111 protein-coding genes (2 of these 111 running past the window's edge) are annotated in these 111,261 nt (G+C 64.9%); 62 read left to right on the top strand and 49 right to left on the bottom strand.

Annotated features, from left to right (window positions below):
* Window positions 1-1,100, top strand: partial view of a DNA repair protein RecN gene (gene recN, locus QF118_RS15395; protein ID WP_282299929.1) — the 3' portion only. Its footprint begins 553 nt before the window's first position; only the last 1,100 of its 1,653 coding nucleotides appear in the window; the start codon falls outside the window, past its left edge; its stop codon occupies window positions 1,098-1,100.
* A 117-nt stretch (window positions 1,101-1,217) separates the two neighbouring features.
* Here recN and QF118_RS15390 read toward each other — a convergent pair whose 3' ends face one another.
* Complete coding sequence (locus QF118_RS15390) at window positions 1,218-2,591, bottom strand: FAD-binding oxidoreductase (protein ID WP_282299928.1); 1,374 nt, start codon at window positions 2,589-2,591, stop codon at window positions 1,218-1,220.
* 117 nt (window positions 2,592-2,708) lie between these two features.
* Between QF118_RS15390 and QF118_RS15385 the strand changes: the two genes are divergently transcribed.
* The gene (locus QF118_RS15385) at window positions 2,709-4,343 is read left to right on the top strand and encodes a chloride channel protein (protein ID WP_282302497.1); all 1,635 of its coding nucleotides are present in this window, start codon (window positions 2,709-2,711) and stop codon (window positions 4,341-4,343) included.
* A gap of 138 nt (window positions 4,344-4,481) precedes the next feature.
* Window positions 4,482-5,045: a CHAP domain-containing protein gene (locus tag QF118_RS15380; RefSeq protein WP_282299927.1), complete on the top strand. Its 564-nt coding sequence runs from the start codon at window positions 4,482-4,484 to the stop codon at window positions 5,043-5,045.
* Window positions 5,046-5,202: 157 nt separating this feature from the next.
* Here the strand turns inward: QF118_RS15380 and QF118_RS15375 are convergent, their stop codons facing one another.
* The 6 genes from QF118_RS15375 to cobS all read right to left on the bottom strand — a co-directional run bounded on the left by QF118_RS15375 (window position 5,203) and on the right by cobS (window position 11,658).
* The gene (locus QF118_RS15375; RefSeq protein WP_282299926.1) at window positions 5,203-5,544 is read right to left on the bottom strand and encodes a DUF427 domain-containing protein; all 342 of its coding nucleotides are present in this window, start codon (window positions 5,542-5,544) and stop codon (window positions 5,203-5,205) included.
* A 70-nt stretch (window positions 5,545-5,614) separates the two neighbouring features.
* Window positions 5,615-7,387 (bottom strand): aminopeptidase P family protein, encoded by a 1,773-nt coding sequence (locus QF118_RS15370; protein WP_282299925.1) that lies wholly within the window; start codon window positions 7,385-7,387, stop codon window positions 5,615-5,617.
* A gap of 209 nt (window positions 7,388-7,596) precedes the next feature.
* Window positions 7,597-9,477 carry a cobaltochelatase subunit CobT gene (gene cobT / locus QF118_RS15365; protein ID WP_282299924.1) on the bottom strand — a complete coding sequence of 627 codons (1,881 nt, stop codon included), beginning with the start codon at window positions 9,475-9,477 and terminating at the stop codon, window positions 7,597-7,599.
* A 47-nt stretch (window positions 9,478-9,524) separates the two neighbouring features.
* A complete protein-coding gene (locus QF118_RS15360) occupies window positions 9,525-9,986 on the bottom strand; it encodes a hypothetical protein (protein ID WP_282299923.1) in 462 nt (153 codons plus the stop codon).
* A gap of 106 nt (window positions 9,987-10,092) precedes the next feature.
* Window positions 10,093-10,494, bottom strand: coding sequence for a hypothetical protein (locus QF118_RS15355; RefSeq protein WP_282299922.1), 402 nt, complete (start codon window positions 10,492-10,494; stop codon window positions 10,093-10,095).
* Window positions 10,495-10,671: 177 nt separating this feature from the next.
* Window positions 10,672-11,658, bottom strand: coding sequence for a cobaltochelatase subunit CobS (gene cobS, locus QF118_RS15350; protein ID WP_282299921.1), 987 nt, complete (start codon window positions 11,656-11,658; stop codon window positions 10,672-10,674).
* Between the two features lie 100 nt (window positions 11,659-11,758).
* Between cobS and QF118_RS15345 the strand changes: the two genes are divergently transcribed.
* From QF118_RS15345 to msrB, 4 genes are all read left to right on the top strand, one after another.
* Window positions 11,759-12,310 carry a sigma-70 family RNA polymerase sigma factor gene (locus QF118_RS15345; RefSeq protein WP_282299920.1) on the top strand — a complete coding sequence of 184 codons (552 nt, stop codon included), beginning with the start codon at window positions 11,759-11,761 and terminating at the stop codon, window positions 12,308-12,310.
* The gene (locus QF118_RS15340) at window positions 12,307-13,002 is read left to right on the top strand and encodes an anti-sigma factor (RefSeq protein WP_282299919.1); all 696 of its coding nucleotides are present in this window, start codon (window positions 12,307-12,309) and stop codon (window positions 13,000-13,002) included. The genes QF118_RS15345 and QF118_RS15340 overlap by 4 nt, the downstream gene beginning before the upstream one ends.
* A gap of 199 nt (window positions 13,003-13,201) precedes the next feature.
* Entirely contained in the window at window positions 13,202-13,759 is a 558-nt protein-coding gene (locus tag QF118_RS15335; RefSeq protein WP_282299918.1) for a fasciclin domain-containing protein, read from the top strand.
* Between the two features lie 196 nt (window positions 13,760-13,955).
* Window positions 13,956-14,429 carry a peptide-methionine (R)-S-oxide reductase MsrB gene (gene msrB, locus QF118_RS15330; protein ID WP_282299917.1) on the top strand — a complete coding sequence of 158 codons (474 nt, stop codon included), beginning with the start codon at window positions 13,956-13,958 and terminating at the stop codon, window positions 14,427-14,429.
* Between the two features lie 223 nt (window positions 14,430-14,652).
* Here the strand turns inward: msrB and QF118_RS15325 are convergent, their stop codons facing one another.
* Window positions 14,653-15,276, bottom strand: coding sequence for a J domain-containing protein (locus tag QF118_RS15325; protein ID WP_282299916.1), 624 nt, complete (start codon window positions 15,274-15,276; stop codon window positions 14,653-14,655).
* 63 nt (window positions 15,277-15,339) lie between these two features.
* Between QF118_RS15325 and QF118_RS15320 the strand changes: the two genes are divergently transcribed.
* A complete protein-coding gene (locus QF118_RS15320) occupies window positions 15,340-15,612 on the top strand; it encodes a BolA family protein (RefSeq protein ID WP_282299915.1) in 273 nt (90 codons plus the stop codon).
* 10 nt (window positions 15,613-15,622) lie between these two features.
* On the opposite strand, the gene QF118_RS15315 is transcribed toward QF118_RS15320, so the two are convergent.
* From QF118_RS15315 to QF118_RS15305, 3 genes are all read right to left on the bottom strand, one after another.
* Window positions 15,623-16,033, bottom strand: coding sequence for a DUF4177 domain-containing protein (locus QF118_RS15315; RefSeq protein ID WP_282299914.1), 411 nt, complete (start codon window positions 16,031-16,033; stop codon window positions 15,623-15,625).
* A gap of 366 nt (window positions 16,034-16,399) precedes the next feature.
* Window positions 16,400-17,914, bottom strand: coding sequence for an Asp-tRNA(Asn)/Glu-tRNA(Gln) amidotransferase subunit GatB (gene gatB / locus QF118_RS15310; protein ID WP_282299913.1), 1,515 nt, complete (start codon window positions 17,912-17,914; stop codon window positions 16,400-16,402).
* 85 nt (window positions 17,915-17,999) lie between these two features.
* Complete coding sequence (locus QF118_RS15305) at window positions 18,000-19,313, bottom strand: hypothetical protein (RefSeq protein ID WP_282299912.1); 1,314 nt, start codon at window positions 19,311-19,313, stop codon at window positions 18,000-18,002.
* A 356-nt stretch (window positions 19,314-19,669) separates the two neighbouring features.
* Here QF118_RS15305 and QF118_RS15300 point away from each other — a divergent pair, with 356 nt between their 5' ends.
* The gene (locus QF118_RS15300; protein WP_317133881.1) at window positions 19,670-20,398 is read left to right on the top strand and encodes a lytic transglycosylase domain-containing protein; all 729 of its coding nucleotides are present in this window, start codon (window positions 19,670-19,672) and stop codon (window positions 20,396-20,398) included.
* A 41-nt stretch (window positions 20,399-20,439) separates the two neighbouring features.
* On the opposite strand, the gene QF118_RS15295 is transcribed toward QF118_RS15300, so the two are convergent.
* The 4 genes from QF118_RS15295 to pepN are packed head-to-tail and all read right to left on the bottom strand — an operon-like array spanning window position 20,440 to window position 24,773.
* Entirely contained in the window at window positions 20,440-20,871 is a 432-nt protein-coding gene (locus QF118_RS15295) for a hypothetical protein (protein WP_282299910.1), read from the bottom strand.
* Window positions 20,868-21,611: an SDR family oxidoreductase gene (locus tag QF118_RS15290; RefSeq protein ID WP_282299909.1), complete on the bottom strand. Its 744-nt coding sequence runs from the start codon at window positions 21,609-21,611 to the stop codon at window positions 20,868-20,870. The genes QF118_RS15295 and QF118_RS15290 overlap by 4 nt, the downstream gene beginning before the upstream one ends.
* Window positions 21,612-21,637: 26 nt before the next feature.
* Window positions 21,638-22,168, bottom strand: a complete 531-nt coding sequence (locus QF118_RS15285) for a hypothetical protein (protein ID WP_282299908.1) — start codon at window positions 22,166-22,168, stop codon at window positions 21,638-21,640.
* A 52-nt stretch (window positions 22,169-22,220) separates the two neighbouring features.
* Complete coding sequence (pepN, locus tag QF118_RS15280; RefSeq protein WP_282299907.1) at window positions 22,221-24,773, bottom strand: aminopeptidase N; 2,553 nt, start codon at window positions 24,771-24,773, stop codon at window positions 22,221-22,223.
* Window positions 24,774-24,878: 105 nt separating this feature from the next.
* Between pepN and QF118_RS15275 the strand changes: the two genes are divergently transcribed.
* Complete coding sequence (locus tag QF118_RS15275) at window positions 24,879-25,073, top strand: hypothetical protein (protein ID WP_282299906.1); 195 nt, start codon at window positions 24,879-24,881, stop codon at window positions 25,071-25,073.
* Between the two features lie 51 nt (window positions 25,074-25,124).
* Entirely contained in the window at window positions 25,125-25,304 is a 180-nt protein-coding gene (locus QF118_RS15270; RefSeq protein WP_282299905.1) for a DUF2256 domain-containing protein, read from the top strand.
* A gap of 90 nt (window positions 25,305-25,394) precedes the next feature.
* Here the strand turns inward: QF118_RS15270 and QF118_RS15265 are convergent, their stop codons facing one another.
* Window positions 25,395-29,294, bottom strand: a complete 3,900-nt coding sequence (locus tag QF118_RS15265) for an efflux RND transporter permease subunit (RefSeq protein ID WP_282299904.1) — start codon at window positions 29,292-29,294, stop codon at window positions 25,395-25,397.
* Window positions 29,291-31,117, bottom strand: a complete 1,827-nt coding sequence (locus QF118_RS15260; protein ID WP_282299903.1) for an efflux RND transporter periplasmic adaptor subunit — start codon at window positions 31,115-31,117, stop codon at window positions 29,291-29,293. Before QF118_RS15260 ends, QF118_RS15265 begins: the two co-directional genes overlap by 4 nt.
* Window positions 31,118-31,461: 344 nt before the next feature.
* On the opposite strand from QF118_RS15260, the gene QF118_RS15255 reads away from it, so the two are divergent.
* From QF118_RS15255 to QF118_RS15240, 4 genes are all read left to right on the top strand, one after another.
* Window positions 31,462-32,133: a tetratricopeptide repeat protein gene (locus QF118_RS15255; RefSeq protein WP_282299902.1), complete on the top strand. Its 672-nt coding sequence runs from the start codon at window positions 31,462-31,464 to the stop codon at window positions 32,131-32,133.
* A 41-nt stretch (window positions 32,134-32,174) separates the two neighbouring features.
* Window positions 32,175-33,509: an outer membrane protein assembly factor BamB family protein gene (locus tag QF118_RS15250; protein ID WP_282299901.1), complete on the top strand. Its 1,335-nt coding sequence runs from the start codon at window positions 32,175-32,177 to the stop codon at window positions 33,507-33,509.
* Between the two features lie 119 nt (window positions 33,510-33,628).
* Window positions 33,629-35,113 carry a ribosome biogenesis GTPase Der gene (gene der / locus QF118_RS15245; protein ID WP_282299900.1) on the top strand — a complete coding sequence of 495 codons (1,485 nt, stop codon included), beginning with the start codon at window positions 33,629-33,631 and terminating at the stop codon, window positions 35,111-35,113.
* A gap of 278 nt (window positions 35,114-35,391) precedes the next feature.
* Window positions 35,392-35,628, top strand: a complete 237-nt coding sequence (locus QF118_RS15240; protein ID WP_282299899.1) for an EF-hand domain-containing protein — start codon at window positions 35,392-35,394, stop codon at window positions 35,626-35,628.
* Between the two features lie 73 nt (window positions 35,629-35,701).
* On the opposite strand, the gene QF118_RS15235 is transcribed toward QF118_RS15240, so the two are convergent.
* The 3 genes from QF118_RS15235 to QF118_RS15225 form a co-directional block, all read right to left on the bottom strand.
* Window positions 35,702-36,403: a TspO-related membrane protein gene (locus QF118_RS15235; RefSeq protein WP_282299897.1), complete on the bottom strand. Its 702-nt coding sequence runs from the start codon at window positions 36,401-36,403 to the stop codon at window positions 35,702-35,704.
* The gene (serS, locus tag QF118_RS15230) at window positions 36,400-37,692 is read right to left on the bottom strand and encodes a serine--tRNA ligase (protein ID WP_282299896.1); all 1,293 of its coding nucleotides are present in this window, start codon (window positions 37,690-37,692) and stop codon (window positions 36,400-36,402) included. The genes QF118_RS15235 and serS overlap by 4 nt, the downstream gene beginning before the upstream one ends.
* A gap of 178 nt (window positions 37,693-37,870) precedes the next feature.
* On the bottom strand, window positions 37,871-38,098 hold the full coding sequence (locus tag QF118_RS15225) for a hypothetical protein (protein ID WP_282299895.1): 228 nt from the start codon (window positions 38,096-38,098) through the stop codon (window positions 37,871-37,873).
* A 361-nt stretch (window positions 38,099-38,459) separates the two neighbouring features.
* Here QF118_RS15225 and yajC point away from each other — a divergent pair, with 361 nt between their 5' ends.
* From yajC to QF118_RS15175, 10 genes are all read left to right on the top strand, one after another.
* Entirely contained in the window at window positions 38,460-38,747 is a 288-nt protein-coding gene (yajC, locus tag QF118_RS15220) for a preprotein translocase subunit YajC (RefSeq protein WP_282299894.1), read from the top strand.
* Window positions 38,748-38,753: 6 nt separating this feature from the next.
* Window positions 38,754-40,415 carry a protein translocase subunit SecD gene (gene secD / locus QF118_RS15215; protein ID WP_282299893.1) on the top strand — a complete coding sequence of 554 codons (1,662 nt, stop codon included), beginning with the start codon at window positions 38,754-38,756 and terminating at the stop codon, window positions 40,413-40,415.
* A 1-nt stretch (window position 40,416) separates the two neighbouring features.
* Window positions 40,417-41,385: a protein translocase subunit SecF gene (gene secF / locus QF118_RS15210; RefSeq protein WP_282299892.1), complete on the top strand. Its 969-nt coding sequence runs from the start codon at window positions 40,417-40,419 to the stop codon at window positions 41,383-41,385.
* On the top strand, window positions 41,378-42,130 hold the full coding sequence (locus tag QF118_RS15205; protein ID WP_282299891.1) for a sulfite exporter TauE/SafE family protein: 753 nt from the start codon (window positions 41,378-41,380) through the stop codon (window positions 42,128-42,130). Before secF ends, QF118_RS15205 begins: the two co-directional genes overlap by 8 nt.
* A 9-nt stretch (window positions 42,131-42,139) precedes the next feature.
* Complete coding sequence (locus QF118_RS15200; protein ID WP_282299890.1) at window positions 42,140-42,493, top strand: Mth938-like domain-containing protein; 354 nt, start codon at window positions 42,140-42,142, stop codon at window positions 42,491-42,493.
* A gap of 186 nt (window positions 42,494-42,679) precedes the next feature.
* Entirely contained in the window at window positions 42,680-43,294 is a 615-nt protein-coding gene (ccmA, locus tag QF118_RS15195; protein WP_282299889.1) for a heme ABC exporter ATP-binding protein CcmA, read from the top strand.
* Window positions 43,291-43,947, top strand: a complete 657-nt coding sequence (gene ccmB / locus QF118_RS15190; protein WP_282299887.1) for a heme exporter protein CcmB — start codon at window positions 43,291-43,293, stop codon at window positions 43,945-43,947. Before ccmA ends, ccmB begins: the two co-directional genes overlap by 4 nt.
* A 197-nt stretch (window positions 43,948-44,144) precedes the next feature.
* The gene (locus QF118_RS15185; protein ID WP_282299886.1) at window positions 44,145-44,873 is read left to right on the top strand and encodes a heme ABC transporter permease; all 729 of its coding nucleotides are present in this window, start codon (window positions 44,145-44,147) and stop codon (window positions 44,871-44,873) included.
* Window positions 44,870-45,025, top strand: a complete 156-nt coding sequence (gene ccmD, locus QF118_RS15180) for a heme exporter protein CcmD (RefSeq protein WP_282299885.1) — start codon at window positions 44,870-44,872, stop codon at window positions 45,023-45,025. The genes QF118_RS15185 and ccmD overlap by 4 nt, the downstream gene beginning before the upstream one ends.
* 22 nt (window positions 45,026-45,047) lie before the next feature.
* Window positions 45,048-45,566 (top strand): DsbE family thiol:disulfide interchange protein, encoded by a 519-nt coding sequence (locus tag QF118_RS15175; RefSeq protein WP_282302496.1) that lies wholly within the window; start codon window positions 45,048-45,050, stop codon window positions 45,564-45,566.
* Between the two features lie 58 nt (window positions 45,567-45,624).
* On the opposite strand, the gene QF118_RS15170 is transcribed toward QF118_RS15175, so the two are convergent.
* Both QF118_RS15170 and acnA read right to left on the bottom strand, forming a co-directional pair.
* On the bottom strand, window positions 45,625-45,750 hold the full coding sequence (locus QF118_RS15170; RefSeq protein ID WP_282299884.1) for a hypothetical protein: 126 nt from the start codon (window positions 45,748-45,750) through the stop codon (window positions 45,625-45,627).
* Window positions 45,751-46,070: 320 nt separating this feature from the next.
* Window positions 46,071-48,818, bottom strand: coding sequence for an aconitate hydratase AcnA (acnA, locus tag QF118_RS15165; RefSeq protein WP_282299883.1), 2,748 nt, complete (start codon window positions 48,816-48,818; stop codon window positions 46,071-46,073).
* 211 nt (window positions 48,819-49,029) lie between these two features.
* Between acnA and QF118_RS15160 the strand changes: the two genes are divergently transcribed.
* Window positions 49,030-49,725: a DUF1223 domain-containing protein gene (locus QF118_RS15160; protein WP_282299882.1), complete on the top strand. Its 696-nt coding sequence runs from the start codon at window positions 49,030-49,032 to the stop codon at window positions 49,723-49,725.
* Here QF118_RS15160 and QF118_RS15155 read toward each other — a convergent pair.
* The 4 genes from QF118_RS15155 to purB all read right to left on the bottom strand — a co-directional run bounded on the left by QF118_RS15155 (window position 49,689) and on the right by purB (window position 53,527).
* A complete protein-coding gene (locus tag QF118_RS15155) occupies window positions 49,689-50,627 on the bottom strand; it encodes a lysophospholipid acyltransferase family protein (RefSeq protein ID WP_282299881.1) in 939 nt (312 codons plus the stop codon). The two genes, QF118_RS15160 and QF118_RS15155, sit on opposite strands and share 37 nt — an antisense overlap.
* Before the next feature lie 87 nt (window positions 50,628-50,714).
* Window positions 50,715-51,770 (bottom strand): flagellar motor switch protein FliG, encoded by a 1,056-nt coding sequence (locus QF118_RS15150; RefSeq protein ID WP_282299880.1) that lies wholly within the window; start codon window positions 51,768-51,770, stop codon window positions 50,715-50,717.
* A gap of 155 nt (window positions 51,771-51,925) precedes the next feature.
* On the bottom strand, window positions 51,926-52,081 hold the full coding sequence (locus QF118_RS15145; protein WP_282299879.1) for a chitin-binding domain-containing protein: 156 nt from the start codon (window positions 52,079-52,081) through the stop codon (window positions 51,926-51,928).
* Window positions 52,082-52,219: 138 nt separating this feature from the next.
* On the bottom strand, window positions 52,220-53,527 hold the full coding sequence (purB, locus tag QF118_RS15140) for an adenylosuccinate lyase (RefSeq protein ID WP_282299878.1): 1,308 nt from the start codon (window positions 53,525-53,527) through the stop codon (window positions 52,220-52,222).
* A 135-nt stretch (window positions 53,528-53,662) separates the two neighbouring features.
* Between purB and QF118_RS15135 the strand changes: the two genes are divergently transcribed.
* Window positions 53,663-54,061, top strand: coding sequence for a DUF6314 family protein (locus tag QF118_RS15135; RefSeq protein ID WP_282299876.1), 399 nt, complete (start codon window positions 53,663-53,665; stop codon window positions 54,059-54,061).
* Between the two features lie 129 nt (window positions 54,062-54,190).
* Window positions 54,191-55,489, top strand: coding sequence for a DUF3422 family protein (locus tag QF118_RS15130; protein ID WP_282299875.1), 1,299 nt, complete (start codon window positions 54,191-54,193; stop codon window positions 55,487-55,489).
* 88 nt (window positions 55,490-55,577) lie between these two features.
* Here QF118_RS15130 and QF118_RS15125 read toward each other — a convergent pair whose 3' ends face one another.
* From QF118_RS15125 to QF118_RS15110, 4 genes are all read right to left on the bottom strand, one after another.
* Window positions 55,578-56,621 carry a YeeE/YedE family protein gene (locus QF118_RS15125; RefSeq protein WP_282299874.1) on the bottom strand — a complete coding sequence of 348 codons (1,044 nt, stop codon included), beginning with the start codon at window positions 56,619-56,621 and terminating at the stop codon, window positions 55,578-55,580.
* Window positions 56,622-56,826: 205 nt separating this feature from the next.
* Window positions 56,827-57,807 carry an ABC transporter permease gene (locus QF118_RS15120; RefSeq protein ID WP_282299873.1) on the bottom strand — a complete coding sequence of 327 codons (981 nt, stop codon included), beginning with the start codon at window positions 57,805-57,807 and terminating at the stop codon, window positions 56,827-56,829.
* Entirely contained in the window at window positions 57,800-58,807 is a 1,008-nt protein-coding gene (locus QF118_RS15115; protein WP_282299872.1) for an ABC transporter permease, read from the bottom strand. The genes QF118_RS15120 and QF118_RS15115 overlap by 8 nt, the downstream gene beginning before the upstream one ends.
* Window positions 58,808-58,918: 111 nt before the next feature.
* Window positions 58,919-60,616, bottom strand: coding sequence for a peptide ABC transporter substrate-binding protein (locus QF118_RS15110; RefSeq protein WP_282299871.1), 1,698 nt, complete (start codon window positions 60,614-60,616; stop codon window positions 58,919-58,921).
* Window positions 60,617-60,867: 251 nt separating this feature from the next.
* Here QF118_RS15110 and QF118_RS15105 point away from each other — a divergent pair, with 251 nt between their 5' ends.
* The 4 genes from QF118_RS15105 (at window position 60,868) to QF118_RS15090 (ending at window position 66,520) form a co-directional block, all read left to right on the top strand.
* Entirely contained in the window at window positions 60,868-62,700 is a 1,833-nt protein-coding gene (locus QF118_RS15105) for an ABC transporter ATP-binding protein (RefSeq protein ID WP_282299870.1), read from the top strand.
* A 75-nt stretch (window positions 62,701-62,775) separates the two neighbouring features.
* Window positions 62,776-63,930 (top strand): acetylornithine deacetylase, encoded by a 1,155-nt coding sequence (gene argE / locus QF118_RS15100; RefSeq protein WP_282299869.1) that lies wholly within the window; start codon window positions 62,776-62,778, stop codon window positions 63,928-63,930.
* Entirely contained in the window at window positions 63,927-65,270 is a 1,344-nt protein-coding gene (locus QF118_RS15095; protein ID WP_282299868.1) for an NAD(P)/FAD-dependent oxidoreductase, read from the top strand. Before argE ends, QF118_RS15095 begins: the two co-directional genes overlap by 4 nt.
* A gap of 86 nt (window positions 65,271-65,356) precedes the next feature.
* Complete coding sequence (locus QF118_RS15090; RefSeq protein ID WP_282299867.1) at window positions 65,357-66,520, top strand: M20 aminoacylase family protein; 1,164 nt, start codon at window positions 65,357-65,359, stop codon at window positions 66,518-66,520.
* A gap of 43 nt (window positions 66,521-66,563) precedes the next feature.
* On the opposite strand, the gene QF118_RS15085 is transcribed toward QF118_RS15090, so the two are convergent.
* Window positions 66,564-66,821 carry a DUF2934 domain-containing protein gene (locus tag QF118_RS15085; protein WP_282299866.1) on the bottom strand — a complete coding sequence of 86 codons (258 nt, stop codon included), beginning with the start codon at window positions 66,819-66,821 and terminating at the stop codon, window positions 66,564-66,566.
* Window positions 66,822-66,951: 130 nt separating this feature from the next.
* On the bottom strand, window positions 66,952-67,986 hold the full coding sequence (gene rsgA, locus QF118_RS15080; RefSeq protein ID WP_282299865.1) for a ribosome small subunit-dependent GTPase A: 1,035 nt from the start codon (window positions 67,984-67,986) through the stop codon (window positions 66,952-66,954).
* Window positions 67,987-68,224: 238 nt separating this feature from the next.
* On the opposite strand from rsgA, the gene QF118_RS15075 reads away from it, so the two are divergent.
* From QF118_RS15075 to mltG, 3 genes are all read left to right on the top strand, one after another.
* Complete coding sequence (locus tag QF118_RS15075) at window positions 68,225-69,022, top strand: glycosyl transferase (protein ID WP_282299864.1); 798 nt, start codon at window positions 68,225-68,227, stop codon at window positions 69,020-69,022.
* Between the two features lie 491 nt (window positions 69,023-69,513).
* Complete coding sequence (gene fabF / locus QF118_RS15070) at window positions 69,514-70,776, top strand: beta-ketoacyl-ACP synthase II (protein ID WP_282299863.1); 1,263 nt, start codon at window positions 69,514-69,516, stop codon at window positions 70,774-70,776.
* Window positions 70,777-70,780: 4 nt separating this feature from the next.
* Complete coding sequence (mltG, locus tag QF118_RS15065) at window positions 70,781-71,935, top strand: endolytic transglycosylase MltG (RefSeq protein ID WP_282299862.1); 1,155 nt, start codon at window positions 70,781-70,783, stop codon at window positions 71,933-71,935.
* A 76-nt stretch (window positions 71,936-72,011) separates the two neighbouring features.
* On the opposite strand, the gene QF118_RS15060 is transcribed toward mltG, so the two are convergent.
* Both QF118_RS15060 and soxR read right to left on the bottom strand, forming a co-directional pair.
* Complete coding sequence (locus tag QF118_RS15060) at window positions 72,012-72,362, bottom strand: MmcQ/YjbR family DNA-binding protein (RefSeq protein ID WP_282299861.1); 351 nt, start codon at window positions 72,360-72,362, stop codon at window positions 72,012-72,014.
* 24 nt (window positions 72,363-72,386) lie between these two features.
* Window positions 72,387-72,839, bottom strand: coding sequence for a redox-sensitive transcriptional activator SoxR (gene soxR, locus QF118_RS15055; protein WP_282299860.1), 453 nt, complete (start codon window positions 72,837-72,839; stop codon window positions 72,387-72,389).
* A gap of 87 nt (window positions 72,840-72,926) precedes the next feature.
* Here soxR and QF118_RS15050 point away from each other — a divergent pair, with 87 nt between their 5' ends.
* From QF118_RS15050 to QF118_RS15030, 5 genes are all read left to right on the top strand, one after another.
* The gene (locus QF118_RS15050) at window positions 72,927-73,307 is read left to right on the top strand and encodes a VOC family protein (RefSeq protein WP_282299859.1); all 381 of its coding nucleotides are present in this window, start codon (window positions 72,927-72,929) and stop codon (window positions 73,305-73,307) included.
* 285 nt (window positions 73,308-73,592) lie between these two features.
* On the top strand, window positions 73,593-75,206 hold the full coding sequence (gene cysS / locus QF118_RS15045; RefSeq protein ID WP_282302495.1) for a cysteine--tRNA ligase: 1,614 nt from the start codon (window positions 73,593-73,595) through the stop codon (window positions 75,204-75,206).
* Complete coding sequence (gene cimA / locus QF118_RS15040; protein ID WP_282299858.1) at window positions 75,203-76,816, top strand: citramalate synthase; 1,614 nt, start codon at window positions 75,203-75,205, stop codon at window positions 76,814-76,816. Before cysS ends, cimA begins: the two co-directional genes overlap by 4 nt.
* Complete coding sequence (locus QF118_RS15035; RefSeq protein ID WP_282299857.1) at window positions 76,816-77,535, top strand: class I SAM-dependent methyltransferase; 720 nt, start codon at window positions 76,816-76,818, stop codon at window positions 77,533-77,535. The genes cimA and QF118_RS15035 overlap by 1 nt, the downstream gene beginning before the upstream one ends.
* Window positions 77,532-78,320 carry a squalene/phytoene synthase family protein gene (locus tag QF118_RS15030; RefSeq protein WP_282299856.1) on the top strand — a complete coding sequence of 263 codons (789 nt, stop codon included), beginning with the start codon at window positions 77,532-77,534 and terminating at the stop codon, window positions 78,318-78,320. The genes QF118_RS15035 and QF118_RS15030 overlap by 4 nt, the downstream gene beginning before the upstream one ends.
* Window positions 78,321-78,326: 6 nt before the next feature.
* Here the strand turns inward: QF118_RS15030 and QF118_RS15025 are convergent, their stop codons facing one another.
* On the bottom strand, window positions 78,327-79,538 hold the full coding sequence (locus tag QF118_RS15025; RefSeq protein ID WP_282299855.1) for an MFS transporter: 1,212 nt from the start codon (window positions 79,536-79,538) through the stop codon (window positions 78,327-78,329).
* Between the two features lie 135 nt (window positions 79,539-79,673).
* Between QF118_RS15025 and QF118_RS15020 the strand changes: the two genes are divergently transcribed.
* The 4 genes from QF118_RS15020 to QF118_RS15005 all read left to right on the top strand — a co-directional run bounded on the left by QF118_RS15020 (window position 79,674) and on the right by QF118_RS15005 (window position 82,457).
* Window positions 79,674-80,375 carry a precorrin-6A/cobalt-precorrin-6A reductase gene (locus tag QF118_RS15020; protein ID WP_282299854.1) on the top strand — a complete coding sequence of 234 codons (702 nt, stop codon included), beginning with the start codon at window positions 79,674-79,676 and terminating at the stop codon, window positions 80,373-80,375.
* Entirely contained in the window at window positions 80,357-80,998 is a 642-nt protein-coding gene (locus tag QF118_RS15015) for a DNA-3-methyladenine glycosylase family protein (RefSeq protein ID WP_282299853.1), read from the top strand. Before QF118_RS15020 ends, QF118_RS15015 begins: the two co-directional genes overlap by 19 nt.
* Window positions 80,995-81,660: an alpha/beta hydrolase gene (locus QF118_RS15010; protein WP_282299852.1), complete on the top strand. Its 666-nt coding sequence runs from the start codon at window positions 80,995-80,997 to the stop codon at window positions 81,658-81,660. The genes QF118_RS15015 and QF118_RS15010 overlap by 4 nt, the downstream gene beginning before the upstream one ends.
* 212 nt (window positions 81,661-81,872) lie before the next feature.
* Window positions 81,873-82,457, top strand: coding sequence for an HNH endonuclease (locus QF118_RS15005; protein ID WP_282299851.1), 585 nt, complete (start codon window positions 81,873-81,875; stop codon window positions 82,455-82,457).
* 57 nt (window positions 82,458-82,514) lie between these two features.
* Here QF118_RS15005 and QF118_RS15000 read toward each other — a convergent pair whose 3' ends face one another.
* From QF118_RS15000 to QF118_RS14950, 11 genes are all read right to left on the bottom strand, one after another.
* Window positions 82,515-83,021 (bottom strand): DUF3299 domain-containing protein, encoded by a 507-nt coding sequence (locus tag QF118_RS15000; RefSeq protein ID WP_282299850.1) that lies wholly within the window; start codon window positions 83,019-83,021, stop codon window positions 82,515-82,517.
* Window positions 83,015-83,527, bottom strand: a complete 513-nt coding sequence (locus QF118_RS14995) for a DUF3299 domain-containing protein (protein ID WP_282299849.1) — start codon at window positions 83,525-83,527, stop codon at window positions 83,015-83,017. Before QF118_RS14995 ends, QF118_RS15000 begins: the two co-directional genes overlap by 7 nt.
* Window positions 83,524-84,774, bottom strand: a complete 1,251-nt coding sequence (locus QF118_RS14990) for an ABC transporter permease (RefSeq protein WP_282299848.1) — start codon at window positions 84,772-84,774, stop codon at window positions 83,524-83,526. Before QF118_RS14990 ends, QF118_RS14995 begins: the two co-directional genes overlap by 4 nt.
* Window positions 84,771-85,460: an ABC transporter ATP-binding protein gene (locus QF118_RS14985; RefSeq protein WP_282299847.1), complete on the bottom strand. Its 690-nt coding sequence runs from the start codon at window positions 85,458-85,460 to the stop codon at window positions 84,771-84,773. Before QF118_RS14985 ends, QF118_RS14990 begins: the two co-directional genes overlap by 4 nt.
* A gap of 2 nt (window positions 85,461-85,462) precedes the next feature.
* Window positions 85,463-86,074: a zinc uptake protein ZrgA gene (gene zrgA, locus QF118_RS14980; RefSeq protein WP_282299846.1), complete on the bottom strand. Its 612-nt coding sequence runs from the start codon at window positions 86,072-86,074 to the stop codon at window positions 85,463-85,465.
* Between the two features lie 41 nt (window positions 86,075-86,115).
* Window positions 86,116-86,388, bottom strand: a complete 273-nt coding sequence (locus QF118_RS14975; protein WP_282299845.1) for a DUF6525 family protein — start codon at window positions 86,386-86,388, stop codon at window positions 86,116-86,118.
* Between the two features lie 307 nt (window positions 86,389-86,695).
* Entirely contained in the window at window positions 86,696-88,444 is a 1,749-nt protein-coding gene (locus QF118_RS14970) for a hypothetical protein (RefSeq protein ID WP_282299844.1), read from the bottom strand.
* A gap of 204 nt (window positions 88,445-88,648) precedes the next feature.
* Entirely contained in the window at window positions 88,649-89,191 is a 543-nt protein-coding gene (locus tag QF118_RS14965) for a bactofilin family protein (protein ID WP_282299843.1), read from the bottom strand.
* Entirely contained in the window at window positions 89,181-90,494 is a 1,314-nt protein-coding gene (locus QF118_RS14960; protein ID WP_282299842.1) for a M23 family metallopeptidase, read from the bottom strand. The genes QF118_RS14965 and QF118_RS14960 overlap by 11 nt, the downstream gene beginning before the upstream one ends.
* A gap of 192 nt (window positions 90,495-90,686) precedes the next feature.
* Window positions 90,687-91,496, bottom strand: coding sequence for a ferritin-like domain-containing protein (locus tag QF118_RS14955; RefSeq protein WP_282299841.1), 810 nt, complete (start codon window positions 91,494-91,496; stop codon window positions 90,687-90,689).
* Window positions 91,497-91,580: 84 nt separating this feature from the next.
* Window positions 91,581-92,030: a peroxiredoxin gene (locus QF118_RS14950; RefSeq protein WP_282299840.1), complete on the bottom strand. Its 450-nt coding sequence runs from the start codon at window positions 92,028-92,030 to the stop codon at window positions 91,581-91,583.
* A 97-nt stretch (window positions 92,031-92,127) separates the two neighbouring features.
* Here QF118_RS14950 and QF118_RS14945 point away from each other — a divergent pair, with 97 nt between their 5' ends.
* The 5 genes from QF118_RS14945 to lpdA all read left to right on the top strand — a co-directional run bounded on the left by QF118_RS14945 (window position 92,128) and on the right by lpdA (window position 100,036).
* Complete coding sequence (locus tag QF118_RS14945) at window positions 92,128-95,418, top strand: YhdP family protein (protein ID WP_282299839.1); 3,291 nt, start codon at window positions 92,128-92,130, stop codon at window positions 95,416-95,418.
* Window positions 95,419-95,430: 12 nt separating this feature from the next.
* Window positions 95,431-96,483 (top strand): tRNA preQ1(34) S-adenosylmethionine ribosyltransferase-isomerase QueA, encoded by a 1,053-nt coding sequence (queA, locus tag QF118_RS14940; protein ID WP_282299838.1) that lies wholly within the window; start codon window positions 95,431-95,433, stop codon window positions 96,481-96,483.
* Window positions 96,484-96,598: 115 nt separating this feature from the next.
* The gene (locus QF118_RS14935) at window positions 96,599-97,867 is read left to right on the top strand and encodes an MFS transporter (protein WP_282299837.1); all 1,269 of its coding nucleotides are present in this window, start codon (window positions 96,599-96,601) and stop codon (window positions 97,865-97,867) included.
* A 112-nt stretch (window positions 97,868-97,979) separates the two neighbouring features.
* Complete coding sequence (locus QF118_RS14930) at window positions 97,980-98,555, top strand: DUF924 family protein (RefSeq protein ID WP_282299836.1); 576 nt, start codon at window positions 97,980-97,982, stop codon at window positions 98,553-98,555.
* 86 nt (window positions 98,556-98,641) lie between these two features.
* Window positions 98,642-100,036: a dihydrolipoyl dehydrogenase gene (gene lpdA, locus QF118_RS14925; protein WP_282299835.1), complete on the top strand. Its 1,395-nt coding sequence runs from the start codon at window positions 98,642-98,644 to the stop codon at window positions 100,034-100,036.
* 77 nt (window positions 100,037-100,113) lie between these two features.
* Here lpdA and QF118_RS14920 read toward each other — a convergent pair whose 3' ends face one another.
* The 3 genes from QF118_RS14920 to QF118_RS14910 form a co-directional block, all read right to left on the bottom strand.
* Window positions 100,114-100,710, bottom strand: coding sequence for an HD domain-containing protein (locus tag QF118_RS14920; RefSeq protein WP_282299834.1), 597 nt, complete (start codon window positions 100,708-100,710; stop codon window positions 100,114-100,116).
* An 80-nt stretch (window positions 100,711-100,790) separates the two neighbouring features.
* A complete protein-coding gene (locus tag QF118_RS14915; protein ID WP_282299833.1) occupies window positions 100,791-101,075 on the bottom strand; it encodes a hypothetical protein in 285 nt (94 codons plus the stop codon).
* 15 nt (window positions 101,076-101,090) lie between these two features.
* Window positions 101,091-101,744, bottom strand: coding sequence for an alpha/beta hydrolase (locus QF118_RS14910; protein WP_282299832.1), 654 nt, complete (start codon window positions 101,742-101,744; stop codon window positions 101,091-101,093).
* 176 nt (window positions 101,745-101,920) lie between these two features.
* Here QF118_RS14910 and QF118_RS14905 point away from each other — a divergent pair, with 176 nt between their 5' ends.
* The 13 genes from QF118_RS14905 to QF118_RS14845 form a co-directional block, all read left to right on the top strand.
* Complete coding sequence (locus QF118_RS14905; protein WP_282299831.1) at window positions 101,921-102,385, top strand: Fe-S cluster assembly transcriptional regulator IscR; 465 nt, start codon at window positions 101,921-101,923, stop codon at window positions 102,383-102,385.
* A 66-nt stretch (window positions 102,386-102,451) separates the two neighbouring features.
* Window positions 102,452-103,495 (top strand): cysteine desulfurase family protein, encoded by a 1,044-nt coding sequence (locus QF118_RS14900; RefSeq protein ID WP_282299830.1) that lies wholly within the window; start codon window positions 102,452-102,454, stop codon window positions 103,493-103,495.
* A gap of 17 nt (window positions 103,496-103,512) precedes the next feature.
* Window positions 103,513-105,057 carry a Fe-S cluster assembly protein SufB gene (gene sufB, locus QF118_RS14895; protein WP_282299829.1) on the top strand — a complete coding sequence of 515 codons (1,545 nt, stop codon included), beginning with the start codon at window positions 103,513-103,515 and terminating at the stop codon, window positions 105,055-105,057.
* A 55-nt stretch (window positions 105,058-105,112) separates the two neighbouring features.
* Window positions 105,113-105,460, top strand: coding sequence for a DMT family protein (locus QF118_RS14890; protein ID WP_282299828.1), 348 nt, complete (start codon window positions 105,113-105,115; stop codon window positions 105,458-105,460).
* A 4-nt stretch (window positions 105,461-105,464) separates the two neighbouring features.
* Window positions 105,465-105,662, top strand: a complete 198-nt coding sequence (locus QF118_RS14885) for a hypothetical protein (protein ID WP_282299827.1) — start codon at window positions 105,465-105,467, stop codon at window positions 105,660-105,662.
* Window positions 105,662-106,339: an FkbM family methyltransferase gene (locus tag QF118_RS14880; RefSeq protein WP_282299826.1), complete on the top strand. Its 678-nt coding sequence runs from the start codon at window positions 105,662-105,664 to the stop codon at window positions 106,337-106,339. The genes QF118_RS14885 and QF118_RS14880 overlap by 1 nt, the downstream gene beginning before the upstream one ends.
* 96 nt (window positions 106,340-106,435) lie before the next feature.
* Window positions 106,436-106,942, top strand: a complete 507-nt coding sequence (locus tag QF118_RS14875; RefSeq protein ID WP_282299825.1) for a hypothetical protein — start codon at window positions 106,436-106,438, stop codon at window positions 106,940-106,942.
* A gap of 16 nt (window positions 106,943-106,958) precedes the next feature.
* Window positions 106,959-107,555, top strand: a complete 597-nt coding sequence (locus QF118_RS14870; RefSeq protein ID WP_282299824.1) for a hypothetical protein — start codon at window positions 106,959-106,961, stop codon at window positions 107,553-107,555.
* Between the two features lie 32 nt (window positions 107,556-107,587).
* The gene (sufC, locus tag QF118_RS14865) at window positions 107,588-108,343 is read left to right on the top strand and encodes a Fe-S cluster assembly ATPase SufC (protein WP_282299823.1); all 756 of its coding nucleotides are present in this window, start codon (window positions 107,588-107,590) and stop codon (window positions 108,341-108,343) included.
* Window positions 108,343-109,620 carry a SufB/SufD family protein gene (locus QF118_RS14860; RefSeq protein WP_282302494.1) on the top strand — a complete coding sequence of 426 codons (1,278 nt, stop codon included), beginning with the start codon at window positions 108,343-108,345 and terminating at the stop codon, window positions 109,618-109,620. Before sufC ends, QF118_RS14860 begins: the two co-directional genes overlap by 1 nt.
* The gene (locus QF118_RS14855; protein ID WP_282299822.1) at window positions 109,620-110,117 is read left to right on the top strand and encodes a YIP1 family protein; all 498 of its coding nucleotides are present in this window, start codon (window positions 109,620-109,622) and stop codon (window positions 110,115-110,117) included. Before QF118_RS14860 ends, QF118_RS14855 begins: the two co-directional genes overlap by 1 nt.
* Window positions 110,114-110,701, top strand: coding sequence for a YIP1 family protein (locus QF118_RS14850; protein ID WP_282299821.1), 588 nt, complete (start codon window positions 110,114-110,116; stop codon window positions 110,699-110,701). The genes QF118_RS14855 and QF118_RS14850 overlap by 4 nt, the downstream gene beginning before the upstream one ends.
* A protein-coding gene (locus QF118_RS14845) for a cysteine desulfurase (RefSeq protein WP_282299820.1) crosses the window boundary here: on the top strand, window positions 110,694-111,261 show its beginning. 653 nt of this gene lie beyond the right edge of the window; only the first 568 of its 1,221 coding nucleotides appear in the window; its start codon is at window positions 110,694-110,696; its stop codon lies beyond the right edge, outside the window. Before QF118_RS14850 ends, QF118_RS14845 begins: the two co-directional genes overlap by 8 nt.

Here is a 111,261-nt window from a genome sequence, read left to right as displayed (position 1 = left end):
CCCAAGAGGATTTCCTGCGCCATTCCGTCGCCGAACTGGACAAGCTGGCACCGCAACCCGGCGAAGAGGCAGAGCTGGACACAAGGCGCCGCATGATGCAGGCCGCCGAAAAGATCCGCGAAGACATCGCGCAGGCCTCCACCGCCCTGGGCTATGACGGCGCCGAAGGGGCGATGTCAGGCGCCCTGCGCTGGCTCGAAGGCGCGGCCGACAAGGCCGAGGGCCGGCTGGATGCCCCAATCGGTGCGCTGGTGCGCGCCATGGCCGAACTCGACGAAGCCGCGCGCGGCGTGGCCGATTGCCTCGATGCGCTGGAATTCGACCCGAACGATCTGGACACCACCGAAGAACGGCTTTTCGCGCTGCGTGGCCTGGCCCGCAAACACGGCGTGCAACCGGACGATCTGGCCGATCACGCCGCCACGCTGACCCGCCAGCTCGAAGCGCTGGACGCCGGCGCGGCGCGCATCGACACCTGGGAACGGGCGGTCCGCGACGCCGATGCCGCCTATGACAAGGCCGCGCAGGCGCTGACGGCGGCACGCAAGGCGGCGGCAACGCGGCTGGATGCGGCGGTCGCCTCGGAACTCGCCCCGCTCAAGATGGAGCGCGCGGTCTTCCTGACCGAAATCGCCACCAGCGGCGCCGGGCCCGAAGGAACCGATGCAGTGCAATTCACCGTGGCCACCAACCCCGGCGCCCCCTCGGGTCCGCTGAACAAGATCGCCTCGGGCGGCGAGTTGTCGCGCTTTTTGCTGGCGCTCAAGGTCTGCCTGTCCGAACAGCAGGGCAGCGGCGTCACCATGATCTTCGATGAAATCGACCGCGGCGTCGGCGGCGCGACCGCCAACGCGGTGGGCCGCAGGCTGCTGGCCCTCTCCGAAGGCGGGCAGGTTCTGGTGGTCACCCACAGCCCGCAGGTTGCGGCGCTTGGCGGGCACCACTGGCGGGTGGAAAAACGCGTCACCGGGGACATGACAACCTCGACGGTGATTCCGCTGGGCGCAAACGACCGCGAGGCTGAAATCGCCCGCATGCTGGCCGGCGATACCGTCACCGACGAGGCCCGCGCCGCCGCCCGCGCGCTTCTGGCCGGCTGAACCAGCCGCCCCCGGCGCATCCGCACCGCGCCGCTGTTTCCTCTTGCCAGAAATATCCCGGGGGTCCCGGGGCAGCGCCCCCGGTCGGTCGTATCGGCGCAGCCGATACGAAACCGCTCAGTTGCCGCGCAGCAACTTGCCGGGATTCATGATGTTCTGCGGGTCCAGCGCCTTCTTGATCTGCCCCATCACATCCCAGGCCTCGCCGTGCTCGGCCTCCATCAACCCGGTCTTGCCCATGCCGATGCCGTGCTCTCCGGTGATCGTCCCGCCCAGTTGCAGCGCACGCAATCCCATGCGGTGCGACAAGGCCTTGGCAGCCTCAAGCTGGTCGTGGCGGTCCGGGTCCAGCAGCAGGACGGCGTGAAAATTGCCATCCCCCACATGGCCCAGGATCGGCCCCGGCAGGGGTGATGCGGCGATGTCATGCTGGGTTTCCTCGACCGCCTGCGCCAGCCGCGAAATCGGCACGCAGATATCGGTGACCAGCGCCCGCGCCCCGGGGCGCGAGGCAAGGATGGCATAGTATCCGTTGTGGCGCAGAGCCCAAAGCGCGCGGCGCTCTTCTTCCTTGACCGACCAGCGAAATGGCGATCCGTCGTGGTCCTGCACGATCTCGGCAAAGCGGGCCGCATCCTCGGCCACGCTGTCCGGCGATCCGTGGAATTCCACCATCAGGTGCGGCGCCTCGGCCATGTCGGTGCCGGCATAGGCGTTAAAGGCGCGGGCGGTATCGGCGCAGGCAAATTCGATCCGTGCCATCGGAATGCCCATCTGGATGGTTTCCTGCACCGCCGCCACGGCGCTGGCCATGTCGGGAAAGGAACAGATCCCCGCGCTGGTCGCCTCGGGGATGCCGTGCAGCTTCAGCGTCAGCTCCGTCACCAGGCCCAGCGTGCCCTCGGATCCGACGAACAGCGCCGTCAGATCATAGCCCGAGGCCGATTTGCGCGCCCGCGTACCGGTGCGGATCACCCGCCCGTCGGCCAGCACCGCCTGCAGCCCCAGCACGTTGTCGCGCATCGACCCATAGCGCACCGTCGTGGTTCCCGATGCCCGGGTCATCGCCATGCCGCCCAGGCTGGCATTGGCCCCTGGATCAACCGGAAAGAACAGGCCGCTGGCGCGCAGCTCCTGGTTCAGCGCCTCGCGGGTGACACCGGGCTGCACCGTCACGTCCATGTCTGCGGGACGGATTTCCAGCACCTTGTTCATGTGCATGAAATCCACCACCACACCGCCGCGCACCGCCAGCCCGTGCCCCTCCAAAGAGGTCCCGGCCCCCCAGCCGATCACCGGCACCCCATGGGTTGCGCAGATCTGCACGATGCGCCGCACCTCTTGCGCGGTTTGCGGATAGGCGACCGCATCGGGCGGGGTAACCGGAAAATGGCTTTCGGAATGGCCATGCTGGTCCAGATCGGACTTGGATCGGGACAGGCGTTCGCCTAGGACTTGGGTAAGGTCGTCTAGTGCCTGCGCAATCTGCATTGGGCTCTCCGAAAAAGGTTAATGCACCTTAACGGCGAGTTGCGCGCGGGGGAAGTCACCGGATTGGGGGACGGGGAATTGTGGGGTTTCGCGAAAAAGCAGGCCAGCCTGGCGGCGATGAATTTCGCGCGCGGCTGGGATATGCTGCGCCACCAGGGCCCGTCGCAGATCCAGTTCTGGTTCATCGCCCTGGGCGTCGGGGTTGCCTCGGGCTTTGCCGCGATCCTGTTCCGCTTTGCCATCGAATGGTTGCAGGCGACGCTTTACGGCACAAGAAACGTCAACGCGCTGCACAGTTTTGCACAAACCCTGCCGTGGTATTGGGTGCTGCTGATCCCGGTGGCGGGCGGCATCGCGGTCGGGCTGATCGTGCATTTCTTTACCCCTGACGGGCGCGTGCGGTCGGTTGCCGATGTGATCGAGGGCGCGGCGCTGAACGACGGGCGGGTGGAAAAGAAGGCCGGGATCGCCTCGGCGCTGTGTTCCTGGATCACCCTGTCGACCGGCGGCAGCACGGGGCGCGAAGGGCCGGTTGTGCATATCGCCTCGATGATTTCCAGCTGGGTCGCCAACCTGCTGCGCGTCGATGGCATCACCGGGCGTGACCTTTTGGGCTGCGCCGTGGCCGCCGCCGTTTCGGCCAGTTTCAACGCCCCCATCGCCGGGGCGCTTTTCGCGCTCGAAGTGGTGTTGCGCCATTTTGCCCTGCATGCCTTTGCCCCCATCGTGGTGGCCAGCGCGGCGGGCACCGTCATCAACCGGCTGTTTTACGGCGATGTGACCGAATTCGTGCTGCCGGGCACCACCACGGTGGAATTCTACCTGGAGCTTCCCGCCTTTTTCATCCTGGGCCTGGTCTGCGGCCTTGTGGCGGTGATCATGATGCGGGCAATCTTTTTCGCCGATGATTTCGAGTCGTCGCTGCAAAGCCGGCTGGGCCTGCCGCGCTGGTTGCGCCCGGCGGTGGCGGGGTTGCTGCTGGGCGCCATTGCGATCGAATTCCCCCATATCATCGGCGTCGGCTATGAAACCACCAGCCGCGCGCTGTCCGGCGGGCTGGTCCTGCACGAAGCCTTTGTCTTTGCCGTGCTCAAGGTGATCGCCGTGGCCATCACCATGGCGGGCCGCATGGGGGGCGGGGTGTTTTCCCCGTCCTTGATGCTGGGCGCGCTGACCGGGCTGACCTTTGGCCATATCGCCACGGGCCTGTTTCCCGATGTGTCCTCGGCCTTTACGCTATACGCCTTGGCGGGGATGGGCGCGGTGGCGGCGGCCGTTCTGGGTGCGCCGATTTCGACCACGCTGATCGTGTTCGAACTGACCGGAGACTGGCAGACCGGGCTGGCGGTGATGATCTCGGTGTCGATGTCCACGGCGCTGGCCTCGCGGTTGGTGGACCGGTCCTTTTTCCTCAGCCAACTCGAACGGCGCAACGTGCATCTGGCCGCTGGCCCGCAGGCCTATCTGCTGGCGATGTTCCGGGTGCAGGGCGTCATGCGCAAACCCGATGCCGAAGGCGCCGCCGACGAGGCCACCTGCCTGACGATGATCGAACAGGGGCTTTACGTCATGTCCACGGCAACGCTGGAAACCGCGCTGCCGCGGTTTGACAAATCCGGGGTGGCTTTCTTGCCTGTGGTCTTGCTGGACGACGCAGGCGCGCCCGTGCTGCAGGGCGCATTGTTCCATGTCGACGCGCTCAAGGCCTATAACCGCGCGCTTGCGGCCACCGCCGCCGAAGAACACTCCTGACCCCCTCAGACGCCCGCCGGATCGGGGCGAATTTCCGCCGATCGGATTTTGCCCGCTTTGGAAGAATCCCAAGGCTTGGTAAACAGCCGCCCAAAGCCGTGAGACAACGGCGTTCCCAATGACAAGGCGATGGACAGGATGACCAAACGGGTAGTGCGCAAGGCTCTGGGCCGATTTTCGATTTTTGCAGTTCTGGCCCTGACGGCCGCCTGTGCCCGGCAACCGGCCGGCACCGCGGACATCCAGATCGGCCTGCCCGAAGGGATCGACCTGGACAAACGCGCCTTTGCCCTGCGTGAGGTCGATATCAAGCATCAGAACGGCCAGCGTGTCTGGTGCGTGCCCTTTGCCCGCAACGCATCGGGCGTGCAGATTCGCGGCGATGCCCACACCTGGTGGGGCAAGGCCAAGGGCCTTTACGATCGCAGCAAGACGCCGCAGCCCGGCGCGGTCATGGCCTTTGCCTCGACCAAGGGCATGACCCGCGGCCATGTCGCCGTGGTGTCCAAGGTGGTCTCGCCGCGCGAGATCATGATCGACCATGCCAACTGGGTGCGCAACAAGGTGTCGCTGGGCATGTCGGTCATCGACGTGTCCGAGCGCGGCGACTGGTCGGCGGTCAAGGTCATGTCGACCCCCGGCGCCTATGGCAAGACCTACCCGGTGAACGGCTTCATCCTGCCCGAGCAATCCGACAGCTGATCACTAGGTGCCCGCCGGGCCGCGCATCGCCTGCGCCCCGTGCCGCCCCGGATTCAAGTGAAAAAGCCAGCCTTGCAAGGGCTGGCTTTCTTTCTGGCGCAAAGGTTTGCAGCGGTCCGGGACAGCGCCCGGACAGGGAAGGGCGCGCAGACCTGCCTCAGACCTGTTCGACCGCGACGCCGTCCTGAACGTTGAACGCAAGATAGCCCTTGATCGCGGCAACCTCGGGCTTGGGGTCCTCGTAGGACCAGACAGCATTCGCATAGGTCTTGGACTTGGACATGATCGAATAATACGACGCTTCGCCCTTGTGCGGGCAGCTGGTCTTGTGCGCGGTGGCATCCAGCAGGGCGGTGGCGATATCCTCGCGGGGGAAATAGATGACAAAGGGCAGATCGCCCTCGGCCAGTTCCAGCGCGCGGCTGCTTTCGCCGATGACCGCGCCGCCAGCGCGAACAACCCAGGTGCCTTGTGCCGGTGAAATCGAAATCGTCGTCATGGTCGCATCCCCCTGTCTTTTTTCAAGCAACGCGCGTGTCCATCTGACACGGCTTTGTAAAGATCTCCTGTCAGATACCCCGACAGGCCTCTGACAACCAGCCCCCTGCGACATCATCGACCAGCGGACCAACCCGGCGCAGCACCTCGGCGTGATAGGCGTTCAGCCAGTCGCGTTCGGCTTGGGTCAACAGCGCAGGCACGATCAGGCGGCGGTCGATGGGCACCCAGGTCAGGGTTTCAAAGCACAACATCTGCGGCACGCTCTGGCCGGGCAGGGCGGGGGCCTGTTGAACGGCGATCAGGTTCTCGATGCGGATGCCATAGGCGCCTTCGCGGTAGAAGCCCGGCTCGTTCGAAAGGATCATCCCCGGTTCAAAGGCCACGGTGCCGGTGCGGCTGATCCGCGCCGGCCCCTCGTGCACCGACAGATAGCTGCCCACCCCGTGCCCGGTGCCGTGACCATAGTCCAGACCGGCCTCCCACAGGGCGGCGCGGGCAAAGGGATCAATGTCGCGCCCCGCCATGCCTTTTGGAAAGCGCAGCCGGGAAATCGCGATCATGCCCTTGAGGACACGGGTGAAAATCAGCGCCTCTTCCTCTCCGACAGGGCCGATGGCCACGGTGCGGGTGATGTCGGTGGTGCCATCGACATATTGCCCGCCGCTGTCCACCAGCAGCAATTCGCCCGCCCGCAACGGGCGGTCGGTGTCCTTGGTCACGCGGTAATGCACGATGGCCCCGTTCGGCCCGGCGCCGCTGATCGTCTCGAAACTGATGTCGCGCAGGGCATTGGTGCCGCGGCGCTCCGCCTCGAGCCGCTGAACCACGGAAATCTCGGTCAGATCCCCCGGCGCCTCGGCGTCCAGCCAGGCCAGAAAGCGCACCATGGCGGCGGCATCGCGCAGATGGGCGGCGCGGCTGCCCTCCAGCTCGACGGAGTTCTTGCAGGCCTTGGGCAGGATGCAGGGATCGTCGGCCTCGATCATTGTGCGCCCCTCCAGCGCGGCGGCAACGGCCACGGGGCAGGATGCCGGGTCGATCCGCACCGGCCCCTCCAGAGCACGCAGCGCCGCCTCGAACCCGCTTGGGTCCGCGACTGTCACCCGTTCGCCCAGGTGCTCCCTGACATCGGTCAACTTGGAAGCCGCCATGAACAGGGTCACACGCGCGTCACCGTGCAACAGGGCAAAGCCCTGCGGTACGGGATTGCGCGCAACGTCGCTGCCGCGAATGTTCAACAGCCAGGCAATGGAATCGGGCAGGGTGATCACCGCCGCCCGCGCCTCTCCAAGCCCGGCCGCCAGGCGCGCAATCTTGTCCTCATGCGCCTCACCGGACAGGGCAATCGGCTGGGCAAAGACCGCGCCCATGGGCGCTGCGGGCTGATCTTCCCAGATCGCATCGATCAGGTTGTCACAGGGGCGCAGGTCATGGGGCAGCTTGGAGTCCAGCCCGCGCAACTGCTCCACGGTCATCAACCAGGGGTCAAAGCCCATGGTCCCCGCAGGAAGGGCCGCGCCGATCCAGTCCGCCAACGAGGTCTCGGGCCAGTCGACCTTTTCGAAACACTCCGCCACCTGCGTCTTGACCTGCACACGGTAGCGCCCGTCGACAAAGACCGCAGCCCGCGCGCGCAGGGCCACGCACCACCCGGCAGACCCGGTAAATCCGGTCAGCCAGGACAGCCGCTCGTCGCGAGGGGCCACATACTCCCCCTGATGGGCATCGGCGCGCGGCACCAGGAACCCGTCAACCCCAGCCGCCTGCATGGCTACGCGCAAAGCCGCCAGCCGCTCGGGGCCCTGCTCGGGCGATGCGGTGGTTTCGAAACTCTGGAACATGGCGGCCTCCTGCGTTCTTTGCCCGCAGTCTTAGCCGTTTTCGCGGCGCAGGCCAGAGCCATCCTGCCCCCGGCCGTTTCCTCTTGCCCAAAATATCCCGGGGGGCGCGCGGCCCGGCCGCGCGGGGGGCAGAGCCCCCGCCAAACGCTTGTTTGCGCAGCAAACAAGCGTCGGTCGACGCGCGCCAGCGCGGCGAAACCAGCGCCCCTTCAGGCGCTGCGCTTGATTCCCATCACCCGCGCCCGGGCCCGCGGATCGCTGTCGAAAAGAGAGGCCAATTGCTCGGTCATCGCGCCGGCCAGCTGTTCGACATCGGTGATCGTGACAGCTCGGTCATAATACCGTGTGACGTCATGGCCGATGCCGATGGCCAGCAATTCGACCTGCCGGCGCTTTTGCACCATGGCGATCACGTCGCGCAGGTGTTTTTCCAGGTAGTTCGCCGGGTTCACAGACAGCGTGCTGTCATCGACCGGGGCGCCGTCGGAAATCACCATCAGGATCTTGCGCGCCTCGGGGCGGCCGACCATGCGGCGGTGCGCCCATTCCAGCGCCTCGCCGTCGATGTTTTCCTTCAACAGCCCTTCCTTCATCATCAGGCCAAGGTTGTCGCGCGTCCGGCGCCAGGGCGCATCGGCCCCCTTGTAGATGATGTGGCGCAGATCGTTCAGGCGTCCGGGCTGCTGTTCGCGCCCTTCGTTCAACCAGGTCTCGCGCGCCTGTCCGCCTTTCCAGGCCCGGGTGGTAAAGCCCAGGATCTCGACCTTGACGTTGCAGCGTTCCAGCGTGCGCGCCAGAACGTCGGCGCAGATCGCGGCGATTGAAATCGGCCGGCCGCGCATGCTGCCCGAGTTGTCCAAAAGCAGCGTCACCACCGTGTCGCGGAACTCGGTGTCCTTTTCGACCTTGAAGGACAGCGGAGTCGTCGGGTTGGCCACAACCCGCGCAAGCCGCCCGGCATCCAGGATGCCTTCTTCCAGGTCAAACTCCCAGGACCGGTTCTGCTGTGCCTGCAGCCGCCGTTGCAGTTTGTTGGCCAGGCGCGACACCGCGCCCTTCAGAGGCTCCAGCTGTTGATCGAGATAGGCGCGCAGGCGCTCGAGCTCGGCCGGCTCGGCCAGGTCTTCGGCCAGGATCTCTTCGTCGTGGTCGGTGTTGAACACCTTGTAGTCCGGGTCGGCCTCGGAAATCGGCGCGGGGGGCGGCGGCTCCAGCGGGGCTTCGCCCTCGGGCATCTCGGTTTCGTCGCCCATCTCCTGGTCAGCGGCCTCGTCCATGGACACCTGCGCCTGGCTGGGGTCCATCGTCTCGTCCTGGGACTGCTCGGGGCTGGCGTCGGCCTCTTCGCCCTGGTCCTCGTCGTTGCCGGTGCTGTCGGGCTGTTCCTCTTCGTCCTGCCCGTCCTGCTGGCCGTCGTCCTCGGCCTCTTCGTCCATCTGGTCGGGATCGTCGCCCAGCTGGTCAGCATAGCCGAGATCGGAAATCATCTGGCGCGCCAGCCGTGCAAAGGCCGACTGGTCCGACAGCACCTTGTCCAGGTTTTCCAGCGTCTCGCCGGCCTGCTTGTCCATGTAGTCGCGCCACAGGTTCATGACGTTGGCCGCCTCGGGCGGCAGCGGGCGCCCGGTGGCAAGGTGGCGGATCAGATACCCGGCGGCCACCGGCAGCGGCGCCTCGGACTTGTCGCGGATCTGGCCATAGCCGCGGCGCGTTGCCTCGTGGCTGATCTTGGCGTCGATGTTGCCGGCGGTGCCGGGCATGTCGCGCGCGCCCATTGCCTCGCATCGGGCGGTTTCCATCGCCTCGTACAATTCGCGCGCCATGTCGCCCGGCGGGGCATAGCGCGCATGGGTGCCATTGTCGTGATAGCGCCGGTGCAGCGCCAGCGCGTCGGCGGTGCCGCGCGCCAGCAGGACCTCGTCCCGCGTCATGCGGCGCGACACCTGCGGCAGGCGCATCGAGTCGCCCGAAACCCCCGCAGGGTCAACGGTATAGGATACCGTCAGTTCCGGATCGTCGGCCATGACCTTGGTGGCCTCGGCGAGGGCCTTCTTGAAGGGATCTGCGGGGTTGTCGGATTGCTGAGCCATGGTCCACATTTCCCCCGAGCGCAGGCATTTGGCAAGGGGGCGCGGCGTTAATTCTGCTCCAGCGCCGCCTTCATTTCATCACGCATCGCGTTGCAAAAGGCAAAGTTCGCGCGCACCGCGTTGTCCAGCAGCGCGCCGCTGGTTTCCTTGTTCTTGGCAAAGCGTTCCAGGTAGATCGCGCTGATATTGCGCACATGGGGTTCGGTAAAGGCCAGCGCGGTCTGCTGGTCTTCGTCGGCGGCGTCGCGGCGGGTCATCATCGCGTAGAACACCAGCTCTTCCTCGAGGGTGCGAAAGGTCTGCTTGGCGTTGCTGCCATCGGGGGCGGCAATCCGCAGCGCGGCGGCCAGCCCGGCGCAGGCGACGGTCGCCTTGGCCTCGCCGGCGGGGGCGGCGGTTTCGTCCAGCCGCGCCTGGAAACTCTTGGCGTCCTGCGTCGCGGCAGAGAGGTTAAGGGGGGTGAGGGCGGCCAGCGCCGCTGCGGCCAAAAGGCCCGTCCGTCTGATCATCGTCATATGTCCTGCCATCAAGGGCCCCGTCATCGCGCGGGGATTGGCCTCCAGATACCACGCCCGATCGCGGCGTCCAACGGCCCGCGAAGGGCATCGGCGGTCCCTAGCCTAGGACCATTGCCTGGCAGGTGCCGATCAACTGGCTGGCCCGCGATTGCGCGTATCTGGCGCGGCGGGCGTCCTGGCCCAGACTGGCGGTCTGCAACAGGCGGGCCTGGGCGAATTTCGCCTCGATCCGGATATGCAGCAGGTGCGCGCCGGTCAGCCCGGCCGTGCGGGCGTCATGGGTCACGGCATCCAGCAGGCTTTCGAACAGGCGGCGGCGATCCTGCGCCAAGGCCCCGTCGCGCCCCATCAGCCATTCATGTTCCATGGTGGCCGAATAGCGCCCCAAACAGGCGGCAAAACTGCGGGCCTGGTCGCCGATTTCAAGAGGCATGGCCTGACCCACCCCAGCCACGGCCCAGAAGATCAGGCCCAGAACGTATGTTTTCAAACCGCCCATAAATCAGACGGTACACGAAAGGTTCTGCTTTTCGATTAAGCGAAATGAAAACTTTTCGAAAAAGTGGCTGCGATCCCACAGCCCCTGCGGCCAGCCTTGGCGGGGGAACGACACGCCCGCAGCCACAAAAAAAGCGCCCCGAACAGGCGCTTTTTTCAATTGGTCATGTCAGAGGTTTCAGCCCAGCGACAGGCTGGCCGCGCTTTCGGGCAGTTCCTCGTCAAAGCAGCGCTGATAGAACTCGGCCACGGTCTGGCGCTCCAGCTCGTCGCATTTGTTCAGGAAGGACAGGCGGAAGGCATAGCCGACGTTGCGGAAAATCTCGGCGTTCTGGGCCCAGGCGATCACGGTGCGCGGGCTCATCACGGTCGACAATTCGCCGTTCATGAAGGCGCGGCGGGTGAAATCGGCCACGGTCACCATCTGGCGGATCGTCTTGCGGCCCTTGTCGTTGTTGTAATGCGGCGCCTTGGACAAAACGATGTTGGTTTCGGCGTCGATCGACAGGTAGTTCAGCGTCGCGACCAGCGACCAGCGGTCCATCTGGCCCTGGTTGATCTGCTGCGTGCCGTGATACAGGCCCGTGGTATCGCCCAGACCAACGGTGTTGGCGGTGGCGAAGATGCGGAAATACTTGTGCGGCGTGATGACCTTGTTCTGGTCCAGCAAGGTCAGCTTGCCGTCGGTTTCCAGCACGCGCTGGATCACGAACATCACGTCGGCGCGGCCTGCGTCGTATTCGTCAAAGACGATGGCGGTGGGGTTGCGCAGCGCCCAGGGCAGGATGCCCTCCTGGAATTGCGTGACCTGCTTGCCATCGACCAGCTTGATCGCGTCCTTGCCGATCAGGTCGATCCGGCTGATGTGGCTGTCCAGGTTCACCCGGACTGCAGGCCAGTTCAGGCGCGCCGCCACCTGTTCGATATGAGTCGATTTGCCGGTGCCGTGATAGCCCTGGATCATCACCCGGCGGTTGTTGCGAAAGCCCGCAAGGATCGCCAGCGTGGTGTCGGGATCGAACTTGTAGGTGCTGTCGATGTCGGGCACGCGCTCTGTTGCATCGGGGAAACCATGCACGACCATGTCGCTGTCGATGCCAAAGACTTCACGAACCGAAATCTCTTCGGTCGGTTTCGCGTTGATATCGATCTCGCCATTGGCCATGATTGCTCCGTCCTCTTTTCGCGTTCGCGGCTCCGTCTCTTGGGCCCGTGGTGCACCAAATCTCAAGAAGGGGCAAGAGCAAGCGGATAGTTTCACGGACATGACGGCGCAGGAAGAAATCGAAGAACTGATTGCGCGCGTCTCGATGGGCGACCGCAAGGCGTTCGAGGCGCTGTACGGGCGCACCTCGGCGAAACTTTTTGGCGTCTGCCTGCGTGTGTTAAAGTCGAGGGCCCTGGCCGAAGAGGTGTTGCAAGAGGTATTCCTGCGCATCTGGAACCGGGCGGGCCAGTACCGTGCCAATGGATATTCGCCGATGACCTGGTTGATCACAGTGACCCGAAATGCCGCCATCGACCGGCTGCGCGCCCAGGCGCGGCAGGGCGGCGGCGTCGATCTGGCCGAGCTGACCGACAGGCTGTCCGATCCCGGCCCGGGACCCGAGGCACAGACCCTGGCGCGCGACCAGGCACGCATTTTGAACGAATGCCTGGCCGAACTGCCGCCCGACCGCGCCGAAATGGTGCGCGGCGCCTATCTGGATGGCGCCAGCTATGCCGACCTGGCCGCGGCCACGGGGATCAAGCTGAACACGGTGCGCACCTGGCTGCGCCGCTCGCTGATCCAGCTGCGGGAGTGTCTGAGCGCATGAGCACCGAGACCGAAACCGATTTCCCCGGCGGGTGGGAGGCAATGGCGGCGGAATACGTGCTGGGCCTGCTGCCGCAGGACGAACGCGCCGCCTTCGAGGCGCAGATGCGCGCCGATCCCGACCTGGAGCAGGACGTGGTCGCCTGGGCCGAGTATTTCAGCACCTTCACCGACGACATCCCCGAAGAAGCCCCGCCGCCACAACTGTGGAAGCGGATCTCGGCGCAGGCCTTCGGCACCCGGCGCAGGCCCGGCTGGCGGCTTTTGCTGCCCTATCTTGCGGGCGGCGTGGCGGCGGCGGCGATCACCTGGGGGGTCTATACCTCGGGGGTGCTGACACCGCAGCAGGGCACGCACCTTTACGCCGATCTCGTGGCACAGGATCAGGGCTATGTGCTGCTGGCGCATTGGGCGCCGGACAGCGAAACCTTCATGCTGCGGCGCGATGGCGGGGCGTTCCCGACCGACAACTCTATCGAGATCTGGGTGATTCCCGCAGCGGATGCCGCGCCCGTGTCGGTGGGCTTGATGGCACAGGACGACCTGACGCAGATCCCTGTGCCGCCAGAGATGACCGCGCTGATGCAGCCCGGGGCGATGGTGGCGATTTCGCTTGAACCGCTGGGCGGATCGGTGACCGGCGCGCCCAGCGGGCCGGTTCTGGCCCTTGCCGCGCTGGACATCCGCAGCTGATCCTTTCCCCCTTCGTATCGGCCATCAGGCGCCGGGGCAGGCCCGGGGCGCGCGCCGCGTTGCAATCGGACCCCCGCCCATTCACGCATCCGTGATCGCCTTGTGATCGCTTGGCTGAAACTGTCGGCCCCCGGGCTTCGTGACTGCATGTGACCCGACCGGAAAGACGGTGGGGAAACATCAACCCGGAGGACTTCGAATGACCCGTATCGCAACACTGACCGGCCTTGCCGCCGCCACCGTCCTGGCCACCAGCGCCTTTGCCCAGATGGCCAACCCCATGGTCGGCGGCGCCGCCATGTTCGCCGACAAGACCATCGTCGAAAACGCCGTGAACTCGGCCGATCACACCACCCTGGTCGCCGCCGTGCAGCAGGCCGGCCTGGTGGATACCCTGAACTCGGAAGGGCCGTTCACCGTCTTTGCGCCGACCAACGCCGCCTTTGACAAGATTTCCGACGACAGCCTTAGCGCGCTGATGATGGACCAGAACAAGGCCCAGCTGGCGCAGATCCTGACCTGTCATGTGGTGGCGACCAATGCGCTGTCCGATGCCATCGCCGGGATGATCGCCGACGACGGCGGCGTGCATGCGGTACCCACCGTGGGCGGCTGCACCCTGCAGGCCAAAATGGTTGGCCAGAACATCATCCTGACCGATGAAAACGGCCGCGACGCCAAGGTGACCATCGCCGATGTGCGCCAGTCCAACGGCGTCATCCACGTCATCGACCGCGTGTTGTTGCCCGCCCAGTAAGAGGCGGGGAAGGGGGGGCGCATGATCCCCCCGAACCGTGGCCGGGCGCAGCCCCCTTGCAGGGCCCGGCCACCCCCTCGTGCGTTTGCGCCTTGTTGTGTGACCTATCCCAGTGCTCGCGCAAACGTGCAGTGCCCCCGGCTTGTCCCGAAAGCGCCGGGGGCGCATTCTTTTGCCAACCTCAGGAGGATCCCCCATGAAACGCCGCCATTTTCTGCAATCCGTGACAGCCACCGCGGCGGCGACGCTGTTTGCGCGCAGCGCGCAGGCCGCATCGGGCAGTTTCGAAGTGACCCGCACCAAAGCCCAGTGGAAGGCCATGCTGTCGCCGCTGGAATACAAGGTCATGCGCGAAGAAGGGACCGAGCGCGCCTTTACCTCGCCGCTCGACAAGAACACCAAAGCCGGAACCTACCTGTGCCGGGGCTGCGATCTGCCGCTGTATTCGTCACAGCACAAGTTTGACAGCGGCACCGGCTGGCCGTCCTTCTACCAGGCGCTGCCCCGTGCGGTCGGGACCAAGCCGGACCGCTCGTTGTTCGGCGTGCGGACTGAATGCCACTGCCGCCGCTGCGGATCGCATCTGGGCCATATCTTTGACGACGGGCCGGCGCCGACCGGCAAACGCCACTGCATCAACGGCGTCAGCCTGAAATTCGCCGCCGCCTGACCGCGGCACAGCCCGGGTCGCCCGAAAAAAGGAAACGGGCGCCTGGCCTGTCTGGAAACAGGTCACGCGCCCGCAAGGCATCCGCGAGTGGTCAATTCTTGCCCGGCAGACAAATTGCACGGGCCTGCAAGAACCATACAACAACTTATACGTGTATGTCCAGTGAATTCGCCCTGGGCGGGCGTCTGGCTGGGGGCGCAACCCGCGCTGCGCCCCGCCAAACTCATTTGAAGCTGCGGCTGTCCTTGATCTGGTCCCAGGCCCAGACCACCTGCTGCAACTGTTCTTCCTGGCTGCGGTCGCCGCCATTCATGTCCGGGTGCAGAACCTTGATCAGCTTCTTGTAGGCCGCGCGGATTTCCGCCTTGGTCATGTTGTCATCGGCCTCGAGAATGTCGATGGCCTTGCGTTCGGTCGGCGGCAGTTTGCGGCCACCCCCGGCCTTGCGGCCCGGATTGCGGGTGGCGTTCGTTCCCAGCACCTGGTGCGGGTCCTCGATGCCCAGGCGGGCCCAGGCCTTGGCCTCGGGGTCGCGCCATTCCTTGGTCTTGCGCTCCCAGACCTTATCGGCGCTTTCCTGCGCGTTCATCTCGGCCTCGGTCTTGCCGTCAAAGAAGCTCCACTTGGCGTTGTATTCGCGCACATGGTCCCGGCAGAACCAGAAAAAGTCGTCCAGCACGTCGGGCGCCTTGGGCGCGCGGAATTTCCCGGGTTCTTCACAGCCGTCATGATCACAGATGCGGGTCGAGGTTTCCTGTTCCCCCGACATGCTTCTGCGGCCGCGTGGATTCTTCTTTTTCGCGGATTTGATCGACATGTCAAAACCGAAGGGGTCTGATCTGCTCATGGTTCACACCTTTTCGACTCGGAGGCCAGACCTTAGACTAAATCCGAAGGTTTTACAGGGGGCATGAGCGGAAAATTGACGAAAGCTGATCACATCAAGGAACGTCTGCGTGCGGCCTTTGCGCCCGAGCATCTGCTTGTGCGCAATGACAGCGCAAGCCACGCGGGCCATGCCGGGCACGACGGATCGGGCGAAAGCCACTTTCACGTGGAAATCAAGGCTGTGGGCTTTGCAGGACTGTCCCGCATCGCGCGGCACCGGGCGGTGCATGCGGCGCTGGGGCCCGATCTGATGGGCGCCATTCACGCGCTGTCGCTGGATATTTCGACGCCCTGAGCCGCGGCCCCTAGGCCTGACCCTGCCGCAGACGTTGGGCGCGCGATACCAGCGCGCCGGGCAGGCCGGGAAGGGCAGGCTCGCTGTCTTCCTCGGCCGGGGCTGGGCGCTGCGCCTGTGGGGTGGGCCCGCCTTGAAAGGCCGGATCGGGGGGCGCCAGCAATTGGGGTTCCTTGGGGGCTGCCGCCTGCTGCGCGGCCTTGCGAAACACCAGAAGGTTGCGCCAGACGGTCTGTGTCTGGGTCAGCCCCGCGCGCTCCTCGGACGGCAGGGTGTCCGAGCGCAGGTATTCCCAGCCCGACGCGGCCATCTCGTTCATGATCCGCTCGACCGCATGGGCAAAGCGCGCCTCGGCGCTTTTGGCGCCTGGGGCCTTCTCGCCTTTTGCGGGTGCCGGGACCACCTTGTATTCGAATTGCATCGGGACGGATTCCTTGCTCTGCCAGCGCCAGACTGGCAGCCCGATAAGGAACCCTAAGGGAGAAAATGCGGCAATAAAAAGGGGCGGGCCTTGCGGCCACGCCCCTGTTGGTAAGAAACAAACGGATAAAATCCCCCCGTAAAATTCTTGTCTTGGTCGCCCGGAAATACAAGGGCTGTCCGACTGAATGCGGTGCCGGTGAACAAACCATAGCATTTCCCCCTTGATCAGGTCAGTCAGGGATTCCTTACCTTAGGTAAAGCGGGGGTTGCGCGGCCCGAACCACAAGAAAACGGCTGCTTCCGATGCCGGAAACAGCCGTCCTGAATTGGTCTGTCACAGGGCGGGGCGATGCCCCGCACCCGGTCACAATCCCAGCTTGGCGCTGATGATCTCGTTCACCGCCTTGGGGTTGGCCTTGCCGCCGGTGGCCTTCATGACCTGACCGACAAACCAGCCCGCAAGTTTCGGGTTCTGCTTGGCTTTTTCCACCTGGTCGGGGTTGGCGGCGATGATCTCATCGACCGCGGCCTCGATCGCGCCGGTGTCTGTGACCTGCTTCATGCCGCGGTCTTCGACGATCTTTTCGGGATCGCCGCCCTCGGTATAGACGATCTCGAACACGTCCTTGGCGATCTTCCCGGAAATCGCGTCCGACTTGATCAGCTTGACGATCCCGGCCAGCTGCGAGGGCGTCACCGGGCTGTCCTCGATGCTGTGGTCTTCCTTTTTCAGGCGGCCGAACAGCTCGTTGATGACCCAGTTTGCCGCCAGTTTGCCGTCGCCTGCCTCGCCTGCGACCGCCTCGAAATAGGCGGCATTGGCGACCTCGGCGGTCAGCACGCTGGCGTCATATTCCGACAGGCCAAAGTCCTTGACGAACCGCGCCTTTTTCTCGTCCGGCAGTTCCGGCAGGCTGGCCTGAATGTCATCGACCCAGGCCTGCTCGATCTCCAGCGGCAGCAGGTCGGGGTCGGGGAAATAGCGGTAATCATGCGCCTCTTCCTTGGACCGCATCGACCGGGTTTCGTTCTTGTCGGCGTCGTACAGGCGGGTTTCCTGATCGATCTTGCCGCCTGCTTCCAGAATCGCGATCTGGCGCTTGGCCTCGTAATCAATCGCCATCTGGATGAACCGCATCGAGTTCATGTTCTTGATCTCGCAGCGCGTGCCCAGATGCGAAAAGTCCTGCGTTTCCTGGTACTTTTCGTACTGACCGGGGCGGCAGACCGACACGTTCACATCGGCGCGCATGTTGCCGTTCTGCATGTTGCCATCGCAGGTGCCCAAGTACCGCAGGATCTGGCGCAGCTTGGCCAGATAGGCGGCGGCCTCTTCGGGGCCGCGAATGTCGGGGCGCGACACGATTTCCATCAGCGCGACGCCGGTGCGGTTCAGGTCGACGAACGACATGTTCGGATCCATGTCGTGGATCGATTTGCCCGCGTCCTGTTCGACGTGGATGCGTTCGATCCGCACCAGACGGGCGACGCCCGGTTCCATGTCGACGATCACTTCGCCTTCGCCGACCAGCGGGTGGTACAGCTGTGAAATCTGGTAGCCCTGCGGCAGGTCGGGGTAGAAATAGTTCTTGCGGTCAAAGGCCGATTTCAGGTTGATCTCGGCCTTCAGGCCCAGCCCGGTGCGCACCGCCTGCTCGATGCAGAATTCGTTGATGACGGGCAACATGCCGGGCATGGCCGCGTCCACAAAGGCGACGTTGGAATTGGGCTCGGCCCCGAATTTGGTCGAAGCGCCCGAAAACAGCTTGGACTTGGAGGCCACCTGCGCATGCACCTCCATGCCGATGACCAGTTCCCAATCATGCTTGGCCCCCGCGATGACCTTGGGTTTGGGGGACGAATAGGTCAGATCCAGCATGACATGCTCCTTGGCTCCATATGCGCCCCGGGTTCTAGGACGTTGGCGCCATGTGGGCAAGGGGCTGGGGCAGGGGCAATGCGGGTTAATCCAGCCGCGGCATCTGCAGGCCCTGCGGCGTAAAGACCAGCCGCCGCCCGCCATCCAGCAAGGGCGCGAAATGTTCGGCCAGGGCGGATATGGCACGGGTGCGGCCGCGCTTGACCAGATCGCAGGTTTCGATCTCGACGCGTTCCTCGCGGCTGGGGGCGGGGGCCAGGGCCCAGACCGCCGGATGCAGTTCGTGCAGGTGATCCTGCGCGATCCAGTTGAAGCAGTCGGAAATCCGCGCCTGAATGGTGCCGGGCGCCGAAACGCTTGATGCGGTCATCCCGGTAAAGGCGGCCAGACGATTGGCCATGTCCTGACCGGGGTGGCGCGACAGGATGTCGTGCAGCCCCTCGGCGAACAGGTCCGCATCCAGCCCGCGCAGGGCGTCGGGGTCCTTTTCGATGGCGCCCATGTAGACCCAGCTATAGCCGCCGACGCCCCAGACATCCTCGGTGCGCATCGCGGCGCGCCGGGCCTCGCGCTCCAGCGTTTCGCGGTTGCCAAAGCGGCGCGGCAGCAGGTCGCGGCCCAGGGCGCGCAGGTGGTCGGGGTTTCCCGGTTCCAGGTCGATCAGGTCTTCGTAATCGTCGCAGACGCGCTGCGACGGACGGGGGTCGATGTCCAGCACCCGGCAGCGCACCTCGGCCCAGAGCGGCGATTGCGTTTCAAAGGGGTCAAAGCGGTCGGCCAGTTCGGCGGCCAGGCCCATGTGTTCCTTGAAGGACATGAAGCGCGGCGGCGACAGATCGGCGGCGCGCGATGCCCCGGCCCAGGCGCGCGCCAGATCGATATGCGCCATGGCCACGACATAGGCCGTGGCGGGGCAATCGGGGATCTCTTCCATGTTCAGTTCCAGCGCGGTCAGGATCGCGCGCGCGGCATTGGCCTCGCCCTTTTGCACGGCGGCGCGTCCGGCCTCGACCGCATCGGACCGGGCGCCCTCGGCCAGCAGCGCCGCGACCGAGCGCAGGCCCTTGGTCAGCAGGCGGTCGCGGTCCGCGGCACAGATTTCGCGGCCCAGCGTTTCCCATTCTTCCTGACGCGCCAGGAACCGGCCGCGGTCGCGATACCCTTCGGCAATCTTGTGTGCCGGCGACGGGTCGCGGACCGGGATTTCGATCCGCGGGCGAAGCGGTTCGACCTTGCGCGGCGCGCGCGGTTCAGCTTTGCGCGGCTCGGATTCCGGGCGAACAGCGGCAGGCGCGGCGGTGGGCGCGGGCGCACTTTCGCTGCGGCGCGCGGAAAAACGGGCGGCAAAGGCAGAAGGACTAAAGGAACGCATGGCGGGCAGCACATCTGTAATTGTCATGCGGGCAAACTGGCGGGCAATCCGGGCCAAAACGGGGCAGGACGGGGGTGTTCCTTCGACCTTCCTTCGGCAAAGCCCGGACAGGCGCGGTATTGCGCGACACAGCGTTCCTGGCCCGGCAACAATTGCCCTGAAAACGGGGTTGATTTTCCCGATCGGCGGGAAATCACCTAGGGACTTTTGGTGGGGTTGATCGAATCTGCGGGATCGGTCAGGTTCCGCGCGTCATGATGCGTGCTGCCATTTTCTATGCGCTTCTGGCGACGTCGGTTGCGGCGAATCCAGCCCCGACCCCACTGCCCGATGCTGCATCCGGGTCTCTTTCTGCCGAGACCTCGGGTCACACTGACCTAGCTGTGAACACCTCGCTGCGCCCCGTTGCGCGGCGCACTGTCGTTATTCCGCCCGCGCGGTGGGACAAGCACGGGGGCAAACCCAGCTGGTCGCTGGCGATCGTCTCCAGCCTGCGCAGCCATGCCAGCGTGCTGCCCGACACCGTGCCAAAGGACATCGCCAACTGGTGCCCGGCCTATCCCACCGCGTCCCGCGAAGCACGCGAGGCGTTCTGGGTCGGCCTTGTCTCGGCCCTGGCCAAGCACGAAAGCACATACCGTCCCACGGCTGTGGGCGGCGGCGGGCTTTGGTATGGCCTGACGCAGATCCTGCCCGGCACCGCCCGCGGTTACGGCTGCAAGGCCAAAAGCGGCGAGGCCCTGAAAGACCCCGAGGATAACCTGAGCTGCGCCATGCGGATCATGGCCGTGACCGTGCCGCGTGATCAGGTGATCAGCGCCGGGATGCGCGGTGTGGCCGCCGACTGGGGCCCGTTCCATTCCAGCAAAAAGCGCGAAGACATGCGCCAGTGGACCCGCCAGCAGCCCTATTGCGCCGGCCTGTCGCGGTCGCTGCGCCCGGTTGCGCGCCCCGATGGTCTGCAGACCCCGGACCCGATGCAGCTGTATGCCGATGTGCGTCCGCAAATGCGCCCGGCGGATGTGCCGGTCCGCTCTGCGGCGGATGTGCCTGCGCGCCCCGCGCCCGTGCTCAGCACCAAGGGCCAAGGGATCGCGCATTCGGAAAGCTGACGGCTTTGCCCGAACGGTTGCCGGGGCGGCTGCGTCCCGGCTCAGAAGACAGAAAAATGGTGCCGTTGCACCGAAACGCCGCGCGCTTCGAACTGGCGCTGCAGCTCTTGCCAGAGGGGCAGGGCGTCCTGCGGGATCGTCAGTTTTCGCCGTGACGCATTGGCCAGCACCAGCCGCACCCTGACCGACAGATCCAGCCGCGTGTCAAAGCGCACATGATCAATGCTGTCCAGCCGCGCGTCGCCCTTGTGTCGACCGCTCCACCAGCGCAGCGCGGTGTCGTCCAGTTCCAGCCCGGCGGGGCGCGCGGTGATGAAATCCCACAGCGCCGGCAGGGTCACGGCAAAAAGCCCCGCAGCAATCCACCCCGAGGCGTCAAGCCGCCACAAGGCCAGTCCAAGCGCGCCCCAGATCAGGCCCAGCACCCACAGCGTCCGGCGGTTTCGCCCGCTGCGTTCAAAGCGATAGATCATCGCCCGCCTGACACATCCAGAAACGCCTTGGTCATATAGGATGCCTCGTCCGACAGCAGCCACAGCGCGGCGGCGGCGATTTCATCGGCCTTGCCCGCGCGGCCCAGCGGGATTTTCGCGCCCATGCTTTGCAGGCGGTCAGGCTGGCCGCCCTTGGCGTGAATGCCGGTCTCGATCGGGCCGGGACGCAGGCAGTTGACGCGAATACCCTCGGGCGCCAGTTCATCCGCCAACCCGGTCGTCAGCGTGTCGATGGCCCCCTTCGAGGCGGCGTAATCGGTGTATTCCCCCGGCGCCCCCAGCCGCGCGGCCGCCGAGGAAATGTTGACGATGCCGCCCCCCATGCCCCAGTCGCGCATCTGAAGCACCGCCAACCGGCACACCTCGATCGCGCCAAAGACATTGACCTCGAACACCCGGCGCACGCGGTCGGGGGTCAGATCGGCGATCCCGCCCTTGGGCGCGACGATCCCGGCGTTGTTGACCAGATCAATGGGCCCCGGTTCCAGCATGGCGATCTCACCGAACATCTCGGCCAGCGCGTCCATGTCCGACACATCCGCGCCGATGACAATCGCCTTGGCTCCGTCGGCGCGGATATCCTCGGCCACGGCCTCGGCCCCCGCCTGATCGCGGCCATAGTGCACCACGACGCGGTGATAGCCCTTTTTCGGCGCCATGCGCGCGGTGGCGGCCCCGATGCCTGCGCTGGCTCCGGTGACAATCAATATCTTGCTCATGGCTGGTCCTTGTGACGGTTGGCGCGTCACTTGATCCTATAGATACGCCGGATATCGTCCAGCGCCTCTTTTTGCTTGCCGCTCAGCGTACCAGAGCCAGCCTTGACGATGGCCTGAACCGTCTCCAGCAGCGGTGTGAAGCCATCCGCGCCCTGAAGTTTGTAGAGCTTGCGCGCCAGGCGCGGCACCGCCTGATCCGGGCTACCGCATTCATTCATGAGCCAGCGGCCCAGAACCGTCAGCTCCTGCGCCTCGTCACTGGGCATCTGCCCGTGTTTGGCCAGAGCGATAACAAGGGCGTCGCGCTGATCCTTGGACGGCAGATCGTCCAGTTCGACAAAGGCGTTGCCGAGGGCGGCAATCGCAATGCCCGGCTCTTCGATGGTTTCGACCGGGTGCACATTCGCCTGCCGCCGGAAGCCGAACCGGCGCGCGGCGAGGCGCACGTCATTGGCGGCGTCCAGCACTTCGCTGGCCATGTGCTGCGCGTTGCGGGCCCGGATGACAAAGAAATAGAAGGCGGCAAGCGCACCAAGCGCGGCAATGATAAAAGGCACGGGCAAGATCCTGATTCCAATCGAACTTGCCCGAGGGTAATGCTATTTGGCGTCAGATCGCAAGAATGCGCGAGACCATCTCGTTGACATCCCGGCTCAGGTTCGGCTTGGCCATGATCCGCTCCAAAGCCGCCTTGGCATGGGTCTGCCGTCCGCTGTCATACCGCGTCCATGTCTGGAAGGCGCTGCACATGCGGGCGGTGGTTTGCGGGTTCTTGTCGTCCAGCTTGATCAGCCAGTCAGCCAGCAGGGCATAGCCCGCGCCGTCCTTGCGGTGAAAGCCTGCGTGATTGCCGATCAGCCCGCCAAAGACCGCGCGAAACCGGTTGGGGTTGGTCCAGTCGAATTTCTCGTGCGCGGTCAGTGCCTTGGCGACCTCGACCGCCTTGCCGGGATCGGCGGCGCCGACCTGCAGCCCAAACCATTTGTCCATTACCAAACGGTCGTCTTTCCACTGATCGTAGAACGCGGCCAGCGCGGCCTTTGCCTTGTCGGCGCGGATCAGGTTGGCCAGCGCGGCAAGTTGCAGGGTCATGTTGTCGGCGCTGTCGAACTGCGCCTGCGCCGCCGCGCCGCCATCGGTGTGGGTCAGCAAGCCCAGAACCATGTTCCCCAGCGCCCGCTTGCCGGTCTGTTCGGCGTCGGGTTGGTAGGGGGCGGTGACGCGCGCCTCTTCGGCCAGCTTGGGCAGTAGGTCGGCCCAGCGTTCGGCCATGAACAGGCGCAGCGTCATCACCGCGTCATAGATCGCATCCGGGTCCGGCGTGCTGCCCTGTTCGTGCAGCGCCTGCGCCAGTTCGGACTGGCTGGGCAGGGCGACCAGCATCTGGCGGAAATCGGGGTCCAGCGTACTGTCGCGCAGCACCGTTTCCAACCCGTCCAGCCAGGCGGTGTCCGGCGTCGCGCCATCGCGGATCATCGCCAGCAGGCAGTCGCGGGCAAGGATATGCCCCGCCTCCCAGCGGTTGAAGGCGTCGGTGTCATGCGCCAGAAGAAAGGCGCGCTGCTGCGGGTCGGCGTCGCGCTCCAGCACCACGGGGGCGGAAAATTCGCGCAGGATCGAGGCAACGGGCCGCGCCGAAAGCCCCGTAAAGTCAAAGCTTTGCTTGGCCTCGGTCATTTCCAGCACGCGGGTTGGCACCACCTCGTCGCCATTGGGGTTCAACAGACCCACGGCAATGGGCAGCACCTGCGGCAGCTTGTCGGCCTGTCCCGGCGTGGGCGGCGTGTGCTGTTCGAACGTCAGGGTAAAGGTGCCGTTGTCCCATGCCTCGGACACCGACAGGCGCGGCGTGCCGCTTTGCGAATACCAGCGCTTGAACTGGCTCAGATCGCGGCCCGTGACATCCTCGAACACCTTCAGCCAATCCTCGATCGTGGCGGCATCGCCGTCATGGCGGTCGAAATACAGATCCAGCGCGCGGGCGTAATCGTCATCCCCCACCAGCCGTTTGAGCATCCCGATCACCTCGGCGCCCTTCTCGTAAACCGTGGCGGTGTAGAAGTTGTTGATTTCCTGAAAGCTTTCGGGCCGGACAGGGTGCGACAGCGGGCCCTGATCCTCGGGGAACTGGCGGGCGCGCAGGTCGATCACGTCGGAAATCCGCTTGACCTCGGGGCCGCGCATGTCGCTGGTGAACTGGCTGTCTCGATAGACCGTCAGCCCCTCTTTCAGGCACAGCTGGAACCAGTCGCGGCAGGTGATGCGGTTGCCGGTCCAGTTGTGGAAATACTCATGCGCGATGATCGCTTCGATCCGTTCGAAATTGTCATCGGTCGAGGTTTCGGGGCTGGCCAGAACGCAGGAGGAGTTGAAGATGTTCAGCCCCTTGTTCTCCATCGCGCCCATGTTGAAATCATCGACCGCCACGATGTTGAACACGTCCAGATCGTATTCGCGGCCATAGACATCCTCGTCCCATGTCATCGACGCCTTCAGCGCCTGCATGCCAAAGGCGCATTTGCCTTCGTCACCGGGGCGCACCCAGATGTTCAGATCGACCTTGTGGCCGCTTTTGGTGGTGAAACTGTCCGGGTGGTTGCGCAGATCGCCCGCCACCAGCGCGAACAGATAGGCCGGTTTTGGCCAGGGGTCGTGCCATTCGGCAAAACCGTCGCCCGAGGCGCCGGGATTGCCGTTCGACAGCAGCACCGGCATGGCGCTTTCGATGCGCACGGTAAAGGTGGCCATCACGTCGGGGCGGTCGGGATAAAAGGTGATCTTGCGAAAGCCTTCGGCCTCGCATTGCGTGCAGTACATGCCGCCCGACATGTACAGCCCTTCCAGCGCGGTGTTGTTCGCCGGGTCGATCTCGACCTCGGCTTCCCACAGGAAACGGCCGGCCGGCACGGCGCAGGTCAGCCCCTTGTCGGTCACCTCGGGCGTCACCTCTTGTCCGTCGATCTTGGCGCCGATCAGTCGCAGCTCTTCTCCGTGCAGGAAGAACTCTTGCTGGGGGGCCAGTTGGCAGGGGGCAAAATGAATGCGCGCCAGCACCCGCGTGGCATGGGGCGCCAGCCGAAAGGTCAGGTGCACATCCTCGATGCGCCAGCCAAAGGGGGTGTAATCGGCAAGGTAAACCGTGGTGGGGGCGGCGTCTTTCATGGCATGTCTCGCACTTGTGATGGGAACCGATCGGGTCCTCCAAGTGTTAAGTGGGCAAGTGGGGCGCTGCAATGGCGCATCCCCCCAAAGAGGAAAGGAATACAGATGTCTGCCCCTGACACCAACCTGAGCACCCAGGAAAAACGTCACAAACCGGCGCTGAGCGTACTGCGCCTGTCCATGGCCATGGTCGGCCTGTTGCTGCTGCTGTTTGTCGGCTGGCTTGTCCTGTCGGCCGATGCGCCCCAAGGCGCCGAAACCCAGGTGCAGCCCGGCGTTGGCACCGTGCCCGCCGACTGATATCGAAAGCCCTGCGCAGGCCGCGCGATACGCCATGCCGGATAAGGGCCGATGCCAAAGACACGCAAGAAATCAGACTTTCCGTCCAAGATCTGCGCCACCTGCGGGCGGCCCTTTGACTGGCGGCGCAAATGGGCCAAGGTCTGGGACGAGGTCCGCTATTGTTCCGACGCCTGCCGGGCCCGGCGCGGCAAAGCCGCCACGGGCGGCAAGGACCAGCCCGGCAGTTAGGCGCTGTGCCGGCCTTGGCCGCCGATGAAAAAGGCCCCGCACCAATTGGTCGGGGCCTTTTGCCATGCTCGTGATCCGCTAAGACCGCCGTCATTCGGCGATGTGCAGGGACAGCTCTTGCGGCTCTTGCGGCTCTTGCGGCTCTTGCGGGGTCTGCTTGGCGGGGGTGTCGAAATCCCAGATGATTTCCGACGATTTGCGGCGCCGCGCATCGCGTACCAGCGCCCAGTCCCGCGCCGCGCGGCTGGCCTTGCCAAAGGACAGCTTGGCCAGGATCTGCGCCAGCCATTGCACATAGGTCGTCGCCCAGACCCGCAGCGCCAGCATCGAGGGCGTAAAGACCAGCGTCAGCACCGTCGCGATCCCCAGACCAAAGACCACCGCCGTGGCCAGGTTCTTCCACCACAGCGCCGTCGGGCTGTCGATGGAATAGCCGCCGCCAAAGAAATCGACCGACAGACCGAACATCATCGGCGCAAGGCCCGCCATGGTGGTGATCGTGGTCAGCAGCACCGGGCGGATGCGATCCTCGGCGGTGCGCACGATGGCCTCGATCCGGGGCATGTAGCGCGAATAATCCTGATAGGTGTCGATCAGGACGATGTTGTTGTTCACCACGATCCCGGCCAGCGCCACGATGCCGGTGCCGGTCATGATCACGCTGAAATACTGGTCCATCACCAGCATCCCGATCAGCACGCCGGTGGTCGACAGAACCACCGCCAGCAGCACCAGAACCGAGTTGTAGAAGGAATTGAACTGCGCCAGCAGGATGATAAACATCAGCCCCAGCGCCGCCAGAAAGGCCTGCCCAAGGAAGGCCTGGCTTTCGGCCTGATCCTCTTGGTCGCCGGTCCACTCCCATGCCACCCCGATGGGCAGCGGGCTGGTTTCCAACCAGTTGGTTAATTCAGCGATGCGTTCGTTGGCGTCGATCAGCACAAGGCTCAGATCGCCGCCCTTCACCTGCGCCTGAAGCGCCGACAGCGTGACGCCCTCGGCCAGCCGGACAATCTCCAGCGGTCGCTGATCCGGCCCGGAAATCTGCGTGCCGCCCTGTGATGCCACGTCCTCCAGCAGACGCACGGTGGCCAGCACGGCCCCGCTGTCATCCACCAGCTTGGCCAGCCCCGGGGCCACCCCCGCCTTGATGTCAAAGTAACGCTTTTGATCGACGCGGTTGATCTCGGCCAGCTTTTCGACCGGGGTGCGGGTGATGAAATTCGCCAAGGGCACCAATCCGCCCGAGGTGCGCACCTTGAGCGTGTCCAGCGTCGTCAGCACGCGGTCGGATTCGGGCAGGCGCACGCGGATCTCGATTTCCTCGTCGCTGCTGTCGACGCGCATGGTGTCCAGCAGGATGCCGCGCGTGACCAGTTGCACCATGGCGCCCACGGTGGCCACGTCGGCGCCATAGCGCCCGGCCTTTTGCACGTCGACGTCGATCTGCCAGTCGATGCCGGGCAGGGGGCGGGTGTCTTCGATCTGGGTCAACCCGGGCATGTCGGCAAAGCGATCCGCCGCCACCGCGGTGGCCGTCAGCAGATCGTCCCAATTGTCGCCCTTGACCCGCAGGTGCACGGGCTTGGCGCTGGCCGGGCCACGTGCCTGCGCCAGGATCTCGATCTTGATGCCGGGGATCTGCTTCAGCTGCGTTGTCAGCTGGTCGATGATCAGGTCGCCATCGAATTCCGCCGCTTTCACGGCCTTTTCGACGGTGTAGCCCAGCAGCGGAATGGTGAACCAGGGCTCGTGCGAATCCGGCCGATCCTCCCAGGCGATGGTTTCCAGCTGGATCTGCCCGATGGTGTCCTTGGGCGGCTGCGCGCCCCCGGTGTTGTTGTCCAGCCCCCCTTCGCCGGCAAAGGCAAAGGCGGTCTTGATCCCGGGGTGCTGCATGACGATCTCTTCGGCGCGCAGCACCAGCGCGTCCTTTTCCTCAAGGCTGAGGTTGCCGCGCGCGCGCACATAGACGATGGCCTGTTCGGGTTCGCTTTCGACAAAGAAATCAGTGCCGTTGTTGTTGTTGCCGTAATAAACAAAGACCGTGCCCACCAGAACAAAGATCGTCGCCACGACGATCAGCGGCCCCGCCGGGTTGGTGGCAAACAGCGCGATAAAGCGGCCAAAGGGGCTGCGTCGATAGCCGCTTTTGACCGGCTTTTCGCGCGGCGCGCCCAGCACGCGGCGGCGCAGGCCGCCCAGGGCATTGGACAGGCGCGCGGGAATGGCCGACAGGCTCAGCAACAGGGCAAGGATGCCCCCCAGAGCCAGACCGGCCAGAACAACCACGCCCAGCCCGAACAGGAAAACCGTCAGAAAGGTCGGGATGACCGACCCGGCGATATTGCCGCCATCCATGGTCGCGAACTGCCCGCCGATGCCCGCGAACAGCACCGGGATCAATGCGCCCGCCGCCACAATCGGCAGCACAGCCAGCACCGCCATCCCGGCATGCGCCAGAATGGGCAGACCGGCAATCTGGGCAATGCGCTGCTTGAACCACCGCTCGGTCCGGCCCAGCACGCCGCCCATGACCGGCAGGTAGACCAGTGCCACGACCAGCGATGCGGACAGCACAAAGATCAGCGTGACCGGCAACATCCCCATGAACTGCCCGGCAACCCCGGGCCAGAACAGCATCGGCAAAAAGGCGCACAGCGTTGTCGCCGTCGACGACACGACCGGCCAGAACATCCGGTGCGCCGCCTCGACATAGGCGTGCATCGGTCCGGTGCCCTCGGCCACGCGCTTGTCGGCGTATTCCACCACGACGATGGCACCATCGACCAGCATCCCCACCGCCAGGATCAACCCGAACATCACGATGTTCGAGATGGTCACGCCCATCATGGCAAGCAGGACAAAGCACAACAGGAACGAGGTCGGGATCGAGAATCCGACCAGAAGCGCGGGCCGCAGTCCAAGCGAGGCAAGGACCACGATCATCACCAGCGCAATGGCCGTCAGAACCGAGCCTTCGAGCTGGCTGACCATCGATTCCACCTGACGGCTTTGGTCGTTGCTGGCGCCGACGTTCAGCACCGCGCGCAGCTCTTCGGGCCATGCCTTTTCGGCCTCGGCGATCACCTCGCGCACCGCGTCGGCGGTGTCGATGATGTTGAAGCCCTTGCGCTTGACCACCTGCAGCGCAACCGTGGTTTCACCGTTGAACCGGGCGGTGCCGGTGCGGTCCTCGAAGGTCAGGTTGATTTCCGCCAGGTCGCCCAGCGTCACCACCCGGTCGCCGTTCACCTTGACCGGCAGATCATAGACATCGCGCGCCTCGTCGAAACTGCTGGGGATCTTGACCGCAAAGCTGCCCTGCGCGGTTTCGACCTCGCCGGCCGCGATCAACTGGTTGTTGTTTTGCACGACGCTGATCAATTCGCCCGCCGTGACGTTGTAGCTTTCCAGTTTCAGCGGGTCGATCACCACTTCGAGCATCTCGTCGCGGTTGCCCGCGATCCCGGCCTCAAGCACCGCATCCAGCGCCTCGACCCGGTCCTGCAGGTCCTTGGCGATCTTGGCCATGGTGCGTTCGGGCACCGGGCCGGACAGGTTCACGATGATGATCGGGAATTCGGAAAAGTTGATCTCGTTGATCGAATAGGTCTCGGCCCCGTCGGGAAAGCTGGCCTCGGCGTTGTTCATCCCGTCGCGCACGTCGGCGATGATCTTGGTCTTGTCCCAGCCGAATTCGAACTCCAGCGCAAGGCCGGCATAGCCCTCGGCCGCCGTCGCCGACATGGTCTTGAGCCCGTCCAGATCCGAAAGCTCGGTCTCCATCGGTTTGATCAGCAGGGTTTCGGCATCGGCGGCGGAAATCCCGGGGAAGGGGACCGACACGAACAGCGCCGGGATCTCGATGTCGGGCTCGCCCTCCTTGGGCAGGGTCGAATAGGCGTAGCCGCCCACAAGGATCGACAACGCGATAAAGGCCACGATCATCCGGGCGCGTTCGGCGGCCCAGTCGACGATACCGGTCATTGGCCGATCTCCTCAAAGACGGCCTGAACAGGCACGCCATCGGTGACATATTCCTGGCCCACGGTGATCACGTCGACCTGATCGGGCAACCCGGCCACCAGAACCCCGTCGCGGGTGTCGCGGATCAGCGTGACTGGCAGGAACCGTGCCAGGCTGTCGGCATCGACGGTGCGCAGGCCAAGCTGGCCTTCGTCGTCCAGCGTCAGCGCCGATTGCGGCACCAGATGCGCCGGGGCGCCCTCGGCCTCGATGGCGATTTCGGCGGTCTGGCCGTCGCGGATGGTCAGGTCTTCGTTCTCGACCATCAGCTCGACGCGAAAGGTGCGGGTGACCGGATCGGCGCTGCGCGAGACAAAGCTGACCGCGCCGACAACCTCGCGCCCATCCACCAGCCGCGCGCCCGCAGGGGCACCCAGCCGCACGCGGGCAACGTCGATTTCCGGCACATAGCCGGTCAGCTTGATCGGGTTCAGCTGGATCACCGTGGCGCAAGAGCCGCCCGGTTGCAGCAGCGTGCCCAGTTCCGCCGTGTCGCTTTCCAGCAGCCCGGCAAAGGGCGCATGCATGCTCAGCCGGTCGATGTCCTTTTCGACGGTCGCCATGGCGGCCTCGGCGGACTGGATGCCGGACAGGGCGTTTTCCTCGCCTGCTTTGGCCGATTCAATCCCGGCGCTGGCGCCTTCAAGCGCGGCCTTGGCCGATTGCACCGCGGCGCTGGCGCCTTCGACGCGCGACAGGGCCGATTGCACGGCGGCCTCGGCTGACTGGATGTTGCTGCGCGCGGTTTCGATGCCGGCCTTGGCGTTCTGCACCTGGCTTTCCGCCGAGCGCAAGGAGGCGCGGGCAGATTCGACCTGGGCCTTGGCGGATTCCACCGCGGCTCGCGCGCCTTCGACCTGGCCCTTGGCGGCCTCGACGGCGGCTTCGGCGCCGATCACCCCGGACAGGGCGGTCTGCACCTGCGCCTTGGATGCCTCATAGGTCGCCTCGGCGGCGGCCAGGCGGGTCTGGGCGGCAAAGCCGTCCTTGGCCAGCTGGCTGGCGGCGTTCAGGTTGATCTCGGCCTCCTTGACGCGGGACCGGGCCTCGGCCAGCCGGGCTTCGGCCTCGGGGCGGCCCGCTTCGGCCTGCGCCAGCGATGCCTCGGCGGCGGGCACGCGGGCGCGGGCCTCGGCCAGGGCGGCCTCGGCGGCGGGGATCATGGCCTGGGCTTCGGTCAGACGGGCCTCGGCCTCGGGTACGCGCGATTGCGCCTCGAGGAACCGGGCCTGGGCGGCGGGCACACCGGCGCGGGCCTCGGATAGCGCGGCCTGGGCGGCGGGAATGTCGGCCTCGGCCTCCAGGATGCGGGCCCTTGCGGCGGGCAGCTGGGCCTCGGCCTCGGACAGGCGGGCGCGGGCCTCGGGCAGGCGCGATTTCGCCTCGGCCAGGCGGGCCTGCATTTCCTGCAAGGACACGCCCCGGGTGCCGGGATCGATCCGGCACAGCAACTGACCTTCGGTGACGAAGCTGCCGCGGCGCAGCGGCTCCGAGATCACCTTGCCGCTGGTTTCGGCGCGGACCTCGACCTGGCGCAGGGCCTCGGTCTGGCCGCGCAGGATCACCGCGCTGTCGACTTCGCGGGCCTGCGAGGCCATGGCCATGACCCGGATCGCGGCGCCGCGGCCCTCGGCCTGCGGATCGGCACCTGGCGCGCTGTCATCCGCCGCCGTCTGGTCCTGGCCATCGCCCGATGTCAGGGCGGTCAGCCGGTCGCGGTCGATCACGACGAAATAAAGCACTGCCGTGACCACGAGGGCCGTCAAGATGGGGATAAGCCGCATGTTCGTCGCGTCCGTTTCCTGTCGGGCCGCAAACAGGGCGGCCATTTCATAAATGATGCCCGGCTTTGATCGAAAGGCCGGGCGGATGTCCTGAACTGTTTGGTTCAGGTTAGGGCGACACCATGGGCGCTTCAAGCTGAACCGGGTGCATTCGCATGCGAAGTGCCGGGAAAAAATGGCGGTTTGTTGCCCGAATTGGTCCAAAACGCGGTTTTGCGGGCAATTGTGAACCGCCGCGCCGCGTGATTAACCGTCTCTGGCGGCGCCTGACGCCTTGGCACGCCGGACCACGCGCGGTAAGAGGGGGCAAAGGCCCAAGATCAGGGCGATGAGAGGTCCAGAACGTGAGCAATCCCGACAGTTTCATTGACGAGGTGACCGAAGAGGTTCGCCGCGACCGTCTTTTTGCAATGATGAAGCGTTACGGCTGGATCGCCGTCCTGCTGGTGGTGCTGATCGTCGGCGGCACGGCCTGGCGCGAATACGCGCAGGCCCGCGACGCGTCGCGCGCGCAGGCCTTTGGCGATGCCATCCTGGGCGCGCTGGACGCCGAGGCCCCCGAGGCCCGCATCGCCGCGCTGTCGCAGGTCGAGGCCACCGATCCGGGTGCCGAGGCGATCCTGAAACTGCTGTCGGCCGCCGAACAGGGCAGCGCCGGTGACGACGCCGCCGCCGTGGCGCAGCTGCAAGCGGTGGCCAACAGCGCCGAGGTGCCGCAGATCTATCGCCAGATCGCCAGCTACAAGGCGCTGACCCGCGGCGCCGGAACCCTGTCGCTGGACGATCGCCGCGCCGGTCTGCAGGCGTTGGCCGTGCCCGGCCAGCCGCTGCGGCTTTTGGCCGAGGAACAGCTGGTGCTGGTGGATATCGAGGCCGGCGACAAGGAGGCGGCGCTTGCGCGGCTCAAGGACATCGTTCAGGATTCCGAGGCAACGTCAGGCTTGCGCCGCCGCGCGTCTCAGTTGATTGTGGCGCTGGGCGGATCGCTGGATGATTTGACGGTTCAGGACAGCTGAGCAGACAAGACCGCCCTGGGCGGCACAGAGGGGGCAGGCATATGCTTCGCAAGGCAACCATTCTTTCGACCCTTGGCGCACTGGCGCTTGCGGGCTGTTCAGAGCGAGAGGAAATCCTGCCGGGGAACCGCATGAACGTGCGCGACGTGCTGGAAACCCGCGCCGACCCGCTGGCGCAGGACCCGGGCAACAGCGCCCGCGCCGTGGCGCTGGGCGCGCAGGGCAGCAACGCTGACTGGGCGCAAAGCGGCGTGTCGCCCTTTGCCCGCACGACCCATGCCGCCTTTTCCGGCGCTTTCCAGCCGATCTGGCAAACCTCGATCGGGGCTGGTGACAGCCGCCGCAAACGTCTGAACGCCGATCCGGTCGTGGCGGGCGGGCGCATCTACACGCTGGACAGCGAACATGTGGTGCGTGCCACCTCGACCAGCGGCGAAGCGCTGTGGAGCCGCGACCTGACCCCGCTGCGCGACAAGAATTACGAAGCCCAGGGCGGCGGCATCGCCGTCGAGGGCGGGCGGCTTTACGTGGCCTCGGGCTTTGGCACGGTGTCCGCGCTGGACCCGGCCAGCGGGGCCGAACTGTGGGTGCAGCGCCTTGGCAATACCGCCACCGGCGCGCCCTCGGTGCGCGACGGCGTGGTTTACCTGGTGTCCGGCGACAGCGTCGGCTGGGCGCTCGAGGCGGACAGCGGCCGCATCCGCTGGCAGGTCGAAGGCGTGGGCGATGTGGCCAATGTCGCGGGCGCCCCGTCGCCGGCGATCGGCGACGAGCGCGTGGTCTTTTCCTTTGGCAACGGCACCGTGCAGGCGGTCTTCCGCCAGGGCGGGCTGGGGCTGTGGAGCGTCGATCTGCTGGGGCGGCGCAATGGCGTGGCGCTGGCCGGGATCGACGATATCACCGGCGATCCGCTGATCGTGGGCGATCGGGTTTACGCAGGCAACCATTCGGGTAATTTCGTCGCGCTGTCGGTGCATGACGGCGAACGGCTGTGGACCGCGCGCGAAGGCGCGCTGGGACCGGCCTGGCCGCTGGGCAGCGATTCGGTGGTCTTTGTCAGCGACCGCAACGAATTGGTCCGGCTGGACGCCGCCACCGGCGACAAGATCTGGGCCGTCGATCTGCCCGGCTATGTGCCGACCCGGCGCAACCCGCAAAAACGCCGCGACGCGGCCTATGCCAACCACGGGCCGATCCTGGCCGGCGGCCGCCTGATCGTGGCCAGCTCGGACGGGTTCATCCGCGCCTTCGATCCCGAAAACGGCTCCGAAGTCTCCAAGGTCGCCATCAAGGGCGGCGCGACGACCCGGCCGGTCGTGGCGGGCGGCGTTCTGTACGTGGTGTCGGGTGACGGGGTGCTGCACGCCTATCGCTAGGACCGCGCCCTGACAGGCGATCAGAATTTTCGCCGAAAATTCCATGAACCGTCGCGCCCCTTTCCAGCGCGGCGCAAATGCGCTATGCGGCGCGCTTGAACTCCGGAGCACGCAGGCCCATGTCCTTTTCCATCGCCATCGTCGGCCGCCCCAACGTGGGCAAATCGACGCTTTTCAACCGACTTGTCGGCAAACGCCTGGCGCTGGTCGATGACACGCCCGGCGTGACGCGTGATCTGCGCGAAGGCGAGGGGCGTCTGGGCGATCTGCGCTTTACGGTGATCGACACCGCCGGCCTTGAGAACGAAACCGACGACAGCCTGCCCGCGCGCATGCGCCGCCTGACCGAACGCGGCGTCGACATGGCCGACATCTGCCTGTTCCTGATCGACGCCCGGGTCGGCATCCTGCCCGACGACGAAATCTTTGCCGAAATCCTGCGCAAGCGCGCCAAACACGTGATCCTGGCCGCCAACAAGGCCGAAGGCGCCGCCGCCGACGCCGGAGTGATCGAGGCCTGGTCGCTGGGACTGGGCGAACCCATTCGCCTGTCCGCCGAGCACGGCGAGGGCTTGAACGACCTGTATTCCCAGCTTTTGCCGCTGGCCGATGCCTATGAGGAGCGCGCCGCCGAAGAGGCCCCCGAGGTCGAGGTTTCCCTGACCGAGGAAGAGGCCGAGGAAGGCGCCGAGAACATCCCCATGCCGACGGCGAAAAAGCCGTTGCAGATCTGCGTCGTGGGCCGCCCCAACGCGGGCAAATCCACGCTGATCAACCAGATCCTTGGCGATGACCGCCTGTTGACCGGCCCCGAGGCCGGGATTACCCGCGACGCCATTTCGCTGCAGATGGAATGGGGCGGGGTGCCGGTGCGCATCTTTGACACCGCCGGCATGCGCAAGCGCGCCAAGGTGCAGGAAAAGCTGGAGAAACTCTCGGTCTCGGATGGCATCCGCGCGGTCAAGTTCGCCGAAGTGGTGATCGTGCTGCTGGATGCCGCGATCCCCTTCGAGGTGCAGGATCTCAAGATCGCCGACCTTGCTGAACGCGAAGGCCGCGCCGTGGTCATCGCGGTGAACAAGTGGGACATCGAGGACCACAAGCAGGAAAAGATGCGCGAGCTGCGCGAAAGCTTTGAACGTCTGCTGCCGCAGCTGCGCGGTGCGCCGCTGGTCACCGTCTCGGCCCGCACAGGCAAGGGGCTGGACCGGCTGCAAGAGGCCGTGATGCAGGCCTATACGGTCTGGAACCGGCGTATCGCCACGGGTCAGTTGAACCGCTGGCTGGCGTCCATGATCGAACGCCACCCGCCCCCCGCACCGCAGGGCAAGCGGATCAAGCTGCGCTACATGACGCAGGTGAAATCGCGCCCGCCGGGCTTTGTGGTCATGTGCTCGCATCCCGACAAGCTGCCCGCCAGCTATTCGCGGTATCTGGTGAATGGCCTGCGCGAGGATTTCGACATGCCGGGAACGCCGATTCGCCTGCACATGCGCGGGCAGGGCGATCAGAACCCCTTCAAGGGCCGCAAGAAACGCAACGCCGGGGCGCTGAAAAAGCATCTTGGCGGGCTGCAGTCCAAGAAGGGCGGCGAAAAGGCCTGAGCTTTTCGACATTGGCCGTCCGGGGTTTCCGCTTGGTTTGCGCAGGGGCTTTGGCCCCTGCTTTTTTTTGGGGCTCTGCCCCGTCGCCTTTGGCGACTCCCCGGGATATTTTGGGCAATTGGAAGCGGCGGCGCGGGGGCTTGGCAGAAGTTTGCCTATCCTGGATCACGGAAATATTTCAGACACTTGCGCGCCGGATTGGCGGTGATACATGAGCGGCTGACGGCACTGGAGCCGTTGTTCGCGGACCGAGGTCCGCCAAGGAGTTCTCATTGAAAATGAGCAAGAACGTATTCGCCCTTTTCGCAGCCCTGATCGCCGCTGGTTCGATCGCACATGCTGAAACCATGGTCGAAGACACCGATGGCAATGGCACCTACTCGATCGAAGAGCTGATGGTTGCCTATCCCGCAATGACCGCCGAAGACTTTGCCGCTGTCGACACCGACGCGGATGGCGCTGTCAGCCCGGAAGAGCTGTCGGCAGCTGTCGAAGCAGGTGTTGTGGCTGAATAAGCCACCGCATCCTTGCCTCGTGAGGGGGTGCTTCGCGCAAGCGGGGCACCCCTGTTCATTTCAGGGGGCGGGGTTATTCGGTGTCGGTGCCGCGCAGGCCAAGGATCGCGAAGATCCCGAGCAGGGCCAGGCCAGCCACCGCCGCATTGAAGGGCTGTGAATTGGCCACGATGACCCCCACCAGCGCCCAGATCACCGTTATGCCGTATTCCGGCGCCCGGTGCAGGCGGTACTGCACCACCAGCGAGATCACCAGCGCCAGCGACAGCGACAGCAGCGCCGCCGGGGTCGGGGGCAGCCAGCCATAGCCGCCCAGCACCACGCCAAGCGCCACGCAGGACGCCGCCGTCAGCCAGCCTGCATAGATCGCCACTGGCGCCTGTTGCAGCCAGCGGTCGGTATCGCCCACCCGGAACAGGCTGAGCAGCGCCGCGCCCAGCATGACCCAGATCATCACGGTCGACACCAGCGGCGACACCTGCGCCACCGGCAACCATGCGGTGCCCACCGCCAGCGACACGAAGAGCGGCGCGCGCATCGGCGCCCAGTCGACATCGTCCGCCCGGCGCAGCAGGCCAAAGCCCGTGCCGACGATCAGCCAGGCATAGATCAGCCCCCAGATCGCAAAGGCATAGCCCGCGGGCTGCACCGGCGGGTTTTCCAGCGGCACCGGGAATTGCGAGGCCTCGAACCCGTTGAACCCGGGCGCCAGCAGCGGCGAGGCGGTAAAAGCCAGGGCCGCCGCCACACAAAGGATCGCCCACAGGCGCATCATTCCAGTGTTCCCTGCGCCGTCAGGGTGGTCTTGCCGCCCAGCCAGGGATGCAGTGCCGCGGGCAGGGTGACCGAGCCATCGGCGTTCTGCCCATTCTCAAGCACCGCAATCAGGCAGCGCCCCACCGCCAGCCCTGACCCGTTCAGCGTGTGCAGGAACTCGGGCTTGCCGCCATCGGCCGGCTTGAACCGCGCATTCATCCGCCGCGCCTGGAAATCCCCTGCGACCGAGACCGACGAAATCTCGCGGTAGGTGTTCTGCCCGGGCAGCCAGACCTCGATATCGTGGGTCTTGATCATGCCAAAGCCGATGTCCCCCGAACACAGCACCACCGTGCGGTAGGGCAGCTCCAGCTTTTGCAGGATCGCCTCGGCGCAGCCGGTCATGCGGTCGTGTTCGGCCATCGACGCATCAGGATGCACGATCGACACCATCTCGACCTTTTCGAACTGGTGCTGGCGCAGCATGCCGCTGGTGTCCTTGCCCGCCGATCCCGCCTCGGAGCGGAAGCACTGCGTATGCGCGACGTAGCGGCGGGGCAGATAGGATTCCTCGACCACAAGGCCGTTGACGATATTGGTCAGCGTCACCTCGGCCGTCGGCACCAGCCACCAGCCATTGGTGGTCTGGTACGAATCCTCGCCGAACTTGGGCAACTGGCCCGTGCCGTACATCATCTCTTCCTTGACCAGCACAGGGGTCCAGGTTTCGGTCAGCCCGTGTTCGGCGATATGGGTGTCCAGCATGAACTGCGCCAGCGCCCGGTGCAGGCGCGCGATCCCCCCCGACAGCACCACAAAGCGCGATCCCGACAGCTTTGCGGCCGTCTCGAAATCCAGCCCGTCCTTTGCGCCGGCGATCTCGTAATGCTCTTTCGGCGTGAAATCAAAGGCGCGCGGGGTGCCCCAGCGGCGGATTTCGACGTTGTCCGCCTCGTCCGCGCCGTCGGGCACATCGGCATGCATGACGTTGGGCAGGCCCATCAGCAGATCGCCCAGCTGCGCGTCCAGCTCCTTGGCCTTTGCCTGCATTTCGGCCACTTCGGCCTTTTTCTCGCCGACCAGCGCGCGCAGGCGTTCGAATTCGGCCTCGTCGCCTCTGGCCTTGGCCGCGCCCACCGCCTTGCTGGCCTTGTTCTGCTCGGCCTGCGCGGTTTCCGCTTTCAGGATCGCGGCGCGGCGCGCCTCGTCCAGTTCAAGGATCGACGGCGACATCGGCTCCAACCCACGGCGGGCCATCGCCGCATCGAAAGCGGCGGGATTTTCGCGGATGGTGCGGATGTCGTGCATCGGTCTCTCCTGAGCAACAGCTTTGAGTCGCAGGCCTTATGCCCGATCTTGGGTTAGGAGTGTAGGGGGCAAGGGAGCGCCAGAAAAGCCCCGCGCGGCGCGCCCCGCACCAGACCCGGCGCCCGGGCCCAAACCCGCCCCAGAGCCACCCCGCCCAAGCCCCCCGGTAGGCCGGGCTTCAGCCCGGCGCCCCCGCCGCATCCCAGGTCGCCGGATCATCCGGATCAAACCCGATCTCGGCCTGCCACGCGCGCCAGGCTTTCTCGAAGTCGCGCCAATCAAGCTTTTCGTCTCTCCAATGCGCAGGCCGCACCTCCCCTTCGGGCAGCGTCACCGACCCATCGGCAAAGACCGCCTGCCAAAAGGGCCGCAATTGCGTTGCGGTCGTTTCATCAACAGACTGCAACGCAGCGTTTTTTAGATCCGCGTCGCCAATGTTCGTTTCCTCGTCAAAATTGCACCTCCCAAAGATCCGCCCCCTGCAATCTGTACCAACCGCGCCGCGAATCGTACCGGGCCGGGGCGGGGGTGGCCGGGGGGCAGCCGGGGCCGGGGGGGCAATCCGTACCAAACCCGGCCGGTTTTGTACCAAACCCGGTGTTGCGCATCGACCGAACGCCCCGTTACCCCGTGGTGCGGTCGTTTTCTTGTGCCTTTGTCCGCATCTGCCACTGCTGCTTGCCTTGCATCCGCGCCGCACCGCGCATAGGTTCCGCGCAATCAAAAAGCGGGGGGTGCCCCGCCCAGTTTTGACAGGAGCATCCCAAATGGACGTCAACGCACTCGGCCAGTTTCTTCCGCTTATCCTGATCTTCGCGATCATGTATTTCCTGCTGATCCGGCCTCAGCAAAAGAAGATGAAAGAGCATCAGGCCATGGTCGAAGCCGTCCGCAAGGGCGACAAGATCGTCACTCAGGGCGGTATCATCGGCAAGGTTTCGCGCGTCATGGAAGGCGCCGAAGTCGAAGTCGAGATCGCCGAGGGCGTCAAGGTTCGCATCATCAAATCGACCATTGCACAGGTGCTGTCGAAAACCGAACCGGCACAGGGCTGATACCCGATGCTACAGATCGATCTATGGAAGCGTGTGCTGATCTGGGCCACGCTTGCCTTGGGCGTTGTTCTGGCGCTGCCCAATGCCTTTTACACCCGTGTCGAGCAGCATAACGACGCTGCCTCGGCCATTGAACTGGGCGCGAATACGCCGGAAAATCAGGCCCTTGCAGCGCAATGGCCTTCGGCGCTTCCGTCCGGTCTGGTGAACCTCGGGCTCGATCTGCGCGGCGGTGCGCACCTGTTGGCCGAGGTCAAGGTGCAGGACGTCTATGCCGCCCGGATGGACGCGCTGTGGCCCGAGGTGCGCGACATCCTGCGCCCCGAACGTGCCACCGTCGGCACCATCCGCCTGCAACCCGCCCCCGAGGGCGAATTGCGGGTCAGGATATCGGAACCCGCGGGCATGCCGCGCGCGCTGGAACTGGTGCGCGGACTGGCGCAGCCCGTCGTGTCGCTGACCGGGGCCGGGTCGACCGACCTGCAGGTCAGCAGCGAGGGCGACCAGATCATCGTCACCCTGTCCGAGGCCGAAAAGCAGGCCACGGATGAACGCACGATGCAGCAAAGCCTTGAAATCATTCGCCGCCGCATCGACGAGGTCGGCACCCGCGAACCCACGATCCAGCGTCAGGGCAGTGACCGCATCCTGATCCAGGTGCCGGGCATCGGCTCGGCCCAAGAGCTCAAGGACATCATCGGCACCACGGCGCAGCTGACCTTTCAGCCGGTCGTCGGGCGCACCTCGAACGCCAATGACAGCGCCGGGGTGGGCAATGAAATCCTGCCATATCTGGACCGCGAAGGCGCCTATGCCATCCTTGAACAGGCGCCCGTCGTCACCGGCGAAGAGCTGGTCGATGCGCAGCCTTCGTTTGACCAGAACGGGCGGCCTGCGGTCAGCTTCCGCTTCAACCCGTCGGGGGCGCGCAAGTTCGGCGACTACACCGCCGAGAACATCGGCAGCCCCTTTGCCATCGTGCTGGACAACGAGGTGATCAGCGATCCGGTGATCCAAAGCCATATCTCCGGCGGTTCGGGCATCATCACCGGCAATTTCAGCATCGAGGAATCGACCAACCTGGCGGTGCTGCTGCGCGCTGGCGCGTTGCCGGCGGGTCTGGAGTTCCTCGAAGAACGCACCATCGGCCCGGAACTGGGACAGGACAGCATCGACGCGGGCAAGATCGCGACCGCGGTGGCCTTTGCCGCCGTGCTGATGTTCATGGCCCTTGCCTATGGCCTGTTCGGGATTTTCGCCAATATCGCGTTGATCTTCAACATCGTGCTGCTGTTCGGCGCGCTCAGCCTGATCGGCGCGACGCTGACCTTGCCGGGCATCGCAGGCATCGTGCTGACCGTCGGCATGGCGGTCGACGCCAACGTGCTGATTTTCGAACGTATCCGCGAGGAACTGAAAACCGCGCGCGGGCCTGCCCGGGCGATCGAGCTGGGCTATGAAAAGGCGCTGAGCGCCATCATCGACGCCAACTTCACCACCTTCATCACGGCGGTGATCCTTTATGTCATGGGTTCGGGTCCGGTGCGCGGCTTTGCCATCACGCTGGGGCTGGGCATCCTGACCTCGGTCTTCACGGCGATCTTCGTCACGCGGCTGCTGATCGTGATCTGGTTCGAACGCCGCCGTCCCAAAACGATCGAGGTGTGACATGCGACTGAAACTGGTTCCCGAAGTCACCAACTGGGACTTCTTTTCACGATCCAAGCTGTGGCTGGGCATTTCGCTGTTCATGATGGTGCTGGCCTTTGGCAGCTTCATGGTGCGCGGTCTGAACTATGGCATCGACTTCAAGGGCGGCACCACGATCCGCACCGAAAGTGCCCAGCCCATCGACGTCGGGGCCTATCGCAGCGCCCTGGCGGCGCTGGACCTGGGCGATACGACGATTTCCGAGGTTTTTGACCCGACCTTTGGCCCCGACCAGAACGTCGCGATGATCCGGATCGGCGCCCAGGACGGAGAAGAGGCGGTATCGGGCGAGGTCATCGCCGCCGCCGAGGCCGCGCTGCAGGGCGTGAACCCGGACATCAAGTTCGTCTCCGTCGAAAGCGTCGGGCCCAAGGTGTCGGGCGAATTGATCAAGACCGCGATCATTGCCGTGACCCTGGCCATCGGTGCCGTGCTGATCTACATCTGGCTGCGCTTCGAATGGCAGTTCGCGGTGGGCGCGGTAGTGGCGCTGATCCATGACGTGATCCTGACCATCGGCATTTTCTCCGAGCTTCAGATCCGCTTTGACCTGGCGATCATCGCGGCGCTGCTGACCATCGTCGGCTATTCGCTGAACGATACGGTGGTCGTGTTCGACCGGGTCCGCGAGAACCTGATCAAGTACAAGAGCAAGGGCCTGAAGGAGGTTCTGAACCTGTCGATCAACGAAACGCTCAGCCGGACCTTCATGACCTCGTTCACCACACTGATCGCGCTGATCGCGCTGTTGGTGCTGGGCGGCGACGTGATCCGCGGGTTCGTCTTTGCGATGACCTGGGGCATCCTGGTGGGCACCTATTCGTCGATCTTCGTGGCTTCGGCCATCCTGCACCGGTTGGGCGTGAAACGCGACTGGAGCAAGCCGGTCGATACCTCGGGCACCCAGTTCGGGGATATCGATGCCTGATCTGCTGGCCGAGGCCTGGAACCTTCCGGGCCTTGGCTGGATCGCATTTGCGGCATTCATCGGGGGGCTGGTCCGGGGCTTTGCAGGCTTTGGAACAGCCCTTGTCTTTTTGCCCGTTACGGCGCAGTTTCTGACGCCCTTCCAGGCGATCCTGGCGCTGACCTTCATGGACATCCTTGGCCCCATGCCGATCCTGCGCCGCGCCTGGCCGCAGGTCGAAAAGGGCGACCTGGGGCGGCTGACGCTGGGCACGGCGGTGATGTTGCCGGTGGGGCTGGCGGTGCTGCAACTGGTCCCGCCCGAGGCGTTTCGCTATGCGGTCAGCCTGTTGGCGCTGAGCATGCTGGCGGTGCTGATCGGCGGGCTGCGCTATGGCGGCGTGGTCAGCCGCGCCATGGTGCTGGCCATCGGCGGTGCGGCTGGTTTCCTGGGCGGGGTTGCGGGCCTGCCGGGGCCCCCGGTGATCCTGTTCTACATGGCCCGGCCACTGCCGGCGGCGGTGATCCGCGCGACCACCCTGTATTACCTTTTCGTCTTTGATCTGCTGATCATCCTGGGCATGGGCGCCTTTGGATTGTGGGAAGCGGGCGCCATGGTGCTGGGCCTGGGGCTGGCGGTGCCTTGCATGGCGGGCAACTGGCTGGGCGGGCGGATGTTCGTGCCGGGCCAAGACAGGCTGTATCGCGGCGCGGCCTATGGGTTGATTGCGCTCTCGGCCTTGTCTGGGCTGCCGTTCTGGAGGTAAAAGCAAGCCATGCGTATCAATGAAATCACCTTTACCGATGCCGTCCCCGTTGACGGATATGGCCCCGGCTTTTTCCGCGTCGGAGGCGAGGTCCATGCCGGCGCGGTTCTGATGTATGGCGCCGGGGCGAATCCCTGGGGCGGGCTGGACGATGTTGCCGCCCTGATGGACCTTGCCGGCCATGTGGACGTGCTGTTCGTGGGCACGGGGGCGGAAATCTTTCACCTGCCGTCCGCGCTGCGCGCCCGGCTGGAGGACGCGGGGATCGGCGTCGAGGTGATGAATTCGCCCTCGGCCTGCCGGACCTACAACGTGCTGCTGAGCGAGGGCCGGCGCGTGGCGCTGGCGGCCCTGCCGGTCTGAGATTGACTGTACGGTCCGAGGAGATCTGAGGCGGTTTGTTGCGGCGGGCGTTGGTTGGGGGCGCTGCCCCCGTCGCTGAGCGACTCCCCCGGGATATTTTGCGGCACAAAGAAACAGGCGGGCCGGAATGGGCACTGGGCGCTTTTGACGCTTTTGCGCGGCGGGCGGCTGGGGTAAGTCTGCGACATGGAATTGACGGTTCGTGATCTTGCGGTGGCCCGGGGCGGTGTGCCGGTTCTGGAGGGTGTCAGCTTTGGGCTGGGGCCGGGGCGGGCGCTGGTGCTGCGCGGGCCGAACGGGTCGGGCAAGACGACCTTGCTGCGCACCGTGGCGGGCCTGCAGCCGCCGTTCGAAGGCACGGTCGAGGGGGCGGGCGAGCGGATTGCCTATGCCGCCCATGCGGATGGGTTGAAATCCATGCTGACGGTGACCGAGAACCTGAGCTTTTGGGCGCAGGCCTTTGGGACAAAGAACATTTCCGCGGCGTTGAAAGGGTTCAACCTTGAGACCCTGGACAATCGGTTGGCGGGCACGCTGAGCGCCGGGCAGAAGCGGCGGCTGGGTCTGGCGCGGCTGATGGTGACGGGGCGGCCGGTCTGGGTGTTGGACGAGCCGACGGTGTCGCTGGACACCGCGTCGGTGCAACTGTTTGCCGAGGCGGTGCGTGCGCATCTGGCGGCGGGCGGCAGCGCCTTGATGGCGACGCATATCGACCTTGGGCTGCAGGAGGCCGAGATTTTCGACGTGACCCCCTACAAGGCGCGCCCACGGGCGGCGGCCTCGGACGAGGCCTTTTTATGATTGCGCTGCTGGTACGGGATTTGCGGCTGTCGGTGCGGGCCGGGGGGGGCTTTGGCCTGGGTCTGGTGTTTTTCCTGATCGTGACGGTGCTGGTGCCTTTCGGGGTTGGCCCCGAGACCGGGCTGCTGACGCGGATCGCGCCGGGCGTTCTGTGGATCGGGGCGCTGCTGGCCTGTCTGTTGTCGCTGGACCGGATCTTTGCGCTGGATTGGGAGGACGGGTCGCTTGACCTGTTGGCGACGGCGCCTTTGCCGATGGAGGGCGTGGTCAGCGTCAAGGCGCTGGCGCATTGGATCACCACGGGCCTGCCTTTGGTGCTGGCGGCGCCGGTGCTGGGGGTGCTTTTGAACCTGCCGGTCGGGGGCTATCTGTGGGTGGTGGTGTCGCTGCTGCTGGGGACCCCGGCGCTGTCGGTGATCGGCACCTTTGGCGCGGCGCTGACCGTGGGGCTGAAACGTGGCGGGTTGCTGATGTCGCTGCTGGTGCTGCCGCTTTACGTGCCGACCCTGATTTTTGGCGCCGAGGCCGCGCGGCGCGGCGCCGAGGGGCTGGCGGTGCAGACGCCGCTTTTGATGCTGGCGGGGATCAGCGCGGGGGCGGTGGCGCTGCTGCCCTTTGCCTCGGCGGCGGTTCTGCGGATCAACCTGCGCTGAGGCACCAATGGCCCCGCGCCGCAGCGGCATTGATTCGATCAATGGGCATCGCGGCGGGTTTTGCGGCTGGCGGCAGGGCGTTGACTGACGTTCCGCTGCGGCGCATGGGCCGCCACTGGCCCAAGCTGAGCGCGACGTATTGCGCCCTACGGATATTTGATGTGTAAAGCGGTGCCAAACAGAGGTATCCAAAGCGCATGTCGATCTGGGAATACGCCAATCCGGTCAAGTTTATCCGGACCACCGACCGCCTGCTGCCCTGGTTCAGCGCGGGGGCTGTCATCTGCCTTGTCGTGGGACTGGTCTGGGGCTTTTTCTTTACGCCCGAAGATTACCGGCAGGGCAGCACCGTGAAAATCATCTATCTGCACGTGCCTTCGGCGCTGATGGCGATCAACGCCTGGATGATGATGCTTGTCGCCTCGCTGATCTGGATCGTGCGGCGCCATCACGTCAGCGCGCTGGCGGCCCGGGCCGCGGCGCCCATCGGGGCGATGATGACCGTGATCGCGCTGATCACCGGGGCAATCTGGGGCCAGCCGATGTGGGGAACCTGGTGGGCCTGGGACCCGCGCCTGACCTCTTTCCTGATCCTGTTCCTGTTCTACCTTGGATACATGGCGCTTTGGACGGCGATCGAAAATGACGACACCGCTGCCGACCTGACCTCGATCCTGTGTCTTGTCGGGTCGGTCTTTGCGCTGCTGTCGCGCTATGCGGTGAATTTCTGGAACCAGGGGCTGCACCAGGGCGCATCGCTGTCGCTGGACAAGGAAGAGAACGTGGCCGACGTGTTTTACCACCCGCTTCTGGTCAGCATCGCGGGCTTTGTCCTGCTGTTCATCGCGCTGGTGTTCCTGCGCACCCAGACCGAAATCAGGGCACGCCGGGCGCGGGCGCTGTTGACGCGCGAAAGGGGGGCATGATGCCGGATCTTGGAAAATACGCCGGGGCGGTCCTGTCGTCCTATGCGCTGTCGATCCTGCTGATCGTGGTGCTTGTGGTGGCCAGCGTGCTGCGTGCGCGCAAGGTCAAGGCCGAGCTGGCCCAGATTGAAGAGAGACAGAAACTTGGCTGACAAACGTGGCATTTCGCCCCTGATGATCCTGCCGCCGCTGGTCTTTCTGGCGCTGGGGCTGATGTTCTACCTGGGGCTTGGGCGGCCGGGCGCGCGCGATCTGCCCTCGACCTTCGTGGGCAAGCCTGCTCCGGCGATCACCGAGGTGGCGCTAAGCGGCTATGCGCCCGTCACCCCCGAAGTGCTGGCCACGGGCGAGGTGACCATCGTGAATTTCTGGGCCAGCTGGTGCCCGCCATGCCGCGCCGAACATCCGCGCCTGATGCAGATGCAGGCCGAGGGGCTGAACGTCGTCGGCGTGAACATGAAGGACCAGGAGGGCCAGGCCCGTCAGGTGCTGGAACAGGACGGCAATCCCTTTTCGGCGATCGCCTTTGATCCTTCGGGGCGGACCTCGATCGAGTGGGGCGTGACCGGCCCGCCCGAGACCTTCATCCTGGATGGGGATGGTGTGGTGCTGTTCAAGTTCATCGGGCCGCTGGTCGGCTCGGACTATGAACAGCGCTTTGTGCCGGCGTTGAACGCGGCGCTGGGGCGCTAGGCCCAAAGGGGGCACCGCCACCCTGGCGGCCTGCGCGTTGCAGGCCCCCAAAGGCGGGTCAGAGGTTGCAGGTGATCTGGGTGTCTTCTGCGTGGCAGGCGGGTTTGTCATTCGCCCCGGCCGCCGCGCCATAAAGCGCCAGGGCCACCAATGCCGCTGCTTGAAGAATGGTCAGGATTTTCATGGGTGTCTCTCGGCCTGATAAAGTTCTGTTCTATTTGTTAACTGTGCCCCTTGGGTCTGGATTAAAGCCTAACACCCAAAAGGCGAAACCTGTTTTGCGGTCAATTGTTCAAGCATTGCGCAGACTTGCGCCGACTGCCGTGGTTTTGGGCGAAATTGCGCCCGCCACGGAAATGTGACGGCTGTCCGGCACCCCCAAACCCTAGCGATGGATCATCCGCCCGTCAGGTGGGGAAAACCTGCCCTGTGGGCCGCTGACAACGAAAAACCCCCGGCATCGCTGCCGGGGGCTGTTGTCTTGTCCCGAAAGGGGGAGCGGGATCAGTTGGCCTTGGCCAGATCGCGCAGCACGTAGTGCAGAACGCCGCCGTGCTCGATGTATTCGATCTCGATCGCGGTATCGATCCGGCACTTGATCTGGATGACCTTGGTCGACCCATCCGCCATGGTGATGGTGCAGGGCACCACTTCTTGCGGCTTGATCGTGTCGAGGCCCGCGATGGACACCGTTTCGTCACCGGTCAGACCCAGCGATTTGCGGGTGTCGCCGCCGGTGAATTCGAACGGGATGACGCCCATGCCCACCAGGTTCGAACGGTGGATACGCTCGAACGATTCGGCGATCACGGCCTTGACGCCCAGCAGCGCGGTGCCCTTGGCGGCCCAGTCACGCGACGACCCGGCGCCGTACTGTTCACCGGCAAAGATGACCAGCGGGGTGCCCTGTTCCTGATAGGCCATGGCCGCATCATAGATCGAGGTCTGCTGACCATCGGGGCCCTTGGAGTAACCGCCCTCGACGCCGTCCAGCATCTCGTTCTTGATGCGGATGTTGGCAAAGGTGCCGCGCATCATGACCTGGTGGTTGCCGCGACGCGACCCGTACGAGTTGAACTCGCGCACCGGAACCTGACGTTCGACCAGATACTGACCGGCGGGGGTGCTTTCCTTGAAGGAACCCGCGGGGCTGATGTGGTCGGTGGTGATCATGTCGCCCAGCAGGGCCAGAACGCGCGCACCGTCGATGTTGCTGATGGTGCCCGGATCCTTGGACATGCCCTGGAAGTAGGGCGGGTTCTGGATGTAGGTCGAGGTCGACGGCCAGTCATAGGTTTCGGCGTCGGTGGTTTCCACGCCCTGCCACTTTTCGTCGCCTTTGAAGACGTCGGCGTACTTGGACTGGAACGCCTCGCGGGTGACGGTCTGTTCGACCAGGTCGGCCACCTCTTTGGTGGTCGGCCAGATGTCCTTGAGATAGACGTCCTTGCCGTCCGGCGTCTGGGCGATCGGATCCCTCGAGATGTCGATGTTCATGTCACCGGCCAGCGCATAGGCCACGACCAGCGGCGGCGAGGCCAGGTAGTTGGCGCGCACGTCCGGGGAAATCCGACCTTCGAAGTTGCGGTTACCCGACAGAACCGAGGTGGCGATCAGGTCGTTTTCGTTGATCGCCTTGGAGATTTCCGGCTGCAGCGGGCCCGAGTTGCCGATGCAGGTGGTGCAGCCATAGCCGACCAGGTTAAAGCCGATCTTGTCCAGGTCTTCCTGAAGGCCGGCGGCCTCGAGATAGGCGGACACGACCTGCGATCCCGGTGCCAGCGAGGTCTTGACCCAGGGCTTGCGGGTCAGGCCAAGGGCCGCAGCCTTGCGGGCCACAAGGCCCGCGCCGATCATCACATAGGGGTTCGAGGTGTTGGTGCACGAGGTGATCGAGGCGATCACGACCGACCCGTCGCGCAGCTGGTAATCCTCGCCTGCGACCGATGCGGTCTTGTGCAGGTTGACGGATTTCGTGGCGGCGGGGCCTTCGTCCAGCATGTCCTTGGCGTCGGCGGACACGTCGATGCCGCGGAAATCGGCCACGACCTTTTCAAAGGCCGATGCGGCGGCGGTCAGCGCGACATAGTCCTGCGGACGCTTGGGGCCGGAAATGGCGGGGACGATGGTGCCCATGTCCAGTTCCAGCGTGTCGGTGTAGACCGGCGCATAGTCGGACCCGCGCCAGAAACCGTTTTCCTTGGCGTAGGCTTCGACCAGGGCAACACGGTCTTCTTCGCGGCCCGTGTTGCGCAGGTAACGCAGGGTTTCGTCGTCGATCGGGAAGAAGCCACAGGTGGCGCCGTATTCGGGGGCCATGTTGGCGATGGTGGCGCGGTCCGCCAGCGGCAGATGATCCAGGCCTTCACCGTAGAATTCCACGAACTTGCCGACAACGCCCTTGGCGCGCAGCATTTCCACGACCTTCAGAACCAGGTCGGTGCCGGTGGTGCCTTCCATCATGGCGCCGGTCAGCTTGAAGCCGATGACCTCGGGGATCAGCATGGAAATCGGCTGACCCAGCATCGCGGCCTCGGCCTCGATCCCGCCAACACCCCAGCCCAGAACGGCAGCGCCGTTGACCATGGTGGTGTGGCTGTCGGTGCCGACCAGCGTGTCGGGATAGGCGACGGTTTCGCCGTTCTGGTCCACGTCGGTCCAGACGGTCTGCGACAGGTATTCCAGGTTGACCTGGTGACAGATGCCGGTGCCCGGGGGCACGACGCGGAAGTTGTTGAACGCGGTCTGGCCCCACTTGAGGAAGGTATAGCGCTCCATGTTGCGCTCGTACTCGCGGTCCACGTTCATCTGGAAGGCGCGCGGGTTGCCGAATTCGTCGATCATGACCGAGTGGTCGATGACCAGGTCAACCGGGTTCAGCGGGTTGATTTTCTGCGGGTCGCCGCCAAGCGCCTTGATGCCGTCGCGCATCGCGGCCAGGTCGACCACGGCCGGAACACCGGTGAAATCCTGCATCAGAACGCGGGCCGGACGGTAGGCCAGTTCGCGATCACCCTTGCCGCCATTGTCGGCCCAGTCGGAAAACGCCTTGATGTCGTCTACGGTGACGGTCTTGCCGTCCTCGAAACGCAGCATGTTTTCCAGAACCACCTTCAGCGCGGCGGGCAGCTTGGAGAAATCGCCAAGCCCGGCAGCCTGCGCTGCGGGGATCGAGTAATAGGCGACGCTTTGGCCGCCGGCCTTCAGGGTTTTGCGCGTTTTGGCGCTGTCATGGCCTACTGTTATGGGCATGGGAAACCTCCAGGTGGGGTGACGAAATGAAAGGACTTGGGCGCTTATTGCCCTAAGGGCGTTCGCCGATCAAGGGGGGTGCGGCGTTTTGTATGCCATTGTACACAGTTTTGATCCCGGGACATACACGGCCTCTCTCGAATGATTGATTGGTTATTTCAGGCGCGCTTGTCTAAACACTTTGAACAGCCGAAAAAACGGTAATGGATTCATGCTTGCACGTCTGATCTTCACCTTGGCCCTTTGGGCATCGCTTTGCGGGGGCGCGCAGGCGCAGGACAACCCCGTGGTGGTCGAGCTGTTTACCTCGCAGGGGTGTTCATCCTGTCCGCCGGCGGATGCGCTTCTGGCTGAATTGGGCCAGCGCGACGACGTGATTCCGCTCGCCTTGCATGTGGATTACTGGGACTACATCGGCTGGAAGGACCGCTTTGCCAAGCCGGGCTTTACCACCCGCCAAAAGGGCTATGCCCGCGCGCAGGGCGAAAAGATGGTCTATACTCCGCAGATCATCGTGAACGGGGTCGAGGACACGGTCGGGTCGCGCCCGATGAAGGTGGCCGAACTGATCCAGAAACACGCGGCGCATCCCGCGCAGGTCAAGCTGGAGGTATCGCGCCAGGGCGGTCAGCTGGTGATCCGCGCCAGCAGTGCCCATCCCATGCGCCCCAGCGACATCCACATCGTGCGGTATCAACCCCGTCGCGAAATCGCGATCCTGCGCGGCGAAAACGCCGGCAACAAATTCACCTACACGCATATCGTCGATGACTGGAAGGTGGCCGGGCGTTGGGACGGGCAGGGCACCTATGAGACGCGCGTGCCGATCGAGGGTGACCAGCCCGTGGTCGTTCTGGTGCAGGAACCGCGCTATGGCCCCATCGTTGCGGCGGCGCGCTTGCGCTGACGCTTTTCCTGCCGCTTGGGTTTCCAGCGGCGGTGCAGCCACATCCATTGACCGGGATCTTCCTTGATCCGTGCCTCCAGCCGCCTTGTCGCCTCGCGCATCATGTCGACCGGATCGCCGTGGGGGATGGGTTCCTCAAGGACGGCGTCAAAGCCGTAGCGGTCCGCATGGCGGATGCCAAAGTAAGGCACCACCAAAGCGCCGGTTTTCAGCGCGATATCCGCGACCGAGGTCAGGGTCGGCGCAGGTTTGCCAAGGAAATCAATCGGTACGCCGGCGCTGTCATAGACGTCGAACAACAGTATCGCCATGCCGCCATCGCGGATGTGCTTGATCAGACCCATGGTGCCGCGGCGACCCTGTTCAAAGACCGGCTCGCCGATGTCGCGCATGTTCTGGGTGTAGTGTTCGTTGAAGAACGGGTTGGACATCGGGCGGATCAGCCCGCCGATCTGATAGCCGCGCGCCAAAAGGGCGCATCGGCCACATTCGCCGCTGCCGTAATGGCCGGTGACAAGCAGGACGGGGCGCCCTTCGGCGCGGGCCTGCTCGACGGCGGCAAGGCCGGGACCACCCAAGGGGGCCCGTGCTCCGCGCGCCAGCATTTCCGGAACGTCGTAGTTTTCGATAAAGGCGCGGGCGACGTTGTCGATCGCCTGCTCGGTGATCTTGCGCACTTCGGCTTCGGGCAGGTCGGGCCAGACATAGGCGAGGTTGGCGCGCACGCGCGCCGGCCAGCCGACAAGCGGGGCCACCAGGCGCCGGACGATCCAGCTGACCGTGTTCAGGCGCGTGCGCACCGGCAGCAACAAAGCGCCACGGATCAGCGCGCGAATCGCCCAGTCCGACAGCCGGTCCTGCCAGCCGCCGTGTTGCCGTTGCTTTTTCTTCGCTTTGCCCACGAGGCCCCCGGATTTTACCCTTGCCTCGGTTTTACGCCGCGCGGCGGGGGGCGACAAGGCCGCCCGCCGGCAAAGGCGGAAAGGCGTCTATTCCTCTTCGTCGGGGTTCAGCAGCTCGATCTCGCCGACGTCGACAAGATTGCGGATCGCCGCGACCACGGCGCCCATGGCCTTTTCGCCGATCTTGGGTTTGACGGTGCCCTTGGCCTCGGCCTCTTCGCGGATGCCTTCGGCCATGCGTTTGGACATGTTGGTCAGCAGGAAATCGGCGGTGGTGCGCTCGACCTCGGATTGGGCGGCGGCGATGGCGGTGGCCAGCACGTCGGCCTCAAGATCGCGGGTCAGCTTGGGGACGTCGATGGCGTTCAGGCGTTCGGGGATATTGGCAAAGGTGAAAATGGACTTGCGCACGGCGTCGGCGAATTCCGCATCCTCCTGTTCAAGGCTTTCCAGCAGTTCGTCGCGCACCGCGCTGTTGGAATAGTTCAGGATCGCCCCCAGCCGTTCATTGGGTTTGGCGGCAAAGGCCTTGGGCGGTTCGGCGTCGATCTGCGCGGCCAGCGACAGGCCGATCCGGTCCACCGCGTCAGGCGTGACCCCGGTGGTCATCGACACCGCATAGCTGATGCGCCGCGCCTTGTCGCCGGGCAGCTTGGCCAGCACCTGTGCCGCCTTGGCGACGTCGATCTTGGACATCATGACGGCGGCGACCTCGGTGCTTTCGGACAGGACCAGCTTTTCCAGCCGTTCCACATCCAGCTTGTTGATGCGTTCCCAGGGATCGCCGGTCTGGCGTACCCCCGCCTCCTTGCGCAGGCGCAGGGCGGTGCGTGGGTTGATCTTGCCGTCCAGCGCGGTCAGCGCCCCGGCCATGTCGCCGGGAAAGGACAGCCCGACCCGTTCCAATTCGTCCGAGAATTCCAGAACCACCGCGTTCAGCGTTTCGCGGTCGATATAGCGCATGTTGCCCAGCAGGATGGTCAGTTCGGCCTGATGTTCGTCGGGCAGCGAGGCCAGCGGCACATCCGCCCCCTCGTTCAGCAGGAACTGCACGATGATCGCCGCCTTGGCCCGGCGCGACAGGCGTTTGGGGCCGCGGGACCCGGCGGGGCCGGGCAGGGCAAGGGCGGTCATGTTGGTCATAGGGGGCTCCGTCTGGCAGGGGCGCGCGGCCGATGTCCAAAGCGTTACCCCAGCAAGGTTTCCCAGCGGTTAAGCCAGTGCCGCGAATTTGCATCGAATACAAAAAAGACGGCCGCTTGCGGGGCCGTCCCTGTTGGATCGTATCGGTCCGGGTTTCAGCCCGTGACCACCTTGCAGGTTCCGGTATCGGCGTCATAGGCCGACCCTTCGGCGCAGGTCATGGCCTGTTCGGAATGCCCCGAGCAGGCGGCAAAGCCCAAGGCTGGCACGACAGCCAGCGCGGCGGCGGCGATAAGCGTCTTGATCGTCATTGGTGTGCGTCCTCCTGTTGGATAGGCTTAGGGTAGCACGGTCTGACGAATCGTCAAAATCACAGTTTCACGGCACCCCAAAGAAAAAGGCGCGCCCCGTGGCGGGCGCGCCTTGCTGTCTTGTGTCGTGGCAATCCGTCAGTCTTCGCCGAAAACCCGGGCAAAGATCGTGTCGACATGCTTGGTGTGATAGCCAAGGTCGAATTTTTCGTTGATCTCCTCCTCGGACAGGGCGGCGCGGACCTCGTCATCGGCCAGCAGTTCCTCGCGGAAATCGGTGCGGTGATCCCAGACCTTCATGGCGTTGCGCTGGACCAGACGATAGGCATCCTCGCGCGATACGCCGGCTTGGGTCAGCGCCAGCAGCACGCGCTGCGACATCACCAGACCGGGGAATTTGTTCATGTTGTCCAGCATGTTCTGCGGGTAGACCAGCAGTTTGTCGATGACACCGGTCAGCCGCGACAGGGCGAAATCCAGCGTGATGGTGGTGTCGGGGCCGATGTTGCGTTCGACCGAGCTGTGCGAGATGTCGCGTTCATGCCAAAGCGCCACGTTTTCCATCGCCGGGATCACCGCCATGCGCACCAGACGCGCAAGGCCGGTCAGGTTCTCGGTCAGCACCGGGTTCTTCTTGTGCGGCATCGCAGAGGAGCCCTTTTGCCCCATCGAGAAGAATTCCGCCGCCTCGAGCACCTCGGTGCGCTGCATGTGGCGGATTTCAATGGCAATGTTCTCGATGCTGCTGGCGATGACGCCCAGCGTGGCAAAGAAGGCCGCGTGACGGTCGCGCGGGATGACCTGCGTGCTGATCGGTTCGGGTACAAGGCCAAGCTGGTCGCAGACGTGTTCCTCGACCGCCGGGTCGATGTTGGCAAAGGTGCCGACCGCGCCGCTGATCGCGCCGGTGGCGATTTCCGCGCGGGCATCGCGCATGCGCGACAGGTTGCGGTCCATTTCGGCATAGAACCGGGCAAAGGTCAGGCCCATGGTGGTCGGCTCGGCGTGGATGCCGTGGCTGCGGCCGATGCGGACCGTGTCCTTGTGCTCGTAAGCGCGCTTTTTCAGCGCCGCCAGCAGCCCTTCGAGATCCTTGATCAGGATGTCCGAGGCGCGCACCAGCTGCACGTTGAAACAGGTGTCCAGAACGTCGGACGACGTCATGCCCTGATGGACAAAGCGCGCCTCGTCGCTGCCCACATGTTCGGCCAGATGGGTCAGAAAGGCGATGACGTCATGCTTGGTCACCGCTTCGATTTCGTCGATGCGCGCGACGTCGAATTCCACGTCCTTGGCTTTCCAGACCGCGTCGGCGTTTTCCTGCGGGATCACGCCCAGCTTGGCCATGGCGTCACAGGCATGGGCCTCGATCTCGTACCAGATGCGGAACTTGGTCTCGGGCGACCAGATGGCGACCATCTCGGGGCGGGAATAGCGGGGGATCATGGGCAGCGTCCTCTTGGCGTCGATGTTGCGCGCGTCATACGCCGCGCTTGGCGTCAGGGCAAGGTGACAAGGCGGCGCTGGCCCGCGCGGGCGTTCCATGTTAGCGGTCCGGGCAGGCAGGACGGGACGGGCGCCGTGGTGACGCTGGACGATTTCATTGGCAACTGGGACCTGGCGCGCGACATTCGGCACGCTGATGGCGGCGTCGGTTTGTTCACCGGGCAGGCGAATTGGCGACGTGAGGGCGCGGGCGCGGTCTATACCGAGACCGGCACGCTGGACATTCCGGGGCAGGGACGCTTTGCCGCTGAGCGCCGCTATCTCTGGGCACCTGACCTGAGCATCTGCTTTGACGATGGGCGGTTTTTCCACCAGGTCCCGGCTGCGGGCGGGGCGGCCGCGCATTGGTGCGATCCCGACCAATATGATGTGACATATATGTTTGCGGACTGGCCCCGGTGGTCCTGTACCTGGCAGGTCAAAGGCCCGCGAAAAAACTATGCCATGACAAGCCGTTACAGCCCGGCAGGCTAAGGCCCAAAGGTGGATCTGCGGCCATTGTATACCGTTGCATTCCGCTAAGGCATTGAAACCGAACGCTTTTTTGATTTACATCGCCGGCGCGGCGGGCCACATTCCGCGCAAGTAACCGGAGCCCGCTTCATGCCGCCGATTCAAGACCACCCGCTGCGCTACCAGCTTGCCAATGAACTGCACGCCCGGCCTTTCCCGTCGCTGACGGCGCCGTGCCGCGCGGTCTATCTGGCGATCAAGCAGCCGATGAACGCGGCCACCCGCGACCGGGACGAGGATCTGGCGCATCTGATCGCCTTGCTGGACCGGCACGGCACGCAGCACCCGCAACCCGGGGCGACGCATTTTTCCACCCGGATCGGGCGGCACACCTTGAAATGGGAACAGCACACGGAATTCGTGACCTACACGGTGTTCCTGTCCGGTCTGGGCAAGCGCCCCTTTGATCCGGCGGATTTCGAGGTGTTCCCCGAGGATTGGCTCGAGGCCGCGCCGGGGGTGCGGGTGACCTCGGCGATGATCCGGGTCGAGCAGCGCCCCCCCGACGACAAGATCGCCGAGGCGCTTGAGGATTGGCTGGTTGCCGAAAGCGTGGCAGTGGCGCGGGTGCTGGACGATGATGCCATTGTTGCCGGGGATTTCCGCATTGATCCGGCGGGGCATCAGCGTTTTGCCGTGTTCACCAGCGAAGGGGTGGGGGATCGGCGCATCGGCCGGATCGTCCAGCGCCTGTGCGAGATCGAGACCTACAAGACCATGTCGATGCTGGGCTTTGTCCGGGTGCGGCAGATCGGCCCGCGCATGGGCGAGATCGACGAGGAACTGACCCGCCTGATGGAGGCGATGACCCGCAAATCCGCCCCCGAAGAGGAAACCCTGGCCGCGCTGTTGTCGGTGTCGGCGGAACTTGAAAGCCTGTCGGCGCAGTCGTCATTCCGGCTGGGCGCGACCTTTGCCTATGAGGCGCTGGTCAACAAGCGGATCGAGGTCCTGCGCGAAACGCGCTTCGAGGGCCGCCAGACCTTTGCCGAGTTCATGACCCGGCGCTATCAGCCCGCCATGCGGACAGTCAAAAGCACCGAAGGGCGGCTGGGGGCCATGGCGGACCGGGCGATGCGGGCGGGGGATCTGCTGCGCACCCGGGTCGAGGTGCAGCGATCTGCCCAGAACCAGCAATTGCTGGAAAGCATGGACAAGCGCGCCGAGGCGCAGCTGCATCTGCAAAAGACGGTCGAGGGATTGTCGGTGGTGGCGATCAGCTATTACGCGGTCTCGCTGGTCAGCTATCTTTTGTACCCGGCGGCGGAACCGCTTGGATTGTCCAAGGGGATGATGACGGCGCTGACGGTGGTGCCGGTGGTCTTGCTGGTCTGGCTGATGATCCGGCGCATCCGCCTGTCGATGGAGACGCATGGGCCGGATCTGTAGAGGCTTGTGACGGGCCGGGGATGGGGGCGCTGCCCCCGTCGCCTGCGGCGACTCCCCCGGAGTATTTTGGCCAAGAAGAAGGGCCGGGTTATTCTGCCGGAACGGCGGTCAGGGTGCCTTGGGCCTTGCGCGACAGGGCGGCGTTGGTTGCCAGTGCGCCCGCAGCGATGGACGCAAGGGTCAACAGTGCCGCGATGCTGAGCGTCGGGATGCCCGACAGACCCGCGCCCACGGTGCAGCCGCCAGCCAGCACGCCGCCGATGCCCATCAGCACTGCGCCTGCCAGGTAGCGGCCGGTTTGTGCCGGGGTGGAGAAGCTTTGCCATTCGAAACGGCGCGCGGCCAGCGACGAGGCGAGGGCGCCCAGCAGCACGCCGCCGATCAGCCCGGCGCCAAAGCCTGCGGGGATCGAGGTTGCGGCGACGGTGTAGAACAGCGTCTCGCTCCAGGTCGAGGTGAAGCTGAGGCTTTCCATGACGATCGGGTCGAAGTCATCGAAAAGCACAAAGCCGGTGCCGACCCAGCCAAGCGGGACCAGCAGGCCAAGGGCCGCCGCCAGGATCAGCGTGACGGGGCGGTTGCCCGACCGAAAGGCAAAGGCCAGCGCGGCGGTGCCCAGCAGGGCCGTCCAGATCAGCGGGTTGCCGGGCAGGGCGGCCGAATCCAGCGCCAGCGTCGGAGCAGAGAGCGTCGTGCGCACCGGGGCCAGAACGCCCTTGAGCGTGGCATGGGCGACGACGGCAAAGACCGCCAGAACGGTAAAGGCGCGCAGGTTGCCGCTGCCGGCCAGCACCGTCAGCCGCGAGGCGCAACCACGGGTCAGCACCATGCCGGCGCCGAACAGCAGGCCTCCGGCGAGGATGGCCAGCAGGGGCAGGTCAGCCGCCATGAAGCGGTGATCCCCGAACGAGATCCACTCCATCGCGACAGCCGCCTGAGTGCCGACAAGAGCAAAGGCCAGGGCCGTCAGCCAGACGCCCATGGCGGCGCGGCGGTCCGTCCCGATCAGGGCGCGGCGAAAGCAGAACCTGGTCTGCTCGGCGAAGACGCCGAACAGGGCGCCAAGGGCGAGGGCGAAATAGACGACCGCTTGCGGCGCTGTAAGGGTTTCGAAGCCAAAAGATTCGAACATGGAACTGCCTCCGGGTTTGGAACAATGTTCCTATGAAGGGCTTTTTGCTGGGCTGGCAAGCGCTTGTGATATAGGTGTGCAGGGGGTAGCTGGAACAGTGTTCTGATTTCCTGTCTGCGCCCGGATCAATGTTCCATGGATGCAGAAAAGGGCGGCAGAGGTTCTGCCGCCCCGTGAGGCTGGAACATCGCTGTCCTTATTTCGCTTAGCGCCCGCGAATGCGCGGATCGAGCGCGTCGCGCAGCCCGTCGCCGATGTAGTTGACCGACAGGACGGTCAGCGAGATGGCGAATCCGGGCAGCAGCACGCGTTCGGGGAATTGCTCCATCCGCACCACCGCATCGGCCAGCATCTTGCCCCAGGTCGGGAAGTCCGAGGGGAAGCCGACGCCAAGGAAGCTCAGCGCGCTTTCGGTGATGATGGCGGTGGCCAGACCCAGCGCCGCCGAGACCATGATCGGCGACAGCACGTTGGGCAGCAGGTGTTTGCGGATGATCTTGCCGTTCGTGGTGCCGATGGACCGTGCGGCCAGGACGAATTCGCGTTCCTTGATCGCCAGCACGTCGCCGCGCACGATGCGCGCCGTGGGCATCCACGATGTGATGGCGATGATCGTGACGATCAGGATGAACATGCCGCCCTCTGGTCCGGCCAGGGTACGCAGCGGTTGCCGGAACAGCGTCACAGCCAGCAGCAGCAGCGGCAGGATCGGCAGGGCAAGGAACAGATCGGTGGTGCGCATCAAGAGCCCGTCGATCCTGCGGAAGAACCCGGCCAGAACGCCGATCGCCGTGCCGATGACAAGGCTGAGGATCATCGCCGCCCAGCCCACCGCCAGCGAGGCACGCCCACCGGCAATGATCTGGGCCAGGTTGTCGCGGCCAAGCTGGTCCGAGCCAAGCGGCTTGTTCCAGCCGGTCTTGGCGTCGCTGTCCCACAGCGCGGTGTAGATCGGGCGCATGTCCTTGGACCGGATGTCCAGTTTCTGCGGATCGACCGTCCAGATATAGGGGCCGATCAGCACCACCAGCGTGATGAAGATCAGGAACCCAAGGCCGAACATCGCGCCCTTGTGCTTGCGGAACTGGTCCCAGACGTCCTTTTTGCGCGATCTGGGCGGGGCCATCGGGCCCTTGTCCTTGAGCGCTTCGATCGGGTTGGGGGTGGCGGGCATGGGCTCAGTCATAGCGGATCCTCGGGTCAAGGATGCCATAGAGGATATCGGCAATCAGGTTGAACATCACGATGAGCACCGCAAAGATGAAGGTCAGCGTCATGACGCCGGGCAGGTCGTTGGCGAACAGCCAGGTCAGCAGCAGCTGGCCGATGCCGTTCACCTTGAACACGTTCTCGGTGATGATGGCGCCGCCAAAGATCGACGGAATGCCAAGGGCGATGACCGTGACCACCGGGATCATCGAGTTGCGCAGCACGTGGACCATGACGACAACCGCCTCGCTCAGGCCCTTGGCGCGGGCGGTGCGCACGTAATCCTGGTTGAGGTTGTCAAGCATGGTGGCGCGCATGTAGCGCGACAGCTGCGCGGTGATCTGCAGGGCCAGCACCATGACGGGCATGACCATCTGCATAAGCTGCACCTTGAACGATGCCCAGTCGCGCACGACGTGGGTGGTGTCATAGATCGAGGGCAGCCAGCCGAGTTGCACCGAAAAGATCACGATCAGCAGCGGGCCGGTAAAGAACGGCGGGATCGAAAAGCCGATCATGGTGACAAAGGTGCCAGCCTGATCAAAGACCGAATACTGGCGATAGGCCGAATAGATGCCGACCGGAATGGCGATCAGGATGGCGACGATATAGGCGACGCCCACGACCCACAGGGTCTGCGGGATGCGCTGCACGACGATATCCATGACCGGGCTGCGGGTCTGCCAGGAAATCACGCGCTGCTTGCCTTCGGAAAAGTCGGTGCCAAAGGCATAGTCGAACAGCACCTGCGGTTCGATCCAGAACACCTGCACCAGCCATTTCCAGTATTGCACCAGGGGCGGCTGACCGACGCCAAGCGCCTCGCGCATCTTTTGCTTGACCTCGTCGGGGACGGTCAGGGGCACCTCGGCCATGGGATCGCCGGGGGCAAGTTGCAACAGCATGAAGATCACGAAACTGATGAACAAAAGCGTCGGGATTGACAACAGCAATCGTCGAAGGGCGTAGGAGAGCATCGGCGCCTCGGGTCAGTAGTTTCTGGTTTCTTTGGGGAACGAAGGGCGGGGCATGGCCCCGCCCTTCGGGAGGTCGGTCAGCGGGGCGGGGACATACCCCGCCCACCTGGATCACTTGATGCGATACCAGTCGGCGACGTTCCACAGTTCGGAGTCCCAGACGTTCAGCTTGACGCCGCCCAGCGAAGTGGCGTGTGCCGACAGACGGCCACGGTGCACCAGCGGGATCAGCGAACCGCGCTCGAAGGCGATGCGGCTGAGTTCCTTGCCGATGCGCTGACGCTCGGCCATGTCGGCGGTTTCCGACAGCTGCTTGTGCAGGGCGTCATACTCTTCGTCGCAGAAGCGGCTGATGTTCTCACCCTGCCACTGGGTGTCGGGACGCGGTGCCTTGTCGCACAGACCGTTGCCCAGGTAGGCCTGCGGGTCAGTGCCGTTAAAGGTGTTGGCGTACATTTCGACGTCGGCATAGAACTTCTGGAAGGTGTCGGGGGAACCCGCGTCACCGCCAAAGAAGACCGACCCGTCGATGTTTCGCAGTTCGACTTCCATGCCGATCTGTTCCCACCAATCCTTGATCAGAGCCTGGAAGTCCTGACGCACGGCGTTGGTCGAGGTCTGGTAAAGGATCGACAGCGGAACGCCGTCCTTTTCGCGCACGCCGTCACCATCGGTGTCGACGATCCCGGCGGCATCCAGCATGGCCTTGGCGCCTTCGAGATCCTGCACGTCACAGCCTTCGACCTCGATGGCGAATGCTTCGGGTGCCGGAACCCAGGAACAGGACACGCGGCCGGCCTTGCCATAGCCGACTTCGACCAGCAGCGGGCGGTCGATGGCCATGGACATGGCCTTGTAGACGGCCGGATCGCTCAGGAAGGGGTGCGGGCGCACGACCGAGCGTTCGTCAGGGCCCAGATCGGGGCTGGGGTTGGTGTTGTTCAGCATGATGCGTTCCAGCAGCGGGCCAAAGCCTGCGACCGGGGTGCCTTTGCCGCCTTCTTCCATCTTGGCGATCACGTCGGGCGCCAGCTGAAGGTTCCAGGCATAGTCGAATTCGCCGGTTTCAAGAACCGCGCGGCCTGCCGCCGCCGCATCGCCGCCACCTTTGAAGGTGACCTTGGCAAAGGCCGGCTTGGCCGGGTCGCGGTAGTTGGGGTTGGCGGACATGACGATCACGTCGTTCGGCTTGAATTCGTCGACGACGAAGGGGCCGGTGCCGATCGGGTTGAAGTTCTGATCGGTGCAGGTCGAGGCCGCGGCGCCAAGGCAATCGGCGAACTGCGCCTTTTGCAGGATCGGGCTCTCACCGCCGACAAAGGCGGTGTAGGGGTTCGGCATCGGGTTTTCGTAGGTGATCACCACGGTGGTCGCGTCGGGCGTCTCGACCGAGGCGATGCCCTCGAACTTGGTCAGCTGCGCGCAGCCGCCTTCGGGGTGAGAGCAATACTCGTAGGTGAATTTCACGTCTTCCGAGGTGAAATCGCTGCCGTCCGACCATTTCAGGCCCGGGGTCAGCTTGTAGGTCAGCTGCTTGAGGTCCTCGGTCAGACCGCCGTTTTCCAGCGTCGGGATTTCGTCGACCAGCCAGGGCACCAGCGTGCCGGTTTCGTCATAGCGCAGCAGCGGCTCGATGATCATCGAGCTGGATTCGACGTCCTTGGTGCCGCCCGACAGGAAGGGGTTCAGGATCGAAGGCGCCTGCCAATAGATGATCTTTACTTCGCCGTCCGCGCCGCGTTCGGCAAAGGCGGCAGGGGCCAGCGCAAAGGACGCGGCCGCCCCCAGCATGAGGGTTTTGAGCTTCATGTCTTACTCCATGTTGGACCGGGCTTGTGCCCGATTCTTGTTGCTTGCGGCGGGGTATGGGTTTTGCCCATGGCACAGATCGACCGAAACCGATCCGACTGCAACACAAGGCAACAAACACATCCCCACTCTGCCCCCATCGAAACAGGATTTGCGCAAATTGCAAGCATTGCCTTCGGGTTAATCAGTTGATCGTTTGACAGTGCTGAAAACATGGCCTTACCGTCAGGGCGCCGATGAAAGGACAAATCATGCTGGATTCCACGACAGGCGGGCCGATTGCCCGAATCGAGAAACTCAGGGTCGAGTTCCAGACCAAGGACGGCCCCGTCGTCGGGGTCGAGGATGTGTCCTTTGACATCAACTCGGGCGAAACGGTCTGCGTGGTCGGCGAATCCGGGTCCGGCAAATCGGTGTCGTCGCTGTCGCTGATGCGGCTGGTCGAATACGGCGGCGGCGAAATTGCCAATGGCCGGCTGCTGTTCGAGCGCAAGCAGGGCGGCGAAATCGATCTGGCGCAGACCGGGCAGGGGATGATGCGCGGCATTCGCGGCAACGAGATCGGCATGATCTTTCAGGAGCCCATGACCGCGCTGAACCCGGTGTTCACGGTTGGCCGCCAGCTGACCGAAGGGCTGCGGGTGCACAAGGGCATGAACCGCGCCGAGGCCGAGGCCCGCGCGCTGGAACTGCTGCGCCAGGTCCGCATCCCCGAGCCTGAGCGGCGGCTGAAACAGTACCCGCATGAATTGTCGGGCGGCATGCGCCAGCGCGTGGTGATCGCCATGGCCCTGGCCTGCGAGCCGCGCCTGCTGATCGCCGACGAACCCACCACCGCGCTGGACGTGACCATCCAGGCGGAAATCCTGGCGCTGATCGACCGGCTGAAACGCGAAACCGGCACGGCGGTGATGTTCATCACGCACGACATGTCGGTTGTCGCCCAGATGGCTGACCGCGTCGTCGTGATGTTCCGTGGCAACAAGGTCGAAGAGGGCCGGGTCGAGCAGATCTTTGAATCGCCCCAGCATCCCTATACCCAGGCGCTTTTGGCGGCGGTGCCCAAGCTGGGCGAGATGACCGGCAAGGCGCTGCCCGAACCCATGCGCCTGCTGGGGCACAAGGACTCCGAGGTCAAACCGATCAAGGGTCAGGACAAGGTTCTGCTGAACGTGCAGGGGCTGACCACGCGCTTTCCGGTGCGGGGCGGGTTCTTCCGGCGGCATATCTCGAACGTGCACGCGGTCGAGGACGTGTCCTTCACGATCAACAAGGGCCAGACGCTGAGCCTTGTCGGGGAATCGGGCTGCGGCAAATCCAGCGCCGGGCGGTCGATCCTGCGGCTGGTCGAGCCGATGAAAGGCAAGATCGAGCTGGACGGCGTCGACGTGATGGCGCTGTCGGCAGAACAGCTGCGCGAGGAACGGCGCGAGATGCAGATGATCTTTCAGGATCCCTTTGCCTCGCTCAACCCGCAGATGCAGCTGGCCGACCAGGTGGCGGAACCGATCCACAACTATCGCACAGAAACCGGCAGCGCGGTGATGGACCGCGTGGCGGGGCTGTTTGACCGGGTGGAACTGCCGCGCAGCTTCATGCGGCGCTATCCGCATGAATTGTCGGGCGGACAGCGGCAGCGGATCGCCATTGCCCGCGCGCTGGCGCTGAACCCCAAGCTGATCGTCTCGGACGAGGCGGTGTCGGCGCTGGACGTGTCTGTGCAGGCGCAGGTTCTGAACCTGATGATGGAACTGCAGGCCGACCTGGGGCTGTCATATCTGTTCATCAGCCATGACATGGCCGTGGTCGAACGGGTCAGCCACAATGTCGGGGTGATGTACCTGGGGCGGATCGTGGAACTGGGCCCGCGCCAGGCGGTGTTCGAGAACCCGCAGCACCCCTATACGCAGGCGCTGATGAAGGCGGTGCCGATCGCCGATCCGCGCAAGCGCAAGTCCGAGAAGGACCTGAACTTCAAGCCGATCCCGTCGCCGATCCACCCGGTGGACTACCGGCCTGCGCCGTCCGAGTACAACGAGGTCAGCCCGGGGCATTTTGTTCTGACCACCGACAGCGGGTACTGATTTCGCGATGTCGGAGCGAGGGGCGCTGCCCCTCGCGCTCCCCGGAGTATTTGAGCCAAGAAGAAGGGCAAGACGATGGAACGGATGACGCCGCGTGCGATCCTCGAGCGGTTGGTGGCATTTCCCACGGTCAGCCGCGACAGCAACCTGCCCTTGATCGACTGGGTCGAGGCGTATCTTGCGGGGCACGGTATCATCTGCCATCGCCACTATAACGAGGACAACGACAAGGCGGCCCTTTACGCCCATGTCGGGCCCGAGGTCGAGGGCGGGGTGGTTTTGTCGGGGCATACGGATGTGGTGCCGGTCGAAGGGCAGCCCTGGAGCGGCGATCCCTTTGCGGTGGTCGAGCGGGACGGCAAGCTGTTCGGGCGTGGCACCACGGACATGAAGGGGTTTGACGCCCTGGCGATCTGGGCCATGGTCGAGGCGCAGCATCGCGGTGTGACCCGGCCGTTGCAGATCGCGCTGAGCTATGACGAGGAAATCGGCTGTACCGGGGCGCCGCCCTTGGTGCGGGCCATGGCGCATCTGCCGAAAGCCTCGGATGTGATTGTCGGGGAACCCACGATGATGAAGGCCGTGACGGGCCACAAGGGCGGCGTGACCTGGTGGGTGCATGTGCATGGCTTCGAGGTGCATTCGTCGCTGCTTCATACCGGGGTCAGTGCGATCATGTGGGGGGCCAAGTTGATCGACTGGGCGAACCAGTTGAACGCGTCCTTGATGGAGGCCGCGCCGCAGGGCATGGCCGGGCTGTTCGATCCGCCCTATACCAACGCTCATGTCGGCCAGATCCGGGGCGGCACGGCGCATAACATCGCCGCCAAGGATTGCGAGTTCGGCTTTGGGTTTCGCGTGGTGCCGGGGCAGACGCTGGATCATTGGCGCGCGCTGTTCATGGCCAAGGTCGACGAGTTGACGGCCGAGATGCAAAAGATCCGCCCCGAGGCCTGGATCGAGGTTACCGAAAAGTTCAGCCTGCCGCCCTTTGCGCCGACAAAGGGCAATTCGGCCGAGGCGCTGGTGCGGCAGATCACCGGGGACAATTCGGACAATTTCGTCAGCTACGGCACCGAGGCCAGCCATTTTCAGGCGGGCGGCTATGACGTGGTGGTCTGCGGGCCCGGCTCGATCAACGTGGCGCATCAGCCTGATGAATACATCACGCTGGAGCAATTCGCCGAAGGGCAGCGGTTCATGGAAAGGCTGTTGGAGCGGCTGAAGTGAGCTTTCCGATTTCGGGCGATGGCCCGGTGGAATTTGGCGCGCAGTTGCCGCAGGCCGTCGATCTGGTGGTGATCGGCGGCGGGGTGATCGGCATTTGTACGGCGCTGTTCGCGCGGCGTTTGGGATTGTCGGTTCTGGTGCTGGAAAAGGGCCGCGTCGCCGCCGAGCAATCCAGCCGCAACTGGGGCTGGATCAGGGTGCAGGGGCGCGATCTGGCCGAGGTGCCGATCGCGCTGGAATCGCAGGACCTGTGGACGGCCTTGGATGTCGACTGCGGCGGGCGGCTGGGTGTGCGGCAGGTGGGGGTGACCTATCTGGCGCGCAGCCCGCGCGAAATGGCGGGCTTTGCCGATTGGTTGCAGCAGGCCGCCCCCTTGGGCGTGTCGTCGAAGCTGTTGGATCAGGACGAAACCCGCGCGCTTTTGGGCAATCCCAATGCGCCCTGGATCGGCGCGCTGCACACGCCGACGGACATGAAGGCCGAGCCCTGGGTCGCGGTGCCGGAATTGGCGCGGCTGGCTGTGGCCGAGGGCGCCCTGATCCGCGAGGATTGCGCGGTGCGCGGGGTACATACCGCAGGCGGCAGGGTGACGGGCGTGGTGAGCGAGGCGGGGCGCGTCGCGGCCGACCGCGTGGTGCTGGCCGGCGGGGCCTGGTCGTCACTGTTTCTGCGCCGTCACGGGGTCGAGATCCCGCAGCTTTCGGTGCGCTGCACCGCCATGGCCACCGGACCCTTGCCGCAGGTGGTGGCGACGGCGGCGGTGGATGACCGCATGGCCTTTCGTCCGCGCGACGATGGCGGCTATACCCTTGCGCCCGCGGCCTATGCCGAGCTGTTCCTGGGCCCGGACTGTCTGCGCCATGCGCGCCGTTACCTGCCGCTGGCGCTGTCGGGCGAGTTTGACACCAAGCCGCGCGGGCCTGCGCCCAAGGGCTTTCCCGATGCGCTGGGCACGGCGCGGCGCTGGCGCGATGACGAGCAAAGCCCGTTCGAGCGGATGCGCATCCTGAACCCGGCGCCAAGTGCCGCCAAGCTGGCGGAGTTGCGTAATGGCTTTGCGCAGATCTATCCCGAGGTCGGAGAGGTCAGCCAGCAGGCGGGCTGGGCCGGGATGATCGACGTGCTGCCCGACGTGGTGCCGGTGGTGGATCATGTCGGCGCGCTGCCCGGGCTGATCGTGGTCACCGGAATGTGCGGGCATGGCTTTGGCGCGGGTCCCGGCTTTGGCCGGATCGCGGCGCATATGGCGGCGGGGCGCGATCCGGGCCATGACATCAGCCGGTTCCGGATCACCCGGTTTTCCGACGGATCGCCGCTGCGGCGCGGGCCGAACCTGTGACTGCTTGCACCGCTCCGTGACAGGTGGCAGGGTCGGCGCATCGACATAGCTAACCCACAGATCAGACCGACCAACAGGAGGCGCAGATGCCCGTCAAGAACCGCTTTGCCGAATTGCAGGATGAAATCACCGCATGGCGCCGCGACATGCACGAAAACCCGGAAATCCTGTTCGAAACCCACCGCACCAGCGCGCTGGTGGCGGAAAAGCTGCGCGCCTTTGGCTGCGATGAGGTGGTCGAAGGCATCGGGCGCACCGGTGTCGTCGGCGTCATCAAGGGCAAAAGCGACAGCACCGGCAAGGTCATCGGACTGCGCGCCGACATGGACGCGCTGCCGATCCACGAGCAGACCGGGCTGGACTATGCATCCAAGACGCCGAACGCCATGCATGCCTGCGGCCACGATGGGCATACCGCGATGCTGCTGGGCGCGGCCAAGTACCTGTCCGAGACGCGCAATTTCGACGGCACCGTGGTGGTGATCTTCCAGCCCGCCGAAGAGGGCGGCGGCGGCGGCAAGGAAATGTGTGATGACGGCATGATGGACCGCTGGAACATCCAGGAGGTCTACGGCATGCACAACTGGCCGGGCAAGCCGGTGGGAAGTTTCGCGATCCGCGAGGGGGCATTCTTTGCCGCGACCGACCAGTTCGACATCCATCTTGAGGGCAAGGGCGGGCACGCCGCGAAACCGCACGAGACGATTGATACGACGGTGATGGGCGCGCAGCTGGTTCTGGCCATGCAGACGATTGCCAGCCGCAACGCCGACCCGGTGGATCAGATCGTTGTCTCGGTCACGTCGTTCGAAACCTCGAGCAAGGCTTTCAACGTGATCCCGCAGCGGGTGCATATCAAGGGCACCGTGCGCACCCAGTCCAAGGACATGCGCGCCCTCGCCGAAGAGCGGATCAAGGCGATTGCCGCAGGCGTGGCAGCGACCTTTGGCGGCACGGCGCAGGTCGACTATCACCTTGGCTATCCGGTGATGGTGAACAGCCCCGAACAGACGGCCTTTGCCGCCGAGGTGGCCAAGTCGATTTCCGGGCAATGCGACGAGGCGCCGATCGTCATGGGCGGCGAGGATTTCGCCTTCATGCTCGAAGAACGGCCCGGGGCCTATATCCTGGTGGGCAATGGCGACACGGCGATGGTGCATCACCCCGAATACAACTTCAACGACGAGGCGATCCCGGCGGGCTGTTCGTGGTGGGCCGAGATCGTCGAAAAACGCATGCCGGCAGCGTGAACAGACTATAGCCTGACACCCTGTTCACGCTTGGGGCGGACGCTTAGGCGTCCGCCTTTTTGCGGGCGCGGGGCTTGGTGGTTTTCGGCTTGGCTTCGGCCTTTGCCTTGGGGGCGGCCTTTTTTGCGGCGGGCTTGGCAGCGGCTTTGGCGCGCGGTTTGCGCGGCTTGGCCGGGGTGCTCAGCGCCTGCGCGGCACGGAACCAATGGTCCTGCTCGCGGCCTTCGGGCTGGCCTTCTTCGAGCCAGAGGTAAAAGGCGGCTTCAGCGATCTGTGCGTCGTCGATTTGGGGGGTCGTCATTGGGCAGCTTTCATTCCAAGGGTTGAGTTAGCGCTAACGAAAATAGCGCGAATGCTGCTTCTGCACAATGGTCGGCAGGTGATGGCGGGTCCGGGCGTGTCCTTGCGACAACGCCCGCGAAATTTGCCTGTCAGCCCTTGGGGTTGCGTTTGTGCGTGCCCTGCGCCTTGCCGCTCTTGACCATCTTGGTAAAGGTTTTCTGCCGGGCGCGTTGCCGTGCGATACTGGCGGAATTATGCGCATCCTCGGCCTGCAGCTTTTGCCAGCGGGTCAGGCGGTCCGGGTCCAGATCGCCGCGCGCGATGGCGGCCTGCACGGCGCAGCCGGGTTCCGAGGCATGTTCGCAATTGCGAAACTTGCACTGTGTCGCCAGCTCGGTCAGGTCGTCGAACACCTCGGCGATGCCTTCGTCCATGTCCGCCAGCTGCAATTCGCGCATGCCCGGTGTGTCGATCAGCCAACCGCCTGTCAGGGTCGGCGTCAGGCTGCGATAGGTGGTGGTGTGGCGGCCCTTGGCGTCGTCTTCGCGGATTTCCTGTGTCGCCTCGGATTCGCCGGTCAGGGTATTGCTGAGCGTGGTCTTGCCCACCCCCGACGAGCCCAGCAGCGCAAGCGTCTGGCCCTTGTTCACCCAAGGGGTCAGGCGGGCAACGTCCTGCGGGTCGCGCGCGTTGATGGCGATGGCGGTCAGCATGGGCGACAGGGCCTGCGCCTGTTTGACATAGCTTTGCGGGTCATCGCACAGATCCGGTTTGGTCAGGATCACCAGCGGCAGGCAGCCGGCCGTGGCGGCCAGCGCAAGATAGCGTTCCAGACGGGCAATGTTGAAATCGGCGTTGCAGCTGGTGACGATGCCAAGGGTGTCGACATTGGCGGCGATGCGCTGGGTATAGGCAACATGGCCCGCCGCCTTGCGCGTCAGGACGCCCTGCGCGTCAAGCCGACGCAACGCATGGGTGGCGTCGCACAGCACCCAATCCCCGACAGCGTAATTGCCGGCGTTTTCCGTCGGGATCAGGCGCAGGGGGCCGTTTTCGGACAGGGCGCGCAACCGGTCGCGCTGAACCTCGTTGATGCGGGCCGGGGTCAGGTCGGCGTCATCTTGGGTCAGCTGGCGGGCAAAGTGGTCCGACCATCCAAGGTCGGTCAGGGTGGTCTGGGTCAATGGATCATTCCCGATGGGACAGGCGTGCCCGATGCGGCATGCGGTCTGGTTTCGCCATGGGCGAAGGGCAAGGCGTGCTGGGGCCGCATGCTCAGCGTCTTGCGGCCCAAAGGGAACGGACAGGCGCCATCAAGTCTCCGGCGGTGGATTGCAACGCCGCAAGGATAGGCGGCGCGACTGTGCTGGTCAATCGCTTGCCGCATTGTTAGGACAGCGGGAAATGTCAGGTGGAAGAACCATGCAGCCAGTCAACATCATGTGCATCAAGTGGGGCACGCTCTTTGGCCCCGAATATGTCAACCGGCTGTATTCCGGCGTGCGGCGCAACATGTCCCGCCCGGTGCGGTTCCTGTGCATGACCGAACATGCCCAAGGGCTGCACCCGGATATCGAGGTGCTGGACCTGCCCATCGAACCTTTTGCCGAACCGATGGCCGCCGCGCTGGCGGTGGCGAACCGGCAGGGCGCGATGCGCAAGGTATCGCTGTTCCGCCCCGGATTGGCGCCGGATTTGCAAGGGCCGGTTCTGGGCTTTGACCTGGACGTGGTGATCACCGGATCCCTGGACGAAATCCATGATCTGGCGCCCGGCACGGTGGCGATGCGCCATGACTGGACGGAAAAGCGCAAGGGGCGGCCCACCGGCCACGGATCGGTGTTTCGCTTTGATCCGGCGCTGCACCCGTTCCTGTACCAGGACCTGGCGGCGAACCCTTATGAAGAGGTGGAGACCGCGCGCGGATCCGAGCAGCGCTATACCAGCCACAAGGCGATGGATCGCGGCGTGTTCACCTATATCCCCGAGCCCTGGGTGGTGTCGTTCAAATATGACTGCAACCCGTTCCCGGGGAACTGGTTTCATCCGCCGCGCCTGCCTGCCGAGGCAAAGGTGGTCTGTTTTCACGGGCGGCCCAAGATGACGGATGCTCTGGAGGGCTGGAACGGATCGTTCATCCGGCATTCCAAGCCTTGCGACTGGCTGCGCGAGCACTGGATCGACCGGGCCAAGGCCGATCTTGGGGGCGACTGGGCCTGACGCTGTCCGGCGCTCGCCGCCCCTGTGGGGCAGCATCGCCCCGCCCACCGTCCCGCCCGCGCCAGCATCTGGGGCAGTGGCCTTGTCGGTTGTCTTGCCGCAGCGCCCGGCGATGTGGCGGCTCAGGCCTGACCCGTCAAAGGGATGTGCCGGAGATCCGAAACCTTTCCGTTTTCAAGCGCTGCGACGGTCAACCGGGTGATCTGTCCTTCGATCGCAAAGGGCTGCTTGTGCCGTTTATCTTTCACGGCCTTTGCCTTGGCCCGCGATGGCAAGGGTGTAAAGTTCGCGGTTCATCGCCGGGTCCTTGCCATTGACGACATCGCGCCGGTCAGCCTGGCGGCGGAGGCCGGGCTGTACGCGCCGCCCGGTGCGCGCCGGTCCATCGCCTGGGCGAAAGCCCGCGCGCGGGGCAGCGCGGCCGACACTTGCCCCCACTGACCCCGACAGGCTATAGGCGGAAAAGAACATACACGAGGAAGGGCACAGCCATGGCACGTCGCGTTGTCGTCACAGGACTGGGATTGGTTACTCCGCTGGCCGATGGGGTCGAGGAAACCTGGAAGCGTCTGCTGGCCGGGCAATCCGGCGCAGGCACGATCAAGAAGTTCGACGCCAGTCACCTGGCGACCAACTATGCCTGCGAAGTCAAGTACGGGGACGGCTCGGACGGGACGTTCAACCCCGATGCCTATCTGGACAAGAAAGAACAGCGCAAGGTCGACGAATTCATCCTGTTCGGCATGGCGGCAGCGGCGCAGGCCGTGGCCGACAGCGGATGGGCGCCGCAGGACGACGAGGCGCGCGAGCGCACCGGCGTGATGATCGGATCGGGGATCGGCGGGCTGAACTCGATCGCCGACACCGCGCTGCTGATCAAGGAAAAGGGACCGCGGCGCGTGTCGCCCTTCTTTATTCCCGGGGCGCTGATCAACCTGATTTCGGGCAACGTGTCGATCAAATACGGCTTCAAGGGGCCGAACCACGCGGTTGTGACCGCCTGTTCGACCGGCGCCCATGCCATCGGCGATGCGGCGCGACTGATCAAGTACGGCGATGCGGATGTCATGGTGGCCGGCGGCGCCGAGGCGGCGATCGGCGAGATCGGCATCGCGGGCTTCAACGCCTGCAAGGCGCTGTCGACCAAGCGCGGCGATGATCCGACCAAGGCCAGCCGCCCCTATGACGCGGACCGCGACGGGTTCGTCATGGGCGAAGGCGCGGGCGTGGTCGTTCTGGAAGAATACGAACATGCCAAGGCGCGCGGCGCCAAGATCTATGCCGAGGTCTGCGGTTATGGTCTGACGGGCGATGCCTATCACATCACCGCCCCCTCCGAGACCGGCGAAGGCGGCGAGCGCAGCATGCGCGCGGCGCTGAAGGATGCCGGGCTGGAGCCGTCGCAGATTGACTACATCAACGCCCATGGCACCAGCACCATGGCCGACACCATCGAACTGGGGGCGGTCGAACGCCTGCTGGGCGATGCTGCCGGAACGGCCACCATGTCGTCGACCAAATCCGCCACCGGCCACCTGTTGGGCGCGGCGGGCGCGATCGAGGCGGTGTTCAGCATCCTGGCGATCCGCGACCAGGTCGCGCCGCCGACGATCAACCTGGACAACCCGGCGGTGGAAACCCCGCTGGACCTGGCCCCCAACGCCAAGCGCGAGCGCGCGATCACCTATGCGCTGTCGAACTCGTTCGGATTTGGCGGGACCAATGCCTCGGTCATCTTCGGAAAGGTAAGCTGAGCTCATGTGGCGACACATCGCATCGAACGCGCTGACCTTTCTGGTTGTCGCGATCTTTCTTTTCGGCGGCGTCCTTTTGTGGGGGCAGAACCAGTATCAATCCGATGGTCCGCTGGCGCAGGCGATCTGTGTCGAGGTGCCGCGCGGCACCAACATGAAGCGGGTGTCCGAGGATCTGGCCCAGCAGGGCGCGATCAGCAACCCGTCGATCTTTCGACTGGGCGCCGATTACACGGACCGGACGCAAAGCCTGAAGGCGGGCAGCTACCTGGTGCCGGAACGCGCCAGCATGGCCGAGATCGTCGATATCGTGACCAAGGGCGGCGCATCGACCTGCGGCACCGAGGTGGTCTATCGCATCGGGGTCACGGCAGCCACCGTGCAGGTCCGCGAGATCGACCCGGCCACCGGGCGCTACGAGGAAAAGGCCAGCTTTGACCCCGGCGAGGGCGATGTGCCGGCAGAATACCTGCAGGTGCGCGAACGCGGCGACACGCGGTTTCGCGTCGCCCTGGCCGAAGGCGTGACCAGCTGGCAGGTGGTGCATGAACTGGGCCAGATCGACGTGCTGGAAGGCGAGGTCGCGGTGCCCGATGAGGGCAGCCTTGCCCCCGACAGCTATGAAATCAGCCCCGGCGACAGCCGCGCCGATGTGATTGCCCGGATGCAGACCGCCCAAGAGGTGATCCTGGCGCAGGCCTGGCAGGACCGCGACGATGGTCTGCCGCTGAAAACCCCCGAAGAGGCGCTGATCCTTGCCTCGATCATCGAGAAGGAAACCGGCGGCCCGGATGAACGGTTCGACGTCGCATCGGTCTTTGTGAACCGGTTGGACCGCGGCATGCGTCTGCAGACCGACCCGACGGTGATCTATGGCATCACCAAGGGCGAGGGCCCGCTGGGGCGCGGTTTGCGGCAATCGGAACTGCGCAAGGAAACCCCCTGGAACACCTATGTGATCCCGGGTCTTCCGCCGACGCCCATCGCCAACCCTGGCCGCGCCAGCATCGAGGCGGCGCTGAACCCGGCGAACACGGATTACATCTATTTCGTGGCGAAAACGCTGGACCCGCGCGACGGGCACAATTTTGCCGAAACGCTGGACCAGCATAACGCCAATGTCGCCGCCTATCGCAAGCTGGAGGCCGAGCGCAACTGAGGCGCGCCTGAAGCCCGCCCCGGCTGGCCCTTGCGGGCCAGCGGCCCGCCCTCCAGCCTGCGCGCCCTCTGCCTGACTAGGCCGGGGGCGCGTTTATTTCGCGCTGCACCTTTTTCGGCAGGCTGTTCAGGATGATCCGGTACGAGGTTTCGATGCGCACGCGCAGCTCGTCCTCGGGCAGGGTGGTCCAATCGAGGCGCACCCAGGAGCGGTGAAAATAGGGGGCCTTTTCGGCGCGCCCGAGGTCGATCAGCAGGGCGGCGTCCTCGATCGACGGGGTCTTGACCGAAACACCATCCTGCACCGCGCCGATGGTGGCGAACATCTTGCCGCCGACCTTCCAGGCATCGTGGCCACCGCCCCAGGGGTCGGACCACTGCGCGCCGGGCAGGGCCTTGCAGATTGCGTTGACGGTTTCACGGGTCATGGTGTCACTGTGCCGGGCCCTGGGCTAGTCGTCCAGTGCCTTGTCGATGACCAGCCGTGGGCCTGTGCCCTGGCGCGCCGCGCGGTCCTCGGGGTTGTACAAATGGCAGCTTTCCAGGGACAGGCAGCCACAGCCGATGCAGCCGTCCAACCGATCGCGCAGGCGGGTCATCTGGGCGATGCGCGCGTCCAGATCGCGGCCAAAGCGGCTGGAAATCCGTTGCCAGTCGCGTTTCGTCGGGGCGCGGTTGTCGGGCAGGGCGGCCAGCTGGTCCTTGATCCGGGACAGCGAAAAGCCAAGCTGCTGGGCGATCAGCACGAAGGACAGCCGGCGAATGTCGGCGCGGGCATAGCGGCGCTGGCCTGCGTCGTTGCGCGACGGAAAGACCAGCCCCTGGGATTCGTAATGGCGGATGGCCGAAGGGGCCAGCCCGGTACGCGCTGCCACATCGCCGATTGTCAGTCCGTCCTTTGGCATGATCTTGATTTCCTTCGGTTCTTAGTGCTTGCCTTCAAGTCAGGTTGAAGACTTAGGCTGGGTCCTGTCAAGCAAAGGAGAGATGACATGCCAATCCAACTGGAACACGCCAACATCACGGTCGCCGATGCCAAGGCCACGGCGCAGCAGCTTTGCCAGCTTTTCGACTGGACGGTGCGCTGGGAAGGGGCCTCGCTGGACGATGGCTATTCGGTGCATGTGGGCAGCAAGGACAGCTATCTTGCGCTGTATTCGCCCAAGGGCGTCACCACGGGGCAGGCAACGCGCTATGTGCATGCCGCCGGTTTGAACCATGTCGGCCTGATCGTCGATGATCTGGACGCGATGGAGGCGCGGGTCAAAGCCGCCGGCTATGAGCCGCACAGCCACGCCGATTATGAACCCGGGCGGCGGTTCTATTTCGACGGACCCGGCGGCGTCGAATACGAGTTGGTCCGCTATGACTGACCTTGTGCTGTTCCTTGGCTATCCGCACCGTTTGCAGTGTGACCTGACGCTGGCACGGCTGGGGCGGCGCTGCGCCCGCCCGCGCCTGTTCCGGCGCCACTGATCCCCCTGCGCGCCGGCGCTTGGCGCGGCGCGCAGGGCGTGCTATGCAAACGGCATGAAAAGCGCCGCGACCCTGATTATTGGCTGCATTCCCCACTGACATCCTCGGTGGGCCGCTCTTTCTATTCCAATCCCAATGTGAAGTTGCTAAGCCCGCCGCGACCCTTCGCGCAAGGAGCGACCATGCCGATCACGTTGACCAATTCGATGACCCGCCGCAAAGAGCGGTTCGAGCCCTTGGACCCGCAGAATGTGCGCATGTATGTCTGCGGCCCGACGGTCTATGACCGCGCCCATATCGGCAATGCGCGCCCGGCGATCGTCTTTGACGTGCTGTTCCGGTTGCTGCGGCAGGTCTATGGCCCCGAGCATGTAACCTATGTGCGCAACTTCACCGACGTCGATGACAAGATCAACGCGCGGGCCAAGGAAAGCGGGCGCTCGATCGGCGAGATCACCCAAGAGACGACACAGTGGTATCTGGACGACATGGGCGCGGTCGGCGTGATGAAGCCGACGCATATGCCGCGCGCCACGCAGTATATCCCGCAGATGGTCGCGATGATTTCCGACCTGATCGCATCGGGCCACGCCTACGAGGCCGAGGGCCATGTGCTGTTCTCGGTCGACAGCTACAAGGATTATGGGCGGCTGTCCGGGCGCAGCGTCGATGACATGATCGCCGGCGCGCGGGTCGAGGTGGCGCCCTACAAGCGTGATCCGATGGATTTCGTGCTGTGGAAACCGTCGGATGCGGATGTTCCGGGCTGGGACAGCCCCTGGGGCCGCGGGCGGCCCGGCTGGCATATCGAATGCTCGGCCATGAGCTATGAGCTGCTGGGCGAGACCTTTGACATTCACGGCGGCGGCAACGACCTGCTGTTCCCGCACCACGAGAACGAGATCGCGCAAAGCTGCTGCGCCCACCCCAAGGGCGGCTTTGCCCGGGTCTGGCTGCACAACGAAATGCTGCAGGTCGAGGGCAAGAAGATGTCCAAGAGCCTTGGCAACTTTTTCACCGTGCGCGATCTGCTGGACGGCCATGACGGTCTGCCCGGCGTGCCGGGCGAGGTGATCCGCTTTGTCATGCTGAGCACCCATTACCGCAAGCCGATGGACTGGACGGCGGAAAAGGCGCGCGAGGCCGAGGCCACGCTGCGCAAGTGGCGCAAGATGGTGAACGGCGTTGTGGCGGGCCCGGTCCCCGAGGCAGTCGTGGCGCTGGTGGCGGATGATCTGAACACCGCCGGCGCAATTGCCGAACTGCACCGAATTGCAGAAGCGGTTCGAAATGCCGATGCAACGGCGAAAGGCGCAAAAAATGTCTACAATATTCCTGACGATCTATTCGAAGCTGCGGCTAGAAATGATGCTGATGTCCCAACGGGTCTAAAACAAATGCTGAAAGCAGGGGCTGGATTACTTGGGCTTTTGACCGACAACCTTGGTCGGTGGTTCGATCGGAGTTTGCTCGCACAAGAGAGCCATGAAGCCTTAAGAGATGTATTCGCCCTTAGAAAAGCGGCTCGGGAAAATCGGGACTATGAGAAAGCCGACAAAATTAGGGATTTGCTAAAAGAGTATGGCGTGACGATCAAAGACCTTCCCGATGGCAGAGTGCAGCCTACAACTGACCTCGAACATCCAAGCCAATACTTCAAGAAGCTTTCTGTTGAACAGCGCAAGAGTATTTTCGGCACGGCACTCATTGACGGAGAAAAGTCAGTCGATGGTGACGCAATGATCAGCGCATACATGTTGCACGTGGCAAGAAGCGTACTAGAGGCTATAGAATGAAAGAACGTCTGTACCTGTACGACACCACCCTGCGCGACGGGCAGCAGACGCAGGGCGTGCAGTTTTCCACCGGTGAAAAGCTGCGCATCGCGGCCGCCCTCGACGCTTTGGGTGTCGATTACATCGAAGGCGGTTGGCCGGGGGCGAACCCCACCGACAGCGCCTTTTTCGACGAGGTCGGGCAAACCCGCGCGCGCATGACCGCCTTTGGCATGACCAAGCGGGCCGGGCGCTCGGCTGAAAATGACGATGTGCTGGCGGCGGTTCTGAACGCCGGGACCGGGGCGGTCTGTCTGGTTGGCAAAAGCCACGACTACCATGTGACCAAGGCGCTTGGCGTGACGCTGGACGAGAACCTTGAAAACATCCGGGCCAGCATGGCGCATCTGGTGGCGCAGGGCCGCGAGGCGCTGTTTGACGCGGAACATTTCTTTGACGGCTACAAGGCCAATCCGGGCTATGCGCTGGACTGCCTCAGGGTGGCGCTGGACGCCGGGGCGCGCTGGGTCGTGCTGTGCGACACCAATGGCGGCGCCTTGCCGCACGAGATCGGGCAGATCGTCAGCGACGTGATCGCGGCGGGCATTCCGGGCGCGTCGCTGGGCATCCACACCCACAACGACACCGACAACGCGGTGGCCGGGTCGCTGGCGGCGGTGCTGGCGGGGGCGCGGCAGGTGCAGGGCACGCTGAACGGGCTGGGCGAGCGTTGCGGCAATGCCAACCTTGTCTCTCTCATCCCGTCCTTGATGCTCAAGGAACCGTTTGCCAGCCAGTTCGAAACCGGCGTCAGCCTGCAGGCGCTGTCGGGCCTGCGCCGCATCAGCCAGATGCTGGATGACATCCTGAACCGGGTGCCGACCAAACAGGCGCCCTATGTCGGGGCCTCGGCCTTTGCGCACAAGGCGGGGCTGCATGCCAGCGCGATCCTCAAGGATCCGTCGACCTATGAACACATCGCGCCGGAACTGGTGGGCAATGAACGCATCATTCCGATGTCCAACCAGGCGGGGCAGTCGAACCTGCGCAAACGCCTGACCGAGGCGGGGTTGCAGGTCGAACCGGGCAACCCGGCGCTGGCCCGCATTCTGGACCGGGTCAAGGAACGCGAAAGCGAAGGCTATTCCTATGACACCGCCCAGGCCAGTTTCGAGCTGTTGGCGCGGGACGAACTGGGGCAACTGCCCGACTTCTTCGAGGTCAAGCGCTACCGCGTCACCGTCGAGCGGCGCAAGAACAAGTACAACCGCATGGTCAGCCTGTCCGAGGCGGTCGTCGTGGTAAAGGTCGACGGCGAGAAAAAGCTGTCAGTGTCCGAGTCGATGGACGAAGAGGGCTGCGATCGCGGCCCGGTGAACGCCCTGTCCAAGGCGCTGGCCAAGGATCTGGGCCCCTATCAGGACGTTATCGACGACATGCGTCTGGTCGATTTCAAAGTGCGCATCACCCAAGGCGGGACCGAGGCGGTGACCCGCGTGACCATCGACAGCGAGGACGGCAAGGGCCGGCGCTGGTCGACGGTCGGGGTCAGCGCGAACATCGTCGACGCCAGTTTCGAGGCGCTGCTGGACGCGGTGCGCTGGAAGCTGGTGCGCGACCGGGGGCTGTGATGAGCGCGGAGTTCTTCACGCTGCACAGCGATTTGCCGCGCGAAGGGCCGGGCCGCCCCGAGGATGTGGCCTGGGCGCTTGGTCTGGGCGGCGTTCAGCCAGGGGCGCGCATTCTGGATGCAGGCTGCGGCCCCGGCGCCGATATCGCGGCGCTGTTGCTGGCGGCGGCGCCCGGGGGGCATGTGACGGCTGTCGATGCGCATGCGCCTTTCGTGGCGCAGGCCGCGAAACGCTGGGGCCGGGATTCCCGCGTCACCCTGATGACCGGCGACATGCAGGATGCCGAAGGCCCGTTCGACGTGATCTGGTGCGCCGGCGCGCTTTATTTCCTCGGTCTTCGCGAGGGCCTTGACGTGATGCGCGGCAAACTGCGCCCCGGCGGCATCCTGTGTTTTTCGGAACTGGTGTTCCGGGGGGGCGAACCGGACGCGGCCTTGCGCACAGCCCTTGAGGCCGAATATCCCGCCATCAGGCCGGTCACGCATCTTGACGGGATGATCCGGGCGGCGGGGCTGGAACCGGTCGGGCAAAAGATCCTGCCGCGCGCCTCGTTGGAGGCTTACTATCAACCGATGGAAAAGCGCATTGCACAGTTGCGCCCCGGGGCTGATGCGGCGCTGAACCGGGTGCTGGACGAAGGCGCGGCCGAGATCGCCCTGTGGCGCCGCCACTGGGAAGACTTCGGCTATGCGCTCTGCGTGACAAGGCGGCCTGAATGAGCGATCCGTTCCAGAACAATCCCGACCTTGTCGCCTGTGCGCGGCTGGTCGAACAAGGTGACCCGGAACGGTTCATGGCCGCCATGGCCGCCCCGGTCGCGGCCCGCGCGGTCCTGTTCCCGATCTACGCCTTCAACGTCGAGGTCAGCCGCGCCCCTTGGGTCACCAAGGAACCGATGATTGCCCAGATGCGCCTGCAATGGTGGGCTGACGCTTTGGAGGAAATCCGCGCGGGCGGCATGGTGCGCCGGCACGAGGTGGTCACGCCCCTGGCCTTGGCAATCGGCCCCGAAGGCGCGGCGCGGCTGGGCGATCTGGTTGAGGCGCGGCGCCTGGATATCGAAAAGGCCCCGTTCGAGGACGAGGCCGCCTTGCTGAGCTATCTTGAGCGCACGGCCGGGGCCTTGGCCCATGCGGCGGCGGGGGCCTTGGGCGCTGGTCAACCGGATGCCGGGCTGCTGGCCTGGGGCCGGGCCTCGGGGCTGGTGCGCTATCTGCGGGCGGTGCCGGAACTCGAAGCGCGGGCCAAGTTGCCTTTGCCCGATGGGCGGGCCGAGGCCGTGGCGCGACTGGCCAGTGGTGAATTGCAGGCCCTGCGCACGGCGGGCGGGCTGGGCGCGTTGCGGCGGCGCTTGGGCAAAGCCCCCGCTGCGGCGGCCTTGGAATTCTGGCAGGCCGCGCCCCTGCTGCGGCAGATCGCCAGCGATCCTGCGGCGGTGGCCGAAGGCCGCGTCAGCCTGAGCGAGTTCGGCAGGCGTTGGCGCCTGCTTTGGGCAGCGCGCTAGGCGGGGCTAGACCGGATCGTCCTTGGGCCGCAGGGCCAGCCAGATCAACGCGCCGCCTGCCAGCACAAGGAAGGGCGCCATGGCAAGGTTGACGGCGGTCCAGCCCTGTTGCGCGGTGCCGCCCGAACAGTTCATCAAACCGCCCGAAGACAAGGACGCAAAGGTCACGCCGCCGAACACCAGCAGATCGTTCAGGCCCTGCATGCGGCCGCGCTCATGCGCTTCGTGCGCGCCGGCCAGCATCGTGGTCGCGCCGATAAAGCCAAAGTTCCAGCCGACGCCCAGCAGGATCAGGGCGACAAAGAACTGCTCCAGCTCGACCCCCGACAGGGCCACGGCCCCGGCGGCGGCAAGGATCACCAACCCGGCAGCCACGATCTTTTCCACGCCAAAGCGGGCAATCAGGTGACCGGTAAAGAAGGACGGCACATACATGGCCAGCACATGGGCCGTGACCACATCGGCCGCGTCGCCCTTGTCAAAGCCGCAGCCGACCACCGCCAGCGGCGTCGAGGTCATCACAAGGTTCATCAGCGCATAGGACACCATGGCGCAGATCACCGCGACGGCGATGCGCGGGGTCTTGAGCAGTTCCATCCGCGACCGGCCCTTGGGCGCGTCCATAGACGGGATCGGCGGTTTGGGGATGCGCAGGAACAAGAACAGCCCCGAGCCAAAGACGTTCACCGCGATCACGGCGATATAGGTGCCAAGAAAGGGGATCACATAGGCATCGGCGGTCAGCTTGACCAGTTGCGGGCCGATGATGGCCGAAACCAGCCCCCCCGCCATGACATAGGAAATCGCCTTGGGCCGGAATGCATCGGACGCGGTGTCAGCGGCGGCAAAGCGGTAAAACCCCTGCGCCGACATGTAGATCCCGGTCAGGAATGACCCCAGCAGGAACAGCGGGAACGAGGCAAGGTACAGCCCATAGGCGCCGACCGCGCCGCCAAGCGCGCCGCCCAGCGTGCCCAGCATGAACCCCTTTTGCCGCCCCAGCTTTTGCATCAGGTTGGACACCGGCGTCGCCGCCAGCATCGACCCCAGCACGATCAGCGAGATCGGCAAGGTCGCAAAGCAGGGGTTGGGCGCCAGTGACTGGCCGGCCAGCCCGCCAATGGTGAAGATCATCGGCATCTGTGCGCCCAGGATCGCCTGCGCGGCGACCAGGACGGCAACGTTGCGCCGGGCTGAGCTGTCGGAAACCTGTGTCATGGGCAAATGGGTAAGCCTGGCTGCCAGATATCGCAAGTGGGGAATGTATCGCGTGGCGCGGCAAATTGTGTGGGTACATTCAGCGCCTTGCGGCGGGCTATGGCATCACGCGCGGCCGCGCCTTAAGGAAGGGGCATGACAGAGGTTGTGATCATAGGCGGCTCGGCCGAGGCGCTGGGGCTGGCGCGGGCCCTGCCGGGCGCGCAGGTGCGCCTGCCGGTGCGCGAACGGGTGGCGATGGATTGGCCGGTCGCGCCAGAGCGCGGGCCGGTCACTGCCGATTGGCTGGCCGGGCAGGGCGCGCGCATCGTGATCGAGGCGGCCCATCCTTGTGACGACACGACGGCCTTTGCGGTCGCCCGCGCCTGCGATGCAGCGGGGATCGTGCGGTTGCAACTGGTCCGGCCCGAATGGCGGGCAGGGCCGCGCGACCGCTGGGTCGCGCTGCGCCGCCCCCAAGACGCCGCGCGCGTCATTCCGAAAGGCGCGCGGGTGCTGATCACCACGGGGCGGGACATCCTGCCTGCCTTTCGCGCGCTGGGGGCGGATTGCCTTGTGCGGCGGATCGGCCATGCGCGCTTGGCCTTTCCCCTGCAGCGTGGGCGGTTTCTGTACGGCGCCGGACCCTTTACCGTGGCGCATGAGACGGCGCTTTTGCGCAAGGAACGGATCGACTGGCTGCTGGTGCGCAATGCAGGGGGAACCGGCGGCTGGCCCAAGCTGGAGGCGGCGCGGCGTCTGGGTCTGCCGGTGGCGATGATCGACCGGCCGCGCCGTCCCGGCGGGCCGCGCGTCGAAACCGTGAAGGAGGCGCTGGAATGGCTGAAGCGGCACTAGAGCGCGTCATTCAGGGCGATGCCTGCGTGACCGAAGGCGCGGCCTGGCTGGCGGCGCAGGATGACCGCTGGGCGCAGGCCTTGCAGCAGACCGGACCTTTGCCGCTGCGGCTGCGGCCCGATGGGTTTGGCCAGTTGCTGTCGGCGATCGTCAGCCAGCAGGTCAGCGTCGCCTCGGCCCGGGCGATCTGGGCCAAGCTGGAGGGCGCAGGCATGGTCACACCGCAGGCGATCCTGTCGGTCAGCGAAGAGGACCTGCGCGCGCTTGGCCTCAGCCGGCAAAAGGCCAGCTATGCCCATGCGCTTGCGCAGGCGGGAATCGACTATGGCGCATTGCGCGCCGCGCCTTCGGATCAGGTCGTGCAGACCCTGACCGCGGTCAAGGGAATCGGGGTCTGGACGGCGGAAATCTATGCAATGTTCAGCCTTGGCCGCGCCGATGTCTTTGCGCCGGGCGATCTGGCCTTGCAGGAAGGCGCGCGGCTGTTGTTCGATCTGGAAGACCGGCCCAAGGACCGCGCCCTGCGGCAGATGGCCGAAGCATGGAGCCCATGGAGATCGGTTGCGGCGCGCATCCTGTGGGCCTACTACCATGTTGAAAAGCAAAGGGAGGGTCTGGCGTGACTCGTGTACTTCAAACCGGGCGCAAAGAGCCCGTATCGGGCGAAACGCGCTCCTGTGTGGTGTTCCTGCACGGCTATGGCGCCAATGGCGCGGACCTTTTGGGGCTGGCCGATCCCCTGGCCGAGCATCTGCCCGACACGCTGTTCGTGTCGCCCGACGCGCCCGAAAGCTGCGCCGGGGCGCCGTTCGGTTTTCAGTGGTTCCCGATCCCCTGGATCGACGGGTCGTCCGAAGAGGAATCGCGCGAGGGCATGTACCGCGCCGTCGAAGATCTGAACGCCTTTCTTGACGCGCTGATGGTCGACGAAGACCTGATGCCCGAACAGGTGGCGCTGGTCGGCTTTTCCCAGGGCACGATGATGAGCCTGCACGTCGCGCCGCGCCGCGAAGATGCGGTGGCAGGTGTGGTCGGCTTTTCCGGTCGCCTGCTGGAGCCCGAACTGCTGAGCGACGAGGTCGTATCGCGCCCCCCGGTGCTGCTGGTGCATGGCGATCAGGACGACGTGGTGCCGCCGCAATCCATGCCGCTGGCCGCCGAGGCGTTGCAGGGCGCAGGCTGGAAAGAGGTCTATGCCCATGTGATGAAGGGCACGGCGCACGGGATTTCGCCCGATGGCCTGGGCGTCTGCCTGGCCTTCCTGCGCGACAAATGCGGATTCTGATCGCCGCCATGGCCGCGCCCTGCAGGGCATCCCGCCCAGGGCGATCTGCCTGTCACATAGGCGTTTCCCACCTGTGTCAGCCTTGGGGGCGGGCACAAGTCTTGTGGGGGTTGCCAGTTGGCAAACGCGAGATATAGTGAACCAAAGCCGGGGCGGGTCTCCCCGCTCTGGTGCTTGTGGACAGGCAGACAGGGCGAAGGACGAGTCCCACCATGGACGGCGATTTCAGAACTTCATTTGTCCGGGAACCGGGCGCATTGAAACAGCACCCGGCCTTGGTGCTGAACGCGGATTACAGGCCCTTGTCCTATTATCCGCTCAGCCTTTGGCCCTGGCAGGAGGCGATCAAGGCGGCCTACCTGGACAGGGTGGACATCGTGGCCGAATACGACGAGGTCGTGCACAGCCCGACCATGACGCTGCGAATACCCAGTGTCGTTGTCCTGAAAGATTACGTAAAACCCAGAAAGCGCGTGGCCTTCACGCGCTTTAATCTTTTTCTGAGGGATGAATTCCTGTGCCAGTACTGCGGCAGCAGGACCGAGCTGACCTTTGATCACGTCATCCCGCGCGCTGCGGGCGGGATCACCAGTTGGGAAAACGTGGTGGCGGCCTGTTCGCCCTGCAACCTCAAGAAAGGGTCGAAAAGCCTGCGCCAGGTCGGCTTTTCGCTGCGCAAGCCGCCGCGCCAGCCGGGCGCGCAGGATCTGTTGAACCTTGGGCGCAAATTCCCGCCCAATCACCTGCACGACAGCTGGATGGATTTCCTGTACTGGGACGCCGAGCTGGAAGCCTGACAGGCGGCGGGCAGGGGCGCATGCGGCAGGGCTGCGGCCCTCGGGCGCCTTTGGCCGCTATCGCCGGAACGGGCGGATATCATCCGCCGACAGCGCATATCCGATGTCGGCCAGCTGCGTGGCGGTCGACGCCGTTCCGAACATGCCAGTAACGGTCACGGCCTCGAACATGCCCGAGCTTTCGTAGGGCGTGCCCGTGGTGACAAAGACCAGCTGGTTGGCCGGCGGCGGCGGGACGTGCACGCAGGCCCCGACAAACGGCACCAGGATAAAGGCCGTGACCCCGGTGCCCTTGTGGTCGACCGGAACGATGAACCCCGACAGGCGCACGATCTGCCCGTTCCAGTCGGTGCGGGTGCCGGTCGACATCGGCTGGCGCGCGGCCATGCTGCTTTCGTCATGGGGCAGGATGCCCAGCAGGTTGCCGGGCAACGACGGGTCGCCTTCGGGTAGCAGGTCCTTCCATTCCAGGTCAGTCACCGCTTCGGCCAGGGCTGGCCCGACAAGCGCGGCGGCGGACAGGCCCAGCAGGACCGCGCGGCGATGGGGGGACTTTGCTACCATTCGTAGGCCTCGATCTTGTCTGCGGTGATCTGATAGCCGACATCGCCGATCTGCGTCGACATGGCCTTGGCCGAGATGCGTCCGGACACCCAGATCGCCTCCCACATCGACTCTGACGGCCAGGGCGTTGCAGTCGTCACAAAGACCAACTGGTTCGGGGGCGGCGGCGGCGTGTGGATGCAGGCCCCGACATAGGGCACCAGCATGAAGCTGGTGACGCCCTCGGCGGTGGTGTCAAAGGGGATGATGTACCCGGGCAGTTTCACCGCCATGCCGTCAAGACTGGTGTCCACCATCTTGCCGTTGGCGTCGTATTCGGGGTTCCAGGTATCGTTTGCCTCGTCGATCTGGCCGGGGCCGATGATTTCGCCATAGGGAACCCCCAGCGGGATCAGGTCATCCCAGGTGATTTCGTTGAACGGCGCGGCAAGACCGGCCACCGGCAGCAGCGCGGCGGGCATTGCGGCCAGAAAGCGCCGCCTGGAAAGAAGCAGTCGTTGTGTCATATCCTCACCATCATGCCATCGGCCAGCGACAGGCGATAGGCCCGCAGCGCCGGCAACAGGCTGGAAACCGCCGCAGCGGCGATCACGGCTGCAAGAACCAGCAGTTCGCGCCCGCTTGGCGGGTCGAGCGGAAGCCACAGGCCAAAGGCCGAATCCAGCATCGGCTGCGCCACCAACAGCGCAAGGTATAGCAGGCCCAGACCCAGCGCCGCCCCCAGTGCCGCCATCAGCGCCGCCTCGAGCACCAGAAGACCCAGGATCGTCGCCGGACGCGCGCCCATGGCCCGCCAGATCGCCATTTCCCGGCGCCGTTCGCTCAGCGATGAAAAGATCATCGCCATCATGCCCAGCAGCGCCGTGACCACGACCATCGCCGACACGCCGATCAGCGCCGTTTCCGCCAGCCCGACGATCTGCCACAGTTCCTGAAGCGCGACGCCCGGCAGGATCGCCAGCAGCGGTTCCTCCGGGAATTCGTTGATCCAGCGTTGCAGACCAAAGACCTGCAGCCGGGATTTGACCCCGACCAGCGCGGCCGTCACCGCCGACGGGGTCAGGTCCATCTGCCGGATGCGCTCGACCGGGGTGGCCTGCCCGGGGGTCTGCGCGCCGGTCTGCCAGTCGACATGGATCGCCTCGATCGCCTCGAGGCTGACGATCACGGTGCGGTCGACCGGCGTGCCGGTCCGCTCGATGATCCCGGCCACGCGAAAGGGTTGATCGTCATGGTCGGTAAACGAGGCCAGCCCATGCGACACCACGATCGGATCGCCGACCGCATAGCCAAGGGTGGCCGCGACCTCGGCGCCGATCACGGTGTCATAGAGGTCCTGCAGCCCGTGACCTTGGCCGATCTGCAACGATCTGCCGCCGCGAAAGCGGTAGTGTTCGAAAAACGCCCCGGTCGTGCCCATCACCCGGAACTGCCGGTGGCTGTCACCCAGGGAAATGGGAACGATCCAGTCCACCTCGGGGCGGCTGGCGATGTCCTGATAGCTTTGCCAGCTGACATTGTTGGTGGCATTGCCGATCCGAAAGACCGAATACAGCAACAGCTGCACCGACCCCGAGCGCGCCCCGACGATCAGGTCGGTGCCCGATATCGTATCGGCAAAGCTGGCGCGCGCGCCGGTGCGGATCTTTTCGACCCCAAGAAACAGCGCGACCGACAGGGCGATAGCAAGAACCGTCATGCCAACCGTCAGGGCCCGCGCCATCAACGATCCAAGGGCAAGTCGCACGATCATGCCGCCGTCCTTTGTGTCTGCACGATGTCGCTCAGCCGCACAACGCGGTCAAAGCGCCGGCCCAGCCGTTCGTCGTGACTGACCATCAACAGGGACGATCCACTGGCCGCGATCCGTTCGAACAGCAGGCCCAGAAAGCCATCCTGCGTCGCGGCATCCAGCGCCGAGGTCGGCTCGTCCGCGACGATCAGCGGCGGTTGCCCGATCAGGGCGCGGGCCACCGCGACGCGCTGCTGCTGGCCAACCGACAGCCGACCGGCGCGGGCCGACAGGATGCCTGCGGGCAGGCCAAGCGCCGCGCAAAGCGCCGCGGCCTCGCCCGGGGTGGTGCGTTTGCGCCGGGCCGGGGCAAAGCGCAGCGGCAGGTGGATGTTGTCGGACACGCTGGCATAGGGCAGCAGGTTGAACTGCTGAAAGATCACGCCGATCTGTTCGGCGCGCAGCCTGTCGCGCGCCCCGGCGCGTAGGCTTGCCAGATCGGTTCCGCCGACGGCGACCTGGCCGTGATCGGCGGTCACGATCCCGCAGATCAGCGAAAGCAGCGTCGATTTTCCCGACCCGCTTTCGCCCAGCAGCAACAGGCTTTCGCCCCGCGCCAAGGCAAAATCCGGCACCGACAACCCGAATGCGTCCCGCCCCGGCCAGCGAAAGCCTACGTCGCGCAGTGTCAGTGCCGCGTCCTGCATGGTCAGTCCAGCGCCAGTTCGCTGGCGTCGCGCGTGATCCCGGCCTGTCCGGCGCCGGTTTCGGTCACGTATTGCGCCCTGATTTCGCGGGCGTTTTCAAAGCGTTCGAAAAACGGAAAGCCGATGCTGGTCAGGGCGTCCTCGGTTTCGCAGGCAAAGATGTAGCGGGCGTGAAAGGCGCTGTGCTGGGCATCTTCGGCGTGCTCATCGTGGTCATCGTGCTCTGAATGATCGTCGTGATCCTCATGCCCGTGGTCGTCGTCGGCCATGGTCTCGGGGTGATCGTCGTCCTTGTGGTCGGCGCCGTGCAGATGCGCCAGCACCTCGGTCAGGCGGCAGTCGGCGTCCTGCGGCAGGGTCAGGATGTTTTCGGGCGTCAGCAGAGTGCGGATCGCCGCTTCGACCGCGTCCTTGTCCTGCGCCGAAGTCGCGGCGTATTCGAACCCGACGACATCCATGCCGGGGGCCTCGATGTTGATAACCAGGGTGCCATGCTCCAACGCGATTTCGGCGGTCGACACGCCATGGACATGCGCGTCCATTTCGCGCGTGTCCTGCGCGGCGGCGGCGGTGGCCACAGTGGCGGCGGCAAGGGTCAGCAGGATCGGTTTCATGTCGAGTCCTTTCGTTTCAGATAGATGAAGACAAATGCGGGTCAATGCAACGCCCGGGCGGCGTCCAGCGCGCCAGGCGCCAGCCGGTCGCGGGAAAGCGCCTTTTGCTCGGCCCGGTCCAGCCGGTCCAGGATGGTTTCGGGCGCCGCGCCCTGGGCCCGGGCCTTGCGCCAGATGCGCAGGCACGAGGCGGGCGACCAGGGCAGCGCGGCCTGCGCGATCCACGCCCGCAGCGGGCGCGGCAGGGTGTCATAGGTGCGCATCGGGTCAGACCGGCGGCGGCGGCGCAGGGTGGATGCCAGGTTGCGTTTCATGTCCTTTGCTCCGTGGCGCGTTTTCAGGTCTCGGACGCGGAATGCGCCGGGCGGTGTGGGTGATTGTGCGGTCTGCAACGCTCTTGGCGCTGCGCAACCCAGCCCCTTGGCAATGTCGCGGCAAAGCCGTCTGGGGGGTACGCCTTTCGCTCATCCGGTCTCCTGATTCCGTACGCGAGTGTTACTCTATAACATGGAGTCGTTATGTTATAACGTAACGGACATGGCAAGACCCTTCAGCGGCCTGGGCGGCAATTCGCAAGGCCTGGCCGGTTTTGACCGGCAGCTCGTTCGGCGCAGGGAGGTTTCAGGCGGGGGGCGCGGCGTGCAGATCGCCCTCGGCGGCGGCGATCAGGTCGGCGATCAATGCGGCGCCCTGTGGGCTGTCCGCGGCCTGTGCCAGATCCAGCCGCAGGGCCGCGATCAGGCCTTCGGAGCCGCCGAAAACTTCAGAGACAAAGTGCCCCCGGTAGCCGGCGTTTTCCAGGCGGATGCCTTGGGTGAACAGCCGCCAGCCCAGCGTGGCATGCGCTTCGGCTGGGGTGGCCAGGGTCTGCGCGTCGTCATCGCCCTCGGCCCAGTCCAGTACCCCCAGATAGCTTTGCATCTCGTGATAGCGGCCAAGGGCGAAATTGTCGTCGACGGCGGGGCCTTTGGCCCAGGTGACACAGCGCGCCGCCGTATCGCTGGCCTTGCCGGTGAACAGGCAGCCGCTGCGCTGCACCCTGTCGATCATTTCCCCCAGTGGCAGTTCGGGCACGGACTCGGCGTCCAGTGTCATGTCCGGCCGCACCCGCACCACCAGATCATCGGGGCGCGGGTCAAAGCCCCGGATCTGCCGCAAGGCGCTTTGAAAGCGCCGCAGCTGTTTGGCGGGGTTCGGCAGTGATGCGATGTCGTCCGGGGTATCGTCCTCGAGAACGATGCTGGCGGCGCCATAGGCGGCCTGCACGGCAGCAGCATCGGCGCGGCCTTGCGACTGGATGAACCGGCACAGATTGGGCAGGCGCGTGGCAAAGGTGTCGGCGGTCAGTGCGGCGCTGGCAAGGTGGCGGCGCAGGCGGTCGGCCAGCGCGCCGCGAAAGGCGCGCTCGACGGTGTCGATGGTGGTGGGCAGTTTGGTGCCCGTGCTTGTCCAGCTGTCGACGATGACGATGGGATCGGGCAGCTGGCCCAGAAAGGCGTGAAATCCCGCAAGGGTCTGCGCATGGCCGCGCAACTGCCCGATCACCGCGACAAAGATCCTTGGCGGCGCTGTACCGGCGGGCAATGGCGGGCAGGCGACATGCCTGTCCAGCAGACGCAGGGCCGGGGCAAAACGGTTTTGCCAGAATGGCGAATCCTGCAGCGCCGGGCTGGCCTGGGCGTCGCGCCGCAACCCGGCCTGCGCGGCATCGGGAAGTGTGATGCCAAAGGACCAGAAGCCGATCAACAGGTGCAATCCCTTGTCACCGCTGCCGTCCAGCCGCCCCGGAAATTCAGCGAGATGGTCAAACAACAGCGCCTGCAGCGCGTCCTGGCCGGGCAGGGCGATCAGGCCAAGAAACTCGGTGAAGTCATTGAAGTCAGTGGTCAAAAGCGCATCGGCCAAGGGCGCGATCCACTGCGCCATCGGTTCGGGACAAAACAGCGCGGCGCTTAGCAGGCCAGCGGGGGACAGCCTGTCGCGCAGTGCGGGCAGCCTGCGCGCAACGTCGCGGCCAAAGGGCGACTCGCCAGGGTGAAAGCGCCGGGCGTTGATCGCGAGGCAGCGCTTGGTCCGGGGATTGTCCAGAATGCGGCAGATCTTGTCCTCTGAGGCGCGCAACCAATCGGGGGCCCTGTCCCAGTGCAGCATCAAAAGCGTTTCGAATTCGGGATCGTCGGTCTGGGCGGGCTCAAGGCGATCAACGATCAGCCGGAAATTCCCGGCCGGATCGTCCGAGCGCAGGCAGGCGCGGGTGGCCTGCACGACATTGCCGATGCGCGGGGCATCGCGAAGAATGTCGAAATACCTGTCCAGCGCGCCCCGGGCAAAGGCGGCGTGCAAGGCTTGGTCAGGCGAAAGCGGGTCCATGTCGGGCTGGCCTTGGTCGGGTGCGAACGCGGGCAGAGTACCAGCTTTGCCCGGGAACGAAAGCGGCGCCACCGGCGCGGCGCGCAGAGACAGGGGCAGGGGCAGGGCGCTGCGGGCGACCGATCAGCCATCTGACGCGCCGCGGCCATAAGAAAAGCCGCCCCGAAAGGCGGCTTTTCAAAGAGTTCCGAAACAGGCCGGGCCTTACTGCGCGGGCTTGGGGGCCTGCTGCGGTTGAGGCTGCGCGGGTGCTGCCGGACGCGGCACCGCGCCAGCGGCAGCCTTGCCACCGGACAGCGGATCGTCCTGACGCTGCACCGAGCCTTCGAAATGGGCGCCGGATTCGATGGCGATGGTCTTGTGGATGATGTCACCCTCGACGCGCGCGGTGGCGGTCAGGCGCACCTTGAGCCCGCGAACGCGGCCCACGATACGGCCGTTCACGACCACATCATCGGCGATCACCTCGCCCTTGATGGTGGCGCTTTCGCCGATGGTCAGCAGGTGGGCGCGAATGTCGCCCTCGACCGTGCCTTCGACCTGGATGTCACCGGTGGTGCGGATGTTGCCCGTGATGTGCAGATCGTTCGACAGCACCGATGCAGGCGGTTTCGCCTTGGGCGTCGCCGGCTTGCTGAAATCGCCAGCCGCAGGGGCGCGAGGGGCATCCGCCGGGGCTGCGGGCTTTGCAGCGGTGTTGTCGTCGGCCTTGGAGCCGGGTTCATTGATTTTGCTTTTAGAAAACATCGTTCGCAGCCTTGATGTAGATCATCGGATTAACGGGTTTGCCGCCGACGCGGACCTCATAGTGAAGATGGGTCCCGGTCGACCGTCCAGTGTTCCCCATATCACCAACACGCTGTCCGCGCGAGACCCTTTGGCCAACCTTCACGCGAATTTTCGACATGTGGGCATAGCGGGTCTCGATTCCGAACTCGTGCTGGATCTTGACCAGGCGGCCATACCCCGAGGACCAACCCGCGTGGGTGACAACGCCATCGGCGGTGGAATAGATCGGTGTGCCATGCGGCGCGGCGAAATCGGTGCCGGCATGCAGGCGGCCCCAGCGATAGCCAAAGCCCGAGGTAAAGCGGAACGCATCCTTGAGCGGGCTGGCAAAGGGCGCCTTTTGCGCGGCGATCCGGTACAGGTTCAGCCGGTCCATTTCGCCCAGGATGCGGTTGGCGCGCTTGGTATCGGCGCTGGGTTCTTCGCCGCGGGTGGAAAAGGACAGCGGGGTCAGCGGGCCGCCCTGGCCGGAATAGCCCTTGCGGACCTGGCTGATGATGCTGTCGGGGTTCATGCCGGCGGCCTGGAACATCTTGTCCAGCGGCTTGACCGACACGGTCATCGCCTCTTCGAGCTGGCGGAAGATGCGGTCGTTCTTGTCTTCCATCGCTTCGATTTCGGCCTGCATTTCGGCGGCGCGCACCAGCGCGGCCTGGGCATCGGCCACGACCTTGTCACGCTCTTCGGCGGTGCGGGCCAGCGCATCGGCCAGGAAATCCATGGTGCCATCACCCTGACCCGAGGCCGCGGCAAGGGCGGTTCCATTGCCTTCCAGCTGCGACTCGATCGCTGCCAGCCGGTCAGAAATGCTTTCGCGGTCCTTCATGGTGTCACGCAGCGTCGCCTGGATGACGTCGATCCCGGTCGCCAGTTCGCGGCGGCGGGTTTCGCTTTCCAGCAGTTCGGACTGCATGATGGAAATCTGTTTCAGCGCCGCATTGAACCGTTCCTGCGCGGCCAGCGCTTCGCTGGCGCGGCCATCGCGCTCGCTCGACAGGGCATTCAGACGCTGCTGATAGGTGATCTGTTCGCGCTTTGCCTGTTCGCGGAAGTTACCTGCACCGATCGAGTCCATCAAAAGGATGGCCGTCGCGACGATCGTCCAGGAAACCACCAGCGCCGATCCTGCAAAGGCAATGGCCTGAGTCTCGGGCTTGAGGCGGATGAAACGCGTGTCCGTCTCGGATCGCAGAAACAACCGGCGTTCCGGAAAGAAGCGTTCGATCAACGCGTGTGTCTTGATTGCCAGACGTGTTCTCACCTGACCGTCCCTCTTGTGACCCGTCCCAATGTCGGCTCCCGGCTCCCCAGCCGTGATCCCACCCGGACGGGCTTAGCCAGCCATTCACTTTTTCGCAAGTAATTTGGCCAGTTGATTCGGGGCGGGCGGCGGTCTGTTGCCCAAATGGCAAAAAACCGCCGATATTAAAGGGTTCACCGTTCCAGTTGATCCTTACAACTTATCCGCAAGTGGCCAGTAAAAGTCCGGCGGCAGCCCCGCCTCGGCGCGCTTTTCCTCGTTGAACGGAGGTTTCAAGGGGCCGTGAAAATATTTCCGCACCAGTGCGTGAAACACAACAATTGGGTCCTGGTTGTGCCGGCCGCACAAAAAGTGGAACCATTTCGACCCATAGGCCACATGCCCGACCTCTTCGGCATAGATCGTCTCCAGCGCCGCGACGGCACTGGGCACGCCGCCCTTGCGGAAAATCTCGATCATCCCGGGGGTCACATCCAGCCCGCGCGCCTCCAGAACCATCGGAACCACCGCAAGCCGCCCTTGCAGGTCGTCCACCGTGTCCTCGGCGGCGCGCCACATACCCGCATGGGCGGGCAGCGCACCATAGAAGCTGCCCAGCTCCTCCAGGCAATCACACATCAGGTTGAAGTGTTTTGATTCCTCGTCCGCCGCCTTGACCCAGTCGTCATAGTAGCCGATCGGCATATCGACATGGGAAAAGCGGGGAATGATGTCCCAGTGCAGATCGACCGCGTTCAGCTCGATATGGGCCACCGCATGCAGCAGCGCGATGCGCCCCTGCGGGCTGCCCGGCTTGCGCTTTGGCACCTCGCGCGGGTCCAGAAGCTCGGGCCTGTCAGGGCGGGAAGGGCGCAGCGGCGGCGCGGCGCGCCCCACCGGCAACGGCGCTCCCGCAGCCCGCGCCGCGAACCACTGCGCCGCATAGGCCCGCGATTTCGCGGTCTTCTCGCGCCCGTCCGCCGTGGTCAACACATCCACCGCCATCTCGCTCAGCGTCAGCATCCCGCCCCCTGTTTCCTCTTGCCAAAAATATCCTGGGGGAGTCGCGCAGCGACGGGGGCAAAGCCCCCAGCCCCCGTCGACACCTTACAGCGCCTGCGCCGCCTCCAGCACCTCCTGCGCATGGCCGGGCACCTTGACCTTGTGCCAGGCGCGCGCGATGCGGCCCTCGGCGTCGATCAGAAAGGTGCTGCGCTCGATCCCCATGAAGGTCTTGCCGTACATCTTCTTTTCCTTCCAGACGCCCATCCGTTCGCACAGATCGCCCGCCTCGTCGGAAATCAACGGCACGCCAAGCGCCTTCTTGGCCATGAACTTCTCGTGGCTGGCCAGGCTGTCCTTCGACACCCCAAAGACCTGCGTACCGGCGGCTTCAAAGTCCGCCTTCAGGGCGGTGAAATCCTCGTTTTCCCGGGTGCAGCCGCTGGTATCGTCGCGCGGATAGAAGAACAGAACCACCTTGCTGCCCTTGAGCGCCGCAAGCGAAATGTCGCCTGCGGTCGACGGCAGGGTGAAATCGGGGGCCATGTCTGACATATGTATCTCCTTCGTGGGCTGCGCTATGGTCTTGGGCAAGACCACGGTAAAGCGCAAGGTCAAAGCCCTCAGATAACCCCCCGAGGCCGGTGTTCCAGTGACGGATCCTAAAACAGACCCCTTCAGACAGCGGCGCCGGACCCGCAGGCGCTGGACTGCGCTGGCCGTCTTCCTGGTGCTGCTGGCCGCGCTTTCGCTGGGGGGGCTGGCGATGATGGGCCGTCCGGTGGCGGCGCCCGACTGGCTGCGCGACAAGATCGTCCAACGCATCGACGAAAGCCTGCCGGGGCTGCGGATCAATTTCGGCCGGATGAGCCTTGAGGTCAGCCGCAAGGGCCAGCCGCGGGTGATTCTTTGGGACGTCGACCTGCGCAACGCGCTGGGTGAACAGATCGCCGCCCTGTCCGACATCGAGGCAGGCTTTTCCCCGGCGGCCATGCTGCGCGGCGAAATGGTCCTGCAAAGCGCCCAGGTCTCGGGCGCATTCGTGACCTTGCAGCGCGACGCGCAGGGGCGTTTCGGGCTGGCCCTGGGGGATGTCTTTTCGGCTGGAACGCGCACTCCGGACCTGCCGCAGATCATCACCGAGATCGACCAGATCATCGCCGACCCGCGGCTGGCCGATCTTGACCTGTTCGAAGCCGATGCCCTGACCATCCGCTACGAAGACATCCGTGCGCATCGCGGCTGGACGGCCGATGGCGGGCGGATCCGCCTGGCCCGGCAGGACGGCAAGCTGGCGATTTCGGGCGACCTTGCGCTGCTGGCGGGCGGCGACAGCGTGGCCACGATCGAAATGAACGCCGAAAGCGTCGTCGGTTCGGCGCGGCTGGATTTCGGGTTGAAGCTGAACGATCTGTGGTCGCGCGACATCGCCACCCAGACCCCGGCGCTGGCCTGGCTCGAAGTGCTCGAGGCGCCGATTTCCGGTGCCCTGCGCTCCAGCGTGGCCGAGGACGGCAGCCTGGGGCCGTTGAACGCCACCTTGCAGATCGGCGCCGGGGTGCTGCGCGCCAACCGCAATCTCAAGCCGATCCCCTTTGACGGCGCGCGTACCTATCTGACCTACCTGCCGGACCGCGCGCAGCTGCGCTTTGACGAAATCTCGGTGCAATCCGAACTGCTGGCGGTCAGTGCCGAAGGCAAGGCGACGCTGGAGAACTGGCAGGACGGCTGGCCCTCGGCGCTGACGGCGCAATTCAGCCTGCCGCAGGTGACGCTGGCGCAAGGCGCGCTGCTGGACCGCGCGCTGGAAGTGAAGGGCGCACAGACCGCCTTCAAGCTGACGTTCAACCCGTTCCAGCTGTCGCTGGGCAACCTGCGGCTTACCGATCCCGAATTCCCGCTCCGCGCCACGGGCGAACTGGCGGCCTATTCCGATGGCTGGGACGTGGCGCTGGATGCACGCATCGCCGAAACCACGCCCGAACAGGTCCTGTCGTTCTGGCCGCAGACCCGCGGAACCAAGACCCGCGACTGGTTGACGGCCAACGTCAAAGAGGGCCGCGTGCATGACGCGGTCTATGCCCTGCGCCTGCATCCGGGCCAGGAAAAGCCGTCGCATTTCCTTGACCTGCGCTTTGACGATGCCCGCCTGACCTACAACCCAAAGCTGCCGGAACTGACCGGCGGTTCGGGGCGGCTGACACTGTATGACAAGCGGCTGGGCATCCACGTCGACAAGGGGTTCAGCGATCCGGGGCAGGGCGGCGCGATCGACCTTGCCGGCTCGCAATTCGTGATTCCCGACATGTCGATCAAACCGGCCCCGGCGATCATCCGGATCAAGGCGGGCAGCAGCCTGACGGCGGCGCTGTCCTATATCGACAACGACACCTGGCGGGTGCTGCGCAAGGCCGGACGCTCGGCCGACATGGCCACCGGCCGCGCCGAGGTGAGCGGAGAGATCACCCTGCCGCTGGCCAAGGGGATCAAGCTGCCCGACATCGACCTGAACCTGAAGGGGGTGCTGCGCGACGTCAAAAGCGACAGCCTGATCCCGGGCCGCAGCCTTGCGGCGGATCGGCTGGACATGACGCTGGACAACGACGCCGTGGCGATTTCCGGTCCGGTCACCCTGTCCGGGGTGCCCGCCACCGGCCAGTGGCGCCAACCGCTGGGCGGCGGCGCGGGGCGCGTGACCGCGCAGGTGACGATGACCCCCGAAACCCTGAAGGCGGTGGGCGTGACCCTGCCCGCCGGGATGATCAGCGGCAAGGGCATAGGCAATCTGGACCTGACGCTGGAAAAGGGCAGCGCGCCGGGGTTCACGCTGACCAGCACGCTGGCCGGGCTGGGCCTGGCGATCCCGCAGCTGGGCTGGCAGTTGCCGCAGGGTGCGACGGGCAATTTCCAGATCGCCGGAACCCTGGGCAAGCCGATCCGCATCGACGGCATGTCGCTGTCGGGCGCCGGGCTGTCAGCCAACGGCACGCTGGCGCTGGCCGACAATGGCCAGTTCGAGGCCCTGCGCCTGTCGCGGCTCAGCCTGGGCGACTGGCTGGACGTGACGGCCACCCTGCGCGGGCGCGGCCGCGGCGTCGCCCCGGGGATCGAGGTCAGCGCGGGCCGGGTCGATCTGCGCAGCGCGCCCTTTGGCGCCGGGGGCGGCGGCACGGGGTCGGGTGGGGCACCGTCGGGCGGCGGCGGTCCGCTGTCGCTGACGCTGGACCGCCTGCAGGTGACCGACAGCATCTGGCTAAGCTGGTTCCGCGGCGATTTCGACCTGGCGCGCGGCCTCGAGGGGCGCTTTGACGGGCAGCTGGGCGGATCGGCGCAGGTGCGCGGGCAGGTGATCCCGCAGAGCGGGCGCAGTGCCTTTCGTGTCCGGGGCGAGGACGCGGGCGATATCCTGAAGGCCGCCGGCATCCTGAAAACGGTGCAGAACGGCACCTTCAGGCTGGACCTGGGGCCGGTGCGCGGCACCAGCGGTTCCTATGATGGCCACCTGACGATCGAAGGGCCGCGCCTGCGCAATGCCCCGGCCATCGGCGCGCTGCTGGACGCCATTTCCATCGTCGGTCTGCTGGACCAGGCCAATGGTCCCGGCATCTTCTTTTCCGAGGTCGAGGCCCGGTTCCGCCTGACGCCCTCGACCGTGGTGCTGACCCAGTCCAGCGCCGTCGGCCCGTCGATGGGGATATCGATGGATGGCTATTACGACATGAAAAGCGGCACCATGGACATGCAGGGCGTGGTGTCGCCGATCTATATCCTGAACGGCATCGGGCGGCTGATTTCGCGCAAGGGCGAAGGGCTGATCGGGTTCAACTTCAACCTGCGCGGCCCGGTCACCGGCCCGCGGGTCAGCGTGAACCCGCTTTCGGTCTTCACCCCGGGGATGTTCCGTGACATCTTCCGCCGCCCGCCCCCAGAGGTGGCGCAATAGACCAGAGGCCCCATGCAGCTTTCCGATTTCGACTTTGACCTGCCCGAACACCTGATCGCCACCCGGCCCGCGCGGCCGCGGTCCTCGGCGCGGCTGCTGGTGGCGCAGGGCGACCAGATCACCGATGCGCGGGTCAGCGACCTGCCGGACTGGCTGCGCCCCGGCGATCTGCTGGTGCTGAACGACACCCGCGTGATCCCCGCGCGGCTCAGCGGCATCCGCCGCCGCGACGGCGCGCAGGGCCTGACCGAGGCGCGCATCGAAGTGACCCTGCTGGAGCCGAAGGCAGACGGCACATGGGGCGCCCTGATCAAACCCCTGAAAAAGGTGCGGGAAGGCGAAGAGATCATCTTTTCCAGCGCGTTGTCGGCCATTCTTGAGGCAAAGGATGAAGGCCAGGGCGCGCTGCGTTTCAACCTGTCGGGGGATGATTTCGACGCGGCGCTGAACGCCGCCGGCGCCATGCCCCTGCCGCCCTATATCGCCGCCAAACGCCCCGCCGACGACCAGGACCGCGAGGATTACCAGACCGTCTGGGCGCGCAACACCGGCGCTGTGGCCGCGCCGACGGCCTCGCTTCATTTCGATGCGCCGCTGCTGGCGGCACTGCGCGACAAGGGCGTGCAGTTCACCCATGTCACGCTGCATGTGGGCGCGGGAACCTTTCTGCCGGTCAAGGTCGAGGATGTGACCCGGCACAAGATGCACGGCGAATGGGGCGAAGTGTCCGAGCAGGCCGCGCAGGACATCGCCCGCACCAAGGCGGCCGGGGGGCGGGTGATTCCGGTGGGCACCACGGCGCTGCGGCTGATCGAAACCGCGGCACGGGGCGGGCAGATCGCCGCCTATCGCGACGTCACCGACATCTTCATTTACCCCGGGTTCACCTTTCACGTGGCAGATGCGCTGATGACCAATTTCCACCTGCCGAAATCCACCCTGATGATGCTGGTCTCGGCGCTGATGGGGCCGCAGACCATCCGGCACATCTATGCCCATGCCATCGAGACCGAGTATCGGTTCTTTTCCTACGGGGACGCATCGTTGATGATCCCGTCGCGATGACCCTTGCCTTTCGGGACCCGTGATGGTCCTAAGACGACACCGGACGCCGCAAAGGGTCGTTCCTGTCCAACCCTTTTGCTGTCAGGCCGCCTAGGCAAGGTCTGAAGGAGCCGTCATGTTCGTTGTTCTTAGAAATTCCTGGGCCCTTTTGTTGGGCATGTTGCTGCTGATGGTGGGCAACGGCCTGCAAGGGTCGCTTTTGGGTGTGCGCGGGCCGGCTGCCGGCTTTTCGGCGATGGAAATGTCCATGGTCATGTCGGCCTATTTCGCCGGCTTCCTGTTTTCGTCGCGCATGACGCCGCACCTGATCCGGCGCGTCGGCCATGTGCGGGTCTTTGCGGCCTTTGGCAGCTTTATCTCGGCGGTGCTGATCCTGTACCCGGCGATGCAGCATCCGGCGGTCTGGATCCTTGGCCGCGTGGTCATCGGCTTTTGTTTCTGCGGCGTCTACGTGACGGCGGAAAGCTGGCTGAACAACTCGGCGACCAACGAAACCCGCGGTCAGGCGCTGTCGGCCTACATGATCGTGCAGATGGTCGGGATCATCGCGGCGCAGGCGCTGCTGAACATTCCCGACCCGTCGGGGTTCTTGCTGTTCGTGATCCCTTCGGTTCTGGTTTCGGTGGCCTTTGCGCCGATCCTTTTGTCGATCTCGCCGACACCGGCCTTTGAATCGACCAAGCCCATGACCCTGAAGGAACTTTACCACGTCTCGCCGCTGGGCATGGTGGGGATGTTCCTGCTGGGCGGGGTGTTTTCGGCGCAATTCGGCATGGCGGCGGTCTATGGCAGCGTCGCAGGGCTGAGCCTTGGGCAGATCTCGATTTTCGTGGCGTCCTTCTATGTCGGCGCCTTGCTGCTGCAATACCCGCTGGGCTGGATTTCGGACCGCATGGACCGCCGCGTACTGGTGTTCATCGTTGCGGCCTTTGGCGGCGCCGCGGCGGCGATCGCCATTTTCGCCGGTGGCAACTTCAACCTGCTGGTGGCGGCGGCCTTTGTGATCGGGGGCAGTTCGAACCCGCTGTATTCGCTGCTGATCGCCTATACCAACGACTTTCTGCAACCCGAGGACATGGCTGCATCCTCCGCCGGACTGTTGTTCATCAACGGGCTTGGGGCCATCGCCGGGCCGCTGATCATCGGCTGGGGCATGCAGGTGATCGGTCCGCACGGCTATTTCATCCTGATCGCCTTCTTGCTGATCGCGCTGGCGCTTTACGCCGTCTACCGCATGACACAGCGCCGATCGATCCCGGTCGAGGACACCGCCAGCTATGCGCCGGTCAGCCCGACCTCGACCGCCATCGTGATGGAGGTGGCGCAGGAATACGCCATCGAAGCCGCAGAAGACGACGAAACCCACCACGACCCGCACCGGTGACCGCCGCGCAACGCGGTCACAATCTGACAGAATTCGTGATTGTGACCGCGACAGGTGCCGCGCTAGGCTTGCACTTCAATTGGGGGACAAGCGTGCGCGTGGAGGGATAAACATGTCGACGCCCGAAGAAATCCTGGCCTTCTGGCTGGACGAAATTGGCCCCGAGGGCTGGTACAAACAGGACGAGACGCTGGATGACGACATCCGAAGCCGGTTCCTGACCACATGGGAAGGCGCCATGGCGGGCCGTCACGGGTTGTGGCTGACCTATCCCAGCGGCACTTTGGCCTACATCATCCTGCTGGACCAGTTTTCGCGCAACATGTTCCGCGGTGATGCGCGGGCCTTTGTCTCGGACAGGGTGTCGCTGGCGGCGGCAAAGCAGGCGATCCATCGCGGCTGGGACATGAAGATCGACGAACCGGCGCGGCAGTTCTTTTACCTGCCCTTGATGCATTCGGAAAACCTGTGTGACCAGGACCGCTGCGTGCGCCTGATGAAGGAACGCCTGCCCCAGGGGCAGGGCAACCTGCTGCACGCCCGGGTGCACCGCGAGGTGATCCGCCAGTTCGGCCGCTTTCCTTACCGCAACGCGGCGCTGTCGCGCAGCTCGACCGAGGCCGAACAGGCCTATATGCAGGACGGCGGCTATGGCACCACCCTGCGCGAGATGCAGCAGGCCGCCTGAGCCGAGGCGCCCAGACGCGCAACCGCGTTGCCCCGCCTGGGGCGATGCGCTAGCCTTCTTGCGAACAGCATCGGCAGGGGGGCGGGATGAGTGCGAAAAGCTTTGACATGATCGTGATCGGGGCCGGTCCGGGGGGCTATGTCGCGGCCATCCGGGGCGCGCAATTGGGCCTGTCGGTCTGCGTGGTCGAACGCGAACACATGGGCGGCATCTGCCTGAACTGGGGCTGCATCCCGACCAAGGCGCTGCTGCGCTCGTCCGAGATTTTCCACTACATGCAGCGCGCTGGCGACTATGGGCTGAGCGCCGAAAAGATCGGCTTTGACCTGGACGCCGTGGTCAAACGCTCGCGCGGGGTGGCCAAACAGCTGAACGGCGGCGTCGGCCACCTGCTGAAAAAGAACAAGGTGACGGTGGTGATGGGCGAGGCGACTTTGCCCGCCAAGGGCCGCGTCTCGGTGAAAACCGACAAGGGCACCCAGGATCTGAGCGCCCCGAATATCGTGCTGGCCACCGGCGCGCGCGCCCGCGAATTGCCGGGGCTCGAGGCCGACGGCGATCTGGTCTGGACCTACAAACACGCCCTGGTGCCGCCGCGCATGCCCAAACGCTTGCTGGTCATCGGCTCGGGCGCCATCGGCATCGAATTCGCCAGCTTCTACAACACCCTTGGCGCCGATGTGACGGTGGTCGAGGTGATGGACCGCGTACTGCCTGTCGAAGATGCCGAAATCAGCGCCTTTGCGAAAAAGCAGTTCGAAAAACAGGGCATGACGATCCGCGAAAAGACCATGGTCAAACAGCTTGACCGGGGTAAGGGGCAGGTGACAGCCCATATCGAAAAAGATGGCAAAACCACAAAAGAAACCTTTGATACGGTGATTTCAGCCGTCGGAATTGTCGGAAATGTAGAAGGACTGGGCCTCGAGGCCTTGGGCGTCCGGGTCGAACGGACCCATGTGGTGACCGACCCGCACTGCCGCACCGGCGTCGACGGGCTTTATGCCATCGGCGATCTTGCCGGTGCGCCCTGGCTTGCCCACAAGGCCAGCCACGAAGGCGTGATGGTCGCCGAACTCATCGCCGGCCAGCACCCGCACCCGGTCGATCCCGCCAGCATCGCGGGCTGCACCTATTGCCACCCGCAGATCGCCAGCGTCGGCCTGACCGAAGCCAAGGCCAAAGAACAGGGCCTCGACATCAAGGTTGGACGCTTCCCCTTCATCGGCAACGGCAAGGCCATCGCCCTGGGCGAACCCGAAGGGCTGGTCAAAACCATCTTCGACGCAAAGACAGGCGAGCTTTTGGGCGCGCATATGGTCGGCGCCGAAGTCACCGAACTGATCCAGGGCTATGTCATCGGCCGCCAGCTGGAAACCACCGAGACAGACCTGATGCACACCGTCTTCCCGCATCCCACCCTTTCGGAAATGATGCACGAAAGCGTGCTTGACGCCTGGGGCCGCGCCATCCACTTCTGACCCTGTCCCCGGGCTTCTTCTTGGGGAAAATACTCCGGGGGGCCGCAGGCGGGGGCAGCGCCCCCTCGGCCCTGGGATCAACGCGCCAAACGCTCGATCACTGCCCGCGCCCGCGGCGCGATCCAGTCCCAAAGCCCCGGCGCACCGTTGCGGATCTTTGCGCCGACGCGGCTTTCAAAGGTGTCCCAGCCCACCCCGTAATCTTTCCAGGACCCGCCATCATTGGCGATGTTCAGGTTCGGCGGCACAAAGCGGTCCAGCGACTTGGCGAATTGCGCCTCGGGGGTCTGGTTGGCCTCGAATTCATCCCAGAGCGCGCGAAAAGCCGCGCCCTGATCTGCTGGCAACAGGCCAAAGATGCGGTCCGCGGCCGCGCGCTCGGCGGCCTCCATCGCCGCGCCGTCATGCGCGCCGAACACCGGTGCATCCCCGGCGTCGATTTCCACAAGGTCATGCAGCAACAGCATGGCGATCACCCGGCCGATGTCACAGCCCTCGGGGGCCTGCTCGGCCAGGGTCAGGGCAAACAACGCCACGTGCCAGCTGTGCTCGGCCGAATTTTCGAAACGCGCTCCTGACGCCAACCGCGAGGCGCGGTTGACGGATTTCAGCCGGTCGGCCTCCATCAGAAAGGTCATCTGGGCGGTCAGGCGGTCGGGAAGCGATTGGGTCATGCCGGCATGCATGCCTGCTATGGGCCGGGCGGGCAAGGGCAATTGCCGGCGCAGCGCGGGGGTCTGTGCCCCGCGCCCCGTTACAGGTGTTCGTTGTCCGACCCCGGGGCCAGCGCCTCGGGGATCTCCTCGCCACGCTTCCTGGCCTCCAGCGCCGCCTTGACGTGCTCGGTCAGAAAGGTGCGCCCGCGCCGCTCGGCAAGGCGGATGCGGATCGACGTCAGATAGGCCTCCTCGGCCGTCTGCGACGAGGCGCCCAGAACCTTGGCCACCTGTTCGTACAGCTGGTCGTCGTCCAGCGCGTCCATGGCCTTGATCGTGTCAGCGGCCAGTTTGTCAGCCAGGTCTGTCAGGACATCCGCCATGGTCGGGCCTCTTGCTTAGCGGGAGGTTTCGGTCAGGCGGCGTTTCACATAGCCGGTGACATTGCCGATCATCGTGTCCATGTGCGGCTCTTCAAAGAAGTGGCCCGATCCTTCGATCTCGTCATGGGTGATGGTGATGCCCTTTTGTTCGTGCAGCTTGTTCACCAGCGCACGGGTGTCGGCGGGCGGGGCCACGCGATCATTGGTGCCGTTGATCACAAGCCCCGAGGCCGGGCAGGGCGCCAGGAAGGAAAAGTCGTACATGTTCGCCGGCGGCGAGACCGAGACAAAGCCGGTGATCTCGGGGCGGCGCATCAGCAACTGCATGCCGATCCAGGCGCCAAAGCTGAAACCGGCGACCCAGCAATGCTTGGAGTTCTGGTTCATCGACTGCAGGTAATCCAGCGCCGAGGCAGCATCGGACAATTCGCCCACGCCCTGGTCGTATTCGCCCTGCGACCGGCCGACGCCGCGGAAATTGAACCGCAGCACGGTAAAGCCCATGTTGTAAAAGGCGTAATGCAGGTTGTAGACAACCTTGTTGTTCATCGTCCCGCCAAACTGCGGATGCGGGTGCAGGACGATCGCGATGGGGGCATCGCGATCCTTTTGCGGGTGATAGCGGCCTTCAAGGCGGCCTTCGGGTCCGGGAAAGATAACCTCGGGCATAGGGGGCGTGTTCCTTGCGCGGTGCGGCGGAATTCTTGACGAATTTGCTCGGACACCTTAGAAAAGTTCTAAACCGGCTGTTGGCTGGTTCGGGTTGAATTGCAGATAGGCAATCATCGGGCCAAGGTCAATTGGCTTGGCGTTTTGGCCTTGGCCTTCTTGAGGGGGAGTAGCCTGTGAAACTGAGTACGAAAGGGCGTTACGCCATGGTGGCGCTGACCGATATCGCCTTGCAGCCGGCCGATGCCCTGGTGACGCTTGGCGACATCTCGAAGCGGCAGGATATTTCCCTGCCTTACCTGGAACAGCTTTTCGTCAAGCTGCGCCGGGCAGGGCTGGTGGATTCGGTGCGCGGTCCGGGGGGCGGCTATCGCCTGGCGCGGCCGACCAGCGAGATTCGCGTGGTCGACGTGCTGGCGGCGGTCGATGAATCGGTGGACGCAATGCACAAGGGGGCCGGGGCGTCTGGCGCGGCCTCGGGGTCGCGGGCGCAGTCGCTGACCAACCGGCTGTGGCAAAGCCTGTCGGCGCAGGTCTACGTGTTCCTGCATCAGACGCGCCTGTCGGATGTGGTTGAAAACACGCTTGCCCCTTGTCCGGCGGTGCCGTCGATCTTTTCGGTGGTGGATGATGACAAGTGAGCGCTTGGGGCTCTGCCCCAAACCCCGGGATATTTGGGGCAAGAGGAAACATGGGGCGGGGGGCCGATGAGCCGGGTTTACCTGGATTGGAATGCCACAGCGCCTTTGCGTGACGAGGCGCGGGCGGCGATGATCGCGGCCATGGACCTGGTGGGCAATCCGTCGTCGGTGCATGCCGAGGGCCGCGCGGCCAAATCGCTGGTCGAGCGGGCGCGGGCGCAGGTGGCATCGGCCTTTGGCGCGGATGGCGCGGACGTGGTGTTTGTGTCGGGTGCGACCGAGGCGGCAGCGCTGGCCTGCGCCGGACGCGCTCTGGTCGGCGCGGATATCGAGCATGACGCCGTGGCGGCCTGGATCGATCCCTGTCTGACGGTGGATCAAGCGGGGCGTGTCGCGGTCGCGGAGCCGGGGCGCACGGTCTTGCAGGCGGCCAATTCCGAGACCGGGGTGGTGCAGGATTTGCCGCAGGGTCTGGCGGTGGTCGATGCCACGCAGGTTTTTGGCAAGCTGCCCTTTGCCTTTAACTGGTCGGGGGCGCAGATGGCGCTGATCTCGGCGCACAAGTTGGGCGGGCCCAAGGGGATTGGCGCGCTGGTGATGAAGCGCGGCACCGATCTGGCGGCGCAGATCAAGGGCGGCGGGCAGGAAATGGGCCGCCGGTCGGGCACGGAAAACGTGATCGGGATCGCCGGTTTCGGGGCCGCGGCGGAGGCGGCGGCGCGGGATCTGGATGCGGGCATCTGGCAGCGCGTGGCCGAGATTAGAAATATTCTAGAAAAAGCTATTGAGGCTGGCGCTAAAGAGACTATTTTTGTCGGGAAATCTGCGGCGCGACTCCCCAATACGTCCTGCTTTGCGCTTCCGGGCTGGAAGGGTGAAACGCAGGTGATGCAGATGGACCTTGCGGGCTTTGCCGTCAGCGCCGGGTCTGCCTGCAGCAGCGGCAAGGTCAAGGCCAGCCGGGTGCTGCGCGCCATGGGATACGACGACGGGGTGGCCAGCAGCGCCATCCGGGTGAGCCTGGGGCCATCCACGACAGAACAGGAAATCCTGCGCTTCGCGGAAGCGTGGACACAGAAATACCAGCGGCACCGCGCACGGGCCGCCTGAGTTGAGAGGGAACGCGAATGTCAGCTATGGATGATGTCAACGTCAAGGAAGGCGTCGATCAGGAAACCGTGGATGCGGTGAAATCCGCTGGCCAGTACAAGTACGGCTGGGAAACCGAGATCGAGATGGAATATGCCCCCAAGGGGCTGACCGAGGACATCGTTCGGCTGATTTCGGACAAGAACGAAGAACCCGAGTGGATGACCGAATGGCGTCTGGCGGCCTTTGCCCGCTGGAAGCAGATGAAAGAGCCCGACTGGGCCATGGTCGAGTACCCGCAGATCGATTTTCAGGAGCAGTATTACTACGCGCGTCCCAAATCGATGGCCGAAAAGCCCAAGTCGCTGGATGACGTCGATCCCAAGCTGCTGGAAACCTATGCCAAGCTGGGCATCCCGCTGAAGGAACAGATGATCCTGGCCGGGGTCGAGGGCGCCGATGCCACCCCCGCCGATGCCCGCGTGGGCGGCGGCACCGAAGAACGCCGCGTGGCGGTGGATGCGGTGTTCGACTCCGTGTCCGTTGGCACGACCTTTCAAAAGGAACTGAAGGCGGCGGGCGTCATCTTCTGCTCGATCTCCGAGGCGATCCGCGAGCATCCCGAACTGGTCAAGAAGTACCTTGGCAGTGTCGTGCCGGTGTCGGACAACTTCTATGCGACGCTGAATTCGGCCGTGTTTTCGGACGGTTCGTTTGTCTACGTGCCGCCGGGCGTGCGCTGCCCGATGGAGCTGTCGACCTATTTCCGCATCAACGCCGAGAATACCGGCCAGTTCGAGCGGACTTTGATCATCGCCGACAAGGGCAGCTATGTGTCCTACCTCGAAGGCTGCACCGCGCCGCAGCGCGACGTGGCCCAGTTGCACGCCGCCGTGGTCGAGATCATCATCGAAGAAGACGCCGAGGTGAAGTATTCCACCGTTCAGAACTGGTACCCCGGGGACGAGAACGGCAAGGGCGGCATCTACAACTTTGTCACCAAACGGGCCGATTGCCGCGGTGACCGGGCCAAGGTGATGTGGACTCAGGTCGAAACCGGCAGTGCCGTGACCTGGAAATACCCGTCCTGCATCCTGCGCGGCGAAGAAAGCCAGGGCGAGTTCTATTCGATCGCCATCGCCAACAACCACCAGCAGGCCGACACCGGCACCAAGATGGTGCACCTGGGCAAGAACACCCGGTCGCGCATCGTGTCGAAAGGGATTTCGGCGGGCGTCGCGCAGAACACCTATCGCGGGCTTGTTTCGATGCACCCCAAGGCCAAGAATTCGCGCAACTATACCCAGTGCGATAGCCTGCTGATCGGTGACAAATGCGGGGCGCATACGGTGCCTTATATCGAGGTCCGCAACAACTCGTCGCGGGTCGAGCACGAGGCGACCACATCCAAGGTCGATGACGATCAGCTGTTCTATTGCCGCCAGCGCGGCATGGACGAGGAAGAGGCCGTGGCGCTGGTCGTCAACGGGTTCTGCCGCGAAGTGTTGCAGGCCCTGCCAATGGAGTTCGCCATGGAAGCACAGCAACTTGTGGCGATTTCGCTCGAAGGTTCGGTGGGCTGAGGAGGCCGCGGAGCGGGGCACAGCCCCGCCCCACGGCGCGTTGCGATGGTGATGCATGACAGTTTCATATCCGGCCGTGGCGCCCATCGTGCTGCTGTCCCTGTCGAATGTCTTCATGACCTTCGCCTGGTACGGGCATCTCAAGCACAAGGGCGCGGCGCTGTTCACCGTGATCCTGATCAGCTGGGGCATCGCGTTCTTCGAGTATTGCCTGGCCGTTCCGGCCAACCGGATCGGGCATCAGGTCTATTCGGCGGCGCAGCTCAAGACCATCCAGGAGGTCATCACCCTGACGATCTTTGTCGGGTTCTCGACCTTCTACCTGAAGGAAACCGTGTCGCTGAACACGGTGATCGGCTTTGTCTTTATCGCCGTGGGCGCGGCGTTCGTATTCCGGGGGTGACGTGATGTTTGCAGAAGCCATCAACCAGACCGCCGGCGTCGGCGTCGGGGTCTTTGTCGGCACGCTGATCGGCTTTGGCCTGCGGGCGCGGTCGGGCAACGTGCAGGGGCTGGTTCAGGGGTCCGTCTGGAAGACGGCAGTGCTGGGCGGCATGGTGGCCTGGCTGCTGGCGGCGGTCGTTTCGGTTTTCATGGCGGGCTGATGGAGCGCGTCGAGGCACATATCGACGGGCGCGACTTCGTCTTTCACCTCAACGCCGAGGGCTGCCCGATTCAGGGCCGCCACCGGGTGGGAAAGTTCTATGAACGCGCCGATCTGGATCGGGTGGCGGCGGTAATCGGGCAGGGCGCGCATGTGATCGACGTGGGCGCCAACGTCGGCAACCACGCGCTGTATTTCGCCACGCTGATGGGCGCGGCCCGGGTCACCTGCATCGAACCGAACCCCAAGGCGATCGAGGCGCTGCGCGCCAATGTGCAGGCCAACGGGCTGGGCGACGTGATCGAGCTGGGCGCGCTGGGGATCGGCCTGTCGGATCGGTCCGAAGGCGGTTTCAAGTTGCGTGCGCCGGGGGCCAACCTGGGCGCCGCGCGGCTGAAAAAGGGCGGTGACATCGAGGTGCACCGGGGCGATGACCTGTTTGCCGAAGAGCCTGTCGACCTGATCAAGATCGACGTGGAAGGCATGGAAATGCTTGTGCTTTCGGGATTCGAGGCTGTGATAACCGCGCAGCGCCCGGCGCTGTTCGTTGAGGTCGACGGCGACAATGACGCGGCCTTTCAAACCTGGTGCGCGGATCACGGCTATGGCCTGGTCTTCGAGGCCAAGCACCAGCAGGCCAACACCAATTATTTCGTGCAGTGGCGGGGGGTGTCGTGATGCGCCGCCTTCTTGAAAACGTGCCGCTGGCGTCGAATTCTTGCCGCTATTTGGCGTCAGGCCTGATCTTGACATATCAAGATCAGGGGGGCGCCCATGTCCGACACCGACTGTATCGATCCGATCGCGCAGATGCACCGGCAGCAGCGCGCCGCACGGATGGCCGCACCAAAGGTGGTGCAGCGCACCAGCTATTGGGAAAACGCCAAGTACCCGCTCAGCTTTGTCGGGGCCTTTGTTCTGGGCGTGCTGGCGACGATGTTCGGGCGCTATTGCCAGTTTCACATGTTGGGGCTGCCGGTGCAGGCCGAAAATCCCGATATCCAGATGGTCATGGACAACGTCTTTGTCGGGTTGATTGCGGTCGTGGTGCGCCTGCTGGTCAGCTATGCCACGCACGAACACATGGTGGCGCAGATGGCCGGCGTCTGGCTGGTCATCCTGACCTTTCACAACCTGCCGCACTGGGCGCCCATGCCCATGAGCATGGTGTTTTCGCCCGAGTATGTGCATCAGGCGCAGGCCGCGACGAACGGCAATTCCATCCTGTTCCGCGGGGCCGAGTTCTATTTCGGCAAACCGCCGGTCTTCGAGCGCAAATAGCGCCACTGGGGGCGGCATGACCCAGGTCATTACCCGCCCCGAACTGACCCTGCCCGAGGCCGAGGCCGCGTTGCTGCGCGCTGCCTACGACCGGGCCGAGGTGATCCTTGAATATGGCTCGGGCGGCTCGACCGTCATGGCCTCGGAAATGCCGGGCAAGACGGTGTTTTCCGTCGAATCCGGCAAGGAATGGGCGCAGATGATGCGCGGCTACCTGGCCGCCCATCCCCCCGCGCAGGGCACCCGGGTCGATGTCATCTGGTCCGATATCGGCGCCACCAAGGAATGGGGCCACCCCGTCGATCACAGCGAATTCCAACGCTATCCGCGCTATGCGCTGGAGGTCTGGGGCCTGCCCGAATTCCGCCAGCCCGACGTGGTGCTGGTCGATGGCCGCTTTCGTCAGGCCTGTGCCCTGTCGGCGGCTTTCATGGCGACCAAACCTGTCGATGTCTATTTCGACGACTACGTACAGCGCAAACATTACCACAAGGTCGAGGAAATCCTTGGCCCCCCGCAGATCACCGGGCGCATGGCGCAGTTTCATGTGACCCCAAAACCCATTCCGCCGCAGCGTCTGCTTTGGCTGGTGAATTTCATGCTGCGGCCCTAAGGCCCCCGCGCGAACAGGAAAAGGAAAGAAACATGCTGGAAATCAAGAACCTGCACGTCAAACTTGAAGAAGAAGACAAGCAGATCCTCAAGGGTGTGAACCTGAGCATCGAACCGGGAACCGTGCACGCGATCATGGGCCCGAACGGGTCGGGCAAGTCGACCCTGTCCTATGTGTTGTCCGGAAAGGACGGCTATGAGGTCACCGAAGGCTCGGCCACGCTGGAAGGCGAGGAACTGCTTGACATGGAAGCCGAAGAGCGCGCCGCCGCAGGCCTGTTCCTGGCGTTCCAGTACCCGGTGGAAATTCCCGGTGTCGGCAACATGACCTTTCTGCGCACCGCCGTGAACGCACAGCGCAAGGCGCGCGGGCAGGACGAAATGTCGGCGGCCGATTTCCTCAAGGTGATCCGCGCCAAGGCCAAGGATCTCAAGATCGACGCCGACATGCTGAAGCGCCCGGTCAACGTGGGCTTTTCGGGCGGCGAGAAAAAGCGCAACGAAATCCTGCAGATGGCCATGCTGGAACCCAAGATGTGCATCCTGGACGAAACCGACTCGGGGCTTGATGTCGATGCGATGAAACTGGTCGCCGATGGCGTGAACGCGCTGCGCGATGCGGGCCGGTCGTTCCTTGTGATCACCCACTACCAGCGCCTTCTGGACCACATCAAACCGGACGTGGTGCACATCATGGCCGATGGCCGCATCATCAAGACCGGCGGCCCCGAGCTGGCGCTTGAGGTCGAGAACGAAGGCTATGCGGACCTGCTGGCGGAGAACGCATGATGGGCCTGACACAACCGAAAATCGACGCCACCGAGGCGCGGCTGGCCGCGCTTGAACTGCCCGAAGGCGGCTGGTCGCTGGCGGCGCGCAAGGACGCGCTGTCGCGGCTGCGTGCCATGGGTCTGCCGGGCGCGCGGGACGAGTATTGGAAATACACCCGCCCCGACACGCTGATCAGCCCCGAGGCGCCGCGCGCCGCCCTGTTCGATGGCGAGGAAACGCCGATCTTCGACGCGGTCGACCGGCTGAAGATCGTCTTTGTCGACGGTGTGTTCGATGCGGCGGCGTCGGACGATCTGGCGCTGGAAGGGGTCAGCATCGACCGCCTGTCGCAGGCGCAGGACATCCATTGGGCCAAGGATCTGTATGGCACCCTGGAAACCCGTGGCCAGACCCCGGTCCAGCGACCGCTGGCGGCGCTGAACACCGGTTTTGCCACCGATGGCCTGCTGATCCACGTGACCGGCAAGGTGTCCAGGCCGATCAACCTGATCTACCGGCATGGCTCGGAAACCTCGGACGTGATCCTGCATCACGTGATCAAGGTGGACGCCGGTGCCGAGGTGACGCTCCTGGAAAACGGTCCCGCCGCCGCGCGCCTGAACATGGTGACCGAGATCGACATCGCCGACACCGGAACGCTGCATCACGTGCGCACCCAGGGGCGCGATCACGAACGCCGCGCCGCCACGCATGTCTTTGCGCGGCTGGGGGCCGAGAGCACCTTCAAGAGTTTCACGCTGACCGCCAATGGCGTGATGACGCGCAACGAATGCGTGATCGAGCTGACCGGCGACGACGCGGTGGCCCATGTCGCGGGCGCCTGCATGGGCGACGGCGATTTCCACCACGACGACACGGTGTTCGTCACCCATGACGCGGTGAACTGCGAAAGCCGCCAAGTCTTCAAGAAGGTGCTGCGCAACGGTGCGACGGGTGTGTTCCAGGGCAAGATCCTGGTCAAGAAGGACGCCCAGAAAACCGACGGCTACCAGATCAGCCAGTCCCTGCTTCTGGATGACGACAGCCAGTTCCTGGCCAAGCCCGAGCTGGAAATCTATGCCGATGACGTGGCCTGTTCGCACGGCTCTACCAGCGGCGCGATCGACGAGGACAGCCTGTTCTATCTGCGTGCCCGGGGCATTCCGCGCGGCATCGCCGAGGACCTGATGGTCATCGCCTTCATCGCCGAAGCGGTGCAGGAGGTCGAGGACGACGCCCTGCAAGAGGAAATCAACGCCCGCGTCGCCGCCTGGCTGGAGCGTCGGCGCGCCTGATGCCGGTGACCCGCGATATCGTGGCCACCTACCGGGGGCCGGGCAAGGTGGTGCGCCGCCTGCTGACGGCCGGCCCGCGCGAGGACCGGCTGCTGGCCATCGTCATGGCGGCCTGCGTGGTCCTGTTCGTTGCGCGCTGGCCGGCCCTGTCGCGCCAGGCGCATCTGACCGGCGAAGAGCTGAACATGCTGCTGGGCGGGGCCTTGCTGGCGACGGTGTTCATCTTTCCGCTGCTGCTGTATCTTCTGGGGTTCCTTGTCGGGGTCATCGGCCGTCCGCTGGGCTGGAAGGGCGGCGGCTATGGCGCGCGGCTGGCCCTGGTCTGGGCGCTTCTTGCCTCGACCCCGCTGGTGTTGTTGCACGGGCTGGTTGCGGGCTTTGTCGGGCCGGGGCCGGGGTTGACCCTGGTCGGGGCGCTGTGGTTCGCGATCTTTGTCTGGTTCTGGGTCGGCGGCCTGCGCGCCGCGCACCATCTTGGCCGGGAAGGCACGCAATGACATTCGAAGGTTTTCTGCGACTGGCCCTGCAGACCGTCACCGCCCCGCGCGACGTGGCGCGCCTGCTGCTGTCGCTGCGCCTGCCGACCGAGGCGCTGGTGCTGGGCTTTGCCCTTGTGGTGGTCGGCAATGCGCTGGTGTTTTCGATCTCGCTGGTGCTCATGCCGCCGACCCAGGCCATGGGGCTGCTGGGCAATCCGCTGGCGCTGATGGCGATCCGCGGTGTCGTGCTGCTGGCCACCATCGCCAGCTTGACCTGGATCGGCCAGATGTTTGGCGGGCGGGCGCGGTTCGAAAGCATCGCGCTGTTGCTGATCTGGTTGCAGGCGCTCAGCGTGGCGGTGCAGGTGCTGTTCACCTTCATCCTGCCGATCGCGCCACAGCTGGGCAGCGCATTGGTCTTTGCCGCGACCGCCATCGGGGCCTATATCACGGTGCACTTCCTGGACGAGGCGCACGGTCTGAACAGCATCGGCAAATCCGTCGTGGTGCTGATCCTGGGCATGATCGCCATGGCGGTCAGCCTTTCCATTTTCCTGAGCCTTGTCGGCTTCACTCCTGCAGGACTTACCGGCCATGTATGACGTCACCGAAATCCGCCGCGATTTTCCCATCCTTTCGCGTGAAGTGAACGGCAAGCCGCTGGTTTACCTGGACAATGGCGCATCGGCGCAAAAACCGCAGGTGGTGATCGACGCCGTCACCCGCGGCTATGCCGAGGAATACGCCAATGTGCACCGCGGGCTGCACTACCTGTCGAACCTGGCGACCGAGAAATACGAGGCGGTGCGCGAAACCATCGCCCGCTTTCTGGGCGTGCCCGACGCCGAAGAGGTGATCAACACCACCGGCACCACGCAGGGCATCAACCTGGTGGCCTATGGCTGGGCCATGCCGAACATGCAGGCGGGCGATGAAATCGTGCTGTCGGTGATGGAGCATCACGCCAATATCGTGCCCTGGCATTTCCTGCGCGAACGGCAGGGGGTTGCCCTGAAATGGGTCGATGTCGACGCCACCGGCGCGCTGGACACGCAAAAGGTCATTGACGCCATCGGACCCAGAACGAAACTGGTGGCGATCACCCATCTGTCGAACGTCCTTGGCACCGTGGTCGACGTCAAGGCGATCTGCGCCGCGGCGC

This window comes from Tropicibacter oceani (genome assembly GCF_029958925.1).
Lineage (GTDB): Bacteria > Pseudomonadota > Alphaproteobacteria > Rhodobacterales > Rhodobacteraceae > Pacificoceanicola > Pacificoceanicola oceani.
The sequence above is the reverse complement of the archived record's forward strand: the minus strand, read 5'-3'. Positions and strand labels throughout refer to the sequence as shown.

What these genes read in the sequence shown, in the direction of transcription:
- QF118_RS15390 (WP_282299928.1), bottom strand. Translation starts at nt 2,591, where the DNA reads ATGCAGATTGCGCAGGCACTAGACGACCTTACCCAAGTCCTAGGCGAA.
- QF118_RS15385 (WP_282302497.1), top strand. Translation starts at nt 2,709, where the DNA reads ATGAATTTCGCGCGCGGCTGGGATATGCTGCGCCACCAGGGCCCGTCG.
- QF118_RS15380 (WP_282299927.1), top strand. Translation starts at nt 4,482, where the DNA reads ATGACCAAACGGGTAGTGCGCAAGGCTCTGGGCCGATTTTCGATTTTT.
- QF118_RS15375 (WP_282299926.1), bottom strand. Translation starts at nt 5,544, where the DNA reads ATGACGACGATTTCGATTTCACCGGCACAAGGCACCTGGGTTGTTCGC.
- QF118_RS15370 (WP_282299925.1), bottom strand. Translation starts at nt 7,387, where the DNA reads ATGTTCCAGAGTTTCGAAACCACCGCATCGCCCGAGCAGGGCCCCGAG.
- cobT (WP_282299924.1), bottom strand. Translation starts at nt 9,477, where the DNA reads ATGGCTCAGCAATCCGACAACCCCGCAGATCCCTTCAAGAAGGCCCTC.
- QF118_RS15360 (WP_282299923.1), bottom strand. Translation starts at nt 9,986, where the DNA reads ATGATCAGACGGACGGGCCTTTTGGCCGCAGCGGCGCTGGCCGCCCTC.
- QF118_RS15355 (WP_282299922.1), bottom strand. Translation starts at nt 10,494, where the DNA reads ATGGGCGGTTTGAAAACATACGTTCTGGGCCTGATCTTCTGGGCCGTG.
- cobS (WP_282299921.1), bottom strand. Translation starts at nt 11,658, where the DNA reads ATGGCCAATGGCGAGATCGATATCAACGCGAAACCGACCGAAGAGATT.
- QF118_RS15345 (WP_282299920.1), top strand. Translation starts at nt 11,759, where the DNA reads ATGACGGCGCAGGAAGAAATCGAAGAACTGATTGCGCGCGTCTCGATG.
- QF118_RS15340 (WP_282299919.1), top strand. Translation starts at nt 12,307, where the DNA reads ATGAGCACCGAGACCGAAACCGATTTCCCCGGCGGGTGGGAGGCAATG.
- QF118_RS15335 (WP_282299918.1), top strand. Translation starts at nt 13,202, where the DNA reads ATGACCCGTATCGCAACACTGACCGGCCTTGCCGCCGCCACCGTCCTG.
- msrB (WP_282299917.1), top strand. Translation starts at nt 13,956, where the DNA reads ATGAAACGCCGCCATTTTCTGCAATCCGTGACAGCCACCGCGGCGGCG.
- QF118_RS15325 (WP_282299916.1), bottom strand. Translation starts at nt 15,276, where the DNA reads ATGAGCAGATCAGACCCCTTCGGTTTTGACATGTCGATCAAATCCGCG.
- QF118_RS15320 (WP_282299915.1), top strand. Translation starts at nt 15,340, where the DNA reads ATGAGCGGAAAATTGACGAAAGCTGATCACATCAAGGAACGTCTGCGT.
- QF118_RS15315 (WP_282299914.1), bottom strand. Translation starts at nt 16,033, where the DNA reads ATGCAATTCGAATACAAGGTGGTCCCGGCACCCGCAAAAGGCGAGAAG.
- gatB (WP_282299913.1), bottom strand. Translation starts at nt 17,914, where the DNA reads ATGCTGGATCTGACCTATTCGTCCCCCAAACCCAAGGTCATCGCGGGG.
- QF118_RS15305 (WP_282299912.1), bottom strand. Translation starts at nt 19,313, where the DNA reads ATGACAATTACAGATGTGCTGCCCGCCATGCGTTCCTTTAGTCCTTCT.
- QF118_RS15295 (WP_282299910.1), bottom strand. Translation starts at nt 20,871, where the DNA reads ATGATCTATCGCTTTGAACGCAGCGGGCGAAACCGCCGGACGCTGTGG.
- QF118_RS15290 (WP_282299909.1), bottom strand. Translation starts at nt 21,611, where the DNA reads ATGAGCAAGATATTGATTGTCACCGGAGCCAGCGCAGGCATCGGGGCC.
- pepN (WP_282299907.1), bottom strand. Translation starts at nt 24,773, where the DNA reads ATGAAAGACGCCGCCCCCACCACGGTTTACCTTGCCGATTACACCCCC.
- QF118_RS15275 (WP_282299906.1), top strand. Translation starts at nt 24,879, where the DNA reads ATGTCTGCCCCTGACACCAACCTGAGCACCCAGGAAAAACGTCACAAA.
- QF118_RS15270 (WP_282299905.1), top strand. Translation starts at nt 25,125, where the DNA reads ATGCCAAAGACACGCAAGAAATCAGACTTTCCGTCCAAGATCTGCGCC.
- QF118_RS15265 (WP_282299904.1), bottom strand. Translation starts at nt 29,294, where the DNA reads ATGACCGGTATCGTCGACTGGGCCGCCGAACGCGCCCGGATGATCGTG.
- QF118_RS15260 (WP_282299903.1), bottom strand. Translation starts at nt 31,117, where the DNA reads ATGCGGCTTATCCCCATCTTGACGGCCCTCGTGGTCACGGCAGTGCTT.
- QF118_RS15250 (WP_282299901.1), top strand. Translation starts at nt 32,175, where the DNA reads ATGCTTCGCAAGGCAACCATTCTTTCGACCCTTGGCGCACTGGCGCTT.
- der (WP_282299900.1), top strand. Translation starts at nt 33,629, where the DNA reads ATGTCCTTTTCCATCGCCATCGTCGGCCGCCCCAACGTGGGCAAATCG.
- QF118_RS15240 (WP_282299899.1), top strand. Translation starts at nt 35,392, where the DNA reads ATGAGCAAGAACGTATTCGCCCTTTTCGCAGCCCTGATCGCCGCTGGT.
- QF118_RS15235 (WP_282299897.1), bottom strand. Translation starts at nt 36,403, where the DNA reads ATGATGCGCCTGTGGGCGATCCTTTGTGTGGCGGCGGCCCTGGCTTTT.
- serS (WP_282299896.1), bottom strand. Translation starts at nt 37,692, where the DNA reads ATGCACGACATCCGCACCATCCGCGAAAATCCCGCCGCTTTCGATGCG.
- yajC (WP_282299894.1), top strand. Translation starts at nt 38,460, where the DNA reads ATGGACGTCAACGCACTCGGCCAGTTTCTTCCGCTTATCCTGATCTTC.
- secD (WP_282299893.1), top strand. Translation starts at nt 38,754, where the DNA reads ATGCTACAGATCGATCTATGGAAGCGTGTGCTGATCTGGGCCACGCTT.
- secF (WP_282299892.1), top strand. Translation starts at nt 40,417, where the DNA reads ATGCGACTGAAACTGGTTCCCGAAGTCACCAACTGGGACTTCTTTTCA.
- QF118_RS15205 (WP_282299891.1), top strand. Translation starts at nt 41,378, where the DNA reads ATGCCTGATCTGCTGGCCGAGGCCTGGAACCTTCCGGGCCTTGGCTGG.
- QF118_RS15200 (WP_282299890.1), top strand. Translation starts at nt 42,140, where the DNA reads ATGCGTATCAATGAAATCACCTTTACCGATGCCGTCCCCGTTGACGGA.
- ccmA (WP_282299889.1), top strand. Translation starts at nt 42,680, where the DNA reads ATGGAATTGACGGTTCGTGATCTTGCGGTGGCCCGGGGCGGTGTGCCG.
- ccmB (WP_282299887.1), top strand. Translation starts at nt 43,291, where the DNA reads ATGATTGCGCTGCTGGTACGGGATTTGCGGCTGTCGGTGCGGGCCGGG.
- QF118_RS15185 (WP_282299886.1), top strand. Translation starts at nt 44,145, where the DNA reads ATGTCGATCTGGGAATACGCCAATCCGGTCAAGTTTATCCGGACCACC.
- ccmD (WP_282299885.1), top strand. Translation starts at nt 44,870, where the DNA reads ATGATGCCGGATCTTGGAAAATACGCCGGGGCGGTCCTGTCGTCCTAT.
- QF118_RS15175 (WP_282302496.1), top strand. Translation starts at nt 45,048, where the DNA reads ATGATCCTGCCGCCGCTGGTCTTTCTGGCGCTGGGGCTGATGTTCTAC.
- QF118_RS15170 (WP_282299884.1), bottom strand. Translation starts at nt 45,750, where the DNA reads ATGAAAATCCTGACCATTCTTCAAGCAGCGGCATTGGTGGCCCTGGCG.
- acnA (WP_282299883.1), bottom strand. Translation starts at nt 48,818, where the DNA reads ATGCCCATAACAGTAGGCCATGACAGCGCCAAAACGCGCAAAACCCTG.
- QF118_RS15160 (WP_282299882.1), top strand. Translation starts at nt 49,030, where the DNA reads ATGCTTGCACGTCTGATCTTCACCTTGGCCCTTTGGGCATCGCTTTGC.
- QF118_RS15150 (WP_282299880.1), bottom strand. Translation starts at nt 51,770, where the DNA reads ATGACCAACATGACCGCCCTTGCCCTGCCCGGCCCCGCCGGGTCCCGC.
- QF118_RS15145 (WP_282299879.1), bottom strand. Translation starts at nt 52,081, where the DNA reads ATGACGATCAAGACGCTTATCGCCGCCGCCGCGCTGGCTGTCGTGCCA.
- purB (WP_282299878.1), bottom strand. Translation starts at nt 53,527, where the DNA reads ATGATCCCCCGCTATTCCCGCCCCGAGATGGTCGCCATCTGGTCGCCC.
- QF118_RS15130 (WP_282299875.1), top strand. Translation starts at nt 54,191, where the DNA reads ATGCCGCCGATTCAAGACCACCCGCTGCGCTACCAGCTTGCCAATGAA.
- QF118_RS15125 (WP_282299874.1), bottom strand. Translation starts at nt 56,621, where the DNA reads ATGTTCGAATCTTTTGGCTTCGAAACCCTTACAGCGCCGCAAGCGGTC.
- QF118_RS15120 (WP_282299873.1), bottom strand. Translation starts at nt 57,807, where the DNA reads ATGACTGAGCCCATGCCCGCCACCCCCAACCCGATCGAAGCGCTCAAG.
- QF118_RS15115 (WP_282299872.1), bottom strand. Translation starts at nt 58,807, where the DNA reads ATGCTCTCCTACGCCCTTCGACGATTGCTGTTGTCAATCCCGACGCTT.
- QF118_RS15110 (WP_282299871.1), bottom strand. Translation starts at nt 60,616, where the DNA reads ATGAAGCTCAAAACCCTCATGCTGGGGGCGGCCGCGTCCTTTGCGCTG.
- QF118_RS15105 (WP_282299870.1), top strand. Translation starts at nt 60,868, where the DNA reads ATGCTGGATTCCACGACAGGCGGGCCGATTGCCCGAATCGAGAAACTC.
- argE (WP_282299869.1), top strand. Translation starts at nt 62,776, where the DNA reads ATGGAACGGATGACGCCGCGTGCGATCCTCGAGCGGTTGGTGGCATTT.
- QF118_RS15090 (WP_282299867.1), top strand. Translation starts at nt 65,357, where the DNA reads ATGCCCGTCAAGAACCGCTTTGCCGAATTGCAGGATGAAATCACCGCA.
- QF118_RS15085 (WP_282299866.1), bottom strand. Translation starts at nt 66,821, where the DNA reads ATGACGACCCCCCAAATCGACGACGCACAGATCGCTGAAGCCGCCTTT.
- QF118_RS15075 (WP_282299864.1), top strand. Translation starts at nt 68,225, where the DNA reads ATGCAGCCAGTCAACATCATGTGCATCAAGTGGGGCACGCTCTTTGGC.
- fabF (WP_282299863.1), top strand. Translation starts at nt 69,514, where the DNA reads ATGGCACGTCGCGTTGTCGTCACAGGACTGGGATTGGTTACTCCGCTG.
- mltG (WP_282299862.1), top strand. Translation starts at nt 70,781, where the DNA reads ATGTGGCGACACATCGCATCGAACGCGCTGACCTTTCTGGTTGTCGCG.
- QF118_RS15060 (WP_282299861.1), bottom strand. Translation starts at nt 72,362, where the DNA reads ATGACCCGTGAAACCGTCAACGCAATCTGCAAGGCCCTGCCCGGCGCG.
- soxR (WP_282299860.1), bottom strand. Translation starts at nt 72,839, where the DNA reads ATGCCAAAGGACGGACTGACAATCGGCGATGTGGCAGCGCGTACCGGG.
- QF118_RS15050 (WP_282299859.1), top strand. Translation starts at nt 72,927, where the DNA reads ATGCCAATCCAACTGGAACACGCCAACATCACGGTCGCCGATGCCAAG.
- cysS (WP_282302495.1), top strand. Translation starts at nt 73,593, where the DNA reads ATGCCGATCACGTTGACCAATTCGATGACCCGCCGCAAAGAGCGGTTC.
- cimA (WP_282299858.1), top strand. Translation starts at nt 75,203, where the DNA reads ATGAAAGAACGTCTGTACCTGTACGACACCACCCTGCGCGACGGGCAG.
- QF118_RS15035 (WP_282299857.1), top strand. Translation starts at nt 76,816, where the DNA reads ATGAGCGCGGAGTTCTTCACGCTGCACAGCGATTTGCCGCGCGAAGGG.
- QF118_RS15030 (WP_282299856.1), top strand. Translation starts at nt 77,532, where the DNA reads ATGAGCGATCCGTTCCAGAACAATCCCGACCTTGTCGCCTGTGCGCGG.
- QF118_RS15025 (WP_282299855.1), bottom strand. Translation starts at nt 79,538, where the DNA reads ATGACACAGGTTTCCGACAGCTCAGCCCGGCGCAACGTTGCCGTCCTG.
- QF118_RS15020 (WP_282299854.1), top strand. Translation starts at nt 79,674, where the DNA reads ATGACAGAGGTTGTGATCATAGGCGGCTCGGCCGAGGCGCTGGGGCTG.
- QF118_RS15015 (WP_282299853.1), top strand. Translation starts at nt 80,357, where the DNA reads ATGGCTGAAGCGGCACTAGAGCGCGTCATTCAGGGCGATGCCTGCGTG.
- QF118_RS15005 (WP_282299851.1), top strand. Translation starts at nt 81,873, where the DNA reads ATGGACGGCGATTTCAGAACTTCATTTGTCCGGGAACCGGGCGCATTG.
- QF118_RS15000 (WP_282299850.1), bottom strand. Translation starts at nt 83,021, where the DNA reads ATGGTAGCAAAGTCCCCCCATCGCCGCGCGGTCCTGCTGGGCCTGTCC.
- QF118_RS14995 (WP_282299849.1), bottom strand. Translation starts at nt 83,527, where the DNA reads ATGACACAACGACTGCTTCTTTCCAGGCGGCGCTTTCTGGCCGCAATG.
- QF118_RS14990 (WP_282299848.1), bottom strand. Translation starts at nt 84,774, where the DNA reads ATGATCGTGCGACTTGCCCTTGGATCGTTGATGGCGCGGGCCCTGACG.
- QF118_RS14985 (WP_282299847.1), bottom strand. Translation starts at nt 85,460, where the DNA reads ATGCAGGACGCGGCACTGACACTGCGCGACGTAGGCTTTCGCTGGCCG.
- zrgA (WP_282299846.1), bottom strand. Translation starts at nt 86,074, where the DNA reads ATGAAACCGATCCTGCTGACCCTTGCCGCCGCCACTGTGGCCACCGCC.
- QF118_RS14975 (WP_282299845.1), bottom strand. Translation starts at nt 86,388, where the DNA reads ATGAAACGCAACCTGGCATCCACCCTGCGCCGCCGCCGCCGGTCTGAC.
- QF118_RS14970 (WP_282299844.1), bottom strand. Translation starts at nt 88,444, where the DNA reads ATGGACCCGCTTTCGCCTGACCAAGCCTTGCACGCCGCCTTTGCCCGG.
- QF118_RS14965 (WP_282299843.1), bottom strand. Translation starts at nt 89,191, where the DNA reads ATGTTTTCTAAAAGCAAAATCAATGAACCCGGCTCCAAGGCCGACGAC.
- QF118_RS14955 (WP_282299841.1), bottom strand. Translation starts at nt 91,496, where the DNA reads ATGCTGACGCTGAGCGAGATGGCGGTGGATGTGTTGACCACGGCGGAC.
- QF118_RS14950 (WP_282299840.1), bottom strand. Translation starts at nt 92,030, where the DNA reads ATGTCAGACATGGCCCCCGATTTCACCCTGCCGTCGACCGCAGGCGAC.
- queA (WP_282299838.1), top strand. Translation starts at nt 95,431, where the DNA reads ATGCAGCTTTCCGATTTCGACTTTGACCTGCCCGAACACCTGATCGCC.
- QF118_RS14935 (WP_282299837.1), top strand. Translation starts at nt 96,599, where the DNA reads ATGTTCGTTGTTCTTAGAAATTCCTGGGCCCTTTTGTTGGGCATGTTG.
- QF118_RS14930 (WP_282299836.1), top strand. Translation starts at nt 97,980, where the DNA reads ATGTCGACGCCCGAAGAAATCCTGGCCTTCTGGCTGGACGAAATTGGC.
- lpdA (WP_282299835.1), top strand. Translation starts at nt 98,642, where the DNA reads ATGAGTGCGAAAAGCTTTGACATGATCGTGATCGGGGCCGGTCCGGGG.
- QF118_RS14920 (WP_282299834.1), bottom strand. Translation starts at nt 100,710, where the DNA reads ATGACCCAATCGCTTCCCGACCGCCTGACCGCCCAGATGACCTTTCTG.
- QF118_RS14915 (WP_282299833.1), bottom strand. Translation starts at nt 101,075, where the DNA reads ATGGCGGATGTCCTGACAGACCTGGCTGACAAACTGGCCGCTGACACG.
- QF118_RS14910 (WP_282299832.1), bottom strand. Translation starts at nt 101,744, where the DNA reads ATGCCCGAGGTTATCTTTCCCGGACCCGAAGGCCGCCTTGAAGGCCGC.
- QF118_RS14900 (WP_282299830.1), top strand. Translation starts at nt 102,452, where the DNA reads ATGAGCCGGGTTTACCTGGATTGGAATGCCACAGCGCCTTTGCGTGAC.
- sufB (WP_282299829.1), top strand. Translation starts at nt 103,513, where the DNA reads ATGTCAGCTATGGATGATGTCAACGTCAAGGAAGGCGTCGATCAGGAA.
- QF118_RS14890 (WP_282299828.1), top strand. Translation starts at nt 105,113, where the DNA reads ATGACAGTTTCATATCCGGCCGTGGCGCCCATCGTGCTGCTGTCCCTG.
- QF118_RS14885 (WP_282299827.1), top strand. Translation starts at nt 105,465, where the DNA reads ATGTTTGCAGAAGCCATCAACCAGACCGCCGGCGTCGGCGTCGGGGTC.
- QF118_RS14880 (WP_282299826.1), top strand. Translation starts at nt 105,662, where the DNA reads ATGGAGCGCGTCGAGGCACATATCGACGGGCGCGACTTCGTCTTTCAC.
- QF118_RS14875 (WP_282299825.1), top strand. Translation starts at nt 106,436, where the DNA reads ATGTCCGACACCGACTGTATCGATCCGATCGCGCAGATGCACCGGCAG.
- QF118_RS14870 (WP_282299824.1), top strand. Translation starts at nt 106,959, where the DNA reads ATGACCCAGGTCATTACCCGCCCCGAACTGACCCTGCCCGAGGCCGAG.
- sufC (WP_282299823.1), top strand. Translation starts at nt 107,588, where the DNA reads ATGCTGGAAATCAAGAACCTGCACGTCAAACTTGAAGAAGAAGACAAG.
- QF118_RS14860 (WP_282302494.1), top strand. Translation starts at nt 108,343, where the DNA reads ATGGGCCTGACACAACCGAAAATCGACGCCACCGAGGCGCGGCTGGCC.
- QF118_RS14855 (WP_282299822.1), top strand. Translation starts at nt 109,620, where the DNA reads ATGCCGGTGACCCGCGATATCGTGGCCACCTACCGGGGGCCGGGCAAG.
- QF118_RS14850 (WP_282299821.1), top strand. Translation starts at nt 110,114, where the DNA reads ATGACATTCGAAGGTTTTCTGCGACTGGCCCTGCAGACCGTCACCGCC.